General features: G+C 71.8%; 101 protein-coding genes, 2 rRNA genes and 4 pseudogenes (2 of these 107 running past the window's edge). 38 read left to right on the top strand and 69 right to left on the bottom strand.

What is annotated here, in order from left to right; genetic code table 11:
• From ACQP2F_RS07795 to ACQP2F_RS07775, 5 genes and pseudogenes are all read left to right on the top strand, one after another.
• Window positions 1–212 carry the 3' portion of an energy-coupling factor transporter transmembrane component T family protein gene (locus ACQP2F_RS07795; RefSeq protein ID WP_433302011.1) on the top strand. It extends 574 nt beyond the left edge of the window, so 212 of the gene's 786 nt are visible here — the last part of the coding sequence; its start codon lies beyond the left edge, outside the window; its stop codon occupies window positions 210–212.
• A gap of 50 nt (window positions 213–262) precedes the next feature.
• Window positions 263–412 (top strand): annotated as a pseudogene (locus ACQP2F_RS07790) (hypothetical protein); the annotation flags it as partial.
• 211 nt (window positions 413–623) lie between these two features.
• Entirely contained in the window at window positions 624–1,817 is a 1,194-nt protein-coding gene (locus ACQP2F_RS07785) for a histidinol-phosphatase (RefSeq protein WP_433302009.1), read from the top strand.
• A gap of 17 nt (window positions 1,818–1,834) precedes the next feature.
• Window positions 1,835–2,176, top strand: a complete 342-nt coding sequence (locus ACQP2F_RS07780; protein ID WP_433307965.1) for a hypothetical protein — start codon at window positions 1,835–1,837, stop codon at window positions 2,174–2,176.
• Between the two features lie 24 nt (window positions 2,177–2,200).
• The gene (locus tag ACQP2F_RS07775) at window positions 2,201–3,184 is read left to right on the top strand and encodes a methylenetetrahydrofolate reductase (protein WP_433302008.1); all 984 of its coding nucleotides are present in this window, start codon (window positions 2,201–2,203) and stop codon (window positions 3,182–3,184) included.
• Here ACQP2F_RS07775 and ACQP2F_RS07770 read toward each other — a convergent pair.
• The 3 genes from ACQP2F_RS07770 to ACQP2F_RS07760 are packed head-to-tail and all read right to left on the bottom strand — an operon-like array spanning window position 3,119 to window position 5,394.
• The gene (locus ACQP2F_RS07770) at window positions 3,119–4,006 is read right to left on the bottom strand and encodes a hypothetical protein (protein WP_433302006.1); all 888 of its coding nucleotides are present in this window, start codon (window positions 4,004–4,006) and stop codon (window positions 3,119–3,121) included. The two genes, ACQP2F_RS07775 and ACQP2F_RS07770, sit on opposite strands and share 66 nt — an antisense overlap.
• Window positions 3,999–4,493: a SigE family RNA polymerase sigma factor gene (locus ACQP2F_RS07765; RefSeq protein WP_433302005.1), complete on the bottom strand. Its 495-nt coding sequence runs from the start codon at window positions 4,491–4,493 to the stop codon at window positions 3,999–4,001. Before ACQP2F_RS07765 ends, ACQP2F_RS07770 begins: the two co-directional genes overlap by 8 nt.
• A gap of 55 nt (window positions 4,494–4,548) precedes the next feature.
• Window positions 4,549–5,394, bottom strand: coding sequence for an aldo/keto reductase (locus ACQP2F_RS07760; RefSeq protein WP_433307386.1), 846 nt, complete (start codon window positions 5,392–5,394; stop codon window positions 4,549–4,551).
• A gap of 1,381 nt (window positions 5,395–6,775) precedes the next feature.
• Here ACQP2F_RS07760 and ACQP2F_RS07755 point away from each other — a divergent pair.
• Together ACQP2F_RS07755 and ACQP2F_RS07750 are read left to right on the top strand one after the other, a co-directional pair.
• Window positions 6,776–7,081 (top strand): MTH1187 family thiamine-binding protein, encoded by a 306-nt coding sequence (locus ACQP2F_RS07755; RefSeq protein WP_433302003.1) that lies wholly within the window; start codon window positions 6,776–6,778, stop codon window positions 7,079–7,081.
• Window positions 7,078–7,752, top strand: a complete 675-nt coding sequence (locus ACQP2F_RS07750; RefSeq protein WP_433302001.1) for an HAD family hydrolase — start codon at window positions 7,078–7,080, stop codon at window positions 7,750–7,752. Before ACQP2F_RS07755 ends, ACQP2F_RS07750 begins: the two co-directional genes overlap by 4 nt.
• On the opposite strand, the gene ACQP2F_RS07745 is transcribed toward ACQP2F_RS07750, so the two are convergent.
• A complete protein-coding gene (locus tag ACQP2F_RS07745) occupies window positions 7,727–8,527 on the bottom strand; it encodes an isoprenyl transferase (RefSeq protein WP_433301999.1) in 801 nt (266 codons plus the stop codon). The two genes, ACQP2F_RS07750 and ACQP2F_RS07745, sit on opposite strands and share 26 nt — an antisense overlap.
• Window positions 8,527–9,315, bottom strand: coding sequence for a DNA repair protein RecO (recO, locus tag ACQP2F_RS07740; protein ID WP_433301997.1), 789 nt, complete (start codon window positions 9,313–9,315; stop codon window positions 8,527–8,529). The genes ACQP2F_RS07745 and recO overlap by 1 nt, the downstream gene beginning before the upstream one ends.
• A 111-nt stretch (window positions 9,316–9,426) precedes the next feature.
• Here recO and ACQP2F_RS07735 point away from each other — a divergent pair, with 111 nt between their 5' ends.
• Window positions 9,427–10,212: a DUF4097 family beta strand repeat-containing protein gene (locus ACQP2F_RS07735; protein ID WP_433301995.1), complete on the top strand. Its 786-nt coding sequence runs from the start codon at window positions 9,427–9,429 to the stop codon at window positions 10,210–10,212.
• A complete protein-coding gene (locus tag ACQP2F_RS07730; RefSeq protein WP_433301993.1) occupies window positions 10,209–10,964 on the top strand; it encodes a thioesterase family protein in 756 nt (251 codons plus the stop codon). Before ACQP2F_RS07735 ends, ACQP2F_RS07730 begins: the two co-directional genes overlap by 4 nt.
• On the opposite strand, the gene ACQP2F_RS07725 is transcribed toward ACQP2F_RS07730, so the two are convergent.
• The 12 genes and pseudogenes from ACQP2F_RS07725 to ACQP2F_RS07670 all read right to left on the bottom strand — a co-directional run bounded on the left by ACQP2F_RS07725 (window position 10,905) and on the right by ACQP2F_RS07670 (window position 20,768).
• Entirely contained in the window at window positions 10,905–11,468 is a 564-nt protein-coding gene (locus ACQP2F_RS07725) for a GAF domain-containing protein (protein ID WP_433301991.1), read from the bottom strand. The genes ACQP2F_RS07730 and ACQP2F_RS07725 overlap by 60 nt on opposite strands.
• Entirely contained in the window at window positions 11,465–11,785 is a 321-nt protein-coding gene (locus ACQP2F_RS07720; RefSeq protein WP_433301990.1) for a hypothetical protein, read from the bottom strand. The genes ACQP2F_RS07725 and ACQP2F_RS07720 overlap by 4 nt, the downstream gene beginning before the upstream one ends.
• 55 nt (window positions 11,786–11,840) lie before the next feature.
• Window positions 11,841–12,854 (bottom strand): acyltransferase family protein, encoded by a 1,014-nt coding sequence (locus tag ACQP2F_RS07715; protein ID WP_433301988.1) that lies wholly within the window; start codon window positions 12,852–12,854, stop codon window positions 11,841–11,843.
• Window positions 12,855–12,924: 70 nt separating this feature from the next.
• The gene (era, locus tag ACQP2F_RS07710) at window positions 12,925–13,812 is read right to left on the bottom strand and encodes a GTPase Era (protein WP_433301986.1); all 888 of its coding nucleotides are present in this window, start codon (window positions 13,810–13,812) and stop codon (window positions 12,925–12,927) included.
• Window positions 13,813–14,585: 773 nt separating this feature from the next.
• Window positions 14,586–14,969, bottom strand: coding sequence for a cytidine deaminase (locus tag ACQP2F_RS07705; RefSeq protein WP_433301985.1), 384 nt, complete (start codon window positions 14,967–14,969; stop codon window positions 14,586–14,588).
• A complete protein-coding gene (locus tag ACQP2F_RS07700; protein ID WP_433301983.1) occupies window positions 14,962–16,332 on the bottom strand; it encodes a hemolysin family protein in 1,371 nt (456 codons plus the stop codon). The genes ACQP2F_RS07705 and ACQP2F_RS07700 overlap by 8 nt, the downstream gene beginning before the upstream one ends.
• A 4-nt stretch (window positions 16,333–16,336) precedes the next feature.
• Window positions 16,337–16,807 (bottom strand): rRNA maturation RNase YbeY, encoded by a 471-nt coding sequence (ybeY, locus tag ACQP2F_RS07695; protein WP_433301981.1) that lies wholly within the window; start codon window positions 16,805–16,807, stop codon window positions 16,337–16,339.
• A gap of 23 nt (window positions 16,808–16,830) precedes the next feature.
• Window positions 16,831–17,199: pseudogene (locus ACQP2F_RS07690) on the bottom strand (PhoH family protein); the annotation flags it as partial.
• A gap of 336 nt (window positions 17,200–17,535) precedes the next feature.
• A pseudogene (locus ACQP2F_RS07685) lies at window positions 17,536–17,979 on the bottom strand (PhoH family protein); the annotation flags it as partial.
• Between the two features lie 261 nt (window positions 17,980–18,240).
• A pseudogene (locus tag ACQP2F_RS07680) lies at window positions 18,241–18,936 on the bottom strand (PhoH family protein); the annotation flags it as partial.
• A 93-nt stretch (window positions 18,937–19,029) separates the two neighbouring features.
• Window positions 19,030–20,418 (bottom strand): serine hydrolase domain-containing protein, encoded by a 1,389-nt coding sequence (locus ACQP2F_RS07675; RefSeq protein WP_433301980.1) that lies wholly within the window; start codon window positions 20,416–20,418, stop codon window positions 19,030–19,032.
• On the bottom strand, window positions 20,415–20,768 hold the full coding sequence (locus ACQP2F_RS07670) for an HIT domain-containing protein (RefSeq protein ID WP_433301978.1): 354 nt from the start codon (window positions 20,766–20,768) through the stop codon (window positions 20,415–20,417). Before ACQP2F_RS07670 ends, ACQP2F_RS07675 begins: the two co-directional genes overlap by 4 nt.
• 24 nt (window positions 20,769–20,792) lie before the next feature.
• On the opposite strand from ACQP2F_RS07670, the gene ACQP2F_RS07665 reads away from it, so the two are divergent.
• On the top strand, window positions 20,793–23,168 hold the full coding sequence (locus ACQP2F_RS07665) for a glycoside hydrolase family 3 protein (protein ID WP_433301976.1): 2,376 nt from the start codon (window positions 20,793–20,795) through the stop codon (window positions 23,166–23,168).
• On the opposite strand, the gene ACQP2F_RS07660 is transcribed toward ACQP2F_RS07665, so the two are convergent.
• Together ACQP2F_RS07660 and ACQP2F_RS07655 are read right to left on the bottom strand one after the other, a co-directional pair.
• Window positions 23,165–24,889 (bottom strand): ABC transporter ATP-binding protein, encoded by a 1,725-nt coding sequence (locus tag ACQP2F_RS07660; protein WP_433301974.1) that lies wholly within the window; start codon window positions 24,887–24,889, stop codon window positions 23,165–23,167. The two genes, ACQP2F_RS07665 and ACQP2F_RS07660, sit on opposite strands and share 4 nt — an antisense overlap.
• On the bottom strand, window positions 24,886–26,418 hold the full coding sequence (locus ACQP2F_RS07655) for an ABC transporter ATP-binding protein (protein WP_433301973.1): 1,533 nt from the start codon (window positions 26,416–26,418) through the stop codon (window positions 24,886–24,888). Before ACQP2F_RS07655 ends, ACQP2F_RS07660 begins: the two co-directional genes overlap by 4 nt.
• A gap of 342 nt (window positions 26,419–26,760) precedes the next feature.
• Here ACQP2F_RS07655 and ACQP2F_RS07650 point away from each other — a divergent pair, with 342 nt between their 5' ends.
• Window positions 26,761–27,573, top strand: a complete 813-nt coding sequence (locus tag ACQP2F_RS07650) for a hypothetical protein (RefSeq protein WP_433301971.1) — start codon at window positions 26,761–26,763, stop codon at window positions 27,571–27,573.
• Window positions 27,574–27,677: 104 nt separating this feature from the next.
• Here the strand turns inward: ACQP2F_RS07650 and ACQP2F_RS07645 are convergent, their stop codons facing one another.
• The 3 genes from ACQP2F_RS07645 to ACQP2F_RS07635 form a co-directional block, all read right to left on the bottom strand.
• On the bottom strand, window positions 27,678–28,412 hold the full coding sequence (locus tag ACQP2F_RS07645) for a 16S rRNA (uracil(1498)-N(3))-methyltransferase (protein ID WP_433301969.1): 735 nt from the start codon (window positions 28,410–28,412) through the stop codon (window positions 27,678–27,680).
• A 14-nt stretch (window positions 28,413–28,426) separates the two neighbouring features.
• Window positions 28,427–29,419, bottom strand: a complete 993-nt coding sequence (locus tag ACQP2F_RS07640) for a serine/threonine-protein kinase (RefSeq protein WP_433301967.1) — start codon at window positions 29,417–29,419, stop codon at window positions 28,427–28,429.
• Between the two features lie 95 nt (window positions 29,420–29,514).
• On the bottom strand, window positions 29,515–30,960 hold the full coding sequence (locus tag ACQP2F_RS07635) for a serine/threonine-protein kinase (RefSeq protein WP_433301966.1): 1,446 nt from the start codon (window positions 30,958–30,960) through the stop codon (window positions 29,515–29,517).
• A 163-nt stretch (window positions 30,961–31,123) separates the two neighbouring features.
• Here ACQP2F_RS07635 and ACQP2F_RS07630 point away from each other — a divergent pair, with 163 nt between their 5' ends.
• The 3 genes from ACQP2F_RS07630 (at window position 31,124) to ACQP2F_RS07620 (ending at window position 34,243) form a co-directional block, all read left to right on the top strand.
• Window positions 31,124–32,389, top strand: coding sequence for a hypothetical protein (locus tag ACQP2F_RS07630; RefSeq protein ID WP_433301964.1), 1,266 nt, complete (start codon window positions 31,124–31,126; stop codon window positions 32,387–32,389).
• A complete protein-coding gene (locus ACQP2F_RS07625) occupies window positions 32,389–33,003 on the top strand; it encodes a class F sortase (protein ID WP_433301962.1) in 615 nt (204 codons plus the stop codon). Before ACQP2F_RS07630 ends, ACQP2F_RS07625 begins: the two co-directional genes overlap by 1 nt.
• Window positions 33,004–33,169: 166 nt before the next feature.
• Window positions 33,170–34,243 (top strand): hypothetical protein, encoded by a 1,074-nt coding sequence (locus ACQP2F_RS07620; protein ID WP_433301961.1) that lies wholly within the window; start codon window positions 33,170–33,172, stop codon window positions 34,241–34,243.
• A gap of 13 nt (window positions 34,244–34,256) precedes the next feature.
• Here ACQP2F_RS07620 and ACQP2F_RS07615 read toward each other — a convergent pair whose 3' ends face one another.
• Together ACQP2F_RS07615 and ACQP2F_RS07610 are read right to left on the bottom strand one after the other, a co-directional pair.
• A complete protein-coding gene (locus ACQP2F_RS07615; RefSeq protein ID WP_433301959.1) occupies window positions 34,257–34,919 on the bottom strand; it encodes a hypothetical protein in 663 nt (220 codons plus the stop codon).
• 33 nt (window positions 34,920–34,952) lie between these two features.
• Window positions 34,953–35,411, bottom strand: coding sequence for a carboxymuconolactone decarboxylase family protein (locus ACQP2F_RS07610; protein ID WP_433301958.1), 459 nt, complete (start codon window positions 35,409–35,411; stop codon window positions 34,953–34,955).
• 124 nt (window positions 35,412–35,535) lie between these two features.
• Here ACQP2F_RS07610 and ACQP2F_RS07605 point away from each other — a divergent pair, with 124 nt between their 5' ends.
• Complete coding sequence (locus ACQP2F_RS07605; RefSeq protein WP_433301956.1) at window positions 35,536–36,378, top strand: sigma-70 family RNA polymerase sigma factor; 843 nt, start codon at window positions 35,536–35,538, stop codon at window positions 36,376–36,378.
• Between the two features lie 5 nt (window positions 36,379–36,383).
• Here ACQP2F_RS07605 and ACQP2F_RS07600 read toward each other — a convergent pair whose 3' ends face one another.
• The 5 genes from ACQP2F_RS07600 to ACQP2F_RS07580 all read right to left on the bottom strand — a co-directional run bounded on the left by ACQP2F_RS07600 (window position 36,384) and on the right by ACQP2F_RS07580 (window position 40,546).
• Window positions 36,384–37,340, bottom strand: coding sequence for a quinone oxidoreductase family protein (locus ACQP2F_RS07600; protein WP_433301954.1), 957 nt, complete (start codon window positions 37,338–37,340; stop codon window positions 36,384–36,386).
• Entirely contained in the window at window positions 37,340–37,702 is a 363-nt protein-coding gene (locus ACQP2F_RS07595; protein ID WP_433301952.1) for a hypothetical protein, read from the bottom strand. The genes ACQP2F_RS07600 and ACQP2F_RS07595 overlap by 1 nt, the downstream gene beginning before the upstream one ends.
• Window positions 37,699–38,562, bottom strand: coding sequence for an extradiol ring-cleavage dioxygenase (locus ACQP2F_RS07590; protein WP_433301951.1), 864 nt, complete (start codon window positions 38,560–38,562; stop codon window positions 37,699–37,701). Before ACQP2F_RS07590 ends, ACQP2F_RS07595 begins: the two co-directional genes overlap by 4 nt.
• Before the next feature lie 2 nt (window positions 38,563–38,564).
• The gene (locus ACQP2F_RS07585; protein ID WP_433301949.1) at window positions 38,565–39,326 is read right to left on the bottom strand and encodes a citryl-CoA lyase; all 762 of its coding nucleotides are present in this window, start codon (window positions 39,324–39,326) and stop codon (window positions 38,565–38,567) included.
• Between the two features lie 68 nt (window positions 39,327–39,394).
• Window positions 39,395–40,546 carry a CaiB/BaiF CoA transferase family protein gene (locus tag ACQP2F_RS07580; RefSeq protein WP_433301947.1) on the bottom strand — a complete coding sequence of 384 codons (1,152 nt, stop codon included), beginning with the start codon at window positions 40,544–40,546 and terminating at the stop codon, window positions 39,395–39,397.
• A 162-nt stretch (window positions 40,547–40,708) separates the two neighbouring features.
• Between ACQP2F_RS07580 and ACQP2F_RS07575 the strand changes: the two genes are divergently transcribed.
• The 3 genes from ACQP2F_RS07575 to ACQP2F_RS07565 all read left to right on the top strand — a co-directional run bounded on the left by ACQP2F_RS07575 (window position 40,709) and on the right by ACQP2F_RS07565 (window position 43,334).
• On the top strand, window positions 40,709–42,115 hold the full coding sequence (locus ACQP2F_RS07575; protein ID WP_433301945.1) for an amidohydrolase family protein: 1,407 nt from the start codon (window positions 40,709–40,711) through the stop codon (window positions 42,113–42,115).
• Window positions 42,116–42,124: 9 nt separating this feature from the next.
• A complete protein-coding gene (locus ACQP2F_RS07570; protein ID WP_433301943.1) occupies window positions 42,125–42,928 on the top strand; it encodes an IclR family transcriptional regulator domain-containing protein in 804 nt (267 codons plus the stop codon).
• 94 nt (window positions 42,929–43,022) lie between these two features.
• Entirely contained in the window at window positions 43,023–43,334 is a 312-nt protein-coding gene (locus ACQP2F_RS07565; RefSeq protein ID WP_433301941.1) for a hypothetical protein, read from the top strand.
• Between the two features lie 23 nt (window positions 43,335–43,357).
• Here ACQP2F_RS07565 and ACQP2F_RS07560 read toward each other — a convergent pair whose 3' ends face one another.
• A complete protein-coding gene (locus ACQP2F_RS07560) occupies window positions 43,358–43,990 on the bottom strand; it encodes a MarR family winged helix-turn-helix transcriptional regulator (protein ID WP_433301939.1) in 633 nt (210 codons plus the stop codon).
• Between the two features lie 100 nt (window positions 43,991–44,090).
• Between ACQP2F_RS07560 and ACQP2F_RS07555 the strand changes: the two genes are divergently transcribed.
• A complete protein-coding gene (locus ACQP2F_RS07555) occupies window positions 44,091–44,723 on the top strand; it encodes an FMN-dependent NADH-azoreductase (RefSeq protein WP_433301937.1) in 633 nt (210 codons plus the stop codon).
• A 43-nt stretch (window positions 44,724–44,766) separates the two neighbouring features.
• Here the strand turns inward: ACQP2F_RS07555 and dnaJ are convergent, their stop codons facing one another.
• Window positions 44,767–45,909: a molecular chaperone DnaJ gene (gene dnaJ, locus ACQP2F_RS07550; RefSeq protein ID WP_433301935.1), complete on the bottom strand. Its 1,143-nt coding sequence runs from the start codon at window positions 45,907–45,909 to the stop codon at window positions 44,767–44,769.
• 14 nt (window positions 45,910–45,923) lie between these two features.
• Window positions 45,924–46,946, bottom strand: a complete 1,023-nt coding sequence (gene hrcA / locus ACQP2F_RS07545; RefSeq protein ID WP_433301933.1) for a heat-inducible transcriptional repressor HrcA — start codon at window positions 46,944–46,946, stop codon at window positions 45,924–45,926.
• 156 nt (window positions 46,947–47,102) lie between these two features.
• Here hrcA and ACQP2F_RS07540 point away from each other — a divergent pair, with 156 nt between their 5' ends.
• Window positions 47,103–47,690 carry a DUF4870 domain-containing protein gene (locus tag ACQP2F_RS07540; protein ID WP_433301931.1) on the top strand — a complete coding sequence of 196 codons (588 nt, stop codon included), beginning with the start codon at window positions 47,103–47,105 and terminating at the stop codon, window positions 47,688–47,690.
• Window positions 47,691–47,723: 33 nt separating this feature from the next.
• Here the strand turns inward: ACQP2F_RS07540 and hemW are convergent, their stop codons facing one another.
• A complete protein-coding gene (gene hemW / locus ACQP2F_RS07535) occupies window positions 47,724–48,926 on the bottom strand; it encodes a radical SAM family heme chaperone HemW (protein ID WP_433301929.1) in 1,203 nt (400 codons plus the stop codon).
• Between the two features lie 36 nt (window positions 48,927–48,962).
• Between hemW and ACQP2F_RS07530 the strand changes: the two genes are divergently transcribed.
• The 3 genes from ACQP2F_RS07530 to ACQP2F_RS07520 all read left to right on the top strand — a co-directional run bounded on the left by ACQP2F_RS07530 (window position 48,963) and on the right by ACQP2F_RS07520 (window position 52,419).
• Window positions 48,963–49,739, top strand: coding sequence for an enoyl-CoA hydratase-related protein (locus tag ACQP2F_RS07530; protein WP_433301927.1), 777 nt, complete (start codon window positions 48,963–48,965; stop codon window positions 49,737–49,739).
• Between the two features lie 83 nt (window positions 49,740–49,822).
• The gene (locus ACQP2F_RS07525) at window positions 49,823–50,680 is read left to right on the top strand and encodes a hypothetical protein (protein WP_433301925.1); all 858 of its coding nucleotides are present in this window, start codon (window positions 49,823–49,825) and stop codon (window positions 50,678–50,680) included.
• A 119-nt stretch (window positions 50,681–50,799) separates the two neighbouring features.
• Window positions 50,800–52,419 carry a PAS domain-containing protein gene (locus ACQP2F_RS07520; protein ID WP_433301924.1) on the top strand — a complete coding sequence of 540 codons (1,620 nt, stop codon included), beginning with the start codon at window positions 50,800–50,802 and terminating at the stop codon, window positions 52,417–52,419.
• Between the two features lie 184 nt (window positions 52,420–52,603).
• Here the strand turns inward: ACQP2F_RS07520 and ACQP2F_RS07515 are convergent, their stop codons facing one another.
• The 4 genes from ACQP2F_RS07515 to ACQP2F_RS07500 all read right to left on the bottom strand — a co-directional run bounded on the left by ACQP2F_RS07515 (window position 52,604) and on the right by ACQP2F_RS07500 (window position 56,468).
• Window positions 52,604–52,879: a GlsB/YeaQ/YmgE family stress response membrane protein gene (locus tag ACQP2F_RS07515; RefSeq protein WP_433301922.1), complete on the bottom strand. Its 276-nt coding sequence runs from the start codon at window positions 52,877–52,879 to the stop codon at window positions 52,604–52,606.
• A 79-nt stretch (window positions 52,880–52,958) separates the two neighbouring features.
• Window positions 52,959–54,839 carry a translation elongation factor 4 gene (gene lepA / locus ACQP2F_RS07510; protein WP_433301920.1) on the bottom strand — a complete coding sequence of 627 codons (1,881 nt, stop codon included), beginning with the start codon at window positions 54,837–54,839 and terminating at the stop codon, window positions 52,959–52,961.
• A gap of 134 nt (window positions 54,840–54,973) precedes the next feature.
• Window positions 54,974–55,864 (bottom strand): MOSC domain-containing protein, encoded by an 891-nt coding sequence (locus ACQP2F_RS07505; protein WP_433301917.1) that lies wholly within the window; start codon window positions 55,862–55,864, stop codon window positions 54,974–54,976.
• A 70-nt stretch (window positions 55,865–55,934) separates the two neighbouring features.
• On the bottom strand, window positions 55,935–56,468 hold the full coding sequence (locus ACQP2F_RS07500) for a DUF4240 domain-containing protein (RefSeq protein WP_433301915.1): 534 nt from the start codon (window positions 56,466–56,468) through the stop codon (window positions 55,935–55,937).
• A 54-nt stretch (window positions 56,469–56,522) separates the two neighbouring features.
• Between ACQP2F_RS07500 and ACQP2F_RS07495 the strand changes: the two genes are divergently transcribed.
• Together ACQP2F_RS07495 and rpsT are read left to right on the top strand one after the other, a co-directional pair.
• Window positions 56,523–57,491: a phosphotransferase family protein gene (locus ACQP2F_RS07495; protein ID WP_433301913.1), complete on the top strand. Its 969-nt coding sequence runs from the start codon at window positions 56,523–56,525 to the stop codon at window positions 57,489–57,491.
• Window positions 57,492–57,846: 355 nt separating this feature from the next.
• Window positions 57,847–58,113, top strand: a complete 267-nt coding sequence (gene rpsT, locus ACQP2F_RS07490; RefSeq protein WP_433301911.1) for a 30S ribosomal protein S20 — start codon at window positions 57,847–57,849, stop codon at window positions 58,111–58,113.
• Window positions 58,114–58,460: 347 nt separating this feature from the next.
• On the opposite strand, the gene ACQP2F_RS07485 is transcribed toward rpsT, so the two are convergent.
• The 5 genes from ACQP2F_RS07485 to ACQP2F_RS07465 form a co-directional block, all read right to left on the bottom strand.
• Window positions 58,461–59,063, bottom strand: coding sequence for a hypothetical protein (locus tag ACQP2F_RS07485; protein WP_433301910.1), 603 nt, complete (start codon window positions 59,061–59,063; stop codon window positions 58,461–58,463).
• The gene (holA, locus tag ACQP2F_RS07480; protein ID WP_433301909.1) at window positions 59,060–60,037 is read right to left on the bottom strand and encodes a DNA polymerase III subunit delta; all 978 of its coding nucleotides are present in this window, start codon (window positions 60,035–60,037) and stop codon (window positions 59,060–59,062) included. The genes ACQP2F_RS07485 and holA overlap by 4 nt, the downstream gene beginning before the upstream one ends.
• A gap of 197 nt (window positions 60,038–60,234) precedes the next feature.
• Window positions 60,235–60,810 (bottom strand): GNAT family N-acetyltransferase, encoded by a 576-nt coding sequence (locus ACQP2F_RS07475; protein ID WP_433301907.1) that lies wholly within the window; start codon window positions 60,808–60,810, stop codon window positions 60,235–60,237.
• A 17-nt stretch (window positions 60,811–60,827) separates the two neighbouring features.
• Entirely contained in the window at window positions 60,828–63,173 is a 2,346-nt protein-coding gene (locus ACQP2F_RS07470; RefSeq protein WP_433301905.1) for a ComEC/Rec2 family competence protein, read from the bottom strand.
• Complete coding sequence (locus tag ACQP2F_RS07465) at window positions 63,170–63,994, bottom strand: helix-hairpin-helix domain-containing protein (protein WP_433307385.1); 825 nt, start codon at window positions 63,992–63,994, stop codon at window positions 63,170–63,172. Before ACQP2F_RS07465 ends, ACQP2F_RS07470 begins: the two co-directional genes overlap by 4 nt.
• Window positions 63,995–64,526: 532 nt before the next feature.
• Between ACQP2F_RS07465 and ACQP2F_RS07460 the strand changes: the two genes are divergently transcribed.
• Window positions 64,527–65,324, top strand: coding sequence for a putative protein N(5)-glutamine methyltransferase (locus tag ACQP2F_RS07460; RefSeq protein WP_433301903.1), 798 nt, complete (start codon window positions 64,527–64,529; stop codon window positions 65,322–65,324).
• Between the two features lie 231 nt (window positions 65,325–65,555).
• Entirely contained in the window at window positions 65,556–66,593 is a 1,038-nt protein-coding gene (locus ACQP2F_RS07455; protein WP_433301901.1) for a hypothetical protein, read from the top strand.
• A gap of 294 nt (window positions 66,594–66,887) precedes the next feature.
• On the opposite strand, the gene ACQP2F_RS07450 is transcribed toward ACQP2F_RS07455, so the two are convergent.
• The 7 genes from ACQP2F_RS07450 to pepN form a co-directional block, all read right to left on the bottom strand.
• On the bottom strand, window positions 66,888–67,736 hold the full coding sequence (locus ACQP2F_RS07450; RefSeq protein ID WP_433301898.1) for a DegV family protein: 849 nt from the start codon (window positions 67,734–67,736) through the stop codon (window positions 66,888–66,890).
• A gap of 90 nt (window positions 67,737–67,826) precedes the next feature.
• The gene (locus tag ACQP2F_RS07445) at window positions 67,827–68,249 is read right to left on the bottom strand and encodes a hypothetical protein (RefSeq protein WP_433301896.1); all 423 of its coding nucleotides are present in this window, start codon (window positions 68,247–68,249) and stop codon (window positions 67,827–67,829) included.
• A 41-nt stretch (window positions 68,250–68,290) separates the two neighbouring features.
• Window positions 68,291–68,920 carry a histidine phosphatase family protein gene (locus ACQP2F_RS07440; RefSeq protein WP_433301894.1) on the bottom strand — a complete coding sequence of 210 codons (630 nt, stop codon included), beginning with the start codon at window positions 68,918–68,920 and terminating at the stop codon, window positions 68,291–68,293.
• Window positions 68,921–68,960: 40 nt separating this feature from the next.
• Window positions 68,961–69,359, bottom strand: a complete 399-nt coding sequence (gene rsfS, locus ACQP2F_RS07435) for a ribosome silencing factor (RefSeq protein WP_433301893.1) — start codon at window positions 69,357–69,359, stop codon at window positions 68,961–68,963.
• Window positions 69,360–69,398: 39 nt separating this feature from the next.
• A complete protein-coding gene (gene nadD, locus ACQP2F_RS07430; protein ID WP_433301891.1) occupies window positions 69,399–70,001 on the bottom strand; it encodes a nicotinate-nucleotide adenylyltransferase in 603 nt (200 codons plus the stop codon).
• 14 nt (window positions 70,002–70,015) lie between these two features.
• Window positions 70,016–71,548, bottom strand: a complete 1,533-nt coding sequence (locus ACQP2F_RS07425) for a hybrid sensor histidine kinase/response regulator (protein ID WP_433301889.1) — start codon at window positions 71,546–71,548, stop codon at window positions 70,016–70,018.
• A gap of 58 nt (window positions 71,549–71,606) precedes the next feature.
• Entirely contained in the window at window positions 71,607–74,105 is a 2,499-nt protein-coding gene (pepN, locus tag ACQP2F_RS07420; RefSeq protein ID WP_433301887.1) for an aminopeptidase N, read from the bottom strand.
• A gap of 217 nt (window positions 74,106–74,322) precedes the next feature.
• Here pepN and trpS point away from each other — a divergent pair, with 217 nt between their 5' ends.
• On the top strand, window positions 74,323–75,285 hold the full coding sequence (gene trpS / locus ACQP2F_RS07415; protein WP_433301886.1) for a tryptophan--tRNA ligase: 963 nt from the start codon (window positions 74,323–74,325) through the stop codon (window positions 75,283–75,285).
• Here the strand turns inward: trpS and ACQP2F_RS07410 are convergent.
• From ACQP2F_RS07410 to ACQP2F_RS07385, 6 genes are all read right to left on the bottom strand, one after another.
• A complete protein-coding gene (locus ACQP2F_RS07410; RefSeq protein ID WP_433301884.1) occupies window positions 75,274–75,717 on the bottom strand; it encodes a GNAT family N-acetyltransferase in 444 nt (147 codons plus the stop codon). The genes trpS and ACQP2F_RS07410 overlap by 12 nt on opposite strands.
• Before the next feature lie 57 nt (window positions 75,718–75,774).
• A complete protein-coding gene (gene obgE, locus ACQP2F_RS07405) occupies window positions 75,775–77,289 on the bottom strand; it encodes a GTPase ObgE (protein WP_433301882.1) in 1,515 nt (504 codons plus the stop codon).
• 72 nt (window positions 77,290–77,361) lie between these two features.
• Entirely contained in the window at window positions 77,362–77,619 is a 258-nt protein-coding gene (gene rpmA / locus ACQP2F_RS07400) for a 50S ribosomal protein L27 (protein WP_433301880.1), read from the bottom strand.
• A 14-nt stretch (window positions 77,620–77,633) separates the two neighbouring features.
• Window positions 77,634–77,948, bottom strand: a complete 315-nt coding sequence (gene rplU / locus ACQP2F_RS07395) for a 50S ribosomal protein L21 (protein ID WP_396034930.1) — start codon at window positions 77,946–77,948, stop codon at window positions 77,634–77,636.
• Window positions 77,949–78,128: 180 nt separating this feature from the next.
• On the bottom strand, window positions 78,129–78,665 hold the full coding sequence (locus tag ACQP2F_RS07390) for a hypothetical protein (RefSeq protein ID WP_433301877.1): 537 nt from the start codon (window positions 78,663–78,665) through the stop codon (window positions 78,129–78,131).
• Between the two features lie 474 nt (window positions 78,666–79,139).
• Window positions 79,140–82,169, bottom strand: a complete 3,030-nt coding sequence (locus ACQP2F_RS07385; RefSeq protein WP_433301875.1) for an Rne/Rng family ribonuclease — start codon at window positions 82,167–82,169, stop codon at window positions 79,140–79,142.
• On the opposite strand from ACQP2F_RS07385, the gene ACQP2F_RS07380 reads away from it, so the two are divergent.
• Window positions 82,126–82,932, top strand: coding sequence for a hypothetical protein (locus ACQP2F_RS07380; protein ID WP_433301873.1), 807 nt, complete (start codon window positions 82,126–82,128; stop codon window positions 82,930–82,932). The two genes, ACQP2F_RS07385 and ACQP2F_RS07380, sit on opposite strands and share 44 nt — an antisense overlap.
• On the opposite strand, the gene ACQP2F_RS07375 is transcribed toward ACQP2F_RS07380, so the two are convergent.
• From ACQP2F_RS07375 to ACQP2F_RS07355, 5 genes are all read right to left on the bottom strand, one after another.
• Window positions 82,929–83,618, bottom strand: coding sequence for a TIGR03936 family radical SAM-associated protein (locus tag ACQP2F_RS07375; RefSeq protein WP_433307383.1), 690 nt, complete (start codon window positions 83,616–83,618; stop codon window positions 82,929–82,931). The two genes, ACQP2F_RS07380 and ACQP2F_RS07375, sit on opposite strands and share 4 nt — an antisense overlap.
• A 92-nt stretch (window positions 83,619–83,710) precedes the next feature.
• Complete coding sequence (locus ACQP2F_RS07370) at window positions 83,711–85,654, bottom strand: TIGR03960 family B12-binding radical SAM protein (protein WP_433301871.1); 1,944 nt, start codon at window positions 85,652–85,654, stop codon at window positions 83,711–83,713.
• 63 nt (window positions 85,655–85,717) lie between these two features.
• Complete coding sequence (locus ACQP2F_RS07365; RefSeq protein WP_433301870.1) at window positions 85,718–86,062, bottom strand: STAS domain-containing protein; 345 nt, start codon at window positions 86,060–86,062, stop codon at window positions 85,718–85,720.
• Complete coding sequence (locus ACQP2F_RS07360) at window positions 86,059–88,557, bottom strand: SpoIIE family protein phosphatase (RefSeq protein WP_433301868.1); 2,499 nt, start codon at window positions 88,555–88,557, stop codon at window positions 86,059–86,061. Before ACQP2F_RS07360 ends, ACQP2F_RS07365 begins: the two co-directional genes overlap by 4 nt.
• A 9-nt stretch (window positions 88,558–88,566) precedes the next feature.
• A complete protein-coding gene (locus ACQP2F_RS07355) occupies window positions 88,567–89,364 on the bottom strand; it encodes an alpha/beta fold hydrolase (RefSeq protein WP_433301866.1) in 798 nt (265 codons plus the stop codon).
• 145 nt (window positions 89,365–89,509) lie between these two features.
• Here ACQP2F_RS07355 and ACQP2F_RS07350 point away from each other — a divergent pair, with 145 nt between their 5' ends.
• Together ACQP2F_RS07350 and ACQP2F_RS07345 are read left to right on the top strand one after the other, a co-directional pair.
• Window positions 89,510–90,760, top strand: coding sequence for a hypothetical protein (locus tag ACQP2F_RS07350; protein ID WP_433301865.1), 1,251 nt, complete (start codon window positions 89,510–89,512; stop codon window positions 90,758–90,760).
• Window positions 90,761–90,776: 16 nt separating this feature from the next.
• Entirely contained in the window at window positions 90,777–92,231 is a 1,455-nt protein-coding gene (locus ACQP2F_RS07345) for a cryptochrome/photolyase family protein (RefSeq protein WP_433301863.1), read from the top strand.
• 6 nt (window positions 92,232–92,237) lie between these two features.
• Here the strand turns inward: ACQP2F_RS07345 and ACQP2F_RS07340 are convergent, their stop codons facing one another.
• Both ACQP2F_RS07340 and ileS read right to left on the bottom strand, forming a co-directional pair.
• Complete coding sequence (locus tag ACQP2F_RS07340) at window positions 92,238–92,924, bottom strand: lysophospholipid acyltransferase family protein (RefSeq protein ID WP_433301861.1); 687 nt, start codon at window positions 92,922–92,924, stop codon at window positions 92,238–92,240.
• A 137-nt stretch (window positions 92,925–93,061) separates the two neighbouring features.
• Window positions 93,062–96,184 (bottom strand): isoleucine--tRNA ligase, encoded by a 3,123-nt coding sequence (gene ileS, locus ACQP2F_RS07335; protein ID WP_433301859.1) that lies wholly within the window; start codon window positions 96,182–96,184, stop codon window positions 93,062–93,064.
• Between the two features lie 266 nt (window positions 96,185–96,450).
• Here ileS and ACQP2F_RS07330 point away from each other — a divergent pair, with 266 nt between their 5' ends.
• Complete coding sequence (locus ACQP2F_RS07330) at window positions 96,451–97,896, top strand: diguanylate cyclase domain-containing protein (RefSeq protein ID WP_433301857.1); 1,446 nt, start codon at window positions 96,451–96,453, stop codon at window positions 97,894–97,896.
• On the opposite strand, the gene ACQP2F_RS07325 is transcribed toward ACQP2F_RS07330, so the two are convergent.
• A complete protein-coding gene (locus tag ACQP2F_RS07325; protein ID WP_433301855.1) occupies window positions 97,893–99,419 on the bottom strand; it encodes an alkaline phosphatase D family protein in 1,527 nt (508 codons plus the stop codon). The genes ACQP2F_RS07330 and ACQP2F_RS07325 overlap by 4 nt on opposite strands.
• 59 nt (window positions 99,420–99,478) lie before the next feature.
• On the opposite strand from ACQP2F_RS07325, the gene ACQP2F_RS07320 reads away from it, so the two are divergent.
• The 4 genes from ACQP2F_RS07320 to ACQP2F_RS07305 are packed head-to-tail and all read left to right on the top strand — an operon-like array spanning window position 99,479 to window position 103,033.
• Entirely contained in the window at window positions 99,479–100,477 is a 999-nt protein-coding gene (locus ACQP2F_RS07320; protein ID WP_433301853.1) for an ArsR/SmtB family transcription factor, read from the top strand.
• Between the two features lie 29 nt (window positions 100,478–100,506).
• Window positions 100,507–101,484, top strand: coding sequence for an ATP-binding cassette domain-containing protein (locus ACQP2F_RS07315; protein ID WP_433301851.1), 978 nt, complete (start codon window positions 100,507–100,509; stop codon window positions 101,482–101,484).
• Window positions 101,481–102,251, top strand: a complete 771-nt coding sequence (locus ACQP2F_RS07310) for an ABC transporter permease (RefSeq protein WP_433301849.1) — start codon at window positions 101,481–101,483, stop codon at window positions 102,249–102,251. The genes ACQP2F_RS07315 and ACQP2F_RS07310 overlap by 4 nt, the downstream gene beginning before the upstream one ends.
• Window positions 102,248–103,033, top strand: coding sequence for an ABC transporter permease (locus ACQP2F_RS07305; protein ID WP_433301847.1), 786 nt, complete (start codon window positions 102,248–102,250; stop codon window positions 103,031–103,033). The genes ACQP2F_RS07310 and ACQP2F_RS07305 overlap by 4 nt, the downstream gene beginning before the upstream one ends.
• Here the strand turns inward: ACQP2F_RS07305 and ndk are convergent, their stop codons facing one another.
• Window positions 103,034–103,450, bottom strand: a complete 417-nt coding sequence (ndk, locus tag ACQP2F_RS07300; protein ID WP_433301845.1) for a nucleoside-diphosphate kinase — start codon at window positions 103,448–103,450, stop codon at window positions 103,034–103,036. It abuts the gene before it with no gap.
• Window positions 103,451–103,594: 144 nt separating this feature from the next.
• Between ndk and ACQP2F_RS07295 the strand changes: the two genes are divergently transcribed.
• Window positions 103,595–106,687 (top strand): VOC family protein, encoded by a 3,093-nt coding sequence (locus ACQP2F_RS07295; RefSeq protein WP_433301843.1) that lies wholly within the window; start codon window positions 103,595–103,597, stop codon window positions 106,685–106,687.
• 90 nt (window positions 106,688–106,777) lie between these two features.
• Here ACQP2F_RS07295 and ACQP2F_RS07290 read toward each other — a convergent pair whose 3' ends face one another.
• The 3 genes from ACQP2F_RS07290 to ACQP2F_RS07280 form a co-directional block, all read right to left on the bottom strand.
• Complete coding sequence (locus ACQP2F_RS07290) at window positions 106,778–107,056, bottom strand: DUF4233 domain-containing protein (protein ID WP_433301842.1); 279 nt, start codon at window positions 107,054–107,056, stop codon at window positions 106,778–106,780.
• Window positions 107,057–107,136: 80 nt separating this feature from the next.
• Window positions 107,137–108,453 carry a bifunctional folylpolyglutamate synthase/dihydrofolate synthase gene (locus ACQP2F_RS07285; protein WP_433301840.1) on the bottom strand — a complete coding sequence of 439 codons (1,317 nt, stop codon included), beginning with the start codon at window positions 108,451–108,453 and terminating at the stop codon, window positions 107,137–107,139.
• Complete coding sequence (locus tag ACQP2F_RS07280; protein ID WP_433301838.1) at window positions 108,450–111,083, bottom strand: valine--tRNA ligase; 2,634 nt, start codon at window positions 111,081–111,083, stop codon at window positions 108,450–108,452. Before ACQP2F_RS07280 ends, ACQP2F_RS07285 begins: the two co-directional genes overlap by 4 nt.
• Window positions 111,084–111,161: 78 nt before the next feature.
• Here ACQP2F_RS07280 and ACQP2F_RS07275 point away from each other — a divergent pair, with 78 nt between their 5' ends.
• A complete protein-coding gene (locus tag ACQP2F_RS07275) occupies window positions 111,162–111,788 on the top strand; it encodes a hypothetical protein (RefSeq protein ID WP_433301837.1) in 627 nt (208 codons plus the stop codon).
• Window positions 111,789–111,856: 68 nt separating this feature from the next.
• Here ACQP2F_RS07275 and rrf read toward each other — a convergent pair.
• Window positions 111,857–111,973: ribosomal RNA gene (gene rrf / locus ACQP2F_RS07270) — 5S ribosomal RNA — on the bottom strand.
• Between the two features lie 101 nt (window positions 111,974–112,074).
• Window positions 112,075–114,782 (bottom strand): 23S ribosomal RNA (locus tag ACQP2F_RS07265) (it continues 421 nt past the right edge of the window).

Raw genomic sequence — 114,782 nt, 5'->3', positions numbered from 1 at the left:
TCGCCCTGCTGGTCGGGGCGCTGCGGCGGGGCACCCGGCTGGCGGTGGCGATGGACGCCCGCGGCTTCGACTCGACGGCGCCGCGCACGTACGCCCGGCGGCAGATCTTCACCACCGCCGACGTGCTGCTGATCGCCGGGGCCGTCGTGCTGGCCGCCGCCATCCTCACCACCACGATCCTGACCGGGCTGTTTCGACCGATCACCAATTGAGTTCGCCGGGGCGTCATGCGGTGTTCCGGTGCTCCCACCAAGGTCGCCCCATGGGTCACGATCACTCTCACGACATCCCCGAGGGCACCGGCGACGTTCCCGCCGCCCTCGACCCGAGCATTCCGGACAGCGAGCTGTCGCCCTCGGACGTCTCCCGCCGCGGCTTCCTGCGGGGCGCCGGCTTGCTCGGCGCCGGGGCGGCGGCCTCGGTGCTGGCCACGCCCGGCCCCGCGCACGCGCACCCGCACGGCCCGACCGGCGGCGGCACCGACAAGGGCGGCTTCCGCTGGCTCGCGGGCGACAACCACATCCACACCCAGTACAGCTCCGACTCCCGAGGAGCTCAAGGGGCTGCTGACGTTCCAAGGCCTGGAGTGGAACATCCCGGCCGCCGAGCACGCGACCGTCTTCGTGGCGCCGAGCAAGCACGAGGTCGAAGTTCTCAAGCAGTTCGAGCAGACGTACGACGGCTCGCAGCTGCCCACGACGAACACCGAAGCCGAGAACGAGGCCGCCGCGATCGCGGGCATCAAGTTCCTCGCGTCGCAGGTCAAGGCGCGCAAGGTGGACGGCGCCCTGTTCCTCGCCAACCACCCGGCCCGGCGCGGCATCGACTCGCCGCACGAGATCCGCAATTGGCGCGACGCCGATCCGACCGTCGCCGTCGGCTTCGAGGGCGCGCCCGGTCACCAGGCCGCCGGCATCCCCGCCCCGTACGGCCGCGGTGGTGCTCGTGGCTATTACGACAACAACCCCTCGGCGGCGTCCTTCGCCGGGTATCCGCTCGAGAGCTACCGCACCTGGGGTGGCTTCGACTGGATGACGGCCACCGTCGGCGGACTCTGGGACAGCCTGCTGGCCGAGGGCAAGGCCTGGTGGATCACCGTCAACTCGGACTCGCACGTGGTCTACAACGACCAGTCCGACCGCGGCCCGGGCAGCGACTTCGAGGCCAACGGCAAGCACAACGACCCGGTCTACACCGGCAAGACGCTGACCACGGCCGGGGACTTCTGGCCGGGCTTCTACGGGCGTACGAACGTGGGCGCGTCGTCGTTCTCGTACAAGGCCGTGATGGACGGCCTGCGCGCCGGCCGCATCTGGGTCGACCACGGCCGGCTGATCAAGGGGCTCGACGCCCGGGTCCGGGTGGCCGGCGACCGCCGCCGCGACACCGGCACGCCGTTGGGCGGCGTCGTGCACGTCAAGCGCGGCACGGCGACCGAGCTCACCCTCGACATCGACCTGCAGGACCGGCCGAACTGGGCCGAATTCATCGCGGTGCTCAAGCGGGTCGACGTCATCGTCGGCACGGTCACCGGCCCGGTCGCCGACAAGGACAGCTTCACCGCCCCGGACACCAAGGTGGTCAAGTCGTTCGAGATCGGCGCGGGGGCGAAGAGCGTCTCACTGACGTACCACTTCGGGCGGTTGGACAAGCCCTTCTACGTACGCGTACGCGGCACCGACGGCAACCGCACGCAGCCCGGGCTGATGGGCTCCACGATCGACCCGTACGGCCCGAAGCTGGACGTGGTCGGCGACGCCGACCCGTGGGGCGACCTGTGGTTCTACACCAACCCGATCTGGGTTCTCCCCAAGTGACCCGCTACCGCTCGGTCGTGGCCGGCGCCACCGCGGCGCCGGCCCGCACGACGCCCGATTTGTCCGCTGGAGCCGCGGCCGCCGCGGCCGGGCGATTCGGGCGCGCCGTGATTTTTCCGGGCTGGCGCGATCTGACAGGCACGCTGACCACCGCCGAGGTGCTCGAACTGAGCGCGATCGACAAGGTCGAGGTGCTCGGTTCGGGCCCGGCCGACCCCTCCGCGCGAATCGACACCGGCGGCTTCGTCCGCCCGCAATATCGCCTCGGGGAGCTGGTCCTCACCACCACCCCGGCCGCCGGCGGGCTCCTCGTGCCGTTCGAAACGCGGGATCCCACCCCCTGCTGCGCGAACCACTGAGGGCCGGTTTTCTAGGCTGATCCGGTGACTCGCCCGACCTTGCACTCGATGCTGGCCGAGGCGCGCAGCGGGGTCCTGCTCTACGGCATCACCCCGCCGCGCCTCGACTCCACCCCGTCGCGGATCCGGGAGATCGTCGCGGTCACCCTCGGGCGGCTGTCCGGGCTCGACCTCGACGGCCTGATCCTCTACGACATCGACGACGAGTCCGATCGCAATCCGGAGTCGCGGCCCTTCCCGTACCTCCCGACGCTCGATCCCGCCGATTTCCACGCCGAGCACCTCGGTGCGTGGGACCGCCCGGTCGTGATCTACCGCTGCGTCGGCAAGTACCACGAGGACGAGCTGCGCGACTGGCTCGGCGGCGCCGACCCCGGCCGGGTGCTCAGCGTCTTCGTCGGCGCCTCCTCGGGCGGCAAGCCGGTGCGGACCGACCTGCGCACGGCTCAGGCGCTGCGGGCGGAGGTGCGCCCCGAGATGCCGCTGGGCGCCGTCGTGATCGGCGAGCGGCACGCCCGCTCCGGCGACGAGCACCTGCGCATGCTGGCCAAGCAGGAACGGGGCTGCACGTTCTTCATCTCCCAGGTGATCTACGACGTGAGCGAGACGAAGAACCTGATCTCCGACTACTTCTACGCCTGCCGGGAACGGTCCCTGCCGCCCCGGCCGATGATCTTCACGCTGTCGCTGTGCGGGTCGGACAAGACGCTCGAGTTCCTCAAGTGGCTCGGCGTGGACATCCCGCGGTGGCTCGAGAACACGTTGCGCCACTCGGCTGATCCGCTGGCCGACTCGTACCGGGAAAGCCTGGCGATCGCCCGGGACCTGCGCGAGTTCTGCGAACGGCTCGGCATGCCGTACGGCTTCCATGTCGAAAGCGTCTCGATCCGCAAGGCGGAGATCGAGGCCTCCACGCGCCTGGCCGCCGCTCTTCGCGCGCTGCTACGGGAAGAGGGTCATGGCCGGGTCGCTCGCGATCGCGATGAGGTCGTCGACGCTCAGCGGTAGATCGGGCCGCGACGGCTTCTGCTGCTCGGCCGACGTGACCCCGCCGGGCCCGAACTCGGTCGTGATGCCGTTTGCCGCGCTCGCGAACGAGGTCGTGTCGCCCCGGTAGATCCAGATGTTGACCAGCCGGTACCCGCTCGACGTCCGCACGTCCAGCACCATGATGGTCTCGCCGTGCGGCCCGGTCCGGACCGTGCACCCGTGGCCGTCGCAGTCCTTGGCCGCCGCGGCCGCGCCAGGCGACGTCGACGAGACGCCGAAGCCGATCTCGCCGACTCCCCGCGCATCGCGAACGACGGCCGACACGCTGATCACCGGTGGCGTGGTCTCGGCCGGTCGCTTCGGATCAAAGACCCGCAGGGGGTACGCCTCGAGCGGTCTCGTGCCGGCCGGGGTGGCCGGGTCGCGGTAGAAGTCGGTGCCGTCCAGCCGCGGCGGCACGGTCTTCGCCAGGTAGCAGCTGATCCGCGCGCCGGCGTGGGCGGCCGGCTCGGTCGGGATCCGGGTGCCCAGCACCGTGGTCGGCTGCACGGTGGGCCCGGCCGGCGGCTCGCTCGCTTTCGCGCAGTAGGGCTGCGGGTCGAGCGTGGCCCAGAACGGCCCGTCCAGGACCGGGAAGGTCAGGTCGTCCCGCGACCCGGCGCCGGGCAGGAGCGCGATCCCGAGCCCGGCGGCGGCGAGGACGGCCGCACATGCCGCGCCGATTCGGCGGCGCCTCCGCCTCTTGCGGCCGGCGGCCAGGACGCCGTCGTAGCTGAAGGCCGGCGGCGGCGGATCGCCGGTGTACGCGACCAGCAGCTCGCGGATGTCGGTGTCAGCCACGGTCGCGGCTCCCCTCGCTCAGGGCCGCGCGCAGGGCGGCGATACCGCGCGCGGACTGGCTCTTCACGGTGCCCTCGGCGATCTTCAGCAGGGCGGCGACCTCGGCCACGGGCAGATCCTCGAGATGCCGCAGCACCACGACGGCGCGCTGCTGGGCGGGCAGCCTCCGCAACGCGTCGCCCAGCTCGTCATTCCCTGGGGCCCGTTCCGAGGTGGCCCTTTCCGCTCGTTCCGGGGGCTCGGCCATCACCGTCTCGCGGCGATGCTTGCGCAGGTGGGTCAGATATGAGTTCACGAGGACCTTTCGCACGTACGCGTCAATCGCGTCCCCACGCACCCGGCGCCATCGCGGATAGACCTTCACAAAGGTGATCTGCACCAGATCGTCGGCGGTGTGCCAGTCGCCGCACAGCGCGTAAGCGAGCCGCCGCACCGCACCGGCCCGCCCCGCGAAGTAGCTCGCGAACTCCGCATCCGCCTCGCCCACCGTCGACGCCTCCCGTCCTAGGCGTCTTAACAACCTTCCGGGACCACCGAAAGGTTCAACCGCGCCGCATACTTTCCTCGCCGTCGATCGCCGCCAGATCGTCCGCGCTCAGCGTGATCGCGCCGGCCGCGACGTTCTCCCGCAGATGCGCGACGCTCCCCGTCCCCGGAATCGCCAGCACGTGCGCCCCTTGATGCAGAGTCCACGCGAGCCGCACCTGATGGCCCGTCACCCCGTGCCGGCGCGCGACCTCCGCCACGGCCGCTCCGGCCTGCCCGGCCCCCGGCCCACCCTCCCGCCCGTCCCCCGCGATGGCGAAGAACGGCACGAACGCGATGCCCCGCTCCCCACAGATCCCGACGAGCTCATGGCTGCGCCGGTTGTCGAGCGCAAAGCTGTTCTGCACGCATACGACCGGCGCGATCGCCTCCGCTTCCGCCAGCTGCCCGGGACGCACCGCCGAGAGCCCGAGGTGCCCGATGAGCCCTTCCTCCCGCATCGCCTCCAGCGCCGCGAACCGCTCCCCGATCGAGTCCGCTCCCCGGAACACCCGCAGATTGACCAGCTCGAGCCGCTCCACCCCGAGCCGGCGCAGGTTCTCCTCGACCTGGTAGCGAAGCTCGGCGGGCGTGCGGGCCTCACCCCACTCCCCACTCGGCAGAATCCCCGGGCCGACCTTGGTCGCGATGAGCAGCCGCTCGTCATACGGCGAGAGCGCGCGCCGGATGAGCTCGGTCGCATACCGGGTAGCACCGGTCCCCACGTCGAGAACCCCACCCGGCGAGAAGTAGAACGCGGCCGTGTCGATGTGGTTGACGCCGAGCTCGACCGCGGTGCGCAGCGTGCGGATCGCCCGGGCGGGATCGGGGTCCACAGTGAGCCGCATCGAGCCGAAGCCCATGCGGTTGATTTCTTTGTCGCCCAGTTGCCACGTTCCAGCGGCCGCGGCCGTGATTTCCCCGTTCAGCACCGGCGGAACGATACGCCGTTCGGTGCTTGGTCGATGGCCGCCTGTGGACGGCGGGAGATTGTTGTCGGGCGGGGGTGGTTTAGTGGGGTCCCCACCCAGAAGGGTGGGGGTGGGCGGGGTACGGCCAGTAGCTGCTGAAGTTGATCGTCGTCGGTGTTGCGTTCCAGCGCGGGGATGTGCGGGAAGCAGCCCATTGCCGCGCCGGTGCTTGCGGTGGGCTGCCATGGCACGGGGCGCTGCATGGCTGGGCTTACTGCCGCCGCTTGCTGTCACCGCTTCTCAGGCACGGGGCACTGCGCGGCCGCGCGCTTACTGCCGCCCCTCGCCGCCGCCGGCACGCACGCCTGGCCACCGCGCGAACTACCCACTGCCGCGACTCGCTCGTCGCCGGGGCTTGCGGTGGGCCGCCATGGCACGGGGCGCTGCATGGCTGGGCTTACTGCCGCCGCCTGCTGTCACCGGTTCTCAGGCACGGGGGCACTGCACGGCCGGGCTTGCTGCCGCCCCTCGCCGTCGCCGGCGCGCACGCCTGGCCACCGCGCGAACTACCCACTGCCGCGACTCACTCGTCGCCGGGGCTTGCGGTGGGCCGCCATGGCACGGGGCGCTGCATGGCTGGGCTTACTGCCGCCGCCTGCTGTCACCGGTTCTCAGGCACGGGGTCTGTGCATGGCTGGGCTTGCTGCCGCCCCTCGCCGTCACCGCTTCTCAGGCACGGGGGCACTGCACGGCCGGGCTTGCTGCCGCCCCTCTCGGCCCGGTTGGTGGGCTCGGCAACCGCTGCCGACGCGCCTCCAACCGGCTACGGACGCCGGGGCGGGCCGGCCACAGCGAGGACCGCTCACTTGCAGCCCAAAACGGCAGATCTTGGAGAGTTTGGGTACCCGTGACGCACGAACTCTTCAAGATCTGGGCGGGCCGGCGGCCACCTCGGCGATGGAGGCGGCACAAAAGGCGCGAACAGCACAAGGCGGAAGGCAGCGCGAGGCGGGAGACAGCGCAAAGCGGGAGACGGCGCAAAGCAGGAGACGGCGCAAAGCAGGAGACGGCGCAAAGCAGGAGACGGCGCAAAGCGGGAGACGGCGCAAAGCAGGAGACAGCGCAAACAGCAACCGACAAGCACGGACCGAATCAAGCATGAAAGGGCAGCCCGCCAGGGCTAACGCCCCCAACCGGCGAGAAAGCGCGCTCCCGCCCTTGCCTCATCACCACCGCGCCGCATCATGGAGGGCGCCGTGAGAGCGCTCTCTGCGGTCGGGAACTCGGTGGACATCGAGCTTGCTTCGGTGCGGCCGGCTGGGACGATGGGGCCATGTTGGTTGCGTTCTCTGTTACGCCGCTCGGCGTCGGCGAGTCGGTGGGCGACCTCGTGGCCGAGGCGGTCCGGGTGGTTCGGGAGTCGGGGCTGCCCAATCGGACCGATGCCATGTTCACCACCATCGAGGGCGAGTGGGACGAATGCTTTGCCGTGGTGAAGCAGGCCGTGGAGGCGGTGGCGAAAGCGGGCGCGCCGCGGGTCAGCGTGTCACTCAAGGCCGATGTGCGGCCGGGGGTCAGCGGGGCGCTCACCGCGAAGGTCGAGCACATCGAGCGCGCGCTGGAAGAACGGCACGAGTGAAACGCCTCGTCATGTGGGACGTCGACTACACGCTGCTGCGCGGCGGCGGGGTCGCGGGCCGGGCCTGGAAGGCGGCGTTCACCGAGATCACCGGGCTCGAGTGGCTGGCCGACCCGGTCTTCGGCGGCCGCACCGACATGGACATCTGCGCCGAGGTGTTCGCCACCCACGGCGTCACCGACTGCACGCCGGATCGCTTTTTCGAGCGATATATAGCAAATGTCCGGAAAGTGGAACACGAGTTCGGCCGCCAAGGCGCGCTGATGCCGGGGGTCAAAGCGGTGCTCGAGAGGCTCGGCGAGCACCCGGGCGTGGTGCAGACGCTGGTCACGGGCAACGTTCCCGAGGTCGCGCGGGCCAAGGTGGCGGCATTCGACCTGCAGGATGCCTTCGACGCGGAGGTCGGCGGCTACGGCACCGACGACAGCGTGCGGGCCACCCTGGTGCGGCGCAGCCTGGAGCGGGCCGAGGCCAAATACGGCGAGCCCTTCGCCCCGGTCGTCGTCGGCGACACCGTGCACGACGTGACGGCGGCGCTGGCCAACGGCGCGCTGGCGGTCGGCGTCGCGACGGGGTCGACCCGGATGGCCGACCTCGTGCTGGCCGGCGCTCACGCCGTACTCCCGGATCTCTCCGACGTGGACGCTACGGTACGGATTCTGATGACTTAGGCGGCGCCACCGGGTTGGGGACGGCGCCGCCGAAGCGCCGGTCCCGGCCCGCGTAGAGCTCACACGCGTACCAGAGATGGCGCCGGTCGAAATCGGGCCACAGGGTGTCGAGAAAGACCATTTCCGCGTACGCCGACTGCCAGAGCAGGAAGTTGGAGGTGCGCTGCTCCCCGGACGGCCGCAGGAACAGATCTACCTCGGGCACCTCGGGGTGATAGAGGTACTTGGCGATCGTCTTCTCGTTGACCTTGTCGGGGTTGAGCTTGCCGCGCGCGACGTCGCGCGCGATGGCGGCGGTCGCGTCGGCGATCTCGGCCTGGCCGCCGTAGTTGACGCAGAACTGCAGCGTGAGGGTGTTGTTCTTCTTGGACATCTCCTCCGCGGTCTGCAGCTCCTGGATCACGCTCTTCCACAGCCGGCCGGCCCGGCCCGACCAGACCACCCGCACGCCCAGGTCGACCAGCTGGTCGCGGCGGCGGCGGATCACGTCGCGGTTGAAGCCCATCAGGAAGCGGACCTCCTCGGGCGAGCGCTTCCAGTTCTCGGTGGAGAAGGCATAGGCGGAGAGGTACGGGATACCGAGCTCGATCGCCCCTTCGATGGTGTCGAAGAGCGAGTACTCCCCCTGCTCGTGACCCTTGGTGCGGGAGAGCCCCCGTTCCTTGGCCCAGCGGCCGTTGCCGTCCATGACGATCGCCACGTGCTTGGGCAGCGCCGCCTTGGGCAGCTCCGGCGGGCGGGCCCCGGACAGATGCGGGGTGGGCGGACGCGGCATCAGGAACTCTCCCGTCGATCGACCAGCGGCAGCGAGCGCAACGCCCGCTCCATGTGCCATTGCAGGTGGGCGGCGACCAGGCCGCTGCACTCGCGCCGCACCGGCGGCTCGGCCGCGTCGGCGACCCGCCAGTCGCCGTCGGTCAGCGCGCTCATCAGCGCCAGCGTGGCCGGGGCCGGGTGGGCGGCGCCGGGCGGGCGGCAGTCGGGGCAGACCGCGCCGCCGGCCGGCACCGAGAACGCCGCGTGCCGCCCGGGGGTGCCGCACACCGCGCACTCGGCGATCGCGGGCGCCCAGCCGGCCGTGGACATGGCCCGCAGCAGGTAGGCGTCGAGCACCAGGCCGCCGGCGTGCTCACCGGCCGCCAGCGCTTTCAGCGCGCCCAGGGTCAGCTGGAACAGCCGCAGCGACGGCTCGCGCTCGACCGGCGTGAGCCGCTCGGCGGTCTCTGCGATCGCGCTGGCCGCCGTGTAACGCGGGTAGTCGCCCAGGAACTGCTTGCCGTAGAGCGCGACCGCCTCGACCTGGCTGACCGAGTGCAGCGAGCTGCCGACCCCCTCGGGCGACCCGGCCAGCTGCAGGTCGATGTGGCCGAAGGGCTCGAGCCGGGCGCCGAAGCGCGAGGTCGTACGCCGTACGCCCCGGGCCACCGCGCGCAGCCGCCCGTGCCGGCGGGTGAGCAGCGTGATGATGCGGTCGCTCTCGCCGAGCTTCTGCACGCGCAGGACCACCGCGTCGTCGCGGTAGAGCTGGCGGCGGTAGCCGGATCCGGTGGGCACGACAGCCATTCTGCCCGGTGGGTACGACAAACCCTGACCCGGATCTCAGGGTCATCTCGGGGACGGCTCAGTGGGAGGACCGATGGTGCCGCCCCGGCCGCCGCGAATAGCGTCAGGGCCATGACCACGACCCTGACCCGGCGCGCCGGAGTCCTCGCCCTCATCGCCGCGACGACGACCACCCTGACCGGCTGCGCCGGCGTGATCGGGGCGAAGATGACGTACGACGACACGGTCAAGGACAAGATCACCGACATCGTGCTGACCGGCGACTCCGGCGACGTGGCGATCGGCACCGGGGCGGTGCAGGCCACCACGATCAACCGGGTCATCCGCCGGGCCACGAACCCCGGCGAGTCGTACCACCTGCAGGGCACGACGCTGACCATCGACACCTCGTGCGGGATGAACTGCTCGGTCAGCTACAAGATCGTGACACCGCCGGGGGTGAAGGTGCACGGCAAGCAGCGCTCGGGCGACGTCACGCTCGACGGGTTGGCCGACACCGACCTCGAGGTCAGCTCGGGCGACCTCACGGTCCGCGACGCGACCGGCCCGGTGCAGATCCGCGCCACGTCCGGCGACATCAAGGTGCTCAACGCGAAGGCCTCGGTCAAGGTCAAGGCCAGCTCCGGCGACGTCGAGGTGCTCGAGGCGGGCGGCCCGGTCGACGTCGGTGTCACCTCCGGCGACCTGCGGGTGTCGCTCGCCGCGCCCAACTCGGTCACGGCCCACGCCAGCAGCGGCGACATCGACGTCATCGTGCCCGACGGGAAGTACAAGCTGGTCACCAGCGCCGGCTCGGGCGACGTACACACCGGCGGCATGACGAGCGACGCCACGTCGAAGAATGTGATCGACGTGCGGGTCACCAGCGGCGACGTCACCGTAGCCTCAACTCCGTGAGCTTCTACCAGCCGCTGGGTGACGACCACTACGCACCGACCGAGTCCACCGAGAGCCCCTGGGACAGCGCCATGCAGCACGGCGGTCCACCCGCCGCCCTGCTCGGCCACCTGATGCGCCTCGACGGCCTGAGACTGGCCCGGATCACCGTGGACTTCCTCGGGCCGATTCCGCGCCGCGACTTCCGGGTCGAGGTGTCGCCGGTCAAGCCGGGCCGGCTGACCTCGCTCAACGAGGCGAGCATGGTGATCGACGGCCGGGTGGCGGTGTCGGCGCGGGCCTGGCACATCGCGCCCGGGCCGCAGCCGCCGGTGGTCACCACGAGCGGGCCGGTCCCGCCGCTGCCGGAGACCTCCGACGAGTTCCGCGCCTTCACCGAGGGCTGGGGCTACGGACGGGCGATCGAGTGGCGGTGTACGCGCGGCGGCCTCGACGAACTGGGCGAGACCCACGTGTGGACCCGGGTGACGATGCCGCTCATCGACGGCGTCGAGCTCGACGGCCAGGACCGGGCGCTGATCGTGGCCGACTCGGCGAACGGGCTCTCGGCCGAGCTCCCGGTCGACAAGTGGCTCTCGATCCCGCCGACCATGACCACCACGCTGCTGCGCCCGGCCACCGGCGACTGGGTGCACATGGCGTGCCGCACGATCCTCAGCGACGACGGTCTCGGGCTGGCCGAGGCGGAGGTGTCAGACTTCGACGGGAAGATCGGGCACGTCGCCCAGCCCTTGCTGGTCCGGGCCCGGTGAAGCCGGCCGCTCATCCGTTCGATAGGCGTCGAACACCTCGGCGATCTCCTCGGCGCCACGGCGAAGCTCGTCCAGGTCCTCGGGGCCGAACTCGGACGGGCTGAACCCGAGCACGCAGTGCGCGCCGAGGACGACACCGTCCACCACGATCGGCACGCCGGCGTAGGTGCGCACGCCGTCCGCGGTGACCAGCGGGTTCGCCGACTGCACGAGGTCGGCGGCGGCGTCCGGCACCACGTACGGCTCGCCCGACATGACGGCGTTCACGCAGAACGACCACTCGATCGGGGTGCCGCGCAGCTCGGCCAGCCAGCCCTCGAGCCCGTACGACCCGGCGAAGAACTGCGCCGTGTCGAGCACCATGCTGACCAGGCCGACCGGCCGGCCGAGCCGGGAGGCGGCCCGCTCCGCGATCTCGTCGAGTCGTTTCCGCAGCTCGGGGTGGTCGAGGTCGATGGCGGACAGGACCGTCAGCCGGCGCCGGTCGTCGATCGTCGGTGTCATCGGGTGCCTCCGGGTGCCTCGACAGGGCGGCCGCCGGCGTCCGAGGTGACGCCGCCGGAGCGGGAAAGCCGGGCGAAGGCCGCGGCCCGTACCGCCAGCGCGCGCCCGCACAGCCGGGTGATCGGATCGGCCGCCTGCATCGTCACGACGATCCGGACGAATGCGGCGTCGCCGGTCTCCTCGCCGGTCAGGCCGGCGGAGAACAGCAGCGTCCGCCAGATGTCCTCGGTGTGCGGCCCGTAGAGCCGTTCCAGCGCGGCATGCGCCGAGGCCAGCGTCGGTGCCTCGAGCGGATGCGTGTCCCCGTTCTCGCCCATCGCCGATCAAGTCGGCCGACCCCGCGAAAAGCTGAGCGCTTCGCGCCCACAAAAGTCAGACCTTGGTACGGACCATGGCCGGCGCCGGCGACACCGGGACCCGCCGCCGGGCGACCCCGGGCACCAGCGACGGCCGGCGCCCGGCGGCGACGTCCTCGACCCAGCCCACGGCCAGCACGACGACCGACAACAGCGCCGCCACCACCGCGAGCCGCCAGCTGATCCCGACCCAGCCGAAGATCGGCAACCCGGCCCATTCGGCGAACCGGGCCACCGCCACGATCAGTGGCACGTGCCAGAGGTAGATCGTGAGCGCCCGCGCGTTCAGCACCGTCAGGATCCGCCGCGGCCGTACGGTCGGCGAGATGCCGAGGGCGACCAGGACGAACGCGGCCGACCAGAGGGCGTTGCCGAGCGGGATGTCGTTGAGGTCGAACCCGCGCGGCCCCGGATGGGTGAACGTCCAGGCCGCGCCCAGCACCGCCAGCACCCCGGCCAGCCACCAGCGGCGCCGTTTCAGCAACCCGTCGTGGTGGGCGAAGCCGAGGAGCCAGGCCCCGCCGTACAGGGCCAGGTCGTGCGGCACCGGCGCGGGATGGAGGCCGGCGAAGGTGATCACGGCGAGGGCGACGTAGGGGGTCGCGACCACCAGCAGCGGCGCCCGGCGGAACAGCGGCAGGACCAGCGGCGACAGCAGGACGAACCACAGGAAGTCCCGCAGATACCACATGGCGGCCAGACCCTCGAGCCAGAAGCCGGTGGCCGGCGGGTCCTGGATCGGGAACGCCCACAACAGCACCCGCCAGTCCCAGACCAGCCCGATGGCGAGCATCGAGGGCACGGCGACGGCGACCAGGACCCAGACCGAGGGCAGCAGCCGGTGCAGCCGCTTCTCCACCGCCCACGGGCCGTACTTGTCGAGGGACGCCGCCATCAGGGAGCCGGCCAGCGCGAACATCACGGACATGGCGGGGAAGACGACGGTGAGCGCGGCCCACCCGGTCGAGTGGTAGACCACCACGCGGACGGTGGCGGCGGCACGCAGCAGGTCCAGGTAGCGATTACGCATAGGACCTATGGCTTACCCAAGCCCCCGGGAGGGCCGCAAACCAGCGTGAATTATCCCATATTACGCAAAACTAGAAACCCAGCTTGCGCAATTGACGGGGATCACGCTGCCACTCCTTCGCGACCCGCACATGCAGATCGAGGTAGACCTTTCCCCCGATGAGCTGCTCGATCTCTCCCCGGGCCCGGCTGCCGACCTCCTTGAGGCGGGCGCCACGCGAGCCGATCACGATCGACTTCTGGCTGTCGCGCTCCACGTAGAGATCCGCGTAGATCTTCGTCAGCCCGCCCTCGACGATCATCTCCTCGACCAGGACCGCGATCGAGTGCGGCAGCTCATCCCGTACGCCCTCGAGGGCCGCCTCCCGGATGAGCTCCGCGATCAGCACCTGCTCGGGTTCGTCGGTCAGCACGTCGTCCGGGTACAGCTGGGGCGATTCCGGCAGATACCTGACCATCACGTCGACCAGCTGCTGCACCTGGTGACCGGAGACCGCGCTGACCGGCACGATCTCGGCGAAGTCGTGCAGCTCGCTGACGGCGAGCAGGTGCTCGGCCAGCTTCTGCGGACCGACCAGGTCGACCTTCGTGACCACTGCGATGACCGTGGCCTTGAGCTCCGCCATCTCGGCCGAGATGAACCGGTCGCCGCGCCCCACCGGCTCGTCCGCCGGGAAGCACACGCCGATCACGTCGACCTCGCTCCACACCTCCCGCACGAGGTCGTTGAGCCGCTCGCCCAGCAGCGTCCGCGGCCGGTGCAGTCCCGGCGTGTCCACCAGCACGAGCTGCGCGTCCGGGCGGTGCAGGATGCCGCGAATGACGTGCCGCGTGGTCTGCGGCTTGTTCGAGGTGATCGCGATCTTCTGCCCGACGATCGCGTTCGTCAGCGTGCTCTTGCCGGCGTTGGGCCGCCCGACAAAGCACGCAAATCCGGCGCGATAGACGCCATCACCCACTTCGCTGCGCGCCGATTCCGCATGGCGGTGCACTTTCTGCGGGCGGGGCGCACTCTCCGGCGCAGACCCCTTGCCGGTACGCCGGGAAGCCCCCGCGCCCGACGCAGCCGTCTTCCGCGAGGCACCGTCCCGCCGCTGACCGCCACCCGCACCAGCCCCGGCCGCTCCGGCACCACCATCACGCCGCCGGCCGCCGGCCGCCCCGGCCCCTCCGGCACCGCCGTCACGCCGCCGGCCACCGGCCGCCCCGGCCCCGGCCCCGGCCGCTCCGGCACCGCCGGCACGCCGCGGGCCGCCCACCCCGGCTCCGGCTGCTCCGGCCCCGGCCGCGCCGTTTCGCCGCCGGGCGCCGCCCGAGGTGGTCCCGGAACCAGAGGCGCCACCGCGCCGCTGGCCGCCACGCTGCTCCCCGGCTCCCTCGGCCTGACGCGCCGCCCGGCGTTCCTGCCGCCGCAGCTCGTTGCGCTCCCCCGGAGTGAGACGCCGCTCCCCCGGCCCGCCGCGCGAGTCGGAAGCCCCCGGCCCCGACGACCGCGCCTCAGACGACCGCGCCTCAGACGACCGCGAGCCTGCCGTCCGCGAACCTGCCGTCCGCGAACCTGCCGTCCGCGAACCTGCCGTCCGCGACTCCGCGGAACGCGAACCTGCCGTCCGCGACTCCGCGGAACGCGAGCCGGACGACCGCGATCCCGCCGTGCGCGAGCCGGACGAGTCCGAAATTTCGGATTTGCGGGTGGGGCGGCGCTCGTCGCGCGAGGGGTTCGGCGCGTCCGTCATGCGGTTACCGAGCCGAGCAGCGAGCCGTCCGGGGCCGCCACGTGAATCGGGGCGTCGGTCGCCAGGTCGCGCACCGCCGCGTGGCCCGCGCCATCCAGCTCGGATGCCTCCGTCACCACCGCGGCCGCCTCCAGGAGGGTCGCGCCCGACGCCGCGGCCGACGCCACCGCCAGCTGCAACGCGGTCACGGCCAGGCTGGGCAGCGCGACGGTGGCCGCGGCGTAGGTGCGGCCGTCCTGGTCGCGTACGGCCGCGCCCTCGACCGCGCCCACCCGCGCGCGTGCGCTTCGCGCCAGGGTGACCAGCTTCGTGTCCTCGGCGCTCAGCGCCACGCCGTCGGTCGCCGGCACCGCGGCGCCGGCAAAGGTCTGGTCAGGCATCTGCGGTTTGTCTTTCCTCGGATTCGGTATCGGAATCGGGCTCCGCCGCCGGCTCCGGCGGATCGACCCGGCGAACCAGCACCGAGTCGATCCGGTTGCGCCGGCCGGTGGTGCCCTCGGCCACCAGGTGCAGGCCGCCCACGTCGACCTGCGCGCCCGGGATCGGGACCCGGCCGAGCGTCTGGGCCAGCAGGCCACCGACCGTCTCGACCTCGTCGGCGGGCAGCTCCACCCCGAACTGCTCGCCCAGGTCCTCGATCGGCAGGCGGGCGGTCACCCGGACGGCGCCGTCCTCGAGGTGCTCGACCGGCGGGCGCTCGACGTCGTACTCGTCGGTGATCTCGCCGACGATCTCCTCCAGGATGTCCTCGATCGTGACCAGGCCGGCCGTGCCGCCGTACTCGTCGACCACGATGACCAGGTGGGTGCGGGCCGCCTGCATCTCGGAGAGCAGGTCGTCGACCGCCTTCGACTCGGGCACGAAGGTCGCCGGGCGCATCGCGTCGGCCACCGCCTGCGCGGTCGCGGCGGGGTCGCCGGACTGGGTGCGCCGGATGACGTCCTTGAGATAGAGCACCCCGAGCACGTCGTCGACGCTCTCCCCGATCACCGGGATGCGCGAGAAGCCCGAGCGCAGGAACAGGTAGAGCGCCTGCTGCAGGGTCTTCGGCGCCTCGATCCACACCATCTCGGTACGCGGCACCATCACCTCGCGGGCGATCGTGTCGCCGAGCGCGAAGACCGAGTGGATCATCTCGCGCTCGCCGTGCTCAACCACGCCCCGCTGCTCGGCCAGGTCGACCAGCTCGCGCAGCTCGACCTGGCTGCCGAACGGGCCCTCGGGGAAGCCGCGGCCCGGCGTGACCGCGTTGCCGATCAGGATGAGCAGGGACGCGAGCGGGTTGAGGACCTTGCCGAGCCAGCGCACCAGCGGCGCGGCGGCGCGGCCCACGGCGTACGCGTGCTGGCGCCCCACCGTCCGCGGCGCGACGCCGACCACCACGAAGCTCACCACCGTCATCGCGCCCGCCGTGACCAGCGCGGCCCGCCAGCCGATCCCCCAGCTGTCGACGGCGACCAGCGCGATGAGCGTGGTCGCGGTCAGCTCGCACAGCAGACGCAGCAGGAGCAGCAGGTTGAGGTGGCGCACGACGTCCTTGGCGACCGCCTCGAGCGCCGCCGCCCCGCGCTGACCCTCGCGGGCCATCTCGCCGGCCCGGGCCGGGGAGACCGTGCCGAGCGCGGCGTCGGCCATCGACGCGAGCCCGGCGAGGAAGACCAGGATCACCGCGACGGTGATCAGTTGTACGTCCGGCAGGCCCGCCGACGCCGGGCCGGCCGCGAGCAGAGCTGCGGGATCCACGGGATCAGCCGGCCTGCCGGGTCGCTCGCCAGGCCTGGAGCAGCCGGTTCTGCAGGGCGAACATCTCGCGCTCCTCCTCCGGCTCGGCGTGGTCGTAGCCGAGCAGGTGCAGCGCGCCGTGCACGGTCAGCAGGTGCAGCTCGTCGGCGGCCGAGTGACCGGCCGCCGCGGCCTGCTTGGCGGCCACCTCGGGGGCCAGCACGATGTCGCCGAGCAGTGCGGGCTCGCCGGTGCCGGCCTCGCCCGGGCCGTGGTCGACGCTGCCCTCGTCCATCGGGAACGCGAGAACGTCGGTGGGGCCGTCGCCGCCCATCCAGCGATGGTTGAGCTCGGCCATGTAGTCGATGTCGACCAGCAGGATGGACAGCTCGGCGAGCGGGTTGACCCCCATCTCGTCGAGGGCGTACCGGGCCACCGCGAGGATCGCGTCGGTGTCGACCTCGACTCCCGACTCGTTGGCGATCTCGATGGACATAGTGCTGCTCTTACCCTTTGGACTCAGCGCCTACGCCCGGACCGGCCACCACCACTGGCGGCGCGCCCCGGGACGGCGTGTACGGACTGGGTGGCGCTCTGCTCCTGCTCGGCGTCGTACCGCGCGTAGGCGTCGACGATCTCGGCGACCAGCCGGTGCCGGACCACGTCGGCGCTGGAGAGCTCCGCGAAGTGCACGTCCTCGACATTCTGCAGGATCTGGCGGACGACCTTGAGACCGCTGGTCGTGCCGCCCGGCAGGTCGACCTGCGTGACGTCGCCGGTCACCACGATCTTGGCGCCGAAGCCGAGCCGGGTCAGGAACATCTTCATCTGCTCGGGCGTCGTGTTCTGCGCCTCGTCGAGAATGATGAACGCGTCGTTGAGGGTGTTGTGGGTGACAACTAGGTCGTCGGTCACATAGAGGGAATCCGCCGCCGCGACCGAGATGCAGACGGTCTCGGTCTCACCCGCGGGCTCGATATCGTGCACGAACCGCATCGGACGGCCCCCGCCGGACGCCTCGTACGCCGCCTTCTTGCGGTTCAGCCGGAACGGCTCGACCCCTTCGGGCAGCCGGATGTCCAGAACATAGGCATCGTTCCGATATCCGACCGGACGTCCACCCGCGAGGCCGGGCTTGCGCCCGAGAGCCGGACGGCAGCGCCAGTACGCGACGCCGCCGAGGGAACGAACGAGGAACACGACGTCGTCGCGCAGTCTTTCGGAGCAGGTCGTGTACTGAATCCGGCAGGTGCGGCCCCGCTGGGTAACCGGGCCGCCGTCGGTGTCCAGCAGGCCTTGCAGCACGGCGAGCCGCACCGCGGCGCTGTTCCACAGATAGGCCGGTGGCACGAACTTGGTCTCCGAGCGCGTGCCGGCGAGGCCGAGCACCCGCAGCACGGCGGTCACCGGATTGGCAGTGATCACCCCACCGCGGCCACCACCGCCCTCGCGCCGCAGGACGTAGTCGTAAGCGGCCCCGAGACTCTCCGCGAGCTCCGGGTCGGCAGTGGAGAAGGCGGGCGTCGTCGCCGTCGTCAGGCAGCCGTCGCCGAGCAGGAGGCCCAGGGCATAGGGGTCGAGCGGTACCTCCTGCGGCACGAACTCGACCGGATCGACGACCGGGAGCTCGTACCGATGGACGGCGCCGCGCCGCAGCTTGCCGATCATGTCCTGGGTCTGCAGAACTCGCCAGGGACGGCCGTGCGTGCGGTCGTCCACGGTGCGAACGGTCCACAGGTGCTCGCCGCAGGCGAGTGTCGAGGCGCCGTCCTGGGTCGTGAGCCGATAGACCGGCTTTCGCCCCTGCGGATAGACCCCGAGCACCGGAGTGGGCAGCCCGTCGGAGCCGACGACCAGGTCGCCGACCGCGAGGTCGCCGATCTGCCGCCAGCCGTCCGGGGTGAGCACGCCGGAGGTCACCGGCTGCGCCCGGCCACGCATGTACGCCAGGGGCGCGACCTCGATCGTGCCCGCCGCCATCAGCCTCGGGATCGACTCCGGATCGAGCATGTCGTGCAGCGCGTCGTAGAGCGGCCGCAGGTACGGGTCGATCTTCTCGTTGAGCGTGCCGGGCAGGAAGCCCAGCCGCTCGCCCGCCTCGACCGCCGGCCGGGTCAGGATGATCCGGTTGATCTGCTTGGCGGTCAGCGCCTGCACGGCCTTGGCCATCGCCAGGTACGTCTTGCCGGTACCGGCCGGGCCGATGCCGAACACGATCGTGTTCTGGTCGATGGCGTCGACGTAGCGCTTCTGGCCGAGCGTCTTGGGCCGGATGGTGCGCCCGCGCCGGGAGAGGATGTTGAGGGTCAGCACCTCGGCCGGCCGCTCGGTGGTGTTCTCCTCGAGCATGGTCGCGGTCCGCCGCACCGAGTCGACGGTCAGCGTCTCGCCCTTCTCGATGAGCTCGATGAGCTCGGAGAACAGGCGCTCGGCCGTCGCGTTCTCGGCGGGGTCGCCGGTGATGGTGATCTCGTTGCCACGGACGTGCACGTCGCTGGCGAGGGTTCGCTCGATGAGCCGCAGAATTTCGTCCTTGGCACCCAGCAGGTTGACCATGATCTTCGGGTCGGATACCGAGATCTTGGTCTGCACACGCGCGCTGGAAGGGTTCGGCGTACCGGTCATAGGGCGGCCCTAGGGCCTCCGCCACCTGCTCTCATCTGTGAGTCGGAAGGATCGTGCCATCGTATCCGCTGAGCCGTCGCCCCGCCGATGCCATTATCCGCCCGAAGCGCCGTCCGAGGCGAAGCCGCCGTCGAAGGCCTCCTGCCCGCGGGTGAACCGGTAGGTCGCCCAGTGCATGCGCACGATCGCGCCGCTCGCGTCCCGGGTCAGCCGCAGCAGCTCCCCCGCCTCCCGCCCGGAGACGGTGCGCAGCACGTCGGGCCGGTCGGGCAGCGGCTGGAAGACCGAGGGCGGCAGGTCGGCCGGCGCGCCGGCGACGCGGGACTGCAGCGCCCCGCCGTGCCAGGAGAACGTGAACTGCGAGCCCTCGCTCCACCAGACGCCCAGGGCCGAGCGCAGCTCGCGGGGCGCGGGCGGGGCCGGCGACCACGGCTTGATGTCGGCCGGGTCGATCTCGACGGTGAGCCGCAGCAGCTCGTGCACCAGCTCGTTGATCTCGTCGGCGGTGCCGGAGGAGCCGAGCACGGCGCAGCCGAGGGCGTCCGGGGTGTCCTCGCCGCCGCGCCGGCCGTGCACGCCGGCCAGGAAGCCGGGCATCGCGCCGTTGTGGCCGATGTCGATGGCCCGCCGGCCCTGCGGGTGCAGCATCAGGCCGAGGCCGAAGCCGGAGAGCCAGGACGTCTCGTCGCGGGTGGTGAGCGGCCAGCGCATCTCCTCGACGGTGGCGGCGGCGAGCACCTTGCCGTCGGGGTCGACGAGCTCGGGTGACACCAGGAACGCCGCCCATCTCGCCATGTCGGCGGCGGTGCTCCAGAGCTGCGCGGCGGGGCCGGCACCCCCAAGATCGAGATCAGGTTCCGGCCGTACGGCGTCCGAGTACTCGTCCACCAGATAGCCGACCGCGGCCTCGGGTGGGGTGCCGGTCGTGGTCGCGGTCAGGCCGAGCGGCTCGAGGATCCGGTCGGCGACCAGCCGGTCCCAGGTCGTGTCGCGCAGCCGGGCGACGAGCTGGCCGAGCACGCCGAACGCGAGGTTGGAGTAGTGGAACCGGCGGCCCTCGGGCAGCACCCGCTCGGCCCGGTCGAGCTCGGCGAGCATCCGCTGGGCGTCCGGCGAGACGAGGGTGTCCCAGACGTCGCCGTGCGGCTCGCGCTGGAAGCCGGCGGTGTGCGAGAGCAGCCGGCGGATCGTGGCGTCGCCGTGCGCGGGCAGGTCGAGATACGCCGACAGCGGCCGGTCGAGGTCGAGCAGCCCGTCGTCGCGAGCCTGCATGACCAGCACCGCGGTGAAGGTCTTGGTGACCGACCCGATCCGGAAGCGGGTGTTCCCGTCGAGCGGGAAGGCCGGGTTGCCGGAGTCGCCGATCGTGAACACCCACGGCTCACGGTCGGCCCGGACCAGGGCCACCGACAGGGCCGGGACGCGACCGTGGGCCTGCGCCCGCCGCGCCGCCCGCTCGTACCGGGCGAGAACGGCGCTCATCGGATCGCCAGCATCGGGCCCAGCGGCTCGCCGCCGAGCACATGGGCATGCACGTGGAACACTTCCTGCCCGGCGTACCCACCGGTGTTGAAGAGCACCCGGAAGCCGTCGGCCCGCAGGCCCTCGCCCTCGGCCACCGCCGCGCAGGCGGCGAGCAGGGCGGCCGAGCCGGCCGGATCGTCCTGCGCGAGTGCGACCACGTCGGCGTGATGCGCCTTGGGAATCACCAGCACGTGGACCGCGGCCTTGGGGTCGATGTCGCGGAACGCCAGCGTCGTGTCGGTCTCGTGCACGACCGTCGCCGGGATCTCGCCCGCGACGATGCGGCAGAACAGGCAGTTGTTGTCCACCCCAGGGATCTTAGGGTGGGTGCCATGGTCGACATCGAGCACGTCCTGGAGCAACTGAGCCTCGAGGAGAAAGTGTCCCTGCTGGCGGGGCAGGACTTCTGGTCGCTGCCCGCGATCGAGCGGGTCGGGCTGCGCTCGCTGGTGATGTCGGACGGGCCCATCGGGGTACGCGGGACCGGCTGGGCGCCGGACGACCCGTCGATCGCCCTGCCCAGTCCGACCGCCCTCGCCGCCGCCTGGGACCCGGAGCTGGCCGAGACGGCCGGCCGGCTGCTCGGCCAGGAGGCGCGCCGCAAGGGCGTGCACGTGGTGCTCGGCCCGACGGTGAACCTGCAGCGCACCCCGCTCGGCGGCCGGCACTTCGAGTGCTACTCGGAGGATCCGCTGCTCAGCGGCGAGATCGCGGTGGGGTTCGTGCGCGGCGTGCAGGCGCACGGGGTCGGCACGACCGTGAAGCATCTGGTCGGCAACGATTTCGAGACCGACCGGATGGAAGTCGACGTCCGGATCGGCGAGCGCGCCCTGCGCGAGATCTACCTGGCGCCGTTCGAGCGGGTGGTGGCGGCCGGCGGCTGGGGCGTGATGAGCGCGTACAACGGCGTGAACGGCTCGCCGATGGCCTCGAACGGCCGGCTGCAGGACGAGGTGCTCAAGCGCGAGTGGGGCTTCGACGGCGTGGTGGTCTCGGACTGGCGGGCCGCGCGCTCGACGGTCGGCGCCGCGCTCGGCGGGCTCGACATCGCGATGCCCAAGCTGGAGAACCCGTGGGGCGACGCGCTGGTGGCGGCGGTCGAGTCCGGCGAGGTGCCGGTCGAGGTGATCGACGACAAGGTACGCCGGGTGCTGCGCCTGGCCGTGCGGGTGGGCGCCCTCGGCGACGTCGCCCTGGACGCGCCGGAGGAAGCCGTGCAAGCGCCGGAGGAAGTGGACGGCGACCGGGTCGCGCATGACGTGGCCACCCGCTCGTTCGTGCTGGTCCGCAACGAGAGCTACACGCTTCCGCTGGAGGTGGCGTCGCTGACGAAGGTGGCGGTGATCGGCGCCCTCGCCCTCGACGCGCGGGTGCTCGGCGGGGGCAGCGCCCAGGTCTCGCCGCCGCACGCGATCTCGCCGCTCGAGGGCCTGGGCCGCGCGCTGTCCGGGGTGGACGTCGAGTACGCGATCGGCGCCGACCCGCGCCCGTTCCTGCCGGCCCTGCACAACGAGACCCGGGTGGTCATCGGGACGCACTCGTTCACCGTCGACCCGGCCGCCGTGCGCTGGATCGGCTCGCTGCCCGGCGGCCTCGACCCCGACGACGTCGACGGGCTCCGGCTGGAGACCACGTACACGCCGGCGGAGAGCGGCGAGCACACGTTCGCGGTCTCCGGCTTCGGCACCTTCCGGCTGACGATCAACGGCTCCATCCGGTACGAGGGGACGCTGCACCCGCCCGGCACCGGGCGCGCCGACCTGCTCCTCTCCCCGCGCGAGCAGCGGGTGACGGCCACGCTGACGGCCGGCGAGCCGGTGACGATCATGCTCGAGCAGACCATCGCCCGCGGCGCCGGCCACTCGGTCGCCACCACGCTCGGCCACCGGCCGCCGGCGCCGGACGAGGACGGGATGATCGAGGAGGCGGCCGCGCTCGCCGCCGGGTCCGATGTGGCCGTGGTCGTGGTCGGCACCACCGAGCAGGTCGAGTCGGAGGGCTTCGACCGGGTCTCGCTGGCGCTGCCCGGCCGGCAGGACGAGTTGGTGGCCCGGGTGGCGGCGGCCAACCCGCGCACGATCGTGGTGGTGAACGCGGGCTCGCCGGTGCTGATGCCGTGGGCCGGCGACGTGGCCGCGGTGCTGCTCACCTGGTTCCCGGGTCAGGAGGGCGGCGCGGCCCTGGCCGACGTGCTCCTCGGCGTCGCGGAGCCGGGCGGCCGGCTGCCGACGACGTGGCCGCGGACCGAGGCCGACTGCCCGGTGCTCGAGATCCGGCCGGAGAACGGCGTCGTCGCGTACGACGAAGGGGTGTTCGTGGGTTATCGCGGCTGGCTGCGCTCGGGCGCCCAGCCGCTCTACGCGTTCGGGCACGGCCTGGGCTACACGACGTGGAGCTACGACGAGATGGTGGTGACCGCGACCGAGGCGGTGGTCACCCTGACCAACACCGGCGCCCGCCGGGGACGCGAGGTGGTGCAGCTGTACGTCGCACCGGCCGCCGGGGACGAGACGCGGCCGAAGCGCTGGCTGGCCGGGTTCGAGAACGTCGAGGCCCATCCCGGCGAGACCGTGACCGTGCGGATCCCGTTGCCGCCGCGCACGTTCCAGATCTGGGACGAGGGCTGGCGGACGATCGCCGGCGACTACCGGGTGGTCGCCGCGCACGCCCTCGACGATCCGCGCGCCGAGGCGACGGTGACCATCTAGGTGCGGGACTGCCAGGCCTGCCACAGCTCGGCGTAACGGCCGCCGGCCGCGACCAGCGCGGCGTGCGTGCCCTCCTCGAGGACGGCGCCGTGCTCGAGCACGACGATCCGGTCGGCGGTCGCGGCCTGGGTCAGGCGGTGCGCGACCAGCAGCGTGGTGCGGCCCTCGGTCGCGGCCAGCGCCGACTCCTCGAGGATCCGGGCGCCCACGCTGCCGGCCTCGGCCGTGGCCTCGTCGAGGATGGCCACGGCCGGGTCGACCAGCACCAGCCGGGCCAGCGCGAGCTGCTGGCCCTGGGCCGAGGTCAGCGGGTGGCCGCCCTCGCCGACCGGGGTCCGCAGATCCTGCGGCAGGGCGGCCACCCACTCGGCCGCGCCCACGGTGGCGAGCGCCTCGCGTACCTCCTCGTCGGTCGCGTCCGGCCGGGCCAGGCGCACGTCCTCGACCAGCGGGCCGGCGAAGACGTGCGTCTCCTGGCTGATGATGGCGACCACGCCGGGCGCGAGCTCGTCCACCGGCACGCCGCCGGCCGACGCCGTTCCGCAGGCCGGCTGCAGGATGCCGGCGGCGATCGAGGCCACCGTGGTCTTCCCGGCGCCGGTCGAGCCGACCAGGGCGACCCGCTCCCCCGGCTCCACCCGCAGCGTGATCCCACGCAGCACCGGGACCCGCTCGTCGTACGCGAAGCAGACGTGGTCGAGCTCGAGCCCGGCCTTGTCGAGCTTGATCGTCCCGGCCGGGGCCACCGGCAGCGTGCCCACGCCGACCAGCCGGGCCAGTCCCGCCCCCGCCTCCTGGATCTCGTCGAAGGTGAACAGGATCATCCCGATCGGGTTGAACAGGCGGTGGAACAGCACGGCCGCGGCCGCCGTCTCGCCGACCGTGACCCAGCCGCTGCGCACGAACCAGAAGCCGGCCACCAGGATCGTGGCCAGGCCGACCAGCTCGGCCCGGTTGATCCGGCCGACGAACCGGGTGAAGAGCGTGAAGACCCCGACCGAAAGATCCCGCGCGTACGCCGAGGCGGTCTCGATGCCGGTGAGGTGCCGTTCCTCGAGGCGGTACGCGTGCACCGTGCGTACTCCCTGCATGCTCTCCATCAGCAGCTGGGACCGGGCGCCGATCGCTTCCCGCTCGCGGGCGTAGATCGGCGCCGAGCGCGGCAGGTACCAGCGCAGCGCCGCGAGGTAGAGCGGCAGGGCCGCGAGCCCGGCCACGCCCAGGCGCCAGTCCAGCCCGAACATGGCCAGCACGCTGAGCGCGCCGAGCAGCAGCGCCGAGATCACGGTGGGCAGCACCTCGGCCGCGGCGGTGCCGATCGCGGCCACGTCGGCGCCGACCCGGGAGAGCAGGTCGCCGCGGCCGGCCCGGTCGAGCACGGTGGCCGGCAGCCGCAGGGCCACGGCCATCGTCTGCTCCCGCAGGGCGGCCAGGATGCGCTCGCCGAGGCGGCTCACCAGGGCGGTGGTCGCGCCCGAGGCGATGCCGCCGATCAGCGCGGCCCCGACGACCAGCAGGGCGATCGGCACGAGCGCGGCCGGGCGGGCGCCTTCCCGTACCAGGTCGACCAGCCGGCCCAGCGCGGTCACCGGGATCACCGACGCGGTCGCCGCGACCAGCCCCGCGGACAGCGTGACGGCCAGGTCCATCCGCCGGGAGCGCAGCTGGCCGAGCAGCCAGCCGCCGGTCTGCCGCGGGGTCGCGACCGGGAGGGCGGTCATCGCAGCACCGCCGCCCGGTAGGCCGGATCGGCGGCGGCCAGGGACGCGTGGGTGCCGGTGGCGACGATCGCGCCGTCGCGCAGCACCACCACCCGGTCGGTGACCGCCAGCAGCGCCGGGCTGGTCGTGACGAGCAGCGTGCCGAGCGTCGAGCCGGGCCGGTGCCGCAGGTCGCGGATGCCGCGGGCGATCGCGTGCTCGGTGACCGCGTCCACGGCCGTGGTCGGGTCGTGCAGCACCAGCAGCCGGGGCTCGACCAGCAGCGCCCGGGCCAGGGCCAGTCGCTGCCGCTGGCCGCCGGAGAGGGCGGCGCCGCGCTCGGCGATGGCGTGGTCGAGCCCGTCGGGGTGGGCGGCCACCACGTCCTCGGCCGCCGACGCCCGCAACGCGCCGTCGAGGGTCTGCTCGGCGTGCTCCTTGAGCACGATGTTCTCCCGGATCGTGCCCGAGAACAGCTCCGGGTGGTGGGGCGTGACCAGCACGTCGGGCGAGCCGTCGTCGTAGAGCTCGAGCAGCGCCGACGGGTCGGTCTCGACCACGACGCCGAGGCACTCGCCGTCGGTCGGCAGCACCGGCGGATCACCGGCGGCGTCCCCGGCCGGCGGCGTGTGCGAGAGGACGTCGGCGATCCGGCCGGCCGAGGCGCGCGAGGTGGCGATCCAGCTCGGCGCGGCCGAGAGCGTGCCGAACGGCTCGCCCAGGAACGCGGCCAGGCCGATCACCGTGACCAGCTCGCCGGCGGTGATCCGGCCGGTCAGCGCGAACCAGCCGGCCAGGATCGCGATGCCGCAGGCCAGCAGCGTGCTCACGGTCGTCGAGGCGACCTGGAAGCCGCCCTGCGTGCGGGCCGCGAGCAGGGTCGCCCGCAGCGCCTGGCCGCTGACCTCCCGGTAGCGGGCGTCGGCCGCCTCCTGCGCGCCGACGCCGCGCAGCGGCCGCAGCCCGGTGACCAGGTCGGTGGCGAGCGACGAGGCCCGGCCGGCGACCTCCTGCCGCTCGGCGACCCGCCGGGTGATGTGCGGCGCGGCCCGCTGCAGCGCGATCAGCACGATCGGGGTGCCGACGAGCACGACCAGTCCGAGCGGCACCGAGATGAGGCAGAGCCCGACCGCGCTGACCGCCGTGGCAACCAGCGCCCCGATGATCCGCGGCACGTAGTCGAGCAGGTAGGACGCGTGGTCGGCGTCGGTCGTCGAGATCGTCAGCACGTCGCCGGTGCGCGCCTCGGCCCGCGGGTCCAGCACCTTGGCCGCCACCTCGAGCCGCAGCATGTGCGACTCGTCGGCGAGTGCCCGCATGAGCTGCCGGGCGCCGGTGCGGTACGCCGTGGTGAGCAGCAGGAAGAGCAGGCCGAGCAGGGACACCCAGAACACCAGGCGGGACAGCGAGCCGGTCGAGACGGCCTGGTCGACGGTCTCGCCGATGAGGATCGGGACGAACGCCTCGCAGCCCTGATGCAGCGCGATCAGGGCGCAGCCGGCCAGCAGCCGCCAGCGGTTGCGGGACACGGCCCGCCACAGGATGTTCATGCGGCGAGACCCACAGCTTCCTCCCAAGCCCGATGGCGCGCGCGCAGCACGAACGTGCGGCGGCCGAAGTCGAGGCTCATCGGATATCGACCTTTGCGCGGCAGACCCCCTCAGATCAAGACCGAAACTTCCGCGCCTGCGCCGGCCCGGCGGCCCGACACCCTTTCCGATCGCGCTAGTAATAACTCTGAGTGATGTCGGTCGTCTTGACGCAGAGTAATTAGCGGCTATAGTCGGACAGGTCAGATTCACCCTTTATGCCAGGCAGGATGAGGTCGCATGCCGCTCACGTCTCCGGGTCGTCACCACTCTCCGTCATCGTATGATCTCGACGAGACAGGGATGCGACGCATCGTGGCGGCGGCGCTCACCGCGTACCGGGACCGCCCGGGCCGATTTTTGGCGCTGGCCGTCTCCCCGGCGTCCCCGCTCGCGAACGTGGCCCGCACGGTCGAGCGGATGGTCTTCGAGCCGACCTTCGCGATGGACGCGGACACGATGACCGCCGAATACCGGCGCTACGAGGACGAGAGCCTGTTCTTCCTCGTGCTCGACCGCAGGACGGGGCAGGCGGCGGGCGCGGCCCGGGTCGTCGAGGGCGGCGGCAAGACCCTCGACGACGCCCCCGAGTGCATCGACACGCCGCTGTCCACGATCGTGGCGCTGCACGAGATGCACGACGGGCGGATCTGGGACTTCGCCACGCTGGCGGTGCTGCCCGCGTACCGCGGCGGACGGTCCGGCCTGGCGGTCAGCTCCCTGCTCTACCGCACGTTCCTCAACGCGGGGCGGCTGGCCGACGTACGGCATCTGGTCGCCATGCTCGACTACCGCGCCCACCGCAACCTCAAGCTGATCGGCGTTCAGTTCGCGCCGATGGCCGGCTCGCAGCCGTTCGACTACCTCGGCTCCCCGTCGACCGAGGCGCTGCACGCGCCGTTCCCGGAGCTCGTCCCCGCGATCGCCCGCCAGGCCACCCGCCTGCGCCGGCTCGGCACCCCGTTCCACGGCGCCATCAAGGGCCGTGGCCTGCGCCGCCTGATCACCCGCCGGATCGCCGCCCGCGTGGCGCACCAGGTCTCCTCGGGCGAAGGGCTCGACGAGAGCATCGTGCTGCCCGGTCTGGACCGTCGTCAGCTGGTGCGCGCACGGTAAGGTCGGCCCGCGACCGATGCGGAGCCGCCGGACACCGGCGAACGGCGGGCGAACCCGATCACCAGCGGGCGAGCCGCGCGATCACCAGCGGTCGAGCCGCGCGATCACCAGCGGTCGAGCCGCGCGCAGAGCACCGACAGCGCCGCAACGCCGGCCGTGGACGTGCGCAGCACCTCGCGACCCAGCCGCACGGCGACGGCGCCCGCCTGCTCGAACGTCTCCCGCTCGGCGTCGCTGATGCCGCCCTCGGGGCCGACCACCAGCACGATCTCGCCCTCGCGCGGCAACGCGGCGGTCGCGAGCCGGACCGTGGCCTCCTCGTGCAGCACGAAGGCGGCCGCCGCCCCGGTCAGGCGGGCGGCGATCTGCTTGGTCGAGCAGTCCGGATCGCCGCCGACGGCCGGCAGCCAGGCCCGGCGCGCCTGCTTGGCCGCCTCGCGCGCGGTCGCCACCCACTTCTCGCGGGACCGGGCGCCACGGTCGCCACGCCACTGGGCGACCGCGCGGGACGCCGCCCACGGCAGGATCTCGTCGACGCCGATCTCGGTCATCGCCTGCACGGCCAGCTCGCCCCGGTCGCCCTTGGCGATGCCCTGGGCCACGACCAGGCGCGGGCTGGGCGCGGGCTGGAACGAGCGGCCGCCGACGGCGAGCTCGACGGCGCCCTTGCCGACGGCGGTCACCGTCGCGGCCGCGCTGCCGCCGCGGCCGTCGGCGAGGATCAGCCGCTCGCCGGCCCGCAGCCGCTGGACGGTGGCGGCGTGGTGGCCCTCGGGGCCGGCCAGCGCGCAGGACGGGCCGGTGGGCAGGTCGTCGACCAGGAACAGGGGTGCGGACACCACCGCACGGTACGTCACCGGCCGGGCAACGTCGTGCCGGCCGGTGCGGGCCCAGGATCGGGGGCCGGGTGCGGCCGGGCCGAGGTGGCCACGGTGAGCAGCGCCATCAGGGCCACGAAGGCGGCCACCGCCAGCGCGAGCCGGCGCCGGGCCGGGCTCGGGCGGAGGCTGAGCCGCCGGCCGGCCGGCTCGGGCAGCACGATGGCGCGCAGGTCGGCCTCGACCTCCGCGGCGGAAGGGCGCGCGGCCGGGTCACGGCGCAGCAGGCCCTTGAGCACGGGCAGCAGCGGGCCGGCGTGCTGCATCGGGTCGGGCGGGTCCTCGCCGAGCGCGCGCAGGATGTCGGTGATCGTGGGGCGGTCGAACGGCGGGCGGCCCTCGACGGCGTGGTAGAGCGTGGCGCCCAGCGACCACAGGTCGGACTCGGGACCGCCCTCGCCCTCGGCCAGCCGCTCGGGCGCGAGGTATTTGGGCGAGCCGAAGACGATGCCGGCCCGGGCCAGCTCGCGCACGGCCTCGGCGGTCACGGCCGGGCTGAAGTCGGCGAGCTTGACCCGGCCGTCGTCGGCGATCAGCACGTTGCTCGGCTTGACGTCCAGGTGCAGCAGCCCGGCCCGGTGCACGGCGGCCAGCGCGGCGAGCACGCAGCGGCCGAGCCGGGCGGCGCGCTCGGGCGAGAGCGGGCCGTCCTCGTCGATGATCTGCTGCAGCGAGCGGGCGGGGACGTACTCCATCACGATCCACGGCGCCTCGGCCGCGGGGATCACGGCCATCGTGCGTACGAGATGGGGATGGCTCACCCGCGAGAAGGCCCGCGCCTCGCGGACCGTGAGGTCGCGGAACTGGTCGGCCTCGGCCGGGTCGATTCCCTCGGGCAGCGCGCCCTGTTTGATCGCGACCGTCAGGCCGGCCTCTTTGTCCCAGGCCAGCCACACCCGGCTCAGCCCGCCGGCGCCGAGCGGCTCGACCAGACGGTAGCGACCGGCGACGAGGTCCCCCGTCCTCACAAGCGCCTCGCTGTCACCATTGCGGGTAGAAGTCCGACGATCCGGTTAGACGGTACTAGATCAAACCGTGCGCGCACCGCGGACTTGGGGTGGTCTCACCCGCCGGGAACCGCCGCGAACGTCGCGACGATCTGGTCGAACAGCGGCAGATCGGATGCCCACCGGGCCCGCGGCGTGCGCCACTCCAGGCTGAACATGCGCTCGCCGGTGTCGTCCAGGAGCGCCAACCGCTCGACGCGGATCAGACCGGAGGAGACGTCCTGGTACGTGTACTCCCAGGTCGGCTGCGGCGCGGACGGCGGCTGCACGATCCGGATGCGGCGGTACCCGGGCAGGTCCGTCCTCAGCTCCTCGGCGGTGAAGGCGGCGAGCACGTTGGCCGGGGCGGGCCGGACGCCGATCGTCAGCCGCGGCCACTGAGCCCGCTTCGGGGCGGCGGTGAACTCGCCCGATGCGGTGACCGAGCCGGGCCAGTCCAACGGCAGCCCCACCCGGTAGCCGGGACCCTCCAGGAACCAGTAGAAGCCGGGCGGCAACGCCGCCGCCACCGCCACCGGCGCGGCCGCGGTCCCCGGACGAGCGGCCGGCTCGCGGCCGGGCCGCACCACGGCGAAGACGGCGACCAGGGCGACCAGGGCGGCGAGCGCACCCGCGAGCGCCACGTGGCGACGGCGGCGGGCGGGCGGCTGCGCGAGGACGGGCGGCGTGGGCGTGGCGGCCGGCTGCTGGATGACCTCACGCAGGGCGGCCTCGACCTCGTCGGCGGTCAGCCGGCGGGCCGGGTCGAGCCGCAGCAGCCCCACGAGCACGGGGGTGAGCGGGCCGGCCAGCCGCGGCGGGTCGGGCGGGCCCTCGGTCGGCGCCAGCAGTGTCTCGGTGGTGGTGGCCCGCACGTACGGCGGGCGGCCCTCCACCGCGTGATAGAGAGTGGCGCCCAGCGACCAGAGGTCGGACTCGGGCATCGCCACGCCGTCGATGAGCCGCTCGGGGGCGAGGTATTTCGGCGAGCCCAGCACGATCCCGGCGCCGGCCAGCGCGCGTACGCCCTCGGTCGTCACCGCCGGCCCGAAGTCGGTGAGCACCACCCGGCCGTCGTGGGAGACCAGCACGTTGCTCGGCTTGACGTCGAGGTGCAGCAGCCCGGCCCGGCGCACGGCGCGCAGGGCCTCGAGCACGGCCAGCCCGATGCCGGCCACCCGGGGCGGCGGCAGCGGGCCGTTGTGGTCGATGATCTGCTGCAGCGAGCGGGACTCCACGTACTCCATGACGATCCACGGCTCGTCGTCGTCGGGCAGTACGTCGAGCGTGCGCACCACGTTGGGATGGCCGACCAGCGAGTAGGCCCGCGCCTCGCGGACCGTCCACACCCGGAACAGGTCCTGCTCGTCGCGGCTCAGCCCGTCGGGCAGATGGCACTGCTTGAGGGCGACCTGCCGGTCGTCGGTCAGGTCGTGGGCGAGCCACACCCCGCCCATACCGCCCGCGCCGAGCCTCCGCAGGAGCCGATAGCGCCCGGCGACGAGCTGCCCCAGCATCTCCATCCCGGCCTCATCCCCGGCATTTGAAGATCAACGTGTGTCGGTGAGCAACCCGACCGTACTTCATCGACGCTCAGTGCTCCAGACGTCGCTCTGTGGTCTCGACCTTGTTGTGACGTGGGCGTATGGTCGGTCGCGACTTCCTCCTGAGCGGGCGATGGTACGCATGCTGACTCTCGGAAACGGACGGCTCTGGCGGGCGCTGCCGATTCTCTGCGCCGGCCTGCTTCTTCTCGCATCCGGCCCGGCGCCGGCGGCGGTGACGCAGGCGGTCCCGGCTCGGCATCGGGCCGCTCCGAGCGCCGCCGACCTGGCGATCCAGCTCGAGGCGCTGCTCGGGCAGCACTCGGTGCTCGCGGCCGACCTGATGCGCAGCCGGATCCGCGGCGACGACGACTTCGTGCAGGCGGCGAACGCGGCGCTGGGCAAGAACACGTCGGCGATGACGACCCTGGTCGGGCAGCTGTTCGGGCAGGCCGCGGCGGACAAGTTCGGCCCGATGTGGTCGGAGCACATCGTGGGCCTGTTCACCTACGCGGGCGCGATCGCGGCCCAGGACAAGGCGGCCCTCGAGGAGGCGCGCAAGGAGCTGGTCGAGTACGAGGAGGATCTCGGCGACTTCTTCGCGGGCGCGTCGCAGGGGCGGCTCAGCCGGGCCGCGGCCCGGGCCGCCGTCGTGCAGCATGTCGGACATCTGACAGGGCAGGCGGACGCCTACGCGGCGAAGAACTACGCGCTGGCCGACGATCTCTATCGGATGGGCTACCAGCACACGTACGACCTGGGCCTGACCCTGGCGAAGTCGCTGCTCCCGGCCAAGGACGTCGCCACCCTCGGGCAACCGCTGTGGCGGCTGCGCTCCCAGCTCGGCAAGCTGCTGGCCGAGCACGCGGCGCTGGTGGAGGACCTGACCCGGGCCGCGGTGACCGGCTCACCCGACTTCGACTCCTCCGGCCAGATGATCAACGGCAACACCGCCGACCTGGCGGCGGCGATGGACACCCTGTTCGGGCCGGCGGCGGCCAAGCAGTTCCAGTCGCTGTGGGCCGACCACGTCGAGCAGCTGGTGGCCTACTCCAGCGCCACGGCGGCCGCCGACAAGGCCAAGCAGGACCAGGCCAGGACCGAGATGGCCGGCATCGAGCAGCGGATGGGCACGTTCCTGGCCGGCGCCACGAGCAAGCACATCAGCGCCGCCGACCTCACCGCGGCGGTGCAGAAGCACGACATGATGCTGATGAAGCACGCGGACGCGTACGCGGCCAAGGACTACGCCACCGCCCACGACGTCGCCTACGACACGTACCAGGACATGTTCGGCCTGGCCACGCAGCTGGCCGACGCGTTCGGCGTGACCGTGGCGGCCAGGCTCCCCAGGGGCGGCGCCCAGACCGGGTACGGCGGGATGGCCGCCGTCGTGGAAAGCCGCTGATGCCGTCGTACGCCCGTGTCCCGGCCCTGGCCACGCTCGCGCTGGTCCTGCTGGCCGTGCTGACCGGCGGTCCACCCACGGTGTCCGCGACCGCCCGGCCCGCCGCGGCCACCCGGCCCGGTCCATCGCAGGAGCCGGCGAAGACGTTCAGGTCGGTGCGGACCTACGACCAGGTCGCGCTACCGACCCGGCTCCGCATCCCGGCCCTGCACGTGGACAGCAGGATCGAGCGACTCGGCCTGCGGGCCGACGGCACGATCCAGGTCCCGGCCACCACCGACGTCGCCGGGTGGTACGAGTACGGCCCGCGCCCCGGCCAGGCCGGCCCGGCCGTGCTCCTCGGCCACGTCGACTCGACGGCGGGCCCCGGCATCTTCTTCGACCTCTACCGGGTCAAGCCGGGCACCGCCGTCCAGGTCGAGCGCTCCGACGGCACGACGGCGACCTTCTCGATCACCAAGGTCGAGCGGGTGCCGAAGGTCCGGTTCCCCACCGACCTGGTCTACGCGCCCACCCTCGACCCCACGCTCCGGCTGGTCACCTGCGGCGGCAGCTTCGACCACTCTCGCGGAAGCTATCGGGACAATGTCATCGCGTTCGCCGAGCCGGCCTGACCCCGGGCCCGCCGACCGGGCGAAGCCCCGCCGCCAAGCGGCAACCCGCGGCCGGGCGGCAACGCGCGGCCAGGCGGCAACGCGCGGCCAGGCGGCAACGCACGGCCAGGCGGCAACGCACGGCCAGGCGTGGTGGCGCCGGGCGGCCGGGCGGGGCGCGCGGGCGATGGCCGCGGCCCTCGCGGCCCTCGCGGCCATCGCTGTCGCGCTGGTGAGCGACGCCGCGCCGGCTGTCGCGGCGGTTCCGCTGCCGATCGCCGGCGTGCTCAGCGGCGGCGGCGAGACCGCGGTCGTGGTCGACCTCAGCGCCAGCAACAGCACCAGCACCCGCCGCGTGCAGGTCTCGGTCGGCGGCCACCCGCAGCACGCCGACCTGGTTCCGATCATGTCCGACGGGCTCGCCGTCTCGTTCGTGGTGGACGCCTCGACCGCCGGGGCCAAGACGCTGCCGGCCTGGCTGAGTGCCGCCGCCCGGTTCATCCTCGAGGCGCCCACCAGCACCGAGGCCGTGGTCATCCCCGACCGCCGCCCGGCCGCCGCGGCGGCCGGGCCCACGCGTGGCCCGCTGGGCGTGGTGGGCTCGCTCGACGGGATCCGCGCGGCCGGCGACCGTGACACCGAGGCCGCCCTGACGCTGGCCCGCGGCCAGTTCCCGCGGGTGGAGACGGGCCGCCGGGTGGTGGTCATGTACACCTCGGCGGCCGACGCCGGCGGCATCGAGGCCGCCGACCTGGCCGGCGACTTCCGGGCCAGCGGCACGATTTTGGTCGTGGTCGGCACCGCGGCGGCCGGCGCGTACTGGTCCGAGGCGGCCGCCGCGACCGGCGGTTTCTTCGCCCCGGCCGGCGAGCCCGTGGTGGTGCCGGCGCTCGACCAGGTCGAGTCCACGCTGCGCGACCGCTACCTGGTCTGCTTCGCCACCCCGCCCTCGCTGCCGGCCACCGTCGCCGTGCAGGTCGACACCGGCGACCTCACGCTGACCGGCGACGCGGTCGTGCCGGCGCCGGGCGGCCACCGCGAGGGCGCCGGCACCTCGACCATCGTCGGCACGATCCTGATCGCCGCGGTCGCCGCCACCGTGCTGGCGATCGTGGTGCTGGTGGTCAGCCGGACCCGGCGACCGCGGCCCGAGGCCGGGCCGCCGGGGCTGACGTCGGTCTTCGTCGGGCGCGCCGGCGTACCGCAGACCGCCCGCGGGCAGGCCGCGGTGCCGCGGGAGCACGGCACGCCGTGGTCGTAGGGCCGGCGTCGGCTTAGGACTCCGCCTCCAGATGGGTGCGGGACTGCTCCCGTACCCGGCCGAGCGCCGCGTCCCACTCGTCCGGCGGCGCGTCGACCGACCGGCCGCCGGAGAAGTAGTCCGAGTGGGTGATGACCGCGGCGGCGATCGCCACCACGGCGGCCAGCGACGCGATCACCTGAAGGCCCTGGGCGATGTCCTCGAACCACGAGTACCACCCCGGGTAGAGCAGCGCCTTCACCGCCGCTATCCGGTCGGGTATCGCCGACCCGGTCAGGTTGTCGAAGTAGACCGAGAGCGGGCGCGACTCGGTCGCGTCGGCGCCGACCCCGAACAGCCCGACCAGGGTCAGCAGCACGCCGGTGGTCAGCGCCGTGGTGCGAGCCCACAGCCGGCCGCGCCGGATCCAGAGGCCCAGGGTCGCGTACGCGATGCAGAGAAGCCCGAGAATCACCAGCTGGATCGCGCCGTCCCGGCCGCGCAGCAGGGCCGGCGCCTCGATGCCGTAATCCGTCTCGATCTTCGCGAGCAGCGCGATGAGTTGTCGTTCTTCCGTCGTTCCCCACCAGTGCAGCTCCAGGAAGCCGTCGAGCAGGAGCAGCAGGCCGACCGGCGCGAGCGCCATGGTCAGCCACGCTGCCACCCGCACGGGGCGTGGAGCATCGGTCCCCGTCATGCCGCGCATGGTAGACCCGCACGGCGGACGGTCTCATCCCCAATTCTGCGGAGCGGGCTGCCGGGTCGTGACGTTGATGCGATTGAAGAAGTTCGTCGTCGCGATCCACAGCACGATCGCGGCGAGCTGCTTCTCGTCGAAGTGCTCGGCCGCCGCGTCCCAGATGTGGTCCGGCACCGCGTCGGGCTGGTCGGCGAGCCGGGTGGCGTACTCGGCCAGGGCGAGCGCGGCCCGCTCGGCGTCGGTGAAGTACGGCGTCTCGCGCCACACCGCCACCGCGTACAGGCGCTCGTCGGTCTCGCCGTTCTTGCGCATGGACCTCGCACCGGCGTCGACGCAGGGCCCGCAGCCGTTGATCTGGCTGGCCCGCAGGTGCACGAGCTCGAGCACGACGGGCTCGACACCGGCCGAGTGGGCCGCCTTGTAGAGGAAGTTGACCGCCTTGACCGCGTCCGGAAGCAGACCGGCCGGGTTCTCGATCCGAGCTGTCATGATGCTTCTCCTCGATTCCCGTGGCGCCGTCACATCGGCGCGTTCTGGTTCGTCGGAGGAGTGACGAAGCGGCGACGGTGACTGTGACCAAAGTGGCTTACATCACAAATGGGGGTAATTGTCGATGAGCGACGCGGCGCTGGCTGAGCGGTTCGAGCGGCACCGGCCCCGGCTGCGGGCGGTGGCGCTGCGCATGCTGGGCTCGGTCACCGAGGCGGACGACGCGGTGCAGGAGGCATGGCTGCGCCTGAGCCGTACGGGTGACGGCCGCGTCGACAACCTGTCGGCCTGGCTGACCACGGTCGTCGGGCGCGTGTGCCTCGACATGCTGCGCCAGCGCACGGCCCGCCGGGAGGACGCATACCCGGCCGAGCAGCCCGCCGCCGTACCCGGCCCCGAGGAGCAGGCCGTGCTGGCCGACTCGGTCGGTCTCGCCCTGCTGGTCGTGCTCGAGACGCTGACTCCGGCCGAGCGGCTCGCCTTCGTGCTGCACGACATGTTCGGCGTCTCGTTCGAGGACATCTCCCCGCTGGTCGGCCGCTCCCCCGACGCGGCCCGTCAGCTCGCCAGCCGGGCCCGGCGCCGGGTCCGGGCCAACCCGGCCGCCGACCCCGAGACGCCGGCCGACCGGCGGATCGTCGAGGCGTTCCTGGCCGCCTCCCGGGGCGACGACATCGGCACGCTGCTGACTCTGCTCGACCCCGACGTCGAGATGCGCATCGGCCCGGTCAGCCAGCATCGCGGCGCCGCGGTCGTGGCCCGTTTCTTCGCCGGCCGCGCCCAGGCCGCGCGGGCCGCCCTCATCGACGGCGCGCTCGGCGTCGCGATCGTCGTCGGCGGCAACCGGATCGGGGTGCTGCGCCTGACCATCGTCGACGGCCGGATCACGGTCATCCAGGCGGTCACCGACCCGGTCCGGCTGGCCGCCCTGTCGATCGTCCCGCTGGAGACCAGCTCACCGAACTGACCGGCTCACAGCACCAGCACCAGCCGGCCGTCCGTGTCGCCCGCGGCCTGGCGGGACCAGGCCTCGGCGACGTCGGCGAACGGCACCACCTCGTGCGCCACCGTGAGCCGCCCGGCCGCCGCGTGCCCGGCCACCTCGGCCAGCGACTCGGCCCGCTGCGCCACCGACAGCGCGTTGTTGGTGTAGCCGAGCACCCGGAGCGAGCCGCTGCGCAGCGTCGCCGAGTCGATCGGCGCGGTCGGCGCGGCCGAGCCGCCCAGGTTGACCAGCCGGCCGCCCGGGCGCAGCACCCGCAGCGCGGCCGCGGCCGGCACGCCGAAGACCGGGCCGAGCACCAGGTCGGCCGGGCCCGCCGCGTCCCGGATCCGGTCGGCGAGCGAGGCCGGGTCGTCGTCGGGCCGCAGCCGCACGGCCTCGGCGGCGCCGAGCCGGACCGCGCGCTCGCCCGCCGCGGCCGAGCGGGCCACGGCGACCACCCGGCCGGCGCCGGAGAGCAACGCGAGCTGGACGGCGGCCTGGCCGACCACGCCGCCGGCGCCGAGCACGATCACCGTCTCGCCCGGGGTGAGCCCGCCGGTGCGGACCAGCGCCGAGTGGGCGGCCACCGCCGAGAGGCCCAGGGCCGCGACCAGCGGCAGCGGCACCCCGCGCGGCAGCGGGACGACGTCCACATGGGGCACCGCGACGGCGCCGGCCATGCTGCCGTCACCGGGCCGCATGCCGGCCGAGGTGGCGAACCAGACCGGGGTGCCGTCGTCGCGGTGGCCGACGCCCTGCACGCCCGGCACGTAGGGCGTGGCCGGCACCCCGAAGTAGCTGGTGCCGCTCGCGCAGAGCAGGTCGAGCGGGGTGATCGGCGCCGCCGCCACGGTGACCGGCACCTCGCCCGCGCCGGCCACCGGCGCCGGCCGCTTCTCCAGTGCCGGCGGCCGGCCGCAGATCCGCAGCACGGCGGCCGGCATCATGTCGCGATGTCCGGGTAGGGCAGCGCGAAGTGGGCCATCCGCGCCCCGTACGCCTTCTGATATTCCAGCGGCTCGGTGTTGTCCCGCTCGAACATCGCGATGAAGAGGGTCAGCGTCAGGAACGGATGGGCGCCCAGCTCGAACAGCTTGCAGTGGTCGTGGCCGATCAGCGCCTCGCGCTCCTCGCCGGTGAAGCGCTGCCAGGTGCTCGCCTCGCCGGTGAGGCAGTTGAGCACCTGGTTCGCGCGCTCGGCCTCCCACCACGTGACCAGCTCCCGCGGCGACTCCCGGTAGCGCTCGACCAGCTCGGGATCGCGGTCCACCGTGTACAGGAACTTGTTCAGCAGGTACTTGCTCATGCCGGCGCTCCGTTCGGATACCAGGTGAAGTACGCCTCCATGGTGTGGAACAGGTCGAGGCTGTCGACGTGGTCGGCCTTCGCCCCCGCCCCGGCGACGCCCATCATCAGCATGAAATCCATGAAGCCGTGGGTGGCGTTGCCCGGCGAGTGCAGGCTCTCCAGCGACACCTCGCGCAGGCAGCTGTCGAGGTCGCCGGTGGCGATCCACTCGACGGCCTTGCGGTCGAACTCGGGGTCGGGGCCGTGCGGTCCGAACTGCCGGGGACCGCCGAGCTCGAGCGACAGGTGCCCGGTGCCGATGATCGCGACCCGCAGGTGCGACGGCCACTCCTCGACGATCTTGCGGATGGCCTCGCCGAGCGCCACGAACCGGGACGGCTGCGGCAGCGGCGGCGCGAAGATGTTGGTGTAGATCGGGACGATCGGCAGGTCGGCCTCGGGCCGCAGCGTGATGATCGGGCAGGTGACGCTGTGGTCGATCCGCAGCTCGTTGCTGAACGCGAGGTCGAAGCCGCGGTCGAGGCCGGAGCGCAGGATGTGCGCCGACAGGTCCTCCTGGCCCTTGAGCAGCATCCGCGGCAGGCCGAACTCGCGCTCCTCGTTGTACCAGTTGGCGTCGTAGAACGGCGCCTTGCCGACCAGGAACTGCGGCATGTTGTCCAGCCACAGCTGGTGGAAGTGGTCGGAGCCGACCATCACCAGCACGTCGGGGTTCGCCCGGGTCAGCGTCTCCCGGAACGCCGTGATCTTGGAGACCCACTCGTCCGCGAACGGCGGCCGGTCGTCGCCGGTGGCGGTGCTGGCGCGGTAGTAGAACGGATGGTGGGTCGAGGCGATGACCGCGACGATGCTGGCCATAGTCAGTCCTCTCGGGAGCCGGGAAGGGGTTCGTAGACGGCGTTCCGGTCGACGGTGAGATAGATGTCGTTCGCGATCGGCCGGCGGCGCTCCTCGGCCAGCTGGCCGAGCAGCCCGGCCGCCCGGGCCAGCAGCGCGAACCCGCGCAGCAGGTCGGTGGGCAGGCCGAGGTCGGCGAGCGCGGCGCCGCACACGCCGGCGCCGTTGAGCGGCAGCTTCCGGCCCAGCACCTGGGGGTGGACCCGGCCGATCGCCTCGAACAGCCGCAGGTGCGGGCCGCGCAGGCCCTCCTGCTCGGCGATGCCGATCAGCACCGGCGTGCGCGGGTCCTCCTCCTTGTGCACCGGGTGGCCCAGGCCGGGGATGATCCGGCGCTGCTCGCGGGCCTTGCGTACGGCCTCGAGCGCGATCACGTCGTAGTCCCGCTCGGTGCCGGCCTCGACCAGGGTGTCGGCGAGGAACCGGCCGCAGTCCTCGGTCACGCCCAGGAACCGGGAGCCGCCGCCGAGCAGGCCGGCCGCGAGCGCTCCCTGCAGGGAGTCCGGGGCCGAGAGGTACGTGAGCCGGGCCGCGATCGCCGTGGGCGTGAAGCCGTGGTCGGCCAGCGCCACCAGCACCGCCTCGAACAGCCGGGTCTCGCCGGCGGTCGGCCGCCGCCCGGCCACCAGCCAGTACGCCAGCTCGCCGAACCCGACCTTGCCCATCAGCTCGGCGGCCAGGTCCTTACCCAGCAGCGAGATGGTCTCCGGGGTGGACGTGCCCAAGCCCGTCGGAAATCTCAGCTCTTCCTTTTTGGCGGGTTCTCCGCGCCGTCCGGAGGACCAGGCGCCGGTCAGCGGCTCAGCCACGCGCGGATCTCCTCACCGTGCTCGTCGAGGGTGGGCGGCGGCAGCTCGTACGCCGCCGGGGTCTCGGAAAACGTGATCGGGTTGCGCACCGCCGGCACGCCGCCCGCGTCGATCACCGGGTGCAGGCCCAGCTCGCCGGCCAGGGCCACGCCACCGTCGATGGTGTTGATCGGCGCGCACGGCACCCCGGCCGCGAGCAGGTCGCGGAACCACTCGTCCTTGCCCCGCTTGGCCAGCCGCTCGACCAGGATCGGGCGCAGCTCCTCCCGGTTCGCCGTACGGTCCTGGTTGCGGCCGAAGCGCGGATCGTCCGGCAGGTCGGGCAGGTCGAGCACCTGGCACAGCTTGCGGAACTGCCCGTCGTTGCCCGCGATCACGATCAGCTCGCCGTCGGCGGTGGGCAGGGGCTCGTACGGGAAGAGGCTGGGATGTGCGTTTCCCATCCGGTACGGGATCGTGCCGCTCGCGACGTAGCCGCTGGAATGGTTGACCAGGCCGGAGAGGGCCGAGCTCAGCAGGTTCACCTCGACGTGCTGGCCACGCCCGGACCGCGCCCGGTGGTTCAGCGCGGCGAGGATGCCGATCGTGGCATGCATGCCGGCCATCACGTCGAAGACCGAGATGCCGGCCCGGTACGGCGGCCCGTCCGGATCACCGGTGAGACTCATGAGCCCGGAGATCGCCTGCACCATCAGGTCGTATCCCGGCATCTCGGCGCCGGCCCCCGAGCCGAAGCCGCTGATGCTGGCGTAAATGATCTTCTCGTTGGCCGCCGCGACCGACTCGTAGTCCAGGCCGAACCGGGACAGACCACCGGGCTTGAAGTTCTCGATCATGATGTCGGCGCGCCGGGCGAGCTCCTGCGCCGCTTCCAAATCGGCGGCGTCCTTGAGGTTGAGCGCAATCGACCTCTTATTCCGATTTATACCGAGATAGTAGGTCGAGACGCCCTCGCGAGTCGGCGGCATCCACGTGCGGGTGTCGTCCCCCGTCGGCCCCTCCACCTTGATCACCTGCGCGCCCAGGTCGGCCAGGAGCATCGTCGCGTACGGCCCGGCCAGGATCCGCGAGAAATCCGCGACCAGCAGACCGTCCAATGGGCCCTGCGCCATCATCACCGCCCGTTCTGCGGACACTCGTCCGCGCAATCAGCCTGCCCCCGCTCAGGCGGCCTGTCAACGGCGGTTTTACAAAACCGAAACAGCCTCTTGACCGTCCAGGTGACCGGGAGCACACTGACGCCACTCGCCCTGCCCGCTGTGCGGACAGTGGTCCGGAACCTCCCGAAAGGATGGGCGATGAGCGACAGCGACCGGCCGGTGGTCTTCCGAAACGGCCTGGTTCTCACCATGGACGACGCGCACACCGTGCTCAAGGATGCCGACGTGCTGATCGTCGACGGCAAGATCGCCGAGGTCGGCCCCGGCCTGACCGCCCCCGACGGCGCCGTCGAGATCGACGCGAGCGGCGGGATCGTGATGCCGGGCATGGTCGACACCCACCGGCACATGTGGCAGACCGCCATGCGGGGGTACGGCGCCGACTGGACCCTCACCCAGTACTTCGTCTGGTACTACCTGGAGTCGGGCAAGCTGTTCCGCCCCGAGGACATCTACGCCGGCAACCTGCTCGGCGCGATCGAGGCCATCGACGCCGGCGTCACGACGACGGTGGACTGGTCGCACGGGTTGCAGACCACGGATCATGCCGACGCCGCGGTCGACGCGCTCGAGGCCGTGCCGGGGCGCTTCGTCCTCGCGTACGGGAATATCCAGCAGGGTCCCTGGGAGTGGTCGACCACCGACGAGTTCCGCGACTTCTACCGCCGGCGCATCGACGGCGGGAAACTGGCCGGCTTCCAGATGGCGTTCGACATCCCCGGCGACCCCACGTTCCAGGAGAAGGCCGCCTTCGAGGTCGCGCGCGAGCTCGGGGCGTCGGTCACCACCCACGCCGGCGTCTGGGGCGCCACCAACGACGACGGCATCCGGCTCATGTACGAGAACGGCTTCATGACCCCCGGGACCGTGTACGTGCACGCGGCCTCGCTGAGCAGCGACTCGTACCACCGGATCGCGGCCACCGGCGGGTCCGTCTCGGTCTCGACCGAAAGTGAGCAGAGCGCCGGCCAGGGCTACCCGCCCACCTGGCAGCTGCGCAAGCACGACGTGCCGGTGTCGCTCTCGATGGACACCAGCGTGTGGTGGAGCGGCGACCTGTTCTCGGCGATGCGCACCACGCTCAGCGCCGACCGGGTCCGCGAGCACCAGGAGGCGCACGGCAAGAAGGAGACGGTCACCCACCACGCGCTGCGGGCCGAGCAGGTCGTCGACTGGGGCACCCGGGGCGGGGCCAAGGCGCTCGGCCTGGACTCGTCGATCGGCGCGCTCACGCCCGGTCGCCAGGGTGACGTGGTGCTGATCAAGAACGACGCCTCGCCGGCGATGTTCCCGGTCCTCAACCCGTACGGCCACGTGGTGTTCCAGGCGCAGCGCGGCGACGTGCACACGGTCGTGGTCGGCGGCCGCATCGTGAAGCGGGACGGCCGGCTCGTGGACGTCGATCTCGCGGCCGCCCGGGCCAAGGTGGACGCCACCATCGCGTACCTGCGGGAGACGATGGGCGAAGAGGCGTGGCAGCGCGGCATGAACCCGGACATCCCCGAGGCTCGCATCCTGCACAACCCGTACCAGTACACCAAGTAGGGTGCCCCAATGACCGACAGCGGAAGGGGCGCCGGACCCGATTTCATCGAGGCCCTGGCTCGCGGCCTCGACGTCCTGCGCTCCTTCCGCCCCGGCACGCCGGCCATGACGCTCAGCGAGATCGCCGGGCAGACCGGCCTGGCCCGGCCGACGGTCCGCCGCATCCTCATCACGCTCGAGGCGCTCGGCTACGTGCGCGCCGCCGACCGCGGCTACGCGCTCACCCCCCGGGTGCTGGACCTGGGCATGGCGTACGTGAACGCGCTGAGCATGTGGGATGTCGCCCGCCCGCACATGGAACGGCTGGTCGCGCAGACCAACGAGTCGACGTCGATGGCCCAGCTCGACGGCGGCGACATCGTCTACGTGGCCCGGGTCGCGGTCCCGAAGATCGTGACTCTGGCCGTGACCATCGGCACCCGCTTCCCGGCGCCGGCCACCTCGATGGGCAAGGTGCTGCTGGCCGCCCTGCCGCCGGCCGAGCTACCCCGGGTGCTCGCCGAGGCCTCCCGTTCCGGCATCACCGCCCGCTGGCAGCCGTCGGCCGAGGAGCTGGACGCCGCGCTGCGCGAGGTACGGGCCAAGGGCTGGGCGCTGGCCGACCAGGACCTGGCCCCCGGCATCCGCTCGATAGCGACCGGCGTCCGCGACGGCGACGGCAACGTGGTGGCCGCCATCAACGTGACCGTGCACGCCGCCGAGACGTCGGTCGAGACGCTGCTCGAGGACCACCTGCCCAAGCTGCTGCGCACCGCGGCCGAGATCAGCCACGACTGGTCGCTGACCGCGGCCGTCCCCGCCGTCACCGTTTGATCAGTTCCTCGGTGGCCGCCAGTCCCGGCGCCGGCCGCTGGGCGATGTCGCGGCTCGGCGTGCGGCGGAGCTGACCCGGTGCCAACCTGATCTCATGAAGCACGTCGACGACCTGTTCGACCCCGAGCCCGACCGCTGGGGGCTGCGGGGCGATCCCTGGGTCTGGCAGGCGATGCGCGACCACCTCCAGGGCACCTATCTGCCGCCGACGGTCGGTGAGGCCGAGGCCATGCTCTACAACGCCTTCAACCGCATCGTCGGCGTCGATCTCGCGACCGAGATCGCGCCCTCGGTCTACCGCGCCGAGTTCGCGCACGGCGGCATGTCGTCCGGCCAGGTGCACCTGGACACCTGGCGCGCCAAGCTCATGCCGCTGCTGATCGACCGAGCAAGAGCCAAGATCTGAGGCACCGCCGCGGCCGGCCGTGCTCAGCACCGCGGCTCGATCACCGCCTCGGTGCAGGCCGAGCCGGCCTCGGTGCAAGCCGAGTCCGCGGCCGCGCTGACGATGAACCGGTCCGTGGCCGCCTCGCCCTCGACCGCCGCCTCGACGATCGCCCGGTCCAGCGCCACCGCGACCTCGGGGCCGGCCACCTGCAGGAGCTGGCGGCTGATCTGCTGAAGCTGGCGCACCTGCTCGGGCGTGAGCACGTCGAACACCAGGCGCCGGGCCTCGCGGACGTGCGCCGGAGCGGCCGAGGCCAGCATGGCGAAGCCCTTCTCGGTGAGCATCGCCTCGGTGCAGCGCACCTCGCCGTTGTGCACCACGCGCCGCACCCAGCCCTGCCGCTCGAGCCGGCTGACCGCGTGCGACAGGCGCGACGCCGACCCGCCCGCGAACAGCGCCAGCGCATTCATCCGGACCGGCCGGCCGGGCGGGCGGGACAGCGCGACCAGGATCGAGTACTCGAAGAAGTTGAGCCCCGAGTCGCGCTTGAGCTGAGCGTCGATCGCGGTCGGCAGGGTCATCAGCAGCGAGATCAAGGTCATCCAGGCGCCGCGCTCGTCGTCGTGGAGCCAGGGGACCTCGTCGTCCGGCGGCAGCGTCGTGGTGTTGGTCACCACCACAGGGTACCCGTGTTGAACATTCAATGCTTGTCGTGGCAAGCTTCTGAGCGAGGCGGTGTTGAACATTCAATACCCCAGATCAGGGAGCATAACCGTGACCGTTCTTCGCATCGACGCCAGCATCATGGGCCCGCACTCGGCCAGCAGCGAGCTCGCCGACATCGCCGAGGCCGAGTGGCTGGCCGTCCGGCCGGAGACCACGTTCGTGCGCCGCCACCTCGGCGCCGACCCGCTGCCGGCGGACGCCTGGGCCACCGCCGTCCACGCCGGCTTCACCCCCGAGGAGCAGCGCACCGAGCAGCAGCGGGCGGCGGTCGCGCTGGCCGCCACGCTGGCGAGCGAGCTGCGCGACGCCGACGCCGTGATCCTGGCGCTGCCGCTCTACAACTGGGGCGTCTCCCAGCACGCCAAGACCTGGTTCGACCTGGCCATCGCCGGCGGCAGCCAGGGCGAGCGCCTGCTCGACGGCAAGCCCGCCGTCGTGCTGACCACCCGGGGTGGCGGCTACGGCCCCGGCACCCCGCGCGAGGGCTGGGACCACAACACCGCGTACCTGCGCCGGATCGTCGCCGACGTCTGGGGCGCCGACCTGACGCTGGTCGAGCGCGAGCTGACGCTGGCCGGCGTGAACCCGGCGATGGACCCGTTCCTGGAGACCGCCGAGCTGATGAAGAAGGCCGCCCACGAGGCCGCCGTCCACGCGGGCCGCACCCTCGCCGCTCGCTGAGCGGGCAACCACGGCATGGTTCCCGGCATCGCCGGGAACCATGTCAGTGCCCGTTGAACGCGTCCCGCATCCGGCTGAAGAACCCGCCCTGCTTGCTCAGCTCGGCCACGTCTTCCCCGCGCGTCTTGGCGAACTCGCGCAGCATCCGCTCCTGCTCGGCGGTCAGCTTGGTCGGCGTCTTCACGTCGAGATGCACGAAGAGGTCGCCCCGGCCCTGACCCCGCAGGTGCGGCACGCCCTTGCCGCGGATGCGCAGCGTCGACGCCGGCTGGGTGCCGGACTTCACCTCGATCGCCTCTTCGCTGTCGAGCGTCTTGATCGTCAGGCGGGTGCCGAGCGCCGCCGCCGTCATCGGCAGGGTCACCCGGCAGTGCAGGTCGTCGCCCTTGCGGGAGTAGACGTCGTGCGGCCGCTCGTGGATCTCGACGTACAGGTCGCCGGCCGTGCCGCCGCCCGGGCCGACCTCGCCCTGCTGGGCCAGGCGGATGCGCATGCCGTCCTCGACGCCGGCCGGGATCTTCACGGTCAGTGAGCGACGGGTACGCACCCGGCCGTCGCCGGCGCAGGTCGGGCAGGGGTGCGGGATGATCGTGCCGTGGCCCTGGCAGGTCGAGCAGGGACGGGACGAGACGACCTGGCCCAGGAACGTGCGCTGCACGCTCTGCACCTCGCCGCGGCCGCCACAGGTCTCGCAGGTGGCCAGGTGGGTGCCGGGCGCGGTGCCGGCCCCGGAGCACTGGGTGCACAGCACCGCCGTGTCGACCGTGATCGGGGCCTCGACGCCGAACGCCGTCTCGACCAGGTCGAGCTCCAGCCGCAGGATCGCGTCGGCGCCGGGCCGGGTGCGCGGCCGCGGCCCCCGGGACCCGCCGCCGGCGGCGGTGCCGAAGAAGGCGTCCATGATGTCCTGGAACCCGACGAACGGGCCGCCCGGACCGCCGGCGCCACCCGGGCCCGCGCCGCCACCGGGCGCGAGCGGGTCACCGCCGAGGTCGACGATCTGCCGCTTCTGGTCGTCGGAGAGGACCTCGTACGCCGCGTTGATGTCCTTGAACTTCTCGTGCGCCTCCGGATCGGGGTTGACGTCCGGGTGGTACTGCCGAGCCAGCTTCCGGTAGGCGCGCTTGATCTCGTCGTCGGTCGCCTCCCGGCTCACGCCGAGAATGCCGTAGTAATCCTTGGCCACGGGGTTTGGAGTCCTCAATTCTGTGCCAGCAGGTCGCCGACGTAGCGTGCCACCGCGCGGACGGTGGCGATGGTGCCGGGGTAATCCATCCGGGTGGGGCCGAGCACACCGAGGCCACCAACGATAGTCGCGCCCGGTCCGTAACCGGTGCTGACCACCGACGTCGACCGCAGGTTGTCTATCTCGTTCTCGTCGCCGATCCGGACCCGCGTCTTGCTCGGCTCGAGGTCACCGATGAGCTTGAGCAGGATGACCTCCTCCTCCAGCGCCTCGAGCACGGGACGCAACGTGCCCTGGAAGTCCAGCACACCGCCCCGTGTCAAGTTCGCCGTTCCGGCGAGCATGAGACGCTCCTCGCTGCGCTCGACCAGGGTCTCGAGCAGCACGCTCGCCAGGCACGCCATCGTGCCGCGGTGACCGGGCGCACAGTCGTCGACCAGGCCCTGCACGAGCGGCGGGGTGTCGGCCAGCCGCTGGCCGGCGAGCTTCTCGTTGACCTTGCGGCGCAGGTCGGTCACGTCGTCGGCGGCGACCGGCCCGGGCAGCTCGACCAGCCGCTGCTCGACCCGCCCGGTGTCGGCGATCATCACGAGCATGAGCCGGGTGGTGGAGATCGGCACGAGCTCGAGGTGCCGGACGCTGGACCGGGCGAGCGACGGATATTGCACGACCGCGACCTGGCGGGTCAGCTGGGCGAGCAGGCGCACGGTGCGGTGCACCACGTCGTCGAGGTCGACGGCGCCGATCAGGAAGCGCTCGATCGCCCGGCGCTCGGCCGGGCTGAGCGGCTTGACCTTGGAGAGGCGGTCGACGAACAGGCGGTAGCCCGCGTCGGTGGGCACCCGGCCGGCGCTGGTGTGCGGCTGGCGGATGTAGCCCTCCTCCTCCAGCACGGCCATGTCGTTGCGCACGGTGGCCGGCGAGACGCCGAGCTGGTGCCGCTCGACCAGGGCCTTGCTGCCGACCGGCTCCTGGGTCTCGACGTAGTCCTCGACGATCGCCCGCAGCACCTCGAGCTTGCGGTCATCCAGACTCATGACCCCTCCCTCCGAGCGTGCTGGCACTCCCCGTGACAGAGTGCCAGTCTACGTCGCCTCGGGCGGCAACGCGATGATCGAGTGAACTGTCTATTCATCGACTCCGACCGCATGTCGCTCTCGACCGTATTGAGCTGCGGTCCTACGGTGTCAGCCATGACTGAACCACCTCGCCCGCCCGGTGAGGGCGCCGCCCCGGGAGGCGGGTCCAACGACCCCACCGCGCCGTTCAACCCATATGGGGCCAACGAGCCGACCTCCGGTTCGACACCGCCCTCTTCGCCGCCCCCGCCGCCGGGAGGCTACGCTCCTCCGCCCTCCGGTGGCTACAACCCCCCGCCGGCCGGTGGCTACAACCCGCCGCCGCAGTACGGCGGCTACAACCAGGCGCCGGCCGGCTCCGGCCTCGACGACAAGAACTGGATCCTGATCAACCACTTCGGCGGCGCGGCCGGCGCCTTCCTCGGTGGTGGCTGCTCGGGCTGGATCGTGCCGCTGATCGTGCTGCTGGCCCGGGGCAACCAGTCGCCGGTGGTGCGGGCCGAGGCGGTCAAGGCGCTGAACTTCCAGATCCTCTGGTCGATCATCGCGCTGGTCGGCTGGGCGACGACCTGCCTGGTCATCGGCTTCATCATCGGCCCGGTGGCCTGGCTCATCGCGATCATCTTCGGCGTCATCGCCGGCGTCAAGGCGAGCAACAACGAGCCGTACAACTACCCGATGACGGTCCAGATCATCAAGTAAGCGTCGATGGCGCCGGGGCGGGGGCCCGGCGCTTCACACCACCTCACGGACGACGGCGTCGGCCAGGAGGCGGCCGCGCAAGGTCAAGATCAACTGCCCTTGGGCGTACGCTTCGCGGTCGAGCAGCCCGTCGTCGAGCGCCCGTCTCGCGCCCGCCCGGTCGACCCGCGCGAGCGGGATCCCCTCGCGCAGCCGCACCCGCAGCATGACGTCCTCCACGTGCCGGTCCTCCTCGGTGAGGACCTCCCGCGCGTGACCGGACGAGACGCCGGCGGCGAGCCTCGTTCCGTACGCCGCCGGGTGTTTGACGTTCCACCAGCGCACCCCGCCGACATGGCTGTGCGCGCCGGGCCCGAGCCCCCACCAGTCGGCGCCGGTCCAGTAGAGCAGGTTGTGCCGGCAGCGGGCGTCCTCGCCGGTGGCCCAGTTGGAAACCTCGTACCAGCCGAAACCCGCCTCGGTCAGGGCCGCCTCGGCCGCGAGATAGCGATCGGCGGCCACGTCGTCGGACGGGAACGGCAGCTCGCCGCGGCGCATGCGGGCGGCCATCCGGGTGCCGTCCTCCACGATCAGGGCGTACGCGCTGACGTGGTCGACACCGGCGTCGATCACCGTGCGGAGCGACTCGGCGAAGTCATCCGCCGACTCGCCCGGCGTCCCGTAGATCAGGTCGAGGTTCACGTGCTCGAAGCCGGCCTCGCGCGCCTCCCGGGCCGCCTGCGGCGCCCGCCCCGCCGTGTGCCGCCGGTCCAGGATCTTCAGGACGGCCGGGCTGGACGACTGCATGCCGAGGCTGATCCGGGTGAAGCCGTTGCGGCGCAGCCGGCGCAGATAGTCCGGGTCGACCGACTCCGGGTTGGCCTCGGTCGTGATCTCGGCGTCCGGCGCGAGCCCCCAGGTCTTGTCGATGCCCTCGAGGACGCGGCCCAGGTCGTCGGCGCTGAGCAGGGTCGGGGTGCCGCCCCCGACGAAGACGGTGTCGACCCGCTGCGGGCTTATCGCGTTCCGCGCGAGCCGCAGCTCGGACAGCACCGTCTCGGCGTAGCCCTCGCGACTGACCCCGCCGCCGAGCTCACTGGCCGTATAGGTGTTGAAGTCGCAGTAGCCGCACCGGCTGGCACAGAACGGCACATGCACGTACACCGCGAATCCGTTCTTTCCGGCAGCGGCCGCCGCCTCGGGGGGAAGCGATCCGTCCTCGGGTACGGGATCGCCATCGGGAAGTGCGCCGGCCATCCGTCAAGTGTGCACGCACCCCGTTAAGGTCTCGCCATGGATCTGGTCCGTACCGCCACCGACGCCGGGGTGACCACCGTGACCCTGGACAGCCCGGCCAACCGCAACGCCCTCTCCACGCCGCTGATGACCGAGCTGCTCGAAGCCTTGTCGGCCGCGCTCACCGACCCGGCCGTGCGCGTGGTCGTCCTCTCGCACACCGGCCCGGTCTTCTGCTCGGGCGCCGACCTCAAGGAGACCGCCGAGGCGCGCGCCGCGGGCCGGGTCCCGGCCGAGAAGCTGGCCGACGTCCTGGCCGCGCTGTGGGAGTTCCCGAAGCCGGTCGTCTGCCGGGTGGCCGGTCCGGCCCGGGCCGGCGGCCTGGGCCTGATCGCCGCGGCCGACATCGCGGTCTGCGTGCACGAGGCGACGTTCGCCTTCTCCGAGGTGCGGCTGGGCGTCATCCCGGCCGTGATCAGCGCCACCGTCCTGCCCCGCCTGGCCCCGCGCGCCGCCGCCGATCTCTACCTGACCGGCGACGTCTTCGACGGCCCGCGGGCCCAGGAGGTCGGCCTGGTCACGAAGTCGGTCTCGGCCGAAGGCCTGGACGCGACCGTCGCCGCCTACTGCGACGCCCTGGTCCGCGGCGGACCGCTGGCCCTGGCCGGCGCCAAGCAGCTGCTGCGCCGCACCCCGGGCCCGTCGATCCGGGCCGACCTGGCCGATCTCGCCGAGCGCTCGGGCGGCTACTTCCGGTCGGCCGAGGGCGTCGAGGGCGTCACCGCGTTCCGCGAGAAGCGGCCGGCGGCCTGGGTACCCCTGGGAACACGCTGAGAAGGCCGCCGGTAACAGCTCGGTCTCGCCCTCGTTGATTACCCTTGTTGCCTGAGTCCGCGAGGGTCGCCCGGGAGGTGTGAGTGCGCAAGACACCGGTGGCGGTGCTCGCGGTGCTCGCCCTCGTCGGGACGCTGGGGATCGTGATCGCCGTGCGCGGCATGGACGGGAAGATCCCGCTGCCGGCGATCGGGCCCGAGTGCACGGTTCGCGCCGACGGCGAGGTCACGCTCGACACCGTGCAGATGGCCAATGCCGCGACGATCACGGCGGTCGGCATCCGGCGCGGCATGCCGGAGCGGGCGGTCGTCGTCGCGCTGGCCACCGCGCTGCAGGAGTCCAAGCTGGAGAACCTCGAGGACGGCGACCGCGACTCGATCGGGCTCTTCCAGCAGCGCCCGAGCCAGGGGTGGGGCACGCCGGAGAAGATCCAGGACCCGCGCTACGCCGCCGACAAGTTCTACTCCGCCCTCAAGAAGGTCAAGGGCTGGCAGAAGATGCGGGTCACCGACGCCGCGCAGAAGGTGCAACGCTCGGCCTATCCCAACGCGTACGAGAAATGGGCCGACGAGTCGGCGGTGCTGGCGCGCGCGCTGACCGGCCGGGCCACCGGCGCCGTCGCCTGCACGGTGACCGGGTCGCCGGTGCTGCGGGGCGCGGCCGCGGCGGCGGCGCTGATGGAGGGCCTGAAACGGGATTGGGGCAAGGGCCTGGCCAAGACGCCGGCCGCGGCCCAGGCGGCGGGTCTGACGGTCGCGGTCTCCGATGCGAGCACCGGCTGGCGGTACGCGCATTGGCTCGTTTCGCACGCTTCCGACACCGGCCTCGAACGGGTACGTTTCGCCGATCTCGAATGGCGCGCCCCCGACGGGAAGTGGCAGCCGGTAACCGCCGACACGGGTGCCGACGAGCGCCAGGTCATCGCCCAAGTGTTCAGCTGACGTCGGCAAAGTCCGATCCGGACGATCGGGAACGCTCCCAGTTTCTGATTGCTCTCGGTGATAGCGCAGCGTATATATCGCCGTGGACAGACAGCTACCGCCCTGGTACGAAGTAGAACGTGTCGAGGGCGATCGAATGGATCCTGCTGGGTGCGGCGAGCTTTGTGGCGATCATCGCCGGTGTCCGATGGCACCGTCCCACCCGATTGCTGCCGTGGCTGCTGCTGGCCGGATCGATCGCGTCGCTGGCGATCGGCGACATCTTCTACGCGCTCGACGCGATGTCGGCCGCCGACGCCTGCTACCTCGCGATGTTCGTGCTGGTCGCCGGCGCGCTGCTGCAGTTCACCCGGGGCGGCTCGCTGCTGGTCGACCGCGCCCGCCTGATCGACCTGCTCGCCTTCGCCTGCTCGACGCTGCTGGTCGTCTGGGTGTTCGTGATCGGCGGCAGCGGCCAGATCGGCAAGATCTCGGCCGCCGACGTGATCGGCGACCTGCTCCTGACCGGGGTCGCCGCCCGCCTGGTCTTCGCGGCCGGGCGCAACATCGCGGCGAGCCTGCTGCTGGCGGGCGCGGTGGGCATGCTGGTCAGCGACGTCGTCTATCCGCTGTCGCCGGGCCCGGTCACCGAGGCCGGCTACATCGTCCTCTATGTCACGTGGGGCCTGGCCGCCCTCCACCCGTCGATGACCCACCTGACGCTGCCGATGTCACCGCGGCCGACGCCATGGCGCGGACGATGGGCGGCGCTGCTCGGCGCCGCGGTCGCGACCCCGCCCGTGGTGCTGCTGATCGAAGCGCTCAGCGGCACGGTCCGCGACGGCGTGGTGATCGCGGTGGCCGGGGCGCTGACGCTGCTGATGGCCATCACCCGGCTGTCCGACTCGATCCTGCAGAACAGCCAGGCGGCGAGCCGCGAGCGGGCGCTGCGCACGGCCAGCGGGGCGCTGGTCGCGGCGGCCGACCCGCCCGCCGTCGAGGAGGCGGTGCACGCGGCCGTCGCTCAGCTGATGCCGGGCCGGCCGGCGCGGGTCGTGTTCACCGTCGACGGCGCCGGCGTGCCCCCGGCGTCGGCGTCCCCTCCGCACGAGCGCAGCTGGCTGGTCGGCTCCGACCCGTACGAGACCACCCTGGTCTGCCCGTTGTGGCTGGAGCCGATGTCGGTGGCCCGGCCCAGCGGGGGCGCGCTGATCCTGACCGCCCGCCGCGAGGTGCTGACGGCGACGCGCGACGCTCTGGAGGTGCTGGCCGGCCAGGCGGCGCTCGCTCTCGACCGGATCAGCCTGGTCGAGGCGGTCGGCCGCCGCGACAGCGACCAGTACCTGCGGACCGTGATCGGAAACACAGCCGAGCTCATGCTGGTGATCGACGACGACCAGCGCATCCGGTACGCGAGCCCGGCCGTGCACGAGCTGCTCGGAGAGGATCCGCTCTCGCCCCTCGCGACGCTCGGCGACCTGGTTCACCCCGACGACCGGGACCAGGTCCGCCGGGCGTTCCAGTCGGCCGGCGACGGCACGCTGTTCTGCTCGCTCCGCCGCTCCGACGAGTCCCAGATCCTGATCCAGGCGACCTACCGCGACCTGCGCGAGGACCGGCTGGTCCGCGGCTACGTCCTCACGCTGCACAGCGTGGCCGGCCCGGACGACCCGGTCGACCGGCTCCCCCACCGCGACCACGTCGACGAGCTGCCCGCCTGGGTGAACCGCCGCAGCGCCCAGCACAAGTTCCGGTACTGACCGCCGCCACGCTCCCGCGGCCCTTTCCCACTTTGCCTTGTCGCTTTCCCGTGGACATTGACACACATGAAAGCGCCGGGCCTGAACCAGGCCCGGCGCCTATGTGCTATCCGCACTGGGGGAAATTGCTTTGTTCCGCCGTTGACGGCTCGCCTCAGCTCGTTGCTGAGGCGAGCCGCCCGCGTCAGCGGGTGAGGCGGCGGCGGCTGCCGATGCCGGCGACCAGCGCGACACCGACCGCGGCCAGAACCACCTGGAAGGCCAGCTCGATCCAGTCGAAGCCCTTGGTGTCGGCAACGCCGAAGGCCCGGGCCAGAACCGTGCCGAGCAGAGCGGCCACGATACCGATGACCATGGTCAGCCAGATCGGGATGTTCTGCTTGCCGGGCACGACCAGGCGGCCCAGCGCACCGATGATCAGACCGACGATAAGGGCGGTGATGATTCCGGTGACAGTCATGAGGTCCCTCCTCGGGGGTGGAGCATCCGTTGCGTCCGTCGAGCCCCAGATTTCCCGAGTACCGCAGAAACCAAACCGCTTATTTTTTGTTGGTTCCCTTGGTGTCCACCGAGTCGGATGTTGACAGTGCGGCGATGAAGGCCTCCTGCGGCACCTCCACCCGGCCGACCATCTTCATCCGCTTCTTGCCCTCTTTCTGCTTCTCGAGCAGCTTGCGCTTACGGGTGATGTCACCGCCGTAGCACTTGGCCAGCACGTCCTTGCGGATCGCCCGGATCGTCTCGCGCGCGATGATCCGGCTGCCGATCGCGGCCTGGATCGGCACCTCGAACTGCTGCCGCGGGATGAGCTTCTGCAGCTTGCCGGCGATGGTGACGCCGTAGTTGTACGCCTTGTCCTTGTGCACGATCGCGCTGAACGCGTCGACCGGCTCGCCGTGCAGCAGGATGTCGACCTTGACCAGGTCCGCGACCTGCTCCCCGGAGGGCTCGTAGTCGAGTGACGCGTACCCCTTGGTCTTGCTCTTCAGCTGGTCGAAGAAGTCGAAGATGATCTCGGCCAGGGGCAGCGTGTAGCGCAGCTCGACCCGCTCGCTGGACAGGTACTCCATGCCGAGCAGGCTGCCGCGACGGCTCTGGCACAGCTCCATGACCGCGCCGACGTACTCGTTGGGCACCAGCACGGTGGCCCGCACGACCGGCTCGTGGATCTCGGCGATCTTCCCGTTCGGGAACTCGCTGGGGTTGGTGACGATCTTCTCCTCCGCGTCCTCGGTGAAGACGCGGTAGACCACGTTCGGCGCGGTGGAGATCAGGTCGAGGTTGAACTCGCGCTCGAGCCGCTCGCCGATGATCTCCAGGTGCAGCAGGCCGAGGTAGCCGACGCGGAACCCGAAGCCGAGCGCCGCCGACGTCTCCGGCTCGTACACCAGCGCGGCGTCGTTGAGCTTGAGCTTGTCGAGCGCGTCACGCAGCGCCGGGTAGTCCGAGCCGTCGATCGGGTAGAGGCCGGAGTAGACCATCGGCTTGGGGTCCTTGTAGCCGCCCAGCGGCTCGGTGGCGGGCCGGACGTTGCCGGTGACGGTGTCGCCGACCCGGGACTGGCGGACGTCCTTCACGCCGGTGATCAGGTAACCCACCTCGCCCACGCCGAGCGCGCCGGCCTTCTCCATCTCGGGCGAGACGACGCCGATCTCGAGCAGCTCGTGCACCGCCCCGGTGGACATCATCTTGATCCGGTCCCGCGCCTCGATCCGGCCGTCGACGACGCGGACATAGGTGACCACGCCCCGGTAGACGTCGTACACCGAGTCGAAGATCATCGCCCGGGCCGGCGCCTGGGCGTCCCCGACCGGCGGCTGGAACTGCCGGACGATCTCGTCGAGCAGGTGCTCCACGCCGGCGCCGGTCTTGCCGGAGACCCGCAGCACGTCCGAGGGCTCGACGCCGATCAGCTTGGCCAGCTCCTCGGCGTACTTCTCGGGCTGCGCCGCCGGCAGGTCGATCTTGTTGAGCACCGGGATGATGTGGAGGTCGTTCTCCATCGCCAGGTACAGGTTCGCGAGCGTCTGCGCCTCGATGCCCTGCGCCGCGTCGACGAGCAGGATCGCCCCTTCACAGGCGGCGAGACTGCGCGAGACCTCGTACGTGAAGTCGACGTGCCCCGGGGTGTCGATCATGTTGAGGACGGCCGACTCGCCCCGCTGCTCCCCGTCCCGCACCACCCAGGGCATGCGCACGGCCTGCGACTTGATGGTGATGCCACGCTCGCGCTCGATGTCCATGCGGTCGAGGTACTGAGCGCGCATCTGACGCGGGTCGACCACCCCGGTGATCTGCAGCATCCGGTCGGCCAGCGTCGACTTGCCGTGGTCGATGTGGGCGATGATGCAGAAGTTGCGGATGCGACTCGGGTCGGTATTCCCGATCACATTCACACCAGGGTCGAGCGGTCCAGGCACGATCGTCCGTTCTTCTCAAGCTGAGCGGCGCCGGCGGTGATGCCGGCATAACTGAGCCCGGCGGCAGCCGAGTCAGAGGTCACCGGCGAAGGCCGGCGCGTTCTATCGTCCCACGCCCGCGCCGGGAGCCCCGATCACACCCGTTGAAGCGGCGCACGCGGACCCGGCGGCAGTTCGGCACAGACCACGTCACCGGCCCGGACGGCCCCACCACGCAGCACAACGGCCATCACACCCGCCTTGTAGACGACGCCGCCGTCCGCACCCCGCCCGACGACCTCCTTGAGCAGCCCGTCCCGGAACACGTTGATCTGCGCACACGGATTCCGAAGCCCCGCCAGCACCACCGCCGGCCGCGGGTCGTCCCCCCGATCGCGCCCCGCCGCCGCCGCGAGCGCCACCGCCGAGGCCGCGGTAGCCGCATCAAGCTCAGCCGCAGCCGCCACTTCGAGCACAGCGGTCAGCGACCCCCGGGCGCCGTGCAGGCCCTCACCGGCAGCGTCGCCCAGCCCGTCACCGGCCGCTGTCGAATTCGTCGCCGCAGCCGCGCTCGCCCTCGCAGCGCCCCACGCCTCCGCTGCCGCGCCGGTCTCCGCTGCCGCGCCCGCCTCCGCTGCCGCGCCCGCCTCCGCCGCGGGCTCGTGCCCGCCTACCGCGCTCCCCCCGGCGAACTCCGCGCCGCCGGCCCTCTCCGCCGAACCGAACCGCAGAATCGTCCCCACCGGCAACGCGAGCAGATCAATGCCGCTCGTCGTGACGTTCTCCCCGAGATTGCCCGCCGCGACCGCGTATCCCTTGGCGCCGACCTCCGCGAACAACTCCTGCTGAATCAGGTGCACCTGCCGGAAGTTGGGCTGCTTCGCGTCGGCCCGCACCCGGCCTCGATGCTTCACGTGCACACCCGCATGCACGTCGCCCGCCACTCCGACTCCGGCGATCAGAACGATCTCGTCCCGCACCGGCTTCGTGAACGCATAGGTGTCGTTACAACTGACCGCCGCGACGGTCCCCTGTTCGGCCTCCATGCGCCCGAGTCTGCCCCGAGCCCTCCCCCGCGCTCGACCCCGTTTCCCACGCCCTGGTCGCCACGTCCGGTCACTCCGGCGGCTCGAGGAACAGCGCCGACAACCGCGGCAACCGCCTCTGCATCTCCTCCTCGTTGTCGAAGTCCCACAGATCGGCCGCATCGGGCCTGGTCACCGGTTTCTCCCCGAGCGGCATCTGCGACCCGGTGGCCTGCCGGTAAGCGTCCTCCGCGATTGACAGCACCTCCTCCGCCTCGAAGACCGCGCCGTTTTCCGCCGCGGCCCGCACCGCCGGCACGTCGGCCAGGGAATCGGGCGATTTCACCGACCGCGCCACGGCCTCCCGCCCGTGCGCGATCAGCCAGCCCCGGAAGCTGTCGAACCCCTCCTCGGAACACCCGCCGTTGATCAGATAGGCCGCCGCCCACAGGTCCTGCGTCCCCGAGGCGGCCATGACCTTGTCGAGGTGCCGGGCCCAGGCGACGATCTCTTCCGGGTCACGGGTGGCCAGGTCGGCGGCGGCGCGTTTGGCCACCTCGCCCGGGGAGGCGGGCCGATCGGCGGTCGCCCGGCCGATGACGGCCCAGAAGTCGTCGGTTCTCATGGCCGGAATCCTGCCAGGGGGGTACGACAAAATCGGGGACGGCAAGATGGTCGGGTGCGGCCGATCTCACTGCCCGAAGTTTCGTATGCTGCCACCGCCGTACGCCCGGATTGGTCGGATTTGCCGGAAGCGCTGCGGGAAGCCATCGCCGTCCGTATCGGCGCTCCGATCGTCCGGGCGCAGAGCGCCGGCGGCGGCTTCACCCGCGCCTTCGCCGCGATTCTCACGACTTCGGAGGGCTTGCGGGTATTTGTCAAGGCCGCACCGCTCACCGACCCCACCTCCGAGTGGTACGCGCGAGAGGCCGCCCTGACCTCGGCATTGCCCGATTCCGTCCGCGCACCCCGCCCTCGGTGGACGCTGGTCGATTCCGGCTTTTTCGCCCTATGTCTGGATGCCGTGGACGGCCACATGCCCTCTCTGCCGTGGTCGCCCGCCGAGCTCGACGCGACCCTTTCCGCCTGGTCGACGGCCGCCGAGGCCCTGCAAGATCCCTCGCCCGAGCTACTCGCGATCGGTATGCCCGCTTTGCCGGACATCCTCCGCCACGAGATGTCCTGGTGGTCGCGCATGGCGGCCGCCCACCAGCCAATGCCCACAACGGCACAAAACACCCTCGCGCCCGTACGCCTCCGTGAGCTCGCCGCCCTCGAGGAAGCCCTGCCCGACGTCGCCGGCGGAACCCGGATGATGCACGGCGACCTGCGCCTGGACAACGTCATGATCGATCGTTCCGGCCGCGCGTGGCTCTGCGACTGGACCTGGCCGTGCCTGGGCGCCCCCTGGTTCGACACCGTCACGCTGCTGGTGACCGCCTATGCGAGCGGCCTGGACGCCGACGCCCTCCTCGACCCGTGGAACGCTCCCGCGGAGGGGGTGGACGGGGCTTTGGCGGCACTTGCCGGATATTGGCTGGTTCGCGCCGCCGCCGGCCCCAGCAGCGCCTCCCCGCACGGCCGTCAGCACCAGCGTTTCAGCGGCGAGCAGGCGCTGCGCTGGCTGGCCGAACGCCGCGGCTGGTGAGCAAGATCGGCTCGCCGAGCGTCCGCGCCGAGTGTTCGACCTCGGCCGCCTAGTGTTCAACCTCGGCCGGCGAGTGTTCGACCTCGGCGCGAGTATTCGACCTCGGCGCGCGAGTGTTCGACCTCGGCCGCCGAGCACCTGTGCCCGGCGAGCAAGCCGACCCCAGCTGGCGGAGGCTCCACGACCACCCGATGGCCGTTTTGGCGGGTCGCGGGGGTGCTGGTAGTCTGGTTCCTCGCGTGTGGTGACGCGCCGCTGTTCGCTGCTCCGGCAGCCGGTCGCTCGAGGGTGACCGACCGCGGTGACCACCGCGCTTGAGACCAGTTTCCGAACCTAGTCAGGACAAGGCTGTCGCGTGGCGAACATCAAGTCCCAGATCAAGCGCAACCGGCAGAACGAGAAGGCCCGGCTGCGCAACAAGTCGGTCAAGTCGTCGCTGAAGACCGTGATTCGCAAGCTCAACGAGGCGAGCGAGGCGGGCAACACCGAGACGGCCACCGCTCTGCTGCGTGACGCCTCGCGTCAGCTCGACAAGGCTGTCAGCAAGGGCGTCATCCACAAGAACCAGGCGGCCAACCGCAAGTCGGCCATCGCCAAGCGGGTCGCCGCGCTGTCGGCCTGATCCGTCAGGCTCCGGCGCGGCAGCACGGAGGCGGCCGCGCCACAGCTCGCAACGTGCGAGCCGGTCATCGACGACCACACCCGGGCATCGCCGGGCCTTCCACAGGGCCCGAGGCGGTGCCCGCGTCGTTTCTCTCAGGAGATTCGCCACGGTCACCCGGGTCGGCCCCACAGTCAAGACAGGCGTGGCAGGGCTCGGCCGGGGTCACACGGCCCGGCCGCACATCACGATTGCCGTCGCAGGAGTCGGCCGGCGTCACGGTCGGCCAGCGTCGAGCGGATCGGCGGCGCGCGCCCGCCAGGCTTCGCACCCGGCTGACCGCGCGTTCCCGACCGGCTTCGCAAGCGTCACTCGTAGCGACGCATCGCCGACTGGCGGACCCTCTGCTGCTGCGCCTCGGCCTGCTCCGCCCACGGCCGCATCACCGGGCCGCCCCGGTCTCGTTTGATCACGCCGGGCAGCCTCGTCGTCGCCTCCTCGGCGACCCGCATCGGTGGCGCACCAGCCGCGGCCGGCCGCAAGACCTCGGCCCGCCCCGCCACCCCACCCGGCGTCGCCGGATGCCCGACCAACCCGCCCGGCGCCCACCCGGCGGACCCGCCCGGCGTCGCCGCTCGGCCGGCGGATCGGCCCGACGTCGCAGCCCACCCAGCGGCTGCCGTCGTCGCCCGCCCAGCCGGCCCCGCCGCCATCGCTGCCCCTCCGGCCGACCCGGCCCGCGGCATCAACGCACCGGCGACGAGGTCGTTCAGCTTGACCATCAGCGCCACGGTCATGGGCAGGACGATCACGCCCCACCAGCTGACCAGCTCGGCCAGCGCCAGCAGCGCCCCCAGCGCGACGCTGCCCTCCAGGAACACGAAGCACAGGAACCCACTGGGCGCGACGTGCCGGAGCCGCAGCACTCGAGCGTACAGCGGCCGGTGCGCCTCCTCGCTGCGCCCGCTCATCGCGCCGCCACTCCCCGGCGCGCCGCAGCGACGGCGAAGACGGCCTGCTCGAGCGCGTATCCCCGGTCTTCGGCCCCACCCTTGACGGCCGCGTTGCAGTCGGCCGCCGCGCGCATCGCGTCGACCAGGCCCTCGGGCGTCCACCCGCGGCTGCGTTCCTGGGCCCGCTGGATCTTCCACGCCGGCATGCCGAGCGTGCTCGCGAGCTGATAGGGGTTACCCCGGCCGGCGGCGGCGACCTTGGCCACCGTACGAACACCGTCCGCGATCGCGTCGGCGATGGGCACCGGGTCGACGCCGACGTGCAGCGCCCACCGCAGCGCCTCCAGCGCGCCCGGCACGTCACCGATCATGGCGGCATCGGCGACCGTGAAGCCGCTCACCTCGGCCCGGCCCTTGTAATAACGCGCCACCACGGCCTCGGTGACCTTGCCATCGGTGTCCGCGAGCAGCTGCGAGCAGGCCGCCGCGATCTCCCGCAGATCGTTGCCGACGGAGGCCAGCAGCGCGGACGCCGCCGCCTCGTCGCACCGGCCGCCGTTGCGCCGGAACTCGTCCCGGACGAACGCGATCCGCTCCCGGTCGCCCTTGAGCTTGGCCGCGGCCACCACGGTCGCGCCGGCCGAGCGCAGCCCGTCGGCGAGCGCCTTGCCCTTGGCCCCGCCCAGGTGCGCGACGATCAGCGTGACGTCGGGGTCGGGATTCTTCGCGTACGCCAGCAGCGCCGTGATCAGGTCTTTCCGCGCATCCTGTCCACTGCGGACCACCAGCACCCGGCGACCGCCGAACAGGGACGGGCTCAGCATCTCGGCGACCTCGCCGGCACTGATCGCCCCACCCTCGTACTCCCGGACGTCGGCGCCCGGATCGGACGCCCGCGCCGCGTCGACCGCCGCGGTGATCGCGCGGGCGGCGAGCAGCTCCTCGTCGCCGAGGACGAGCAACAACGGGTCCGGAGGTGGTGCGGTGTTCACGCTCAATATCGTCGCACGGGGGGCTGACGTTTCCGCGAGCCTCACTCCTACGCGCAGAAGGCCGATCACGCAATGCGAAAGCAGACATATCGGCGCCCCGGGATGTAACGGTCTGCGGAGGGTCGCTCGATCAGGCTGAATGTTCCGAGCCGCCCACCACCGCCGCGGCGAGTCGCATCGACCGGCGTCGTCTGGAACTAATCGCCCGAAGCCGGGCGTGTCGGCCGAGCAGGCGGCGATGTCAGCTCCGACGGCAGCATCGAGCCGACCCAGGCATCCACCCGCACCCCGCGATGCACCAGCCGTTGCCGCAGCGTCGCCTCCAGCCGGAAGCCCGCCTTCTCGGCGACCCGCCGGGACGCGACATTGCCCACCTCGGCCCGCCACTCGACCAGCCCGAGCGCGAGACGATCGAACGCCCACCGGCACAGCGCCCGCACCGACACCGTGGCAACCCCACGCCCGCGCGCCGCCGGATCCATCCAGTAGCCGATCTGCGCCGCCCCGCTTCCGTCCAGCCCCAGCCCGACCCGTCCCAGCCGCGTGCCGTCGCCGGCGCTCGTCACCACGAACTCGGCCCGCTGACGCCGATCCCACGCCGCGATCGCCATCTCCCGGACGAAGAACTCGGCGTCGGACCGCCGATAAGGCAGCGGAATCTGCAGGAACCGCTGCACCGCCGGGTCCAGCGACACGTCGTGCACCCACGGGATGTCGTTCACCACGAACGGCCGCAGAACCAGATCGCCCGCCGTGATCGTCTCTCGCTCCATGCCCGCATTCTGGCCGCTCAGTGCGCCGGCGGAGATCCGCGGGCCACCACCGCGAGACCATGACCGGTCGCGACCGCGGCGAGATCACCCTGCTGGTCCGTACGCATGACCCGCGCCCCGCCCCGGGCAAGCCGCCCGAGCAGCGACGCGTTGGGATGCCCATAGTCGTTGTCCTTCCCTACCGACACGAGAGCCACCGCCGGATCGATCGCGTCGAGGAACTCCGGCGCCTGATAGCTCGACCCGTGGTGTGCCACCTTCAACACGTCCGCCCGCAACGCCGCCGGCCCCAGATGACGGAGAAGCTCGTCCTGCTCCTCGGTCTCCGCGTCCCCCGGCAGCAGCACCGTCTCGCCCGCGACCCGGGCACGCAGCACCAGTGAGTTGTTGTTCGGATCGGAGTTGGTGCCGTGCAGCGGCTCGTACGGCCCGAGCACGCTCAGCCCCAACCCGCCCACCGAGTACGCCCAGCCCGGCCCGACCGGGTGCAGCCGCAGTCCGTTCTGCGCCCCGGCCGCGGCTTCCACGGCGGCCCGCCCGGCCGGCGGCTCCGGCCAGTCCGGCCCCACGACCGCCCGGACGACGCGCCCGCGGAACACCCCCGCCACCCCGCCGACGTGATCGGCGTGGAAATGGCTGACCACGAACAGCACCACCTCGCGCACCCGCAACCGGCGCAGGCAGTGGTCGATCGGATCCGGTTCCGGACCGGCATCGATCACGACCGCCCGGGATGGCCCGGCCGGAAGCACGATCGCGTCGCCCTGCCCGACCGCGCACGCCACCACGATCCAGTGCTTCGGCGGCCAGCCGGCGGCAATGACCCGAACCGGCAGCGCGCCCAGCACCCCGGCCAGCGCCACGACCAGCACGAGCCGCCGCGCCGGCGGTCGCCGCGCCGCCACCAGCAGCGCCACGGTGATGACCGCGAGCAGCAGTGCGCCCCACACTCCGCCCGGCCACGGCAGCGCTCCCGCCGGCACCCGGGCGCCGTAGGTCGCGACCAGCACCAGCCACTTCGCCGGCCAGTGCGCCAGCCAAGCCATGAACCCGGCGCCGGCCGGCCACACCGGCGAGATCAGCGCGGCGCCGACACCGAGCAGGGTGGCCGGTGCGATCGCGGGCACGACCACGAGATTCGCCGGGATCGCCACGATGCTCAGCGTCCCGGACAGCCCGGCCACGACCGGGCCGCAGGCGACCTGGGCGGCCGCCGGAACGGCCAGCGCCTCGGCCGCGCCCGGCGGCCATCCCCGGCGGCGGAGCGCGTCCCGCCACGGCGGCGCCAGCAGGAGCAGCCCGGCCGTCGCGAGCACGGACAGCGCGAACCCCGGGTCGGCCGCCAGCTCCGGGTCGTACAGGATGAGCGCCGCCACCCCGGCCGCCAGCGCCGGCAGCGCCGCCCGCGGCCGCCCGGAGGGCAGGCCGATCAGCCCGATCGCGCCCATCGCCGCCGCCCGCACGACGCTCGGCGACGGCCGGGCCAGGATCACGAAGCCGAGCAGCACGACGGCACATACCGACGCCCGCACCACCGGCCCGGCCCGGGTCCACTTCATCGCGAACAGCACGACGCCCAGCACGATGGCGACGTTCGCCCCGGAGACCGCCATGAGATGCGTCATGCCGGTCGTCCGGAAGTCGTCGCCCAGCGCCGGGTCGAGCCGGCTCGTGTCGCCCACGACCAGCCCCGGCAGCAGCCCGCCGGCGTCGTCGGGCAACGGCTCGCAGGCACGTTGCAGCCCGGCACGCAGCACCCCGGCGGCACGCTGCACCCAGGGCGGCCGCCCGACCAGCTCGGGCGGGTCCTTCACCGACACGGCCGCGGCCCGCAGATCGCCGGGAAGCGGTGGCATCAGCCGGCCACGGGCGATCACCCGCTGTCCCGGAAGCAGCCCCTTCCAGCCGGAGTCGCTGCCCAGGACAACGGCGCGCGCCGACAGGGTCAGCGGCGGAGCATCCACGGCGCCGACTTTGCGCAGCTCAACGGGCACGAGGTAGGTCGGCGGCCGGCCGGGCGACCCGCGCAGAGCACGCGGGTCGTCACGGACGACAGCCTCCACCCGTACGGGATGACCGGCCCGCACCAGCGCGACCAGCGGCCCGGCCTCCCGGATCGTCAGCCGCGCCCCGGTCATCGCCGCCCCGGACCCCGCGCCCAGCAGGACCGCCACCGCGATCCAGCCCGCCGCGCCCAGATCCGGTCGCGCCCGCGCCAGAAGGACCACCGGCGCCGCGCAGCCGAGCAACCCCGCACCGAGCAGCAGCGCCGGCCGGGCCGTGAGGTGGAGAGCCGCCAGCGCCGCCAGCCAGGCCGCCACGGCGAACCCGGCCAGACGCAGGTCCGGCGCCCGCTCGCTCACACCGTCACCAGGTCTTTCAGCTGCTCGTACCGCGCGTCGCCGATGCCGTCGACCTTGCGCAGGTCGGTCACCGCCCGGAAGCCGCCCTGCGCGTCGCGAGCGTCGAGAATCCGCTGCGCCAGGACCGGACCGACGCCGGGCAGTCCGTCGAGGTCGGTCAGCGTGGCCGTGTTCAGGTTGACGAGGCCGCCGGCCGGCCCGGCCGCGGCCCCACCGGCGGAACCGGTGGGCGGCGCCTGGCCCGGCGGTGGCGTGACCCCGACCATGATCAGCTCACCGTCGACCACCTTTCGCGCGAGATTGAGCAGGGCCACGTCGACGCCGGGATCGGGACCGCCCGCCGCCGTCAGCGCGTCGGCCACGCGGGCGCCGGGCGGCAGGCGTACGAGCCCGGGCTTGCGAACCTTGCCGCCCACCGCGACCACCAGCTCGGACGCCGCCGGGCTCGCGATTCTCCGATCGGCCGACGCCGGCGCCGGCTCGGTGGTCCCGAACGACGGCGGCGCCACCGTGTCGATGTGCGGCCGCGACCGCCAGGCCAGCAACGCGGCGATCAGCACCACCGCGGCGGCCACCGCGGCCAGCGCCTTCACCCCGCGGCGGCCCGGATCGAACGCGCTCAGCCCGAAGCGCCGGCCGTTCTCCGGGGGCGGCTCTCCGCCGAACGCGCCCGCACCACTGAGGACCGGTTCGGGCTCCTCCAGATAAGACTCGTGGTACGGATAAGGATCCGGCTCCTCGGGCAGGACCCACGCCGGTGGCGGCAGCGGACGATGCTCCGGGCCGGCCGGTCGCAGCGGTGACGTCGAACGCTGATCCATGGCTTCTCCCGGGGGTGAGGGGTCGGTGGGCGGGGCCGGTGTCGGCTCGCAGTCGCCTTCGGCAACCGCCGCGGGTGGCGAGGCCCACGGCGTGCCGGGACGAAAGCCACCGGTCGTCTCCGAGCCGGGAGCGGCCGGCGGGTCGGGCTCGGGCGGCGGCGCCGGCTCGACCGGAATCGGCAGCTCCACCGACTCCGGCAACGGATCGAGATCGACGTCGTCGGGCCAGGTCGGCACCACATCCGTCCAGCGCAGCGGCTCCCCGACCTCGGCCAGCTCGCCGAGCGCCGTCTCATAGCGCGAGCGCGCGACGGGCCCGCCGCGCAGGATCCGGCGCGGGGCCGCGGCGGCCCGGCCGCGTACGCCGGAATGCGTCGCGGCCATGACCGACCGCAGCCTTGCCGCTACGACGTCGTCATCTCGCACGCCAGGCAGGTTAGGGATTTCGCCGATTGATCGTTTGAGGCCTGTGGACAGCGCTTCGGCCTGTGGACAACTCTTACGGATCTCGTTTTCTGTGCTATTGAATGGCGTGACGAAAACCGGGATCACGGCTCCGGCGATGGCCGACGCGATCGCGCGGCTGCGGGCCGCCGGCTGCGTGTTCGCGGAGGAGGAGGCGGCGGTCCTGGCCGGCGCCGCGTCCGGCCCGGCGGCCCTGGACGCGATGATCTCGCGGCGCGCGCTGGGTGAGCCGCTCGAGCAGATCGTCGGCCACGCCGACTTCTGCGGGGTCCGCGTGCGGCTCCGGCCGGGCGTTTTCGTTCCGCGCGTACGCAGTGAGCTCCTCGTCCGCCTCGCCGCGGATGCCGTGGTTCCGGGTTCGATCGTGGTCGACCTCTGCTGCGGCTCGGGCGCCCTGGGTCTGGCCGTGCTCCGCCGGCGACCGGGCGTGGAGCTGCACGCCGCCGACGTCGACCCGGTGGCGGTCGCCTGCGCCCGCGACAATCTGCGCGGAAACGTCTATCTGGGAGATCTTTTCGACCCGCTGCCCGGCACTCTTCGTGGGCGCGTCACGGTCCTGCTGGCCAATGTGCCGTACGTGGCGACGCGTCACCTCCCGCTGCTGCCGGCCGAGGCACGCGACCACGAGCCGCGCACGGCACTGGACGGCGGCGCCGACGGCCTCGACGTGTTCCGGGCCGTGGTCGCCGGCGCTCCCGGCTGGCTGGCGCCGGGCGGGATCGTGCTCTCCGAGATCACGGAGGCCCAGGTTGCGCCGGCCATGGACGCGTTGCGGGCGGCCGGACTTCACGCTGACCTGCGCTACGACGAAGATCTCGAAGCTCGGGTGGCCCTCGGGCAGAAACTTGTCGGCCCGGTGCGCTAAGGTCGGCGGCCTCAAGGGAGATGTGAGGCGCCGGTGGGCCTGCTGAAGAGCATTGCCCGGGCACGACTGGCCGGGCAGGTTATCCGCCGGCTACGCCGGGCAGGGTTCACGGACGCACGTTACGACGCACGCGGTTTCCGGGTCCGCTTCACCGCGGACGGCGACGAGACGCCGACGATCCTGGAGCTCGCCCCGCTGCTGGCCGCACGGGGTGGGCGACGGAGAGGACAGGTGGATCGGTTCGTCGCCGGCCTGGTGTCCCCGCCCCGGCTGCCGCTGGACTGGGCGGAGGCGCGACCGCTGCTGCGACCGGTGCTGCGTGGTGTCACGCCGGGTTCGCCGTTGCGGCGTCCGGTCCTGCCGTTCCTGTACGAGTTCGTGGTGGTCGATCAGCCGGACACCATGACCTATGTCGGGCCGGAGCACCCGGCCGGATGGGAGGTGAGCGCGGAGCAGGTCTTCGCGGCGGCCCGGGCGAACCTGTCCGGGGCGGTGCTGCACGGGGTCGCGAGCGAGCCGGTGGTGGTGCGGTTCGTGGACGACGGGGACGCCTACTGGACGTCGCACCTACTGCTGGAGAACTGGCTCGGGCGGCTGGCGGGCCAGGTCGGCGGGGTGCCGGTGGCGTTCGCGCCGGAGCGCGGCACGCTCCTGGTCACGGCCGACGGGAGCGAGCACCTGCCGGGACTGTTCGCGCAGGCGGAGGAGATCTACGCGACGTCGTCACGGCCGATCACGCCGATGGCCTACGTGTCCGATGAGCAGGGCTGCACGGTGCCGTACGAGGCGCCGCCCGGCCACCCGCTGCACCGCGCGGTGCAGAGGGCGGAGAGGCTGCTCGCGGTCTGCGAGTACGCCCGCCAGGCGACCCAGGCGCTCACCGAGGAGCCGCCGGAAACGGTCGCGGCCCTCCCGGGCGACGCGACCGGCGCCGACGACAAGAACGGCAAGGACGGCAAGGACGGCAAGGAAGGCGAGAAAAGCAAGGACGGCAAAGGAGGACTGCCCGGCACAGCAACCCCCGGCGACACAAAGCCGCGCGGCGCAGCGTCAACGGCGATGGCGGAGTTGCGGCTCGTGGGTTCGAACGAGCAGGGCTGGCGCACCCGGGCGATCTGGGAGCGCGACGAGCCGGCACTGCTTCCGGAGGCCGACGAGGTGCAGGTCGGCGCCGATGTCCGGGCCTGGGACGAGGTGGCACGCCACCTGAGTGTCGCGCCGGATATCGACCCGCCGCGCTGGGCGGCTGCCGGATGGCCCACCGCCTGAACGGGGCGCGATGCCGATGCGACGGCGCTGCTGCCGTGACGAACGCGCCGCCTTTCCGCGCCGCCCTAGCCGCGCCGGGCCGGGTCACTGCCGGGTCACTGCCGCGCCCGGCCGGGGTCACTGCCGGGTCACTGCCGCGCCGGGCCGGGTCACTGCCGGGTCACTTTCGGGTCGCTGTCGGGTCGCTGCCGGGTCGCTGGGCGGGTCACTGTCGGGTCGCTGCCGGGTCACTGTCGGGTCGCTGCCGGGTCACTGTCGGGTCGCTGTCGGTGAGCCCGGCAGCAGCGCGGACGGTCAGGGCCGACGGTGGACGACCACGCCGGCCAGCCCGGGGCCTACATGCGCCGCGACCACGGCGCCGATCTCGGTGATGTAGCAGTCTCGCAGGCGGTCGCTCAGGCGCATCGAGACGGCGTCGGCCAGGGCCGCGGCACGGTCGGGGGCCTCCAGGTGGTGGACGGCGATGTCCACGTCGCCTTCGCCGGCGGCCTCTACGGCCAGGTCCACCAGTCGGGCCAGGGCTCGGCCGGCGGTGCGGACCTTGTCGCGGACCACGATGGCGCCGTCGGCGACGTGGAGTATCGGCTTCACCGACAAGGCGGTGCCCAGCAGGGCCGACGCCGCGCCTATGCGGCCGCCGCGCCGGAGGAACTCCAGGGTGTCTACGTAGAAGAACGTGCTCACGCGGGCCGCGTGGTCGTTCGCGGCGGCGTTGACCTCGTCCAGGGACTTTCCGGACCGGGCGGCCGCGGCGGCGGCCAGGGCGGCGAAACCCAGGCCCATGCCGGTGGTCTTGCTGTCCACGACCCGGACCCGGTCGCCGACCTCGGCGGCGGCCAGGGTGGCGGCCTCGTGGGTGCCCGACAGCTTGGCCGACAGGTGGACCGAGACTATGCCGTCGGCGCCGGCTTTCAACAGACGGTGGTAGGCCTCGACGAACTGGGACGGCGCCGGGCGGGACGTGCTGACGGCCGAGCGGCGGGCGCTCAGGGCCCGGGCCACCTCGGCCGGCTGGATCTGCTCGCCCTCCAGGCCCTCGGCCCCGTTGATCACCACTGTCAGGGGGACGACGGTCAGGTCATACGAGCCGCTCAGTTCGGCGGGCAGGTACGCGGTGGAGTCGGTGACGACCGCGACGGGCATGCGGGCACGTTAACCGATCCGCGCCCGGCAGGCCGCACGGGAGGCGGCCGACCCGCGAACGTGCCGACAATCCGGACGAAGAGCCGGCGGTCAGGCGGGGGCGACGGAGGTGACGACGAACGGGATGCCCTGCTGGCAGGTGGACATCAGCTTGGGCTCGGAGCGGCCGGTCACCGTGACCTTCTTGCCCACGAGAGTCTGCGAGCGCAACGCCGGGTCGTCGAAGACGAGCAGGTGGGAGCCGGCGTCGTCCTTGATCAGGCGGCAGTTCGGCTCGACACCCTCCTCAACCGTGCCGGTGACGGTCTGTGCCCCGGCCGAGGAGGAGGAAGACGGGGAAGGAGCGGCCGGGGACGAGGCGGCCGGGGAGGAATCAGCAGGCGAGGCGGGAGCGGAAGGCGACGAGGAATCAGCCGCAGAAGACGCGGGCGACGCATTGTTGCCCGCGCACGCACCCAAGCTGGTAAGGCACAGCGCGAGCGTGAGGGCGGCGGCGAAGCGACGGGTCGACATGATGGTTGGACGCTACCCGATCAACCCGGGTTCCCGAGAGATCACACCGGCGGCGGCGCGGGGTGGTCCGGGAACGGACCCACGTTGTACGCCGCGACCTGCCAGCCCCGATCCCGATCGTGCGTCAGCTCCACCCAGTGGCAGTTCTGCAACGCCCGCAACGTCCGCAACTGCTCGAGCGGCCACCCGAGCAGACGACCGATGCCCTGCCGGGCGGCCGCGCCGTGGGTGGCGACGACGACCGTACCGCCGGGCGGGGCAAGCCCGGCCGCCGCGCGCAGCGCCTCGGCGACGCGTTCGCCCAGGTCGATCAGGCTTTCGACATCGCCGCCGACCTCCTGGCCGGCCTTCCAGCGGGCGTACTCCTCCGGGTGCAGCGCGGCCACCTCGGCCGTGGTCCGGCCCTGCCAGCTGCCGAAGTAGCGCTCACGCAGCCGCTTGTCGTAATTGATCGACAGGCCGCTGAGGGCGGCGAGCGCGGCCGCGGTGTCGGCCGCGCGCTGCAGGTCGCTGGCGACGATCGCGTCGGGCCGCATCTTGATCAGCAGCTCGGCCGCGTCGACGGCCTGCTGGCGGCCGACCGCGTTCAACGGCACGTCGGTCTGCCCCTGGACCCGGTGACCGGCGTTCCAGTCGGTGTTCCCGTGCCGCCACACGATCAACCGGGTCAAGACGAGGCCGCCGGACGATCAGCAGCCCCAGCGACAAGCCTCACGCGACGCCCGAGGCGTCGGCGTCGACCATGTCGCGGTCGACGAACGGGATGGTCGGGCAGTCCTTCCACAGCTTGTCGAGGGCGTAGAACTCGCGCTCCTCCGCGTGCTGGATGTGAACCACGATGTCGACGTAGTCGAGCAGCACCCACCGGCCCTGGCGCTCACCCTCACGACGGACGGGTTTCGCCTTTTCCGGAAGGTTGACCAGGGCTTCCTCGATCGCGTCGACGATCGCGATGACCTGCCGCTCGTTCGACGCGGAGGCAATCACGAAGGCGTCCGTGATGTAGAGCTGCTCGGCGACGTCGATGACGACGATGTCCTGCGCCTTCTTGTCGGCGGCGGCCTGAGCGGCCGTCAGCGCAAGCTCAAGAGCGCGTTCGGTGACGGGCAAGAGCGTCCCCTCGTTCGGTGTCCTGGAGATACAAGCGTCTCACACCGGTGTGACATTTCCCGAGCCCCGATAGAGGCCCCGCTTGTTGATGTACTGCACAACACCGTCGGGGACCAGGTACCAGACCGGTTCGCCACCGGCCACGCGCTCGCGGCAGGCGGACGAGGAGATGGCCATCGCCGGCACCTCGACCAGCGTGACCGAGTCGGCCGGCAGGTGCGCGTCGGAGAGCTCGAAGCCGGGCCGGGTGACGCCCACGAAATGCGCCATGGTCAGCATCTCGAGCGCGGATTTCCAGCTCAGGATGAGGCCGAGCGCGTCGGCGCCGGTGATGAAGTACAGCTCGGTGTCGACGCCGTACAGCGCGCGCATGTCACGTAGGGTGTCGACGGTGTAGGTGGGGCCGTCGCGGTCGATGTCGACGCGGCTGACGTGGAAGCGCGGGTTCGAGGCGGTCGCGATCACGGTCATCAGATAGCGATCCTCGGCCGGCGAGACCTTGCCCTTCTGGTACGGCTGGCCGGTCGGCACGAACACGACCTCATCGAGCTGGAAACGCGCCTGGACCTCGCTGGCGGCGACCAGGTGCCCGTGGTGGATCGGGTCGAAGGTGCCACCCATGATGCCGATCCGCCGCCGCATCAGAAAAATATAGATCAATCATCAAGGCGCGCACGTACGGCCGAAAGCAGGTCGTCCGCGGTGAACGGCTTCTCCAGCAGCGCAACGCCCGGGTCGAGCGTGCCCTGCGAGTGCAGCACCGGCTGGGCGTACCCGGACATGTAGAGCACCCGGGTCTGCGGCCGCGCCCCGGTCAGCCGCTCGGCCAGCTCCTTGCCCAGCATTCCCGGCATCACCACGTCGCTGACCAGCAGGTCGATGGCCCCGTCGTGGGCGGCCGCCAGCTGCAGCGCCTCGGCGCCGCACTCGGCCGCGAGCACGCGATACCCCGCCGCCGAGAGGATCCGCCCGGCCACGTCCCGCAGCGCCGCCTCGTCCTCGACGACCAGCACCGTCTCGCCACGCCCGGCCACGGTGGGCGCCATGCCGGACAAATCGGAAATGTTCGAGGAGAAGGGGGAGGACGAGGAGGCCGGCGGGGCGACTACCGGGAGCAGCACCGTGACCGTGGTTCCCACGCCCGGGGACGAGGCGATGCTGACCTCACCACCGGCCTGGCTGACGATCCCGTAGACGGTGGCCAACCCCAGACCCGGCCCCTCGCCTCGCGCCTTGGTGGTGAAGAACGGGTCGAAAGCCCGCTCGAGCACCTCCGGCGTCATCCCCTCCCCGGAGTCGCTCACGCGAAGCCGCACGCGATCGCCGTGTGGGGACGTGTCGATCACCAGCTCGCCGCCGGAGGGCATCGCGTCGCGCGCGTTCACGGCCAGGTTCACCAACATCTGCTCGATCTGACCGGGGTCGGCCTGGACGGCCGGGAGCGCGGCCGACGGGCGTACGAGCAAGTTGATGTGCTCGCCCAGCGAACGCCGCAGCATCTCCTCGATCGACGCGATGACCGTGTTGAGGTCCAGGATCTGCGGCCGCACCACCTCGCGCCGCGCGAACGCCAGCAGCTGGTGGGTGAGGTCGGTGCCGCGCTCCCCCGCCCGCACCACCTGCCGGGCGTCGGCCGCGATCGCCTTCAGGTCCGGCGCCGGCGACTCGGCCTCCTCGATCACGAAGTTGGCGTAGTTGACGATCACGCCGAGCATGTTGTTGAAGTCGTGCGCGATGCCGCCCGCCAGCTGGCCCAGGCTCTCCAGGCGCTGGCTGCGGTGCACGTGCGCCTCGGCCCGCAGCCGCGCCTTGTCCTGCTCGGCGCGCGCCCGCTCGCTGAGGTCACGCACCACCGCGACGGCGAGCCGGCCCTGCGGCGTGTCGACGATCGCGACCGACGACTCGACCGGGATCTCCACCCCGTCCCGCCGCCGGATCGTGGTGGTCACCGCCCCGATCGGCCCCGGACGGCCCTCGCGCAGCCTGCGCTGCCGCTCGGGGAGCATGACCTTGGCGTCGTCGGTGATCAGCGTCTCGATCCGCGTGCCCACCAGCTCGTCGCGCGACCATCCGTAGAGCTCCACGGCCCGGTCGTTGACCAGCACGATCCGCCCGCCGTCGGCCATGACCAGGATCGCGTCGGGGGCGGCCTGCAGAAGGCCGCCCGCCAGCTCTTGGCACCATTCCACGCATCCACCCCCGTAGCTGAGCGTATCGGCTCAAACTCCGGGAAACGGCTAAATGCGTTTAGCCGGCCGCGCGTGCCTCCAGCGCGCGCCGCATGTCGTCGTCGGTGTCCTCCACCACCCGGCGCAGGATCGGGTCGAGGTCGGGGCGGGCCAACAGCTCGGCGGCCAGCCGCCGGGTCTCCGCATCGACGACCACCTCAGGGTACGCGAGACCGGCCGTCCGCTCCGCGCTCATCCCGCTGCGAACCCGCATCATGGCCGGCATCTCGGCGAAGTACCGCGGCACGTACGGCGCGAGCAGGTCGAGCTGCTCGGCCTGCCAGAACCCGGACGCGGTCATCTCGACCAGCCGGTTCGACAGCGACACGTCCTCGACGATCGCGCTCCAGGCGGCCGCCTTGGCCTCGGCGTCGGGCAGCCCGGCCCGGCAGCGCGCGGCCCACTGCTCGCCGGTCGCGCTGCGGTCGCGCGTGAACTCGGCCTCGATCTCGTCCCGTCCGGCGGCGCCCAGCACCACGAGCCGGTAGAGGATCAGCCAGCGCAGGTCGGCGTCGATCGGCAGCCCCGGCGGCACGCCCTCGCCGGCCAGCCAGCCCGCCAGCCGCGCGGTGTCGACGGTGGCGCCGATCAGGCCCCGGGCCGCCGCCAGCTGCCGGGAGCCGCCCGGCTCGGAGACCGCGAGCAGCCGGTCGGCGGCCTGCGCCACCAGCTCGAGCGCGGCCGGCCGGGTCTCCGGCGTCGAGTAGCGGTCGACCAGGCTGCGGGTGGCCCGCAGCACGTCCTCGACGATCACCACCTCGGTCTCCACCGGCAACGCCGTCAGCACGAGCGTGACCAGCTCGGCGACCGGGCGCTCGCCGTCGACCACGGAGTCGAGCATCGAGGCCCACAGCACGGCGCGCGCCAGCGAGTCCCCGACCAGCGGCAACACGGTCGGCACGGCGGCGGTCGAGGCGTCGTCGAGGCGGATCTTCGCGTACGTGAGATCGCCGTCGTTCAGCAGCAGCAGGTCCGCCGTGGCCTCACCCGAAATACCGGGAATTTCGGAGACGTCAGACGGCGCCACCTCGGCCTCGACCCGCGACCGCAACACGACGGCCCCCTCGGGAGACCGGTCGTAGAGGCCGACCCCGATCTTGTGTGGCCGGAGGGTCGGGTACGCGGCCGGGGCGCTCTGCAGCACCGAGACCCCGGAATAGTGCCCGTCGGCCGCCGAGACGGACAACCGCAGGGTGTTGACCTGAGCACGCCGCAACCAGACCTCGGCCCAGGACGACAGATCCCGGCCGGAGGCCTTGGCCAGGGCGCCCAGCAGATCGGCGAGCGTGGCGTTCCCGTACGCGTGGGCCGCGAAGTGCTCGTTCAAGCCGGCCCGGAACGCGTCGTCCCCGACCCAGGCCACCAGCTGCTTCAGGGTCGCGGCGCCCTTGGCGTACGAGATGCCGTCGAAGTTGAGCAACGCCTCGTCGGTGTCGGCGACCGAAGCGGGTGCCACCGGATGGGTCGACGGGTGCTGGTCGGCGCGCAGTCCCCAGGCCTTGCGCTGCATGGCGAACGTGGTCCAGGTGCCCTTGAACCGGGTGGCCTCGGCCGCGACCCGGGTGCCCAGGTACTCGGCGAAGGACTCGTTCAGCCAGAGGTCGTCCCACCAGGCCATGGTCACCAGGTCGCCGAACCACATGTGCGCCATCTCGTGCGCGATCACGTTGGCCCGGCTCTCGCGCTGGCTTTCGGTGACGGCCGAGCGGTAGATCATCTCGTCCCGGAAGACGACCAGTCCCGGGTACTCCATGGCGCCGAAGTTGAACTCGGGCGCGAATGCCTGCTGGTAGTGCCCGAAGGGATACCGGATGTCGAACATCTCGTGGTAGCGGTCGAGGCACTGCTTGGTGATCGTGAACAGCTCCTCGGCCTGCTCGTCGAGGTGCTCGGCGAGCGCGGCCCGCACGTAGAGCGCCAGCGGGATGCCGTCGTGCTCGTCGGTGACCGCGTGGAACGGCCCGGCGAACAGCGAGGCCAGGTAGGTGGAGATCGGCTTGGTCGGCGCGAACTGCCAGTGGCCGCCCTCGGCCGAGATCAGCTCGCCGTTGGCCGCGACCTTCCAGTGCTCGGGCGCGGTCACCGAGAGCTTGAACGACGCCTTGAGGTCGGGCTGGTCGAACGCCGGCAGCACCCGGCCCGCGTTGTTGATGAACAGGTGCTGGTAGAGGTACGTGTTGCCGTCCGCCGGATCGACGTACTTGTGCAGGCCCTCGCCCGTGTTCGAGTAGTGCATCGTGGCGGTGACGGCGAGCTCGTTGTGCTCGGCCAGGCCGGTCAGATGAAGGCGCCCGGAGGTGGCCGCGGACGCCGGCACGGCCTCGCCGTTCAGCGTGATCGACTCGATCGCGACCGGCTCGAACTCGAGGAACGTGGCGGCGCCGGGCCGGGCGTCGAACCGCACCACGGCGCGGGAGACGAACGTGTCGGAATCGGCGGTGACGTCGAGGTGGACCTCGTACTCCTGGACATCGACGTTGGCGGCGCGTTCGGCGGCCTCGGCACGGGTCAGCGGCATGACGACCATCATGCCTGTCCGGCGGGCCCGCCATGTCGCCGCCCCGCGGTAGCATGTCTGACATGCGCGCGCTGAACCTCTGCTGGTGGCGGCCCTGACGGGCGGCTCACCCACACGCGCATGACCTCATTCGCGGCCGCCCCTTCCGGGCGGCCGTTCTGCACGTCAGAAGGCGATTCCGGCGGGGCCGGCCACCCCGTACCGGAAGGAATTTGCCATGAAGCGACTCACCGGCTTTCAGCCCACCGGAAACCTGCACCTCGGCAACCTGCTGGGCGCCATGCGCCCGCTGGTGGAGGCGCAGGAGACCGCCGAGTCGATCGCCATGATCGCCGATCTGCACGCGATGACGATGGAACACGATCCACCGGCGCTGCGGCGGAGCACGCTCGGCGTCGCCACGATGCTGCTGGCCGCCGGCGTCGACCCGGCGCGGACCGCGATCATCGCGAACTCGCAGGTTCCCGAGCACGCCGAGCTGCATTATCTGCTCGAGTGCGTGACCGCGTACGGCGAGGCGGCTCGGATGATCCAGTTCAAGGAGAAGAGTGCCGCGGGTGGTCCGGTCAGACTCAGCCTGCTCACCTATCCCGTGCTGATGGCGTCGGACATCCTGGTCCACGACGTCAACCAGGTGCCGGTGGGCGAGGACCAGAGCCAGCATCTCGAGCTCGCCCGCACGCTCGCGACCAGGTTCAACGCCCGTTACGGCGAGACGTTCACGGTGCCCGAGGGCGTTCGGCCGGAGTCGGCGGCGCGCATCATGGACCTGGCCGAGCCGACCGCCAAGATGAGCAAGAGCAGCGTGTCGGCGGCCGGGCGGATCGGCCTGCTCGACCCGCCCGAGGTGATCCGCAAGACGATCTCCCGGGCGGTCACCGACACGCTGGGCGTGGTCCGGCACGATCGGGTCAACCAGCCGGGCGTCACCAATCTGCTGGAGATCCTGACCGCGTGCACCGGCTCCCCGGCGGGCGCCTACTCGTCCTACGGCGCCCTCAAGCGTGACGTCACGGAAGCGGTGGACGCCCTGCTCGCGCCCGTTCGCAAGCGGCACGCCGAGCTCTCGGACGACCCCGGCTACGTGCGCGAGATCCTGGCGGAGGGCAAGACCCGGGTGCGGCCTGCGGCGCTTGCGACCGTACGCCGTGCCCGCGCCGCGATCGGGCTACTGGACTAAGGCTTTGAGTCTCTTCTCGAAGCACACGGTGTGCGGAACTCCCCCGAGGGGTCCGTAGGCGGGGATCTCGTGATAGCCGGAGGACTGGTAGAGGGTGATCGCCGCGGGCAGGTCGGTGCCGGTCCGGAGCCGGATGACCGGCCGGCCCGCGGCGAGCGCCTCCTCCTCGATCGCGACGATCAGCTGCCGGGCGATGCCGCGACCCCGGAACGCCGGGCGCACGTACATCCTCGTCAGCTCCGCTGTCCGCTCCGACAGCGCCTGCCACGCCGCGCACGCCACCGCCCGGCCGCCGATCACCGCCACCAGATACGCAGCGTCGTCGCCGGGCCGGAACGCGGCGGCGCTCCGGGCCTGGTCGATCTCGCTCTGCTGGGCCGTGACCAGCGCCGCGAGTTCCGGGTCCAGCGCGGGGCGGGATTCGATCAGCACGCAGGTGACGCTAAGCGAGCACCCTTTCCGGATGGTTGCGCGAAGCTGGACTGCGTCCTATTCGCCGGTGTCGTCCTCATCGTCCGCGTCGTCGTCCTCGGTCACCAGCACCGGGCGGTTCGCGTTCGCCACGCTGGTGATCGTGCCGTCGGCGGCCATGTGCAGCAGCTCGTCGTCGCCGCGGACCCGCCGGGCCTTGCGGGCGGCGAGACGCTGGGCCGCGGTGAGCCGGTGGCTCTCCTCCTCGAGCCGGGCGTCGGTGCCGCGCGGGCCGGCGTGGAACTCGCCGGCGTTGGGCTGCCAGTCGAACTCGCGGTCGGCGATGCGCACCGGATCGCCGGGCTGCGCGCCCTTCTTGGCCAGCTCGGCCTCGACGCCGAGGCGCTCGAGCCGGTCGGCCAGGTAGCCCACGGCCTCGTCGTTGTCGAAGTTCGTCTGCCGGATCCAGCGCTCGACCTTGGTGCCGCGCACGACGAAGACGCCGTCCGCGTCCTGCTCGACGGTGAAGCCGCTCTCGTCGACCGCCTTGGGGCGCACGATGACGCGGGTCGGCTCGGCCGGCGGGTGGGCCAGCCGGTGCTCCTCGACCACCGCGGCCAGCGCGTACACCAGCTCCTTGAGGCCTTCGCGGGTCACGGCGCTGACCTCGAACACCCGGTAGCCGCGCTCCTCGATCGACGGGCGGACCATCTCGGCGAGATCCCGGCCGTCCGGAATGTCGATCTTGTTGAGCACCACGAGGCGGGGGCGATCTTCGAGGCCACCGTACGCGTTGAGCTCGGCCTCGATCGCGTCGAGATCGGCCAGGGGGTCGCGCTCGATCTCGGGCGCCGCCGCGTCGAGCACGTGCACCAGCACCGAGGTGCGCTCGATGTGCCGCAGGAACTGCATGCCCAGCCCCTTGCCGGTGGCCGCGCCGGGGATGAGCCCGGGCACGTCGGCGACCGTGAAGGTCTGGTCGCCGGCCTGGACCACGCCCAGGTTCGGCACGAGCGTCGTGAACGGGTAGTCGGCGATCTTGGGCTTCGCCGCCGACATCACCGAGATCAGCGAGGACTTGCCGGCCGACGGGAAGCCGACCAGGCCCACGTCGGCGACGCTCTTGAGCTCGAGCACCACGTCGAGCCGGTCGCCGGGCTCGCCCAGCTCGGCGAAGCCGGGCACCTTGCGGCGCGTGTTGGCCAGCGACGCGTTGCCCCGGCCGCCCCGGCCGCCCCGGGCCACCTCGAACGTGGTGCCGGCGCCGATCAGGTCGGCCAGCACCTCGCCGTCCTCGGTCTGCACAACCGTGCCGTCCGGCACCGGGAGCACGAGATCCTTGCCGTTGGCGCCGTCGCGGTTGGCGCCCGCGCCGCCGCCGCCGTTGCTCGCCTTGACGTGCGGATGGAAGTGGAAGTCGAGCAGCGTGTGCTGCTGCGGGTCGACGACCAGCGTGATGCTGCCGCCGTGCCCGCCGTTGCCGCCGTCGGGCCCGCCGAGCGGCTTGAACTTCTCCCGGCGCACCGAGACGCAGCCGTGCCCGCCGTCACCCGCCTGCAGGTGCAGCACGACCCGATCGACGAACGTGGTCACAGCTCAGTCTCCCTTGGAAAACAAACAGCGGGCCCCGGACCCCTCGAGGTCCGCGGCCCGCTGAGGAAAAGCTTATTCCGCTACCGGAACGATGCTGACGGTCTTGCGACCACGGCTCGTGCCGAACTGCACGTTGCCGGTGGCCAGCGCGAACAGCGTGTCGTCGCCGCCACGGCCGACGAGCTCGCCCGGGTGGAACTTCGTGCCACGCTGACGGATCAGGATCTCGCCGGCGTTGACCAGCTGGCCGCCGAACCGCTTGACGCCGAGCCGCTGCGCGGCGGAGTCACGGCCGTTGCGCGAGCTGGAAGCACCCTTTTTGTGAGCCATGAGTGATCCGCCCCTTACTTCCCGCTCGTGATGCCGGTCACCTTGACGCGGGTCAGCGGCTGGCGGTGACCCTGGCGCTTGTGGTAGCCGGTCTTGTTCTTGAACTTGTGGATCCGGATCTTCGGACCCTTGGTGTGCTCGGCGATCTCGCCGGACACCGTAACGTTGGCAAGCTTGGCCGCGTCGGTCACCAGGTTGTCACCGTCGACGAGGAGGACAGCGGCGAGCGTGAGCGCATCGCCGGGCACGCCCGCGAGCTTCTCGACCTCGATCACGTCGCCCTCGGCAACCTTGTACTGCTTGCCGCCGGTCTTGACGATCGCGTACATCGGACGCGGACTCCCTGAGACTTGCGCAGCGAAGACCGCTGCTTGGCGGATGGTGCTGGTCCTGGATCCCCCACCGCTGGGGCCGGGGTTACACAGGCGCACGGCGCATGGAAAAGCGCCGTCGGCAAGCGTACTTCATCGGCGTGGTCATCCCCAAACCGGGCCGCCCGCCGCCCGGCGTCAGCTCTTGCCGCAGGCCTTGTCCAGGTTACCGGTGATCGCCGACATCTTGTCGGCGTTGAGCTTGGTCACGTCGCCCTTGAGCGCCGTGACCTGCTTGCTCATCTGGGTCAGGGCCGACTTGAGCGCCTTGTCGTCGGCGAGCCGGGCCATGCTGGAGAGCGCCGACGAGTAGCTGGAGACGTCCCGGTCGATCTTCTCCTGCGCCTGTGCCTTGGCCGCCGCGCCCTGGCCGGCCGCGTCGATCTGCATCTGCAGGTCGGCGATGAAGGTCTGGCCGAAGCTGGTGCTGGTGCGCTCGGCCTGCGCGCAGATGGCCTTGGTGTTGCCGGAGAGCGCCTTGTCGGCCTTGGCCGCCACCGAGGGGTCGACGGGCGCCGGGGCCGGGGCCGCCGGGGTGCCGGCGTCCGAGCCGGCACCGGCATTGGCACCGGCGGCCGGGGTGCCGCCGGCCGGGGCCGAGGCGTTGTCGTCGGCGCCGGAGCAGCCGGCGAGGGCGAGCACGGGAAGAACGAGCAGGGGGACGAGGCGTCGCATCGGGGGTCGGTCTCCTCGGGGGGGCAGGGTGATCGATCCCCGCAGGGTAGCCGACGTCGACGGGTACGAGGGCCAGCCAGTTAAGTTTCTTTACCGAAGGGTGCCCGGTCTGGCCTCGCCGGCTGGCCCAGCCGCGCTGTCACTGGCGCTGGCGCTGGCGCTCGCGCTCGCGCGGGCTCGCCGACGGCGAAGCCAGTGGCGCGCAGGCCGGCGTTGAAGGGTTCGGTCAGCCCCGGCCGCTTGAGGGGGTCGCCGGCCCGGCTTGACCCACTCACCGGCTGGGTGGATATCGCCGGCTTCGCCTTGGCGCAGGCAGCCGCCTGATGGATAGCGCCAGCCTCGGCTTGGCGCCGGCACCCGCCTGATGGATGTCGCCAGTCCCGCCTTGACCCACCCCCGCCCGTCTGGGTGGGGGTGGAGTCAAGCAGCCGGGTACGACACTTTTCGGGCGTTATCCACAGCCGATGCGGCGCGTTACGGGCGGGTGCGCCGCCTCGTGCCGCCGCGGCGGGAACGCCGGCGGCCGCCGGCGCCGGCGCCGACCGGCTCGTCGTCGTCATCGTCATCGTCGGCCGCGTCCGGGTCGTCGGAACCGGTCAGCCGCATCGGCTCGGACGAAGGCGCGGCCTGCCCGGCCGGCTCGGCCTGTCCGGCCGGCTCGGTCTGCGCGGACGGGGGCTCGGCCTGCTCGTAACGGGACAGGTCATAGCCACTGATGTCGTATTCGTCGTCGGGTTCCGCGGTGGTCAGGGCCGGCGCGGTGGGCTGGACGATGCCCGACCTGATCACGCCCGATCCGGAGACGTGCGGCAGGCCCGCCGTCTCCGCCACGGGGTCGTCGCCGTCACGCGCCGTGCGGCCGGAGCCCGGCTGCGCCGTGCGGCCGGAACCCGGCGCCTCGGCCGACGGAGACGAGGCAACCGAAGACCCGGCGGCCGAAGACCCAGCGACCGGAGACCCAGCCGCCGGAGACCCAGCGCTCGAAGACCCAGCGCTGGAAGACCCGGCGACCGAAGACCCGGCGACCGGAGACGCGGCCGGGGACTCGGCGATCGGGGACTGCGCGACCGAAGCCTCCGCAGAGGCGCTCTCCGAACCGCCGCGGCGGCGACGGGACTTCGTGGCCGGCGCCTGCTGCTGCGGGGGTGCCTGGTCCGTACGCGTGGCCGCCGCGACCGCCTTCACCTGGTTGCCCGCGCCGCCGTTCGTCCGCTTCTCCGGCACCGGCTCGGTGTGGATCAGGACGCCCCGGCCCTTGCAGTGGTCACAGGTCTCGCTGAACGCCTCGAGCAGGCCCGCACCGATCCGCTTGCGGGTCATCTGCACCAGGCCGAGCGAGGTGATCTCGGTGACCTGGTGCTTGGTCCGGTCGCGGCCCAGGCACTCGGTGAGCCGCCGCAGCACGAGCTCGCGGTTGCTCTCCAGCACCATGTCGATGAAGTCGATGACCACGATGCCGCCGAGGTCGCGCAGCCGGAGCTGGCGCACGATCTCCTCGGCCGCTTCCAGGTTGTTGCGGGTGACGGTCTCCTCGAGGTTGCCGCCGGCGCCGGTGTACTTGCCGGTGTTGACATCGACGACCGTCATCGCCTCGGTGCGGTCGATCACGAGGTGGCCGCCGGAGGGCAGGAACACCTTGCGGTCGAGGCCCTTGAGGATCTGCTCGTCGATCCGCTTGTCGCCGAAGACGTCACCGGCCCCGGTGTACCGGTGCAGGCGCTCGACCAGGTCCGGCGACACCGAGTTGAGGTAGTTCTCCACCTCGGCGTACGCCTGGTCGCCCTGGACCACCAGCTCGCGGAAGTCCTCGTTGAAGAGGTCCCGGACCACCCGGATGACCAGGTCGGGCTCCTCGGAGAGGGCGACCGGCGCGTGGCCCTCGGCCGCCTTGCGCTGGATCTCCTCCCACTGGGCCTGCAGCCGCTTGACGTCGCGGGCGAGCTCGTCCTCGCTCGCGCCCTCGGCCGCGGTCCGCACGATCACGCCGGCGCCGTCCGGCACCAGCTTCTTGAGCACGTCCCGCAGGCGCTTGCGCTCGGTGTCGGGCAGCTTGCGGCTGATCCCGGACGCGTTGCCGTTGGGCACGTAGACCAGATGCCGGCCGGAGAGCGCGATGTGGCTGGAGAGCCGGGCGCCCTTGTGCCCGATCGGGTCCTTGGTGACCTGCACCAGCACCGAGTCGCCGGACTTCAGCGCCTGCTCGATCGAGCGGGCGCGGCCCTCGAGACCGGTGGCGTCCCAGTTGACCTCGCCGGCGTAGAGCACCGCGTTGCGGCCGCGGCCGACGTCGACGAACGCCGCCTCCATGCTGGGCAGCACGTTCTGGACCTTGCCCAGATAGACGTTGCCGACCATGGTGCCCGAGCTGATCCGGGACACATAGTGCTCGACCAGGATGCCGTCCTCGAGCACCGCGATCTGGATGCGGTCCGGCTTCTGCCGGACGACCATGACCCGGTCGACCGCCTCGCGGCGGGCCAGGAACTCGGACTCGCTCAGGATCGGCGGGCGGGTGCGGCGCTGCTCGCGGCCGTCCCGGCGGCGCTGGCGCTTGGCCTCGAGCCGGGTCGAGCCGGAGACGCCCTGCACCTCGTCGGTACGGCGCGGCTCGCGCACCCGGACGACGGTGTGCACGCCGTCCTCGATGCCGCCGGTGTCGGCGTCGCCACCCGAGCCCTTGCGGCGCCGGCGACGACGGCGGCGGGTGACGCCATCGCCCTCGTCGGAGCCGTCCTCGCCGTCCTCGCCCTCGTCCTCGACCGAGGCCTCGGCGTCCTCCTCGACGTCGGCGGCCTCGTCGTCGTCGGCCGGGCCCTTGCCCCGGCCACGACCACGGCGGCCCCGGCGACGGCGGCGCCGGCCGGAGCCGAACTCGTCGTCGGACTCGTCCTCGACGCCCTCCTCGACGTCGTCGGCGGACTCGTCGGCCTCGTCGACGGCCTCGGTGGTCTCGGTCTCGACGGCCTCGACCGGCTCCTCGGCGGCGGCACCCCGGCGGCGGCGACGGCTGCGGCGGGTGCTCTCGGCCGGCTCCTCGACCGGAACCTCGGCCACGGCGGCCTCGGTCTCGGTGACCTCGGGCTCGGCGGCGGGCGTCGCGGCGGCGACCGGAGCGGCGGCGGACGCGGCGCGGCGGGAGCGCCGGCTGACCGGGGCGGCAACCTCGGCCTCGGTGGGATCGGGCGGCATGAAGAGTACGGCGGGAGGCAGCGCGCCACGCCGGCTACGACGCTTGGGCTGCTCCTCCTCGACGAAGTCGGCGTCGAGCGGGATCACGCCGACGATCGGGGCCGCGACCGCCTGGTCCTCGGCCTCTTCCTCGTCGACGGGCTCCTCGGCCGGCTCCTCACCGGCGATGAGCGGCTCGACCGGCACAGTGGCGGCGGTCCCGGAGGCGGCGGTCCCGGAGGCGGCGGTCCCGGTGACGACGGGCGCGGCGCCGGAGACCGAGGCGGGCTCGGTGACGGAGACCGAGGCGGGCTCGGGGACGGACGCGATGCCCACGGCCGGCGCGGTCCCGGCGGCGGGCTCCGTAGTGGCTTCGGGCGTCGCGGCGGGCGCGGCGGCCTTCTTACGGCGGGTGCGGGTCGCCTTCACCGGCGCCGGCGCGGCCGGGGCCTCCCCCGCCTCGGCGGCCGGCCCGGACGTGGCCTCCGCCGAAGTCGAGGAGGGAGCGGCTCCCGCGGCCGGCCCGGACGTGGCCTCCGTCGAAGCCGAAGTCGAGGGGGAACCTGCTCCCGCGGCCGGCCCGGACGTGGCCTCCGTCGAAGCCGAAGTCGAGGGGGAACCTGCTCCCGCGGCCGGCCCGGACGTGGCCTCCGCCGAAGCCGAAGTCGACGAGGAAGCGGCTGCCGCGGGCTCGGCGGCCGGCGCGGCCGCCTTGCGGCGGCTGCGGGTGGCCTTCACCGGCTTGACCGGGGCCTCGGTGGCCGCGAGCTCCGCGTCCGACCCGGGCTCGGTAGACGACGCGGCGGCGCCGGACGACTCCTGCGCCGCAGTCGGCGCGGCGGCCTTGCGGCGGGTCGTGCGCTTGCGCGCAGGGGCGGAAGGGGCAGTGGTGCTATCGGCGGTCTCGGCGGGCGGATTGATCGCTCCGCTCGTTTCACCGCCCTGTGGCTCGTTATCGAGCATGGGGCGCTCTCCAGTTCTGGCCGCCCCGGGCGCGTGTGAGCGCTGCCACGCAGGGCTGCCGCAAGTGTTTCGGTCCCGGCCGGGTTGGCGGACGGGCGGCCGAAGTCTGCCGATCGGGCGCCGGCTGTGCAGCTAGCGCCCTCCGATGGCGGCGCGATCCGCGTCCAACGGATCGACGATCTCCCCCTGCTCGGTCAGCGTGCCCTGGGCCAGCCGGGTCACCCGTGGGGGCACCGGCGGCTCCAGGCCAGCCACCACGCGCAGGCCGGAAAGGACGTCATCGGGTCGTACGGCGGGCGTTACCTGTCGTACGACAAGGTCGATTATCGCACACGGTGCGCCGTCCGCCCCGGAAGGTGGGTCGGACTGCTCGGTCACAGCGATGTGGGTCACCGCGGCGCGGGCGTCGAAGGACCGCCGGCCCTGCTTGGTCATGCGCTCGACCAGCACTTCGGCGGTGCCGGCGAACCTCTTGACGGCCGCCTCGGCCACCGCCGGCTCGACCTCGGGCAGCTCCAGCCGCCAGCGTGAGGCGTCGATCCGGTCGGCCAGGCTGCCCTCGCCGGCCACCACGGCCTCCAGCACGTCGAGGCCGGGCGACAGGGCGGCGTCCAGCGCGACGCGCAGCATCTCCGGGTCGACCTCGGCGCGCAGGCCGATCTCGAGGTACTCGGCCTCGCTGCCGACTCCGGTGGGTGCGGCGCTGGCGTACGAGATCTTGGGGTGTGGGGTGAAGCCCTGGGAATACGCGATCGGCACCGCGGCACGCAGCAGGGCCCGCTCGAAGGCCCGGGCGAAGTCGCGGTGTGACGTGAAACGCAGGGGCCCGCGCTTCGCGTAGCGGAGGCGGATCCGCTGCACGACCGGCGCCTGGCCGCCCGGAGGCTGGTTCTTGGGGGGAATGTCCTTATCTCCTAAGCCGGGACCCGCAAGTTGTTCACCGGGGTCAGGGGCAGCAGCTTCTTGCCGGTCGGACCGATCTGGATCTCGGTGTCCATCGACGGGCAGACGCCGCAGTCGAAGCAGGGCGTCCAGCGGCAGTCGTCCTGCTCGTACTGGTTGAGCGCGTCCTGCCAGTCCTGCCAGAGCCAGTCCTTGTCGAGGCCCGAGTCGAGATGGTCCCAGGGGAGCACCTCGGCCTGGTCGCGCTCGCGGGTGGTGAACCAGTCCAGGTCGACGCCGAACGCCGGGAGCACCTCGGCGGCCGATTCGATCCATCGGGCGTACGAGAAATGCTCGCTCCACCCGTCGAAACGTCCGCCTTTTTCCCAGACACGCCGGATGACCGCACCGACCCGGCGATCGCCCCGGGAGAGCAGGCCCTCGATCAGCGACGGCTCGCCGTCGTGGTAGCGGTAACCGATGGCCCGGCCCAGCGACCGATCGCTGTTGATCTCCTGCTTGAGCATCCGCAGGCGGTTGTCGATCACCTCGGGACGCTCCATCGGCGCCCACTGGAACGGGGTGTGCGGCTTGGGCACGAACCCGCCGATCGACACCGTGCAGCGGATGTCCTTGGTGCCGGTCGCGGCCCGGCCGGCCTTGATGACCTCGTGCGCCATCCGGCCGATCTGCAGCACGTCGTCGTCGGTCTCGGTCGGCAGGCCGCACATGAAGTAGAGCTTCACCTGGCGCCAGCCGTTGGTGTAGGCGGTGACGACGGTACGGATCAGGTCTTCCTCGGTCACCATCTTGTTGATGACCTTGCGGATGCGCTCGGAGCCGCCCTCGGGCGCGAAGGTCAGGCCCGTGCGCCGCCCGTTGCGGGACAGCTCCTGGGCGAGGTCGATGTTGAACGCGTCGACCCGGGTCGAAGGCAGCGACAGCGAGACGTTGGTGTCCGCGTACTGCTCGGCCAGGCCGGAGCACATGTCGCCGATCTCGGAGTGGTCGGCGCTGGAGAGCGAGAGCAGGCCGACCTCGGAGAAGCCGGAGAACTCCAGGCCCTCCTTCACCATCTGGCCGACCGTGGTGATCGACCGCTCGCGGACCGGACGCGTGATCATGCCGGCCTGGCAGAAGCGGCAGCCCCGGGTGCAGCCCCGGAAGATCTCCACCGCGTACCGCTCGTGGACGGTCTCGGCCAGCGGGACCAGCGGCTTCTTCGGGTACGGCCAGGCGTCGAGATCCATCGTCGTGCGCTTGGCGACCCGGAACGGCACGTCCGGCCGGTTGGGCACGACCCGCTGGATGCGGCCGTCGGGCAGGTAGTCGACGTCGTAGAAGCGCGGAACGTAGATGCTCTCGGTGCGGGCCAGGCGCAGCAGCAGCTCGTCGCGGCCGCCGGGGCTGCCCTCGGCCTTCCACTCGCGGATGATGCCGCTGATCTCGAGGACGGCCTCCTCGCCGTCGCCGAGCACGGCCGCGTCGAGGAAGTCGGCGATCGGCTCGGGGTTGAAGCTGGCGTGGCCGCCGGCGAGCACGATCGGGTCGTCGTCGCCCCGGTCGGCCGAGAGGAGCGGGATGCCGGCCAGGTCGAGGGCGGTCAGCATGTTGGTGTAGCCGAGCTCGGTGGCGAACGACAGGCCGAGCACGTCGAAGGCGCGGACCGGGCGGTGCGCGTCGACGGTGAACTGCGGCACGCCGTGCTCGCGCATCAGCGCCTCGAGGTCGGGCCAGACCGCGTACGTCCGCTCGGCCAGCACGTCGGGCTGCTCGTTGAGCACCTCGTAGAGGATCTGGACGCCCTGGTTGGGCAGGCCCACCTCGTACGCGTCCGGATACATCAGCGCCCAGCGGACGGTGGCCGCGTCCCAGTCCTTGACGACGGCGCCGAGCTCGCCACCCACGTACTGGATCGGCTTGCTGACCCGGGGCAGCAGCTGCTCGAGCTGCGGGAAGACGGAAGGGGCACTCATGGGAGTCCAGGGTACGCGGGCTCCCCTATGATTTTGTTCTGGGGTTTTCCGCCGCGGGCTAGTTCAGCTCTCCAGCTCGGCCGCGGCCCGGTCGAGATCGGTGGTCAGGACGTCCTCGCGGAAGGCGCACAGTTGCAGGGTCATCCGGGCCGCGCCGTGCTCGCCGACCACCAGCCGGGTGGTCTTGCCGTGCGATTCGAGGTCACCGACCAGGGCATCCAGCAGCCGTACGCCGGCGCTGTCCAGGAACGAGACGGTGGTCAGGTCGATCAGCACCTTCCCCGCCTCCTGGATCCGGCTCACGATCGCCTTGCCGATCTCGCCCGAGTTGGCCAGGTCGATCTCGCCGGTCAGGCTGATCACCTCGGCGTCGCCGAGCTTGGCAAAGCTCACCCATTGATCGGTCACTCCGCCTCCCGGGCTCGGCGCATGGTCACCGTGGTGCCGTCGCTGCGGTCGAAGAGCACCTGGTCCATCGACTCGCGGATCAGCTGGAGTCCCCGGCCGCGGGCGACGTCGGTGACCGCACCGCGCCAGGTGCCGTGGTCGGTGACCCGCACCTCGACGGCGTCGGCGGTCACCGTGGCGGCCACGTCGATCATGCCGAACGGGTCGTCCCGGTAACCGTGCTCGATCGCGTTGGCCACCGCCTCCGAGCAGGCCAGCAGCACCGAGTCCCGGGTCTCCGGCTCGACGCCGTGCGAGGCCAGCCAGCCGCGCAGGTCGGCCCGGAGCAGGGCGATCTGCATGCGGTCGGCGCTGATCGTGCGCTCGATGCGCTCCTCGGTGCCGAGCGTCAGGCACAGCAGGCATACGTCGTCGGGGTGGTCGCGGCCGACCATCATGTCGGCCAGGCCCGCGGTCAGGCCGGGCAGCGGCGCGTCCCGGCGGCGGGCGAACTCCCGGGCCAGGATCTCGAAGCCCTTGTCGATCGGGCGCGTACGCCGCTCGATGAGACCGTCGGTGTAGAGCAGCAGCCGGCTTCCGGCCGGCAGGCGGCGGCGGTGCTCGGTGCGCCGGGTGTCGCCGGCCCGGGAGCCGAGCGCCGCCGAGCGGCCCTGCAGGAGGAACTCGGGCGAGCCGGCCGGCTCCTGCAGCAGCGGCGGCAGGTGCCCGGCACAGGCGTAGACGGCCTCGCCGGCGGCCAGGTCGACCTCGACGTAGGCGACGGTCGCCATGCGCGCGGTCTCGACCCGGTCGACGAACCGGTCGAGCCCCTCGAGCAGCCGGGCCGGGCCGGCCTCGGTGTCGGCCAGCGCCCGGATCGCGCTGCGCAGCTGACCCATCGTGGTGGCCGCGTCGATGCCCCGGCCGACCACGTCCCCGACGACCACGGCCAGCTTGTCGGCGTGGATGAGGAACGCGTCGTACCAGTCGCCGCCGACCTCGAGGTCCTGTCCGGCCGCCTGGTAGTGGGTCTCGACCGAGAACCGGGCGTCGCCGCCGGGCAGGTCGGCGGCGAGCAGGCTGCGCTGGAGCGTACGGGCGATCTGCCGCTCCTGCTCGTAGAGCCGCGCGTTCTCGAGGGCGAGCCCGGAGCGGTCGGCCAGCTCGGTGAGGAACGCGCGCTCGGCCGCCGGCCCCCGGGCGTCGTGCACCATCCGCAGCGAGAGCGTGCCGAGCACCCGGCCGCGGGCGGTCAGCGGCAGCACCACGAACGCGACCTTGTCGTCGTCGGCCGGGAAGACCGGCGCCGCGGCGGCGGTGGCCCGGGCCATCGCCTCGGCCAGCAGGTCGGGGTCCGGCGGCGGCCCGCCGGCCTCCTCGAGCAGGCCGGTCGGGCCGACCGAGAGCCGGACCGACGCCCAGTCGGCGACCTCCGGCACCATGCGGTCGACCAGGCGGCGGGCCCGGGGCAGCAGCCGGGGCAGCTCGTCGAGCGCCCGGGTGGTCTCGGCCAGGAAGGTGGCCTGCTCCTCGCGGCGGCGGGCGTCGTCGTAGAGGCGGGCGCGGTCGAGGGCCTGGCCCGCCTGCTGGCCGAGCAGGCGGACGACGCGCAGCTCGGCGGCCGAGAGGCTGCGCTCGCCGGTGAAGCTGAACGCCAGCACGCCCAGTGTCTCGGCGGTCGCGTTCTCGTCGGACGGCCCGGTGGTCAGCGGCAGGAGCACCACCGTGTTGCGGCCCGACTTGCGCATGCTCTCGACCAGGTCGGGGAAGTGCTCCTTGGCCTCGGTGAGCGAGCCGACCACATGCAAGTCGCCGCGCTCGGCCACCCGGGCCACCGCTCGCGGCGAGGATCGGGGCATGTCGTCCCAGTTGCCGGTGGTCGGGTCGGTCGAGGCGACCGCGACGATCGTGTCCCGCTCGGCGTCGACCAGGTAGATGCTGCTGCTGGCGGCGCCGAAGGCGGGCTCGGGCGCGCGAACGACGGCCTCGGCGACCTCGGCCTCGGTGGGCGCCGCCGCCAGGTCGGCCACGATCTGCTGGAGCACCCGCACGCGTCGTTCGGAGTCCTCGGCACGCTTTCGTGCGTACAGCAGCTCCTTCTCGTATCCCCGCCGCTCGGTCGCGTTGAAGACCATCGTGCGGATGGCCCGCGGCTCCTGCGCCGGACCGCGGGCCAGCACCGAGTTGACCAGGGTGGGCAGGGTGCGCCCGTCCGCGCAGACCACGTCGAGGGCGAGCTCGTGCACCTCGTCCTGCATCCGCAGCAGCGGCGCGTAGTGGGTCTCGTGGTAGATCTGCCCACCGGCGCTGAGCAGGTCGCGGAAGCGCCGGTGCCCGACCAGGTCACCGCGCTGGAAACCGGTCCAGCTCAGGAATGTCTGATTGACCTTGACGATGGTGCCGTCGGGAAGCGTCGTCAGATACCCGCACGGCGCGTGCTCGTACAGGTATTCCGGGTCGTCATCCCAGGGCAGCCGCAACTCCTGCGTCACGTCCGGCCCACCTGAGTCACTCACGGGTCCGCTCTACAACCAGGCCTTCATCGCGTCGATCGTCTCATCCGGCGCACTGAGGTTGGGGCAGTGGCCGGTCGCGTTCATCTGCACGAGGGTGCTGCCCGCCGTGTGCTTATGAACATAGTCACCGACGAACGGCGGCGCGATCACGTCATCGGAGCATTGCAGGATCAGCGACGGCGTCCGCAGCTTCAGCAGGTCGTCGCGGTTGTCGGACAGGAACGAGGCGCGGGCGAATTTCTTGGAGATCTCGGGGTCGGTGCGGCAGAAGCTGTTGGTCAGCTCCTCGCCCAGCTCGGGCCGGTCGGGGTTGCCCATGATGACCGGCGCCATCTGGCTGGACCAGCCGAGATAGTTGGCGTCGAGCGAGTCCAGCAGGGACTCGAGGTCCTCGGGGGTGAACCCGCCGCGGTAGCCTTCGGCCGGCGCGTCCATGTACCGCGGCGACGGACCGATGAGGACCAGCTTCGCGAAGCGCTCGGGCTCCTTGTTCGCGGCCAGGACGCCGATCATCGCGCTCACCGAGTGCCCCACGAAGACCACGTCCCACATGTCGTGCTCGTGCAGGATCTCGAGGACGTCGTCGGCGTAGCCGTCCAGCGTGGCGTACTTGGCGTCGTCGTAGGCCGACAAGTCGGACTTACCGTTTCCGACATGGTCGAACAGGACAACGCGGTAGTCGTCCTGGAACGCGGGCACGATGAAGCGCCACATGTTCTGGTCGCACCCGTACCCGTGAGCGAACATCATCGGCTGCCCGAGATCGTTCCCGGCCAACGTCACGGCGTTTCTCTGCGTCGTCCTCATGTCTCGGTAACCATACGGCTCCGATCCGTTTCGCACATCGCCCAGTCTGTCCGTCATTCATGTTCGCCGTCCGGTCCGCGCCGTTCGGCAGGCTGGCGTACCGCTTCTAACCTGGCGGAAGACGAGCGAGGGAGAGAAGAAGCGGATGACCGATCAGGAGTCGGACGAGACTCGCCCGGCGCCCGAGCGTGATCCGACCCGGGTCGAGGGCGGCGGCGAGCCGTCGACCGTGGACGCCCCGGCGCGCTGGAGCGGCTCGGCGGCCGTGCCGCCGCCGGCGCCGAAGAAGTCGCGGTGGACCCGGCGGCGGCCCCTGGCCGGCGAGGAGGAGGACGAGCGGGCCGCGATCCCGGCGGTCGACCCGTGGGCCGGGCACGACACGCCGATCGATCCCTTCCCGGCCGTGCCCGAGGTGCCGTTGCCGCCGACGAAGATCGAGGCACCGGCACCGACCAAGGTCGAGCCACCCGCGCCGGCCCCACCCGCGCCTCCGGCGGCCGCGGCGCCACCGCCGCCCGCGATGAAGCCGGCCGCGACCAACCCGGCCGCCGCCAACCCGGCGGCGATGAAGCCGGCCGCGCCACCGCCCGCGTACCAGCGGCCGGCCGCGCCGCCGCCCGCCTACCAGCGGCCGCCCGCGCCGCCGCCGGTCGCGAGCGGTCCCCCGCCGTACCGGAAGCCGCCCAAGCTCAGCCGCCGCGAGCGCAAGGCCCGCGAGAAGGCCCTCCGCGCACTTCCCCCAGCTAACCGGCTGCCGGTGCAGACCCGCCCGCCGCTGCCACCGCGGCCGCCGTGGGCCGGACCGCCGCAGCCGCAGCGCCCGCTCCCGCCGCCGCGCCGCAAGCGCCGCCGCGGCCGCCTCTTCCTGATCGCCGCGCTGGGCGTGCTGTGCTGTTGCGGCGGCCCGTTCGCCTACCTCCAGTTCCCGGCGGCCCGGCAATATCCGGTCACCGCCGACCTGCCGACCGACTTCTCCGACCTCAGCCTGCGCGACGACAGCGCCAGCAAGCGCGCCGCCGACCGGCTGGCCGAGGAGCTCCGGTCGGCCGACGCCAAGGACGGCAGCCCGTTCGCCGGGGTCTACGGCGACAGCCGCGGCAAGCGGGTCACCGTCTTCGGCATCACCGGCTTCCGATTCACCCCCAAGAGTGACGTCCGCGCCCAGCTCGACCGGCTGAGCGACGACTTCGGGCTGGACCAGGTGCGCTCGTTCAGCCTCGGCGAGACCGGCGCCCACGAGAGCTGCGGCATCGGACGCGCCGACGGCACCTCGGTCGTGGTCTGCGCCTGGGCCGACCACGGCAGCATGGCCACGGTCCTGCTGACCCGCCGCTCGATCGAGGACAGCGCCGAACTGGTGGGCCGCCTCCGAAGCGCGGTGCTGACTCCCGGCTGACGGGTAGAACTGCCCTATGACCCGCTGGCTCTTCGCCGATCAGCTCGGACCGCACTTCCTCGACCAGCCGGACCAGGAGGTGCTGCTGGTGGAGTCGAAGGCGGTGTTCCGCCGCCGGGTCTTCCACCGGCAGAAGGCCCACCTCATCCTCTCGGCGCTGCGGCATCGCGCGCTCGACGACCGGGTGCGGCTGGTGCGGGCGGAGACGTACGCGGAGGCGGTGACCGGCGCGGTGACGGTCTGCCATCCGACCTCGCGCGCCGCCCGGGGCCTGGTCCGGCGCCTGCCGAACGTGGAGGTGCTGCCGCCGCGCGGCTTCGTCACCTCCCCCGCCGAGTTCGTGGCGTGGGCGGACGGCCGGCACGACCTGCGCCAGGAGGACTTCTACCGGCACGCGCGCCGGCTGCATGGCGTGCTGATGGACGGCGACGAGCCGGCCGGCGGCCGGTGGAACCTGGACGCGGAGAACCGGGAGCCGCCGCCGAAGGGCGCGCGAACGCTGGGCGTGGCCCTTCCGCCGGCGATCGTCGAGGACCAGATCGACCAGGACGTACGCCGGGAGCTCGATCGCTGGGAGCGCGAGGACGGCATCGAGTTCGTCGGGAACGACGGCCCCCGGCTCTTCCCGGTGACCCGGGAGGAGGCGCTGACCCGGTTGCGCCACTTCGTCGCGCACCGGCTGCCGGCCTTCGGGCCGCACGAGGACGCGATGCTGGCCGGCGACCCGTTCCTGGCCCACAGCATGCTCAGCGCGTCGATGAACCTGGGCCTGCTCGACCCGGTCGAGGTGATCGAGGCGGCCGAGGCGGCGTACCGGGCCGGCGACGCGCCGCTGCCGAGCGTCGAGGGCTTCGTCCGGCAGGTCATGGGCTGGCGCGACTACATCTGGCACCTGTACTGGTACTTCGAGCCGTCCTACCGGCGCGACAACGAGCTGCACGCGCGCAGTGAGCTGCCGGCCTGGTTCGCCCGGCTGGACGCCGGCGCGGTGGAGGCCCGCTGCCTGTCCGACGTGCTGGCCGGGGTGCGCGACCGCGGCTGGGTGCACCACATCCCGCGGCTCATGGTGCTCGGCAACTACGCCCTCCAGCGCGGCTGGCGCCCGGCGGCGGTGGCCGACTGGTTCCACCGCTGCTTCGTCGACGGCTACGAGTGGGTGATGACGGCCAACGTCATCGGCATGAGCCAGTACGCCGACGGCGGCCGGATGAGCACCAAGCCGTACGCGGCGGGCGGCGCCTACGTCAACCGGATGAGCGACTACTGCCGTGGCTGCCGCTACGACCCGAAGGCCCGGCTCGGCGACGACGCGTGCCCGTACACCGCCGGCTACTGGTCGTTCCTGGCCCGCAACGAGCAGCGGCTGGCCGGCAACCACCGGATGCGGCAGGCCGTGCGCGGGCTCGCCCGGCTCGGCGACCGGGACGCGGTCGTCGAGCAGGAGGAGGCGCGGGGCTCGCGGGCGCCCTAGCGCCGGCTAGCCCTGGCCCTCGGCCGGCGGCTTCTTGGCCGGGGCGTAGCGCGGCACGTACTCCTGGCCGGTCAGCTTCTGGATCTCGGCCATCACCTCGTCGGTGAGGGCGCGCAGCGAGGTGCGGTCGTCGGCGCGGCCGGTCACGTCGATCGGCTTGCCGAACCGAACGGTGATCTTGCCGCGGAACGGCATCGGATACGGCTGGCCGATCGGCTGGACCTTCTCGGTGCCGAGCATGCCGACCGGGATGATCGGGACACCGGCGGCGACGGCGAGACGCGCCACGCCCGTACGCCCCCGGTAGAGACGCCCGTCGGGAGAGCGCGTGCCCTCGGGGTAGACCACGACCATGTCGCCCGCCTTGAGCACCGGGATCGCGCCGTCGAAGGCGGCGAGGGCGTCGCGGCCGCCGGCCCGTTGAACCCGGATGGCGCCCAGTCCGTTGAGCAGGTTGCGGGTGAACCAGCCGCTGAGGCCGGTGCCGTCGAAGTAGTCCGACTTGGCCCAGAAGGCGAGGTGGCGGGGAACGACCGCACCGAGGAACAGCTCGTCGGCGACCGACAGGTGGTTGCCCGCGAAGATCGCGCCGCCGGTGCGCGGCACGTTGTCGAGACCCTCGACGCGGGGCCGCCAGCCGAGCATGAGCGCGTTGCCGACGGTGACCTTGCCGATGGAGTAGAGCAGGGGCAACTGGGGTCCTCGGGTCGTGCGGATAGTGGGGGTGGTGTGAGGTTATCGGACCGCACCCCGGAAGTCCCCGACGAAGTTGCCGACCCGGCCGGACATTCACCGCACAGGCGGCAAATGTCCGGGCCGGGCCGGCAGATTCACCGGCTGACGCGCTCCACGGCGACCGTGATCTCCTCGCCGTCGCCGACCTCGCCGGCGAAGCCCTGCGCCCCGGCCGGCACGAAACCGACAGTGGTCGCGAGCGTCTCGCCGGCCACGAACTCCCGGTGGGCCTCGACCGCGTGGCGCACCGCGTCGGTCGCCGAGACGGTCAGCGTGATCCGGTCGGAGACGTCCAGGCCGGCGTCCCGGCGGGCCTGCTGGACCACCCGGATCACGTCCCGGGCCAGGCCCTCGGCCAGCAGCTCGGGCGTGACCACCGTGTCCAGCACGACCACGCCGGCCCCGGCCGGGAGCGGCGCCGAGTTGGCCACGTCGGCGGCGACCAGCTTGAGCTCGTACTCACCCTCCTGAAGAGTGACGCCGGCCGCGACCGGCGCGCCGTCGACCAGCTGCCAGTCGCCCTTCTTCACCGCCTGGATGACCTGCTGCACCTGCTTGCCGACCCGCGGGCCGAGGGCGCGGGGCACCACGGTCAAGACCTGCTCGCAGTACGCGGCGACGTCGTCGGTGAAGATCACATCCTTGACGTTCACCTCGTCGGCCAGCAGGTCGCCGAGGCCCGCCAGGGTGCTCGCGTCGGCGGCGGCCACGGTCAGCCGGGCCAGCGGCAGCCGCACCCGCAGTGCCCGGGCCTTGCGCAGGGACAGCGCGGCCGAGGCCACGTCCCGGATCGCGTCCATCTCGGCGACCAGCGCGTGGTCGGCCGGGAAGGTGGCCGCGTCCGGCCAGTCGGTCAGGTGCACCGACCGGCCGCCGGTCAGCCCGCGCCAGACCTCCTCGGCGGTGAGCGGCGCAAGCGGCGCCACCACCCGGGTCAGCGTCTCGAGGACCGTGGCCAGGGTGTCGAACGCGTCGTGGTCGCCGGCCCAGAAGCGGTCCCGGGATCGCCGGACGTACCAGTTGGTGAGCGCGTCCAGGTACGACCGGATGTCCTGCGCCGCTCCGGAGATGTCGTATTCGTCCAGGTGACCCTGGACGGTGGTGACCAGCTCGCCGGTCTTGGCGAGGAGGTAACGGTCGAGCAGGTGCGGGGAATCTGTCCGGAGTTTCGCTTCATAGGACGAAGCGTTGGCGTACAGGGTGAAGAAGTAATAGACGTTCCAGAGCGGGAGCAGCACCTGGCGTACGGAGTCCCGGATCGCCACCTCGGTGACCGGCATGTCCCCGCCCCGCAGCACCGGCGAGGACATCAGCATCCAGCGCATGGCGTCCGAGCCGTACGTGTCGAAGACCCGGTAGACGTCCGGATAGTTGCGCAGCGACTTCGACATCTTCCGGCCGTCCTCGCCGAGCAGGATGCCGTGGCTCAGGCAGTTCCGGAACGCCGGCCGGTCGAACAGGGCCGTGGCCAGCACGTGCATGGTGTAGAACCAGCCGCGGGTCTGGCCGATGTACTCGACGATGAAGTCGCCCGGGTAGTGGTGCTCGAACCAGTCCTTGTTCTCGAACGGGTAGTGCACCTGGGCGAACGGCATCGACCCCGACTCGAACCAGCAGTCGAGCACCTCCGGCACCCGGCGCATGGTCGAGCGGCCGGTCGGGTCGTCCGGGTTCGGGCGGGTCAGCTCATCGACGTACGGCCGATGGAGGTCCTTGATCTCGACGCCGAAGTCCCGTTGCAGCTCCTCGAACGAGCCGTAGACGTCGACCCGCGGGTAGTTCGGGTCGTCGGACTTCCAGACCGGGATCGGCGAGCCCCAGAACCGGTTGCGGGAGATCGACCAGTCACGGGCGTTGGCCAGCCACTTGCCGAACGAGCCGTCCTTGATGTGCGCGGGCGTCCAGGTGATCTCCTGGTTGAGCTCGACCATCCGGTCGCGGAACTTGGTGACCGCGACGAACCAGCTCGAGACCGCCTTGTAGACCAGCGGGGTGTCGCAGCGCCAGCAGTGCGGGTACGAGTGGGTGTAGCCCTCGTGCCGGAGCACTTTTTGATTTTCTTTCAGGAGAGCGATGACCGGCTTGTTGGCGTCGAAGACCTGCACGCCCTGCCACGGCGGGACGAGCGCGGTGAACCGGGTGTGGTCGTCCACCGTCACGATCGTCGGGATGCCGGCCGCGTTGCAGACGTTCTGGTCGTCCTCGCCGAAGGCCGGGGCCTGGTGGACGACGCCGGTGCCGTCCTCGTCGCTGACGTAGTCCGCGGCCAGGACCTGGAAGGCGTTCGGGCCGGCCTGATCGACCAGGAAGTCGAAGAGCGGGGTGTACCGGCGGCCGGCCAGTTCGCTGCCCCGCACCGTGCCGACCTGCTCGTAGCCGTCGAGCTCCTTGGCGTACGCCCCGACGCGCGACGCCCCCATGATGAGCGTTTGGTCCGCTTTTTTCAGGATTGAGTACTCGATGTCGGGGCCGACGGCCAGCGCGAGGTTCGACGGCAGCGTCCACGGAGTGGTCGTCCAGACCGCGATGTCTTCGCCGGATTCCAGCCGGAAAAGCACCGTCAAAGCGGGATCGGTCCGGTCGCGGTAGACGTCGTCCATCCGCGTCTCGGTGTTCGACAGCGGCGTCTCGCACCGGTAGCAGTAGGCGAGAACGCGGAAGCCCTCGTAGACCAGGCCCTTGTCGTGGAGCGTCTTGAACGCCCACATGACCGACTCCATGTAGCTGGGGTCGAGGGTCTTGTAGTCGTTGCCGAAGTCGACCCAGCGGGCCTGCCGGGTGACGTACCGCTCCCAGTCCTTGGTGTAGGCGAGCACGGACGCGCGGCAGGCCTCGTTGAACTTGTCGATGCCCAGCTCGACGATCTGCGCCTTGGTCGAGATGCCGAGCTGCTTCTCGGCCTCGACCTCGGCCGGCAGCCCGTGGGTGTCCCAGCCGAACCGGCGCTCGACGTGCTTGCCCCGCATCGTCCGGTAGCGCGGCACCAGGTCCTTCACGTAGCCGGTGAACAGGTGACCGTAGTGCGGCAGCCCGTTGGCGAACGGTGGGCCGTCGTAGAAGACGTACTCGTTGCTGCCGTTCTCGCCGGCCGGGCGCTGCTCGACCGACGCCTCGAACGTCTTGTCGGCGGCCCAGTGCTCGAGCACGGCGCGCTCGACCGCCGGCAGGTCCGGGCTCGCCGGTACGCCGTCGGCATCGGTGTGCTTGGGATAAGCCATCGATGGTTCCCCTCAAACAGTTCACGTTCGCGTGGACTGCGAGGACGAGCGCTTTCGGCGCCCGCGGTACCACCTCGCTTGGCGGAAGCTGGTCCGCCCGCTCATTCATCGGCTGTCGCGCGTGCCGATCGCCCGGCTCTACTGAGGTCTTCGGACCCGTTCTTCCGGAGGCTCCCCGGTGATGGCCGGTTCAGCGCCTGCGGGGACCAAGGATACCCGTCCGCCGAGTGCTCAGATCGGCGCCCGGCCAGACGATCGTGGGGCTCGTGAAACCCGTCGCCGGCGCCTTGATCGTCTGCGCCCTGCTGCAGGCGTGGCTGAGCGCGGCACACCACCCCTCATGGCTGGTGATCACGGCCGGCGCCGGCACCTCGCTGCTGGCCCTGGCCGCGGCCGGCCGGCACGCCGTGCTCGCCCGCGGCAACGCCGGGCCGGCCCGGGCCGCCTGGCTGTTCACCGCGGTGGCCACCGGCCTGTGGGCGATCGGGAGCATCCTCTACACCGTCGACGCGATCCGGGGCGTGACCGCGGCGCCGCCCCGTGTCGGCGACTGGTTCTGCCTCGCCGCCGCGATGACCGCGCCCGGCGTCCTGCTCGCCGGGCCGTCGGCGCCGGTCGCCGGGAACGTCCGGCTCCGCCTGGGCATGGACGGCCTCATGGTCGCTGCCGCCCTCTTCGTGCCGGCCTGGCCGCTGCTGCTGCGCCCGGCGTGGGAAGTCCTCGGCAACGCCGCCGGCGTGCTCGCGGTCGGCATCCCGGCCGTGCACATCGTCAGCATCGCGATCGCCGTGGTCCTGCTCTCCCGCAGCGGGGCGTCCGCCACCAACGCGGTGACGGCGCTGGCCGGGGCGTTCGCGGTGTTCGCCGGCGCGGTCCTGATCTACCTGGGCGTGGCGCTCCACGGCGGCTCGTGGCAGGTGCACAGCATGGCCGGCGTGTTCGCGGCGGCGACCGTGCTGCTGCTGTTCGCCGGCGGGTTCCGGATGCCGGTGGACAGCCGGCCGTGGCTGGAGGCGCCGACCGGGGCCCGGGCCGCGCTGCCGTACCTGCCGGTCGTGATCGCGTACTCGGTGGCCGCCGTCCTGCAGCGCCGCGGCGAGATCGACAACGCGCTGGTGGCCGCCCTCCTGCTCGTCTCGGCGCTGGTGCTGGGCCGGCAGTTCCTCGCCCTGCGCACGGCCGGCCAACTTTTGGCCGAGGTGGCCGAGCAGCGCCGGCAACTGGCCCACCAGGCGACCCACGACGACCTGACCGGGCTGGCCAACCGCAAGCTGCTGCACGCCCGGGCGGCCGAGGCGCTGGCCGCGGGCGAGGGCGTCGCGCTGCTGCTCGCCGACCTCGACGGCTTCAAGCAGGTCAACGACAGGTACGGGCACGCCACCGGCGACGAGGTGCTGATCCGGGTGGCCGAGGCGCTGCGCCGGGCGGTGCCGGCCGAGCATCTGGTCGCGCGGCTGGGCGGCGACGAGTTCGCGATCCTGGTGGTGGCCGACGCCGCGCCGGCCCACGCGGTAGCCGAGCGGATCGTCGCGGAGATCCTGGCCGGCGGCGAGCCGCGGGTCGGCGTCAGCGTCGGGCTGGTCCACGAGGCCGGCGGCCGGGCGACGCTGAACTCCCTGCTGCGGGAGGCCGACACCGCGCTGTACGAGGCGAAGGACGCCGGCAAGGGAGTGGTTCGCGTCTACCGGCCACCGGCCGCGGTGGCCTGCTAGCGGCAGGCCTTCAGGGTGGTCGACCAGAGCGCCACGCCCTCCCGATCACGCAGGTGAACGGTCAGATCCCCGGAATCTCCGTCGATCGCCACCTCCCCGAAATGCTGGAACCCCTCGGCCGGCGACGCGTTCGCGACCGGCGGCGCGTGCACGAACGCGGTCCGCGGCCCGAACGTCCCGTCCAGCGTGTTCGGCCCGAACGCCCCGGCGTGCGCCGGCCCCGAGACGAACTCCCAGAACGGCGTGAAGTCCTGGATCGCCGCCCGGGCCGGGTCGTAGTGCTGGGCCGCGGTGTAGTGCACATCGGCGGTCAGGAAGACGATCCCGGTCACCCCGTGCCGGTGCGCCGACCGCAGCACCTGGGCGAACTCGAGCTCCCGGCCGAGCGGCGCCCCGTTGTCACCCTGGGCGACGCCCTCCTGCGCGCCTGGCCCGTCCGGCACGACCAGGCCCAGCGGCAGATCGTTGGCGATCACCTTCCAGGTCGCCCGGGACTCGCGCAGGCCCCGGATCAGCCATTCCCGCTGCGCCTCCCCGAGCAGACCGCGCCGGGGGTCGGCGTACGTGTTGCCGTCGTTCGGGTCCTTGAACGTGCGCATGTCCAGGATGAAGAGATCCAGAAGCGGGCCGTGCGAGATCTTGCGGTAGACCGGGCCGGTCGCGCCCGGGATCGGCGTCCATTCGTGGTACGCCTGATGCGCCCGCGCGGCCAGCACGTCGACCCGCTTCTCGGTGTAGCGGGCGTCGTCCAGGATCTCGCCCGGGTACCAGTTGTTCAGCACCTCGTGGTCGTCCCACTGGTTGATCTGGGCGACCTCGGCCGCGAACCGCTTGTAGTTCTCGTCGAGCAGGTTGTACGCGTACTGCCCGCGGTACTCCTTGAGCGTCTCGGCGACCTTCGACTTCTCCTCGGTGACCAGGTTGCGCCACGGCCGGCCGTCGGGCAGCGTCACCGACTCGGCCAGCGGCCCGTCGGCGTACACGGTGTCGCCGGAGTGCAGCAGGAAGTCGGGCTTGCGGCGGCGCATCGACTCGAAGAGCTTGAGGCCGCCGTACGCCGGATCGATGCCCCAGCCCTGGCCCACCACATCGCCCGTCCAGACAAAACGGACGTCCTTCCGGTGCAGCGGCGCGGTCGTCAGCGAGCCGTCCACCGCCGAGCCGAACAGGCCGGGCCGGTCCAGGCTCTCCGCCCGTACCCGGTAATAGATCGTGGAGTCGGACGGCAGGTCCCGCAGCCGCACCTTGCCGGTGAAGTCGGTGTCCGGGGTCAGGACCGGGCCGCGCAGGACCCGGCCGCCGCGCAGGTCGGGGCGGCGGCTCACCTGCACCCAGAGGCGCGAGGGCCGGTCGGCGCGACTCCAGACGATCGCCGAGCCGGCGGTGGCGTCGCCGCTCTGCACCCCGTGGGTCAGCAGCGGCCGCACGCCGGCGCTCGAGAAGGCGGGTGCTTCGAACAGTGCGCCACCGGCGAGGCCGACCGCGCCGGCTTTGAGCAGGTTGCGTCGTGAGATCGAGGTCATGCCCTGATGCCTATCGATCGCACGTGGCCCCGAGGTGGCCGTTCCCTAAACTTCACCGTGTGATCCGGATCGAGATCGATGAACCGACGCTGGCCCGCACCAGGATCGCGATCAGTCCGCTCGGCGAGGCCGTGTGCAGCCTCTTCCTGTTGCGCCGCAATCCGGCGGGCGCGCCGTGGCCGTACGACCAATGGGCCGTCCGCGCCCGCGAGATCCTCCGGACCCACCCCGCCACCGCGCCGGTCCGGTTCTACTTCGAGACGTCGTCGAGCATGCCGGATTTCCTCGATCCGATCCCGTCGACCTCGACGCCCACGCTCGACGAGCAACTGGCCGAGCTGCGCGCGACACCGGCCGAGCTCATCGACGAGCAGCTGCGCCGGTACGCGCCCGACCCCGCCCTCGAGCCGTTCCGCCGCGACCCCCGCGCCGCGCTCGACCGGCTGGCCGACGGCCTGGCCGCCTACTGGGACGCGGCGATCGCGCCGCACTGGCCGGCCATGCGCGCCGCCCTCGACGAGGAGGTGCTGCTGCGGGCCCGGGCGCTGGCCGCCGACGGGCCCGACGCGCTGCTGGCCCGGCTGCACGAGCGCATCGTCTGGGAGCGGCCGGTGCTCACCCTGGTCAAGTCCCTCGAGCACTCGTTCACGGCGACCGACCAGCGGCTGCTTCTGGTCCCGCTGATCTTCTCCCGGGGGGCGCTCTTCTGCTCGACCGACCACCCCGAGATCGTGATGGTCACCTACCAGGCGCGCGGGTCGGCCCTGCTCGCCTCGATGCCGGCGCCGGTCGCCGACGACCGGCTGGCGATCCTGGTCGGCCGGGGGCGGGCCGCGGTGCTGCGGGCGCTGGTCACGCCGGCCACCACGACCAGCCTGGCGACCGCGCTCGGCCTCGCGCCGAGCACCGTATCCGAGCACCTGACCTCGTTGCTGGCGGCCGGCGTGATCCACCGGCGCCGGGCCGGGCGCCGGGTGCTCTACGGCCTGGAACCGGCCGGGACCGCGCTGGTGGGGCTGCTCGGCGACGATTCGGCCGCGACCGAATTCGTTTCCTAGAACGGCGGCCGCACCCTAGCGTTCGGGGCATGGGGAGCGACTACGCCATCGAGGCTGATGGATTACGCCGGACATATCGGGGGCGCACGGGCTGGCTGCGGCCGAAGAGGACCGAGGTCGAGGCCGTGCGCGGCGTGTCGTTCACGGTGCGGCGCGGAGAGCTGTTCGGCCTGCTCGGGCCGAACGGCGCCGGCAAGACGACGACGATCAAGATGCTCAACACCCTGCTCCTGCCGACCTCGGGCACGGCGCGGGTGTGCGGCCTCGACGTGGTCAAGCAGACTCGGGAGGTACGCCGGCGGATCGGCTATGTGTTCGGTGGCGACCGCGGGCTCTACGAACGGCTCTCCGCACTGGACAATCTGCGCTACTTCGCCGAGCTGTACGGGGTGGCGCCGCGCGAGCAGAAGCGACGGATCGCCGAGCTGCTCGAGCTGGTCGGGCTCGACGGACGGGAACGGGAACGGGTCGAGGGCTATTCGCGCGGCATGCGGCAGCGCCTGCACATCGCGCGAGGGCTGCTGCACGGGCCGGAGGTGCTGTTCCTCGACGAACCGTCCATCGGGGTCGATCCGGTGGCGGCGCGCGAGCTCCGGCGTACCGTCTCCGATCTCGCCGCTTCCGGCACCACCGTGCTGCTCACCACGCATTACATGGCCGAGGCCGACGAGCTGTGCGAGCGGATCGCGGTGATCGCGGACGGCGAGATCCAGGCCCTCGGAACCCCGTCCGAACTGCGGCGGCGCGCGGACGGACGGCGGGTGGTGGAGGTCGAGGCGTACGGGGTTCCGGACACCGCCGTGGCGGCCCTGCGCGGCCTGCCCGGGGTCCGCGAGACCGCGATCGAGGAGCGCGGCGCCCTGCAGCTGCTCACCGTCCACTCGGACGCGCACGTGGACGTGCAGGGCGACATCCTGCGCGAGCTGGCCGGCATCCGGCTCGGCCGGGTCGACAGCCGCGAGCCGACCCTCGAGGACGCCTACGTCGCGATCGTGAACGCGGCATGAGGACGCTGCGGATGCTGGTGCTGGGCACGCTCACCCACGCCAAGCAGATCAGCCGCTCCCCGTTCGAGGTGACGATCGCGCTGGTCGTGCCGATCGTGCAGGCCACGCTCGCGGTCTACCTGTTCCGGGCCGGCGCCGAGCAGCACCGCCTGCTCGAGGCCGCGGTCGGGGCCGGGCTGATGGGCGTCTGGTCGTCGGTGCTGTTCGGCTCCGGCGGCGCGATCCAGAACCAGCGCTGGCAGGGCACCCTCGAAATGATCATGCTGGCGCCGCGGCGGCCGGTCCTGGTGATCCTGCCGATCACCGTGGCGACCGGGCTGACCGGGACGTACGCGCTGCTGGCCACGCTCGTGTGGGGGCGGGTGCTCTACGGCATCGAGCTCGACTTCGTGCACCCGGCCGCCTTCGTCGTGGCCGCCGTGGTCTGCGTCGTCGCCCTCGGCATGTTCGGCCTGCTGCTGGCCTCGACCTTCGTGCTGATGCGCAACGCCAACGCGCTGACCAACACCCTCGAATACCCGATCTGGCTGGTCTCCGGCATGCTCGTGCCGATCACCGTGCTGCCGGCCTGGACCGGGCCGATCGCCGCGGCGCTGCCGACCACCTGGGGCGCGCGGGCGCTGCGCGAGGCGACCACCGGCGGCCCGGTCTGGCCGTCCGTCGCGATCTGTCTCGGGATCAGCGTGATCTGCCTGGTCGCGGGCTCGTTCGCGCTCACCCACGTCGAACGCCGCGCCCGCGCGGCCGCAACCCTGGCGCTGGCATGAAGACCTTGCGACTGATAACCGTGGGCGGCGTGATCGCCTATCGCGCGCTGTTCAACTGGACCCGGCCGGCGATCTTCGTGGGGACGTTGCTGGTGGGCCCGCTGTTCCAGCTGCTGTTCTTCGCGTACCTGGGAAGGCAGTTGGGTGTGGCGGACGACCGCTTCTACATCGTCGGGAACGCGGTGCTGTGTGCCACCTTGGCCTGCGTCTTCGGCGGCACGCTCGCGGTGGGCAACGAGCGGCGGTACGGGACGCTGGGGCACGTGCTGCTCTCCCCCCGCAGCCGTACGGTGGTGTTCCTCGGCCGCGCGCTGCCCTACGCCGGGAACGGGCTGTTGATCGCGGTCGTCACGCTGACCGTCGGCGCGGCGCTGCTCGGCCTGCGGATCCCCGTCGCCGCCGTCCCCGGCCTGCTCCTGGCCATGGCCGTCGGGTCGCTGGCCTGCGCCTTCTTCGGGCTCACCCTCGGTGCGCTGGGGCTGCGCTTCCGCGACGTCTGGGTGATCTCGAACGTCGCGGTCGCGCTGCTGCTCCTGCTCACCGGCGTGAACGTGCCGAGCTCGGCGCTGCCCGGCTGGATGGTGCGGATCGGCGAGCTCCTGCCGATCACGCACGCCGCCGCGGCCGCCCGGGAGCTGGCCGCCGGGCACGGTCTCGCGGCCGCGGCCGGTGACCTTGGCCGGGAAGCGCTGATCGGCCTGGGGTACGCCGTTCTCGCCGCCGTCCTGCTCAAGATCTTCGAGACCGAGTCCCGCCGGTCGGCCAGCCTCGAGACGCTCTAGCTAGATCTTGGGAAACCAGAGGGCCAGCTCGCGGGCCGCGCTCTCCGGCGAGTCGGAGGCGTGCACCAGGTTCTCCCGGTTGGAGAGGGAGAAGTCGCCGCGGATCGTGCCGGCGGCCGCCTTGCGGCCGTCGGTCGCGCCGATCATGGTGCGGACCACCTCGATCACGTTGTCGCCGGAGAGCACCAGCGCCACCAGCGGCCCGCTGGTCATGAACGCCTTCAGCGGCGGGTAGAACGGCTTGTCGACGTGGTCGGCATAGTGCTGGTCGGCGAGAGCCGCATCCATCGTGCGCATCTCGAGCGCCTCGATGACCAGGCCCTTACGCTCGAAACGGGCGAGGACCTCGCCGAGCAGACCGCGGCTCACCGCATCGGGCTTGACGAGGACGAGCGAGCGCTCGACGGGGCTGGTCACGAATTCCTCCGTTTAACTTCGGCAGACACGCGGGATTCAGCCTATCGGTACCGAGTTTCCGGCGAGCGGCAACGCCGGACCTACCGCACTTTCGCTCGGGCCGGGACGGGCAATAACCTGACGTGAAAGAGCGGGAGGTCCACATTGGCAAACCAGACCGGCCGTCCTGTCGCACCGGCGCGCAAGCTGGTGGCGGCCGTCATGGGCACGATCGCGGTCTTCGTCGTGGCCGTGGGCCTCGGCATGTCCAGCTGGGGCGTGGTCGTCTTCGGCCTCGCCGTGCTGGCGCTGTCGATCGCGCTGGGCATGGTCAATGTCGTCCGGCGCGGCGCCCGGGCCTGGGTGAGCGGCACGGCCGAGGTGAAGGCGATCTCGCCACCGCCGGCGTCGTCCGCCGTCTACGGCCGGGCCGAGATCCAGGCCGTCGTGGTCGCGCCCGGCCTGCCGACCTCCGAGGTGACCATCCGCGAGCCGCGGGTGCCGGTCGTGAAGTGGCCGGTGATCGGCGACACGCTGCCGATCACGGTGGACGTCGACGACATGCGCCGCGTGCGCATCAACTGGGACGAGGCAACCCCGCGCGAACGCGGCGAGGACCCGCCGCCCCCGCCCACCACCGACTACGGCGACCTCCCCGACGACTACAACGACGACCTGGACGACGACCTCCTGGGCGACGTGGAGCCCCCGCCCTGGACCACCCCCGACCGCCAGTGGGACGACGGCCCGCCGCCCCCGCCGCCGCCCGCCGCCCCCACCACCGCGGCCCCCGCCGCCGACACCCCCGTGGTGGTCCGGGACACCCCCGCCGGCGTCGTGGTCGAGGGCGAGTTCGTCGACCACAACACCGACACCCAGCCCCTCCCGCGCCGAGCGCCCACGTCCCCCGACGCTTTCGCGGCCGCGCCGCCCGCCGGGGCCGCCGAGGCTTCCCGCGCCCCTTCCGCCGGCGAGGCCTCCCCTGCCTCTTCCACCGCCGAGGATCCCCCGGCCCGTTCCGCCGCCGAAACCGCCGAGGCGTCCCCAGCTCCTTCCGCTACCGAAACCGCCGAGGATTCCCCGGCCCGTTCCGCCGCCGCGACCGCTGACGCCTCCGGAGTCTCTTCCCCGGCCGAGTCCTCTCCGCCTTCCCCCGCACCCGGCGATCCCGCCACGGCCGGCGCTTCCTCGGCGCCCACCGCCACCTCGGGCACCTCCTCGGCGCCCTCCGCCACCTCGGGCACCTCCTCGGCGCCCTCCGCCACCTCCTCGACCACGGGCAGCTCCCCCAGCGCCCCCTCGGATTCCGAAGCCGCCGGAATGGCCGCCGCCGGAGCCGCAGCGGGAGCCGCAGCCGGCGTGGCTGCCGGAGCCGCCGCCCACCGATTCGCCAATGACCCTTATGCCGACCAGGCAGCCGGTCCACCCAGCACCGTCGGCAACGCCCCCGGCGAGCGCGTGTCCACCGGAGGCCGCCGCCCGAGCCCGCGTCCCCGCCCTCACGGCGGCGGCACCGCAACCGCGACCGCCGACCCGCTGACCGCCGACCCGCTGACCGCCGACCCGCTGACCGCCGACCCGCTGACCGCCGACCGGCTGGCCACCGAAGCCGCCGACCCGCTGACCGGCGACCGGATGACCACAGGCCGGATGACCACTGACCGGATGACCACTGACCAGCTGACCACCGACCAGATGACCACCGAAGCCGCCGACACGATCGCACCCCCGTCTCCACGCACCCCGCATCCCGACGACCTCCACGCGGCCAGCCCCGTCGACATCCCGCTGGACGACCCGGCGCCGCACGCCACCACGGCCTACCGTCGCCCGGAGCCAACCGTCACCGCGACCACCGCGACGCCGAGCCCCTCCGCCCCGCCGCCCACCGCTCCCCCACCGACCACGCCACCACCGACCGCCCCGCCGACGTCGATGTCCCGCCCCACGGCCCCCGAGCCGTCGCACGACGACATCGACCTCCCGTTGGACGGCGACCCCGCCCCCATCCCCGAGGCCACCGCGCCCGGCGCCCGCCAGGCCGTAGCCGAAGACCTGATCGCCCCGCCCGCCGAGAACATCCCACCGGCCACCCCGCCAGGCACCCATGCCGAGGCTCCCGCCGCCGCTGCCACCCCGCCGGGCACCCGTGCCGACGCTCCCGCCGCCGCTGCCACCCCGCCGGGCACCCGTGCCGAGACTCCCGGCCTGGCCGAACCTCGAGCCACGACGAGGTTCACGGCCAATGCGGCGCACGACGCCGAGTCCTACGACCCCACGGCGGAGATCCCGGTAGCGACCTCCGAAACCGCCGGCGCCGGAGCCGCACCGACCCCGCCTGCCGAGAAGCACCACTCCCCCGGCGTCGTAGCCGGCGCCGCCGCCGCAGTCGGCGCAGTAGCCGCTTCCGCGGTGGCAGCGGTGAAGAGGTTCGGCCACTCCGACAAGGACGCCCAGCCCACCACGGATTCTCCCGACGTCGCCCGGCCGGCCACCACACGCACCGCAGCCGGCACGCCGGCACCTGCCGAGCCGACCGCAGCCGCCGCACCTACGGGGCCCACCGCGGCCGCCGCCGCACCTGCTGAACCCGCCGCGGCCGCCGCCACCGCGCCTGCCCGGCCCACCGCAGCCGCCGCCGCGCCTACGGGGTCCAACGCAGCCGCCGCCGCACCTGCCGAGCCCACCGCAGCGACCGAGTCCACCCCGGCCTCGGACGAGACCACCGCGGCCCCTGACGAGCCCACCGCCACCGCGACTCCCGCGACCGCGCCGGACAAGCCGGAAGCCACCCCCTGGTCGACACCACCGACGTTCGCGACGGAACCGGACGAGCACGCCGAAGACCTGATCACCGCCTATCCCAGCGCGCGGCCCGGGCCGGCCGGGGCGATCTACGGCGTAGGGATCACGGTTCTGGTCACCGATCTCGCGCGGTCCATCGCCTTCTACCGGGACACGCTCGGGTTCTACGAGATCGACAGCGGGGACGGCAGCGCAGTACTGGCCTCCGGCGACACCCGGCTCGTGCTGCGGACGGTCTCCGGTCTCGGCGGTGAGGCCGGTCGCCTGATCTACCTGAACCTCGAGGTCGGCGACGTGGAAGCGGTCTACGCCGAGCTGACGGCCAAGGGCGTGACCTTCGTGCACCCGCCGCAGCCGGTCAACCGCGGCGACCGCCTCGAGCTGTGGTCGGCCACGTTCCTGGACCCGGACAGCCACAACATCGCCATCACCCAGTGGCGGGCCATCCGCTGAAGTCACCCCGGCGGGGCCCGGCCTTCAACCCAGGACCGACCTGCGGGGCGCCGACCTTCAGCCCAAGACCGGCCGGCGGGGCGCCGGGCCTCAGCCCAGGATCGACCGGCGGACGTAGGCCGCGTAGGCCCACGTCCCGGCGAAGATCAGGCCCAGGACGGCCAGGGACCAGTGCAGCAGGCCGCACGCGATCAGCAGCGCCTGCAGCACCGCGCCGGCCGGCCACGCCCAGCGGCGGCCCATCATGCCGGCCAGCAGCGCGCACAGTACCGCCAGCGCGATCACGGCGGCGACGCCCCAGCCGCTCAGGTGGCCACCCATGATGCGGATGGGCTGGATCGCCAGCAGCAGAACGATGGCCTCCAGCACGAGCGTCCCGGCGCCTAACCCCCGTACGGCCGCCTGGGGGTTACGCAGACCGGACCGCGGAGGCTCGGGCGGCGGCGGGGTCATCGCTTCAGCAGTTTCCGCGCGTCGGCGACCGTGACGACCGAGCCGGTGATCAGCACCGCGACCCCGCTCAGCTCGCCCGACGTGTCCTCCTCGGCGATCACCACCGCTTCCTCGATCGCGTCCGGCATGGTCTCGGCCACGGTGACCCGGTCCTCGCCGAAGATGTCGGTCGCGATCTGCGCCAGCTCGGTGACCGGCATCGAGCGCGGCGAGCTGTTCTGCGTCACCACGATCCGCGCCGCCACCGGCTCGAGCAGGTCGAGCAGGCCGGACACGTCCTTGTCGCCGAGCACAGCGACCACCGCGACCAGGTGCCGGAAGCTGAACTCCTCCTCCAGCGCGCTGACCGTCGCGGCCATACCGTGCGGGTTGTGCGCGCCGTCGAGCAGGATCGTCGGGGCGCTGCGGACCCGCTCGAGCCGGCCCGGCGAGTCGACCTGGGCGAACCCCTCCACGACCAGCTCCGGCCGCACCTGGTCGCCGAGGAACGCCTCGACCGCCGCCAGCGCCAGCGCCGCGTTCTGAGCCTGATGCGCCCCGAAGAGCGGCAGGAAGATCTCGTCGTAGATCGCGTGCAGCCCCTGCAGGGTGAGCACCTGGCCGCCCACCGCCTGGGTGCGCTGCACGACGCCGAACTCGCTGCCCTCACGGGCCAGGGTCGCGCCCATCTCGACGCTGCGCTCGAGGATCGGCCGCATGGCCTCCTCGGTCTGCAGCGCGCTGATCACGGTGGCGCCCTTGTGGATGATGCCGGCCTTGGCCCAGGCGATGTCCTCGATCGTGTCGCCGAGCCACTCGGTGTGGTCCAGGCCGATCGGGGTCATCACGGCCACGCCGGCGTCGATCACGTTCGTCGCATCGTCCTCGCCCCCGAGGCCCACCTCCACGACCGCCACGTCGACCGGGGCATCGGCGAACGCCGCGTACGCCATCGCCGTGGTCATGTCGAAGTAGGTGAGCGACTCGGTGTTGCGCGCGTCGATCAGCTCGGCGAGAGGAGCGATTTCCCGGTACGTCTCGACCAGTCGCTCCTCGGAGATGGGCTCGCCGTCGAGGCTGATGCGCTCGCGAACCGTCTCCAGGTGCGGGCTCGTGTAGCGGCCGGTGTGCAGGCCGTGCGCCCGCAGCAACGCGTCAATCATGCGGGCCGTGCTGGTCTTGCCGTTGGTGCCGGTCAGGTGGATCGCCGGGTAGGCCCGCTGGGGGCTGCCGAGGACGTCCATCAGGTCTTTGATCTTGCGGATGTCGAAGACCATGCGGGTGAAGCCGCGCCCCTCGAGCGCGGCCACCACCTCGTCGTATTCGGTGCTCATGACGTAGGCAACGCGGAAAGGGCCGCGGCAATTCGCGTGAGGTCGGCCTCGGCCGTGGCCAGCCGGTCCTTGATCTTCGCGACCACCGGCTCGGGCGCCTTGGCCAGGAAAGCGTCGTTGCCGAGCTTGGCGCGGGCCTGGGCCGCTTCCTTCTCGGCCGCCGCCCGGTCCTTCTCGAGGCGCGCCCGCTCGGCCGCCACGTCGATCGTGCCGCGGGTGTCGAGGTCGACCGTGATCCCGCCGGTCACCGCCAGCGTCGCCGTCGCCGTGAAGCCGGCGGACGGCTTGTCGAGCCGGGCCAGCGAGCGGATCAGCGGCTCGTGCGTGTCGATGCCGACGTTGCCGAGGCCGGTGAGCGCCGCGGTGACCCGCTGGGTGGGCTTGAGTCCCTGGTCGGAGCGGAACCGGCGGACCTCGGTCACGACCTTCTGCAGGGCGGTCAGCTCCTCCTCGGCCGCGTCGTCGATCAGCTCCTTGTCGGCGGCCGGCCAAGCGGCCCGGGTCACCGTCTCGCCACCGGTGAGCGCGATCCACAGCTCCTCGGTGACGAACGGGATGACCGGGTGCAGCAGGCGAAGGAGCTGGTCAAGAACATGACCGAGTACGCGGCGGGTAGCGCCCGCGTTCTCCGACGCCAGCACGGGCTTGCTCAGCTCCAGGTACCAGTCGCAGACGTCGTCCCAGGCGAAGTGGTAGAGGGTGTCACAGACCTTCGCGTACTCGTAGGTCGCGAACTGCTCGTCGACCTCGGCAATCACGTGCTGAAGCCGGGACAGGATCCACTTGTCGATCGCGGAGAGCTCTTCCGTCGCCGGCAGCGGTCCGTCGACGGTCGCGCCGTTCATCAGGGCGAAGCGGGTCGCGTTCCACAGCTTGTTGCAGAAGTTGCGCGAGCCCTGGCACCACTCCTCGCTGATCGGCACGTCGGAGCCGGGGTTGGCGCCGCGGGCCAGCGTGAAGCGGGTGGCGTCGGCGCCGTACCGGTCGATCCAGTCGAGCGGGTCGACCACGTTGCCGAACGACTTCGACATCTTCTTGCCGTGGCCGTCGCGCACCATGCCGTGCAGGTTGACCACGTCGAACGGCTGGACGTCGTCCATCGCGTACAGCCCGAACATCATCATCCGGGCGACCCAGAAGAACAGAATGTCGTAGCCGGTGACCAGCACGCTCGTCGGGTAGAACTTGGCGAGCTCGGCCGTCTGCTCGGGCCAGCCCATCGTCGAGAAGGGCCAAAGAGCGGAAGAGAACCAGGTGTCGAGTACGTCTTCGTCCTGGCGCCAGCCGTCACCCGTCGGCGGCTGCTCGTCGGGGCCGACGCACACCACCTCACCGTTCGGCCCGTACCAGACCGGGATGCGGTGGCCCCACCACAGCTGACGCGAGATGCACCAGTCGTGCATGTTGTCGACCCAGGCGAAGTAGCGCTTGGCCAGCTCGGCCGGCTCGATCACGACCCGGCCGTCGCGCACCGCGTCGCCCGCCGCCTTGGCCAGCGGGCCGGTGTTGACGAACCACTGCAGCGACAGCCGCGGCTCGACGGTCGTCTTGCAGCGCGAGCAGTGGCCGACGGAGTGCAGGTAGGGCCGCTTCTCGGCGACGATCCGGCCCTGCTCGCGCAGCGCGTCCACGACGGCGGGGCGCGCCTCGTACCGGTCGAGGCCCTCGAAGGGACCCGGCACCGTGACCACCGCGCGCTCGTCCATGATGGTGAGGCTCGGCAGGTTGTGACGCTGGCCGATCTCGAAGTCGTTGGGGTCGTGGGCGGGCGTGACCTTGACCGCGCCGGTGCCGAACGACGGGTCGACGTGCTCATCGGCCACGATCGGGATCCGCCGCCCGGTCAGCGGCAGCTCCACCTCGGTGCCGATCAGGTGCCGGTAGCGCTCGTCGTCGGGGTGGACGGCCACCGCGGTGTCGCCCAGCATCGTCTCGGCCCGGGTGGTGGCGACCACGATGGAGTTGTCACCGTCGCCGTACCGGATCGAGACCAGCTCGCCCTCGTCGTCGGTGTGCTCGACCTCGATGTCACTGAGGGCCGTGAGGCACCGCGGGCACCAGTTGATGATCCGGTTGGCCCGGTAGATCAGCTCGTCGTCGTACAGCCGCTTGAAGATCGTCTGGACCGCACGGGAGAGACCCTCATCCATCGTGAACCGCTCGCGCGACCAGTCGACCGAGTCGCCGAGCCGGCGCATCTGGCCGAGGATGGCGCCGCCGGACTGCGCCTTCCACTCCCAGACCTTCTCCACGAACTTCGCGCGGCCGAGGTCGTGCCGGGACAGCTGCTGGCTGGCGAGCTGGCGCTCCACCACGTTCTGCGTGGCGATGCCGGCGTGGTCCATGCCCGGCAGCCACAGCACCTCGTAGCCCTGCATCCGCTTGAGACGGGAGAGGGTGTCCTGGATGGTGTGGTCGAGCGCGTGGCCGACGTGCAGCGAACCGGTCACGTTCGGCGGCGGGATGACGATCGAGAACGCCGGCTTGTCGCTGGCCGGATCGGCGGTGAAGTAGCCCGCGGATACCCACGTCTCGTACCGCCGCTGCTCTACCTCGCCCGGCTGGTACTGAGCGGAGAGGCCACCGGTGGGCCGGCTGTCGGGGGTGCGGGTCTGGGTCGTCTCGGTCACCCGACAAGTCTACGGAGCCGGGCGTCGAACCCCGAATTCGCACCTCCTCCTGTGGATAACCATTGCTAGGCTCGCGCAATGTCCGACGCCCCGATCGACATCGGCCCGGTCGAGCTCGCCGAGGAACCGCCCTCGCCCGAGCCGCGGCCCCGTTCCCGCGTCCGCCGGGCCCTGCTTCTGGGCCTGCTGGGAGTGGCGGTGGCCGGCGCCGGCGCCCTGGCCTACACGGCCTACCAGATCAGCACCCAGAAGGACGCGACGCTGACCGCGCCCGCGCAGATCGGCACCCTTCGCCTCGACACCTCCGAGGACGCGAAGTCGACCGCCGACTACCTGCAGACCGCGGTCGCCGCCGAGATCGACCTGGACAAGGCGATCGGGGCCGTCTACCTGGACTCGGGCGACAAGAACGTGCTCCTCTTCGGCGGGACGGCCCTCTTCTGGGCACCGGAGAACGACCTCGACACGGCGTTCGACCTGATCTCCGACAACGAGGGCGCGGTCACGGACCTGCACGAGGTCGACGCCGGCAAGCTCGGCGGAACGATGAAGTGCGGCACCACCAAGACCGACTCCGGCGATCTGACCGTCTGCGGCTGGGCCGACCACGGCAGCGTGGCGCTCGGAATGTTCAACAATCGCACCGAGAAGGAAGCGGCGCCGTTGATGCGGCAGATCCGCGACGCGACCCAGACGCGCTCTTGAGACGACGTAACTTCCCGAGAACGACGAAAGGCCCACCCTTTCCCGGGTGGGCCTTTCGTATACGTTGAGTCCGGCGGCGTCCTACTCTCCCACACCCTCCCGAGTGCAGTACCATCGGCGCTGGAGGGCTTAGCTTCCGGGTTCGGAATGAGACCGGGCGTTTCCCCTCCGCTATGACCACCGAAACAGCAGCCAGCAGCAGAAAACCAGCAACCAACACGTGTGTTGGGTGGTTGTTCGTTTGCTGTGAATCACACAGTGGACGCGTTGAGCATAAAGTTTAGGTGTGGTTAAGCCCTCGGCTTATTAGTACCGGTCAACTGAACCAGTTACCTGGCTTACATTTCCGGCCTATCAACCCAGTCGTCTGGCTGGGAGCCTTACCCCCTCAAGGGGGTGGGATACCTCATCTCGAAGCGAGCTTCCCGCTTAGATGCTTTCAGCGGTTATCCCTTCCGAACGTAGCTAACCAGCCGTGCCCCTGGCGGGACAACTGGCACACCAGAGGTTCGTCCGTCCCGGTCCTCTCGTACTAGGGACAGCCCTTCTCAAGTATCCAACGCGCACGGCGGATAGGGACCGAACTGTCTCACGACGTTCTAAACCCAGCTCGCGTACCGCTTTAATGGGCGAACAGCCCAACCCTTGGGACCTGCTACAGCCCCAGGATGCGACGAGCCGACATCGAGGTGCCAAACCATCCCGTCGATATGGACTCTTGGGGAAGATCAGCCTGTTATCCCCGGGGTACCTTTTATCCGTTGAGCGACACCGCTTCCACACGCAAGTGCCGGATCACTAGTCCCGACTTTCGTCCCTGCTCGACCTGTCAGTCTCACAGTCAAGCTCCCTTGTGCACTTACACTCAACACCTGATTGCCAACCAGGCTGAGGGAACCTTTGGGCGCCTCCGTTACCCTTTAGGAGGCAACCGCCCCAGTTAAACTACCCACCAGACACTGTCCCTCGACCCGATCAGGGCCGCAAGTTAGATACCCAAACCCAACAGAGTGGTATTTCAACAATGCCTCCACCCGAACTGGCGTCCGAGCTTCACCGGCTCCCACCTATCCTACACAATTAAATTCGGATACCAATGTCAAGCTATAGTAAAGGTCCCGGGGTCTTTCCGTCCTGCCGCGCGTAACGAGCATCTTTACTCGTACTGCAATTTCGCCGGGCCTGTGGTTGAGACAGTGGGGAAGTCGTTACGCCATTCGTGCAGGTCGGAACTTACCCGACAAGGAATTTCGCTACCTTAGGATGGTTATAGTTACCACCGCCGTTTACTGGCGCTTAAGTTCTCCGCTTCGCCCTTACGGACTAACAGGTCCCCTTAACGTTCCAGCACCGGGCAGGCGTCAGTCCATATACATCGTCTTACGACTTGGCATGGACCTGTGTTTTTAGTAAACAGTCGCTTCCCCCTGCTCTCTGCGGCCATACCCCGCTCAAGGACGCATGGTCCCGTCACGGGTCCGGCCCCCCTTCTCCCTAAGTTACGGGGGCAATTTGCCGAGTTCCTTAACCACAGTTCGCCCGTCGCCTCGGTATTCTCTACCTGACCACCTGTGTCGGTTTCGGGTACGGGCCGCTCGGAACATCGCTAGAGGCTTTTCTCGGCAGCATAGGATCACTGACTTCACCTGATACGGCTCGGCATCACGTCTCACCCATCATGCGATGCGGATTTGCCTACATCGCGGGCTACACGCTTACCCCAGGACAACCACCGCCTGGGACCAGCTACCTTCCTGCGTCACCCCATCACTAAACTACTACCCCACAAGGTCCCAGCCGCTACCAGTCCGAACCGAAGTCCTCGCCGGCTTTGGGTGGTTAGTACATGGAGGTTCGTCTTGGGCGTTCCTTCGCGGGTACGGGAATATCAACCCGTTATCCATCGACTACGCCTCTCGGCCTCGCCTTAGGCCCCGACTCACCCAGGGCGGATTAGCCTGGCCCTGGAACCCTTGGTCATTCGGCGGAAGAGGTTCTCACTCTTCATTCGCTACTCATGCCTGCATTCTCACTCGTGTGGCGTCCACGACTGGGTCACCCCGCCGCTTCTCTCGCCACACGACGCTCCCCTACCCATCAACGCACCTGGATCGACGACTCAAGGCCGGCGACCGGGTTCATGCGTCAATGCCACAGCTTCGGCGGTGTGCTTGAGCCCCGCTACATTGTCGGCGCGGAACCACTTGACCAGTGAGCTATTACGCACTCTTTAAAGGATGGCTGCTTCTAAGCCAACCTCCTGGTTGTCCATGCGATCCCACATCCTTTTCCACTTAGCACACGCTTAGGGGCCTTAGCTGGTGATCTGGGCTGTTTCCCTCTCGACTACGAAGCTTATCCCCCGCAGTCTCACTGCCGCGCTCTCACTTACCGGCATTCGGAGTTTGGCTGATTTCGGTAAGCTTGTAGGCCCCCTAGACCATCCAGTGCTCTACCTCCGGCAAGAAACACACGACGCTGCACCTAAATGCATTTCGGGGAGAACCAGCTATCACGGAGTTTGATTGGCCTTTCACCCCTAACCACAGGTCATCCCCCAACTTTTCAACGTTGGTGGGTTCGGTCCTCCACGCAGTCTTACCCACGCTTCAACCTGCCCATGGCTAGATCACCCCGCTTCGGGTCTAGAACACGCGACTATAACGCCCTCTTCAGACTCGCTTTCGCTACGGCTACCCCACACGGGTTAACCTCGCCACGTGCCACTAACTCGCAGGCTCATTCTTCAAAAGGCACGCCATCACCCCACAGCACTACCTGCACTGGGCTCTGACGGATTGTAGGCGAACGGTTTCAGGTACTATTTCACTCCCCTCCCGGGGTACTTTTCACCATTCCCTCACGGTACTCGTCCGCTATCGGTCACCAGGAAGTATTCAGCCTTACCAGGTGGTCCTGGCAGATTCACAGCAGATTCTAGGAGTCCGCTGCTACTCGGGTGCTTCTCAAGAGAGGCTGTGAATTTTCGTCTAC

It is taken from the genome of Actinoplanes sp. CA-030573 (genome assembly GCF_050951115.1).
In the GTDB taxonomy this organism is placed as follows: domain Bacteria; phylum Actinomycetota; class Actinomycetes; order Mycobacteriales; family Micromonosporaceae; genus Actinoplanes.
This window is presented reverse-complemented; position numbering and strand designations above follow the sequence as displayed.

Coding starts and splice junctions, on each gene's coding strand:
- ACQP2F_RS07760 (WP_433307386.1), bottom strand. CDS start 5,394: ATGGGCTTCGGCTCGATGCGGCTCACTGTGGACCCCGATCCCGCCCGG.
- ACQP2F_RS07755 (WP_433302003.1), top strand. CDS start 6,776: ATGTTGGTTGCGTTCTCTGTTACGCCGCTCGGCGTCGGCGAGTCGGTG.
- ACQP2F_RS07745 (WP_433301999.1), bottom strand. CDS start 8,527: ATGCCGCGTCCGCCCACCCCGCATCTGTCCGGGGCCCGCCCGCCGGAG.
- recO (WP_433301997.1), bottom strand. CDS start 9,315: ATGGCTGTCGTGCCCACCGGATCCGGCTACCGCCGCCAGCTCTACCGC.
- ACQP2F_RS07735 (WP_433301995.1), top strand. CDS start 9,427: ATGACCACGACCCTGACCCGGCGCGCCGGAGTCCTCGCCCTCATCGCC.
- ACQP2F_RS07725 (WP_433301991.1), bottom strand. CDS start 11,468: ATGACACCGACGATCGACGACCGGCGCCGGCTGACGGTCCTGTCCGCC.
- ACQP2F_RS07720 (WP_433301990.1), bottom strand. CDS start 11,785: ATGGGCGAGAACGGGGACACGCATCCGCTCGAGGCACCGACGCTGGCC.
- ACQP2F_RS07715 (WP_433301988.1), bottom strand. CDS start 12,854: ATGCGTAATCGCTACCTGGACCTGCTGCGTGCCGCCGCCACCGTCCGC.
- ACQP2F_RS07705 (WP_433301985.1), bottom strand. CDS start 14,969: ATGCCTGACCAGACCTTTGCCGGCGCCGCGGTGCCGGCGACCGACGGC.
- ybeY (WP_433301981.1), bottom strand. CDS start 16,807: ATGTCCATCGAGATCGCCAACGAGTCGGGAGTCGAGGTCGACACCGAC.
- ACQP2F_RS07675 (WP_433301980.1), bottom strand. CDS start 20,418: ATGAGCGCCGTTCTCGCCCGGTACGAGCGGGCGGCGCGGCGGGCGCAG.
- ACQP2F_RS07665 (WP_433301976.1), top strand. CDS start 20,793: ATGGTCGACATCGAGCACGTCCTGGAGCAACTGAGCCTCGAGGAGAAA.
- ACQP2F_RS07660 (WP_433301974.1), bottom strand. CDS start 24,889: ATGACCGCCCTCCCGGTCGCGACCCCGCGGCAGACCGGCGGCTGGCTG.
- ACQP2F_RS07655 (WP_433301973.1), bottom strand. CDS start 26,418: ATGAACATCCTGTGGCGGGCCGTGTCCCGCAACCGCTGGCGGCTGCTG.
- ACQP2F_RS07650 (WP_433301971.1), top strand. CDS start 26,761: ATGCGACGCATCGTGGCGGCGGCGCTCACCGCGTACCGGGACCGCCCG.
- ACQP2F_RS07635 (WP_433301966.1), bottom strand. CDS start 30,960: ATGGAGATGCTGGGGCAGCTCGTCGCCGGGCGCTATCGGCTCCTGCGG.
- ACQP2F_RS07630 (WP_433301964.1), top strand. CDS start 31,124: ATGCTGACTCTCGGAAACGGACGGCTCTGGCGGGCGCTGCCGATTCTC.
- ACQP2F_RS07625 (WP_433301962.1), top strand. CDS start 32,389: ATGCCGTCGTACGCCCGTGTCCCGGCCCTGGCCACGCTCGCGCTGGTC.
- ACQP2F_RS07620 (WP_433301961.1), top strand. CDS start 33,170: ATGGCCGCGGCCCTCGCGGCCCTCGCGGCCATCGCTGTCGCGCTGGTG.
- ACQP2F_RS07615 (WP_433301959.1), bottom strand. CDS start 34,919: ATGACGGGGACCGATGCTCCACGCCCCGTGCGGGTGGCAGCGTGGCTG.
- ACQP2F_RS07610 (WP_433301958.1), bottom strand. CDS start 35,411: ATGACAGCTCGGATCGAGAACCCGGCCGGTCTGCTTCCGGACGCGGTC.
- ACQP2F_RS07605 (WP_433301956.1), top strand. CDS start 35,536: ATGAGCGACGCGGCGCTGGCTGAGCGGTTCGAGCGGCACCGGCCCCGG.
- ACQP2F_RS07600 (WP_433301954.1), bottom strand. CDS start 37,340: ATGCCGGCCGCCGTGCTGCGGATCTGCGGCCGGCCGCCGGCACTGGAG.
- ACQP2F_RS07595 (WP_433301952.1), bottom strand. CDS start 37,702: ATGAGCAAGTACCTGCTGAACAAGTTCCTGTACACGGTGGACCGCGAT.
- ACQP2F_RS07590 (WP_433301951.1), bottom strand. CDS start 38,562: ATGGCCAGCATCGTCGCGGTCATCGCCTCGACCCACCATCCGTTCTAC.
- ACQP2F_RS07575 (WP_433301945.1), top strand. CDS start 40,709: ATGAGCGACAGCGACCGGCCGGTGGTCTTCCGAAACGGCCTGGTTCTC.
- ACQP2F_RS07570 (WP_433301943.1), top strand. CDS start 42,125: ATGACCGACAGCGGAAGGGGCGCCGGACCCGATTTCATCGAGGCCCTG.
- ACQP2F_RS07565 (WP_433301941.1), top strand. CDS start 43,023: ATGAAGCACGTCGACGACCTGTTCGACCCCGAGCCCGACCGCTGGGGG.
- hrcA (WP_433301933.1), bottom strand. CDS start 46,946: ATGAGTCTGGATGACCGCAAGCTCGAGGTGCTGCGGGCGATCGTCGAG.
- ACQP2F_RS07540 (WP_433301931.1), top strand. CDS start 47,103: ATGACTGAACCACCTCGCCCGCCCGGTGAGGGCGCCGCCCCGGGAGGC.
- hemW (WP_433301929.1), bottom strand. CDS start 48,926: ATGGCCGGCGCACTTCCCGATGGCGATCCCGTACCCGAGGACGGATCG.
- ACQP2F_RS07530 (WP_433301927.1), top strand. CDS start 48,963: ATGGATCTGGTCCGTACCGCCACCGACGCCGGGGTGACCACCGTGACC.
- ACQP2F_RS07515 (WP_433301922.1), bottom strand. CDS start 52,879: ATGACTGTCACCGGAATCATCACCGCCCTTATCGTCGGTCTGATCATC.
- ACQP2F_RS07505 (WP_433301917.1), bottom strand. CDS start 55,864: ATGGAGGCCGAACAGGGGACCGTCGCGGCGGTCAGTTGTAACGACACC.
- ACQP2F_RS07500 (WP_433301915.1), bottom strand. CDS start 56,468: ATGAGAACCGACGACTTCTGGGCCGTCATCGGCCGGGCGACCGCCGAT.
- ACQP2F_RS07485 (WP_433301910.1), bottom strand. CDS start 59,063: ATGAGCGGGCGCAGCGAGGAGGCGCACCGGCCGCTGTACGCTCGAGTG.
- ACQP2F_RS07475 (WP_433301907.1), bottom strand. CDS start 60,810: ATGGAGCGAGAGACGATCACGGCGGGCGATCTGGTTCTGCGGCCGTTC.
- ACQP2F_RS07465 (WP_433307385.1), bottom strand. CDS start 63,994: ATGGATCAGCGTTCGACGTCACCGCTGCGACCGGCCGGCCCGGAGCAT.
- ACQP2F_RS07450 (WP_433301898.1), bottom strand. CDS start 67,736: ATGCCCGTCGCGGTCGTCACCGACTCCACCGCGTACCTGCCCGCCGAA.
- ACQP2F_RS07445 (WP_433301896.1), bottom strand. CDS start 68,249: ATGTCGACCCGTCGCTTCGCCGCCGCCCTCACGCTCGCGCTGTGCCTT.
- nadD (WP_433301891.1), bottom strand. CDS start 70,001: ATGCGGCGGCGGATCGGCATCATGGGTGGCACCTTCGACCCGATCCAC.
- pepN (WP_433301887.1), bottom strand. CDS start 74,105: ATGCCGCTGACCCGTGCCGAGGCCGCCGAACGCGCCGCCAACGTCGAT.
- trpS (WP_433301886.1), top strand. CDS start 74,323: ATGAAGCGACTCACCGGCTTTCAGCCCACCGGAAACCTGCACCTCGGC.
- rpmA (WP_433301880.1), bottom strand. CDS start 77,619: ATGGCTCACAAAAAGGGTGCTTCCAGCTCGCGCAACGGCCGTGACTCC.
- rplU (WP_396034930.1), bottom strand. CDS start 77,948: ATGTACGCGATCGTCAAGACCGGCGGCAAGCAGTACAAGGTTGCCGAG.
- ACQP2F_RS07390 (WP_433301877.1), bottom strand. CDS start 78,665: ATGCGACGCCTCGTCCCCCTGCTCGTTCTTCCCGTGCTCGCCCTCGCC.
- ACQP2F_RS07370 (WP_433301871.1), bottom strand. CDS start 85,654: ATGAGTGCCCCTTCCGTCTTCCCGCAGCTCGAGCAGCTGCTGCCCCGG.
- ACQP2F_RS07355 (WP_433301866.1), bottom strand. CDS start 89,364: ATGAGGACGACGCAGAGAAACGCCGTGACGTTGGCCGGGAACGATCTC.
- ACQP2F_RS07350 (WP_433301865.1), top strand. CDS start 89,510: ATGACCGATCAGGAGTCGGACGAGACTCGCCCGGCGCCCGAGCGTGAT.
- ACQP2F_RS07345 (WP_433301863.1), top strand. CDS start 90,777: ATGACCCGCTGGCTCTTCGCCGATCAGCTCGGACCGCACTTCCTCGAC.
- ileS (WP_433301859.1), bottom strand. CDS start 96,184: ATGGCTTATCCCAAGCACACCGATGCCGACGGCGTACCGGCGAGCCCG.
- ACQP2F_RS07325 (WP_433301855.1), bottom strand. CDS start 99,419: ATGACCTCGATCTCACGACGCAACCTGCTCAAAGCCGGCGCGGTCGGC.
- ACQP2F_RS07315 (WP_433301851.1), top strand. CDS start 100,507: ATGGGGAGCGACTACGCCATCGAGGCTGATGGATTACGCCGGACATAT.
- ACQP2F_RS07310 (WP_433301849.1), top strand. CDS start 101,481: ATGAGGACGCTGCGGATGCTGGTGCTGGGCACGCTCACCCACGCCAAG.
- ACQP2F_RS07305 (WP_433301847.1), top strand. CDS start 102,248: ATGAAGACCTTGCGACTGATAACCGTGGGCGGCGTGATCGCCTATCGC.
- ACQP2F_RS07285 (WP_433301840.1), bottom strand. CDS start 108,453: ATGAGCACCGAATACGACGAGGTGGTGGCCGCGCTCGAGGGGCGCGGC.
- ACQP2F_RS07275 (WP_433301837.1), top strand. CDS start 111,162: ATGTCCGACGCCCCGATCGACATCGGCCCGGTCGAGCTCGCCGAGGAA.